This window comes from Streptomyces poonensis, from assembly GCF_014650915.1.
GTDB classification, from domain to species: Bacteria; Actinomycetota; Actinomycetes; order Streptomycetales; family Streptomycetaceae; genus Streptomyces; species Streptomyces poonensis.
The window spans coordinates 81,928-195,261 of the sequence record NZ_BMVW01000013.1; the positions used below are offsets into that span (position 1 = coordinate 81,928).

The window sequence follows — 113,334 nt, forward strand, 5'->3', positions numbered from 1 at the left end:
CCGGCCGCCGCACCGCCGGGCGGGTCAGGCGACCCGTCCGTACCAGACGCTCTTCGTCCAGATCTTCGACTTCCGCACGACGTCACCGGACTTCGGGGAGTGCCAGATCTTGCCCTTCCCCGCGTATATCCCGACGTGGTACACGTCCCGGCCCGAATGGAAGAAGACGAGGTCTCCGAGCTTGCGTTTCTTGGCGGAGATGTGCTTCGTCCTGTTGTACTGCTGTGCCGCCGTTCGGGGCAGCTTCTTGCCCGCCTTCTTGTAGGCGTAGAGCGTGAGACCGGAGCAGTCGAACCTGCTCGGACCCGTGGCGCCCCACGCGTACGGAGCCCCCTTCTTCGACGCCGCGACCTTCACTGCCTTCGTCGCCGCCGAGGCAGCCTCGGCCTGGTCGGCGAAACCCGGGACCACGAGGCTGCCGCCCACGGCGGCGATGGTGAGGGCCGATGCGGTGCCGGCCCGGCCGAGCAGCGACGGGACACGATTGAGCGCAGTCATGCGCAACCCTTCGTCAGCCGCCTGTGAAGGATGACCTGTCGGATTCGGGCTGGCGAAGTAGCCCGGCCGCGCGCTGCGGCTTCACCCCAAGGGCTGCTCGGAACGGCCGTTCCGGCGACCCGTCGTGCTTGGGTCCTCCACTCCTGCCGATCCACTTCTGTCGACCCGTCATCCGGGCGGTGGCAGGACTCGGCGTCCACCCGGACCGCCCCGCCGCTGTGGCGGGGGCTTGTCGTCGGAAGGGATCTTGACGCACATCTGTCGTAAATGCCGAGCGGAAACGGTGATTTGTGGGGTTACTCACCACTCACCCGTTCGGGTGGACAGCTCTGTGCGCCGCTGCGGGACCGGGGTCGCCGGGATGGCCGTACCAGGAGCGGAGCAGGCGTTCCGCCCCTGGTGTAGGCGGTGTGCGCAACTTCTGCGGGGCCCTGAGAAGGACGGGACGCTAGGCCGTTCGTGGGTATGCAGTCTGGTCCGCGCGCGTCGCGGGCCGGATGCGCCGTCGGTGAGGTGTGCGCCCCAAGCCGTGCCTTCCGCATCACCTGGCGTCGACCGTCACCTCGCGCCGACCCTCACCACGCGTCGACTCGGGGCGCTGCGAGCCGACTCGGGTCACCTCGCACCGCCCCCGAGCCGATCACCCGGTTCCGGCGGCAGTGCCACGCGGGCCGTTCGCCGCTCCCCGTCGAGGACCCGCAGGGCGCGTGCGAGGGTCGGGGCGTGCACCTCGTTCTCACCTCTGCTGTGCATCAGTTCCAGCGCGTCGCGCAGGGCCGCCGCCCTGTCCACCAGGGCCTGTGCGGCGCGCAGTCCCCGGTAGGTGTCGCCCGGGCGCGCCGGGTTGATCCGGCCGAGCGAGTCGACCACGTCGAGGTAACGGTCGATCAGCTCCGCCTCGGCGCGGGTCAGCGCGGGCAGCGGCGGCAGTTCGGGGGGCAGCATCGGCGGCTCACCTCGTCCCGGACGGGCCGCCGGGGTTCCTCCGGCTCGGGACGACCCGGTCCACCAGGCCGTACGCCACGGCTTCCGCGGCGTCCAGGATCCTGTCCCGCTCGATGTCGGCCCGCACCTGCTCCGGGGTGCGGCCGGTGTGCCGTACGAGCATCTCCTCCAGCGTCCTGCGGGTGCGCGTCAACTCCTCGGCCTGGATGACGAGATCGCTGGTCTGTCCCTCGACCGGCGCGGGCAGCGACGGCTGGTGGATGAGCACACGGGAGCCGGGCAGGGCGTTCCGCTTGCCCGGGGTGCCGCCGGCCAGCAGCACCGCCGCGGCCGAGGCGGCCTGGCCGAGACAGTAGGTCTCCACGTCGCAGGAGATGTACTGCATCGTGTCGTAGACGGCCGTCATCGCGCTGAACGAACCGCCCGGCGAGTTGATGTACAGCGAGATGTCCCGGTCCGGCGCCGCGTGTTCGAGGAGCATGAACTGCGCCGTCACGTCGTTCGCCGCCGTGTCGTCGATCGCCGTCCCGAGGAAGACGATCCGTTCCTCCAGCAGCTTCGCGTACGGATCCAGTGTCCGTGGCCCCATGCTCGTGTGTTCGGTGAACTCGGGCAGGACGTGGCGGGCGGACGGTCGGTCCATGGAGGGCGCCTCCTCTGGTCGCGTCGTGTCGCGTTCCGTAAAAAATGTACAGGACGTACGTAGACAGGGAAGGGGGCATGCTGAGAGCGAAACCGGTGGCGGAAGCGGTTCTCCCGGGCTCCAAGGGCCGTCGGCACCCCGGTCTAAGCTGGACGCCATGGCCTACGAGATTCCGGTGACGCAAGCCAGGGCAGAGCTCGCCGACCTGATCAACCGCGTGGTGTACGGCGGCGAGCGCGTCGTCGTGACGCGGCACGGGAAGCCCCTCGTCGCCCTGGTCTCCGCCGCCGACCTGGAGCGGCTCGAGGAGGCGGCCGCGGCTCAGGAGTCGATGGCCAGTTCGGTCTCGCATGTGCGCGAGGCCTCGTCGGCGCCGCGTGAACGCCAGCGGTTCGGGATCGCCGCGGAGCACCGGGGGACGGGGCCGGCGTGAGGGGCGGCTCATGATCGTCCGGGCATGTCCGGGGGATCGGGTCGGCCACGCGTGCGAACAGATGTCCGTTAACGTCGCCGAAACGAGCCCCGATTAGCCTGCGCCCACGTCACCAGGCACTTTCCAGGGTGGCCGCGGCAGCCGGACCCCGCACGGTCCGGAGCGAGGACTGTGAGGTGGGACGCCGTGCAACTGACCCCGCACGAGCAGGAGAGGCTGCTGATCCACGTGGCCGCCGACGTGGCCGAGAAGCGCCGGTCCCGCGGGCTGAGGCTCAACCATCCCGAGGCGGTCGCGCTCATCACCTCGCACATCCTCGAGGGTGCCCGCGACGGCCGTACCGTGGCCGAACTCATGGCCTCCGGACGGAAGCTGCTCACCCGCGACGACGTCATGGACGGCATCCCGGAGATGATCCACGACGTGCAGGTCGAGGCGACCTTCCCGGACGGCACCAAGCTCGTCACCGTCCACGACCCGATCGTCTGACGGGGGAGGGGCTGTCCGTGATCCCTGGAGAGATCCTCTTCGCCGAGGAACCGATCGTGTACAACGCGGGCCGCGAGGTCACCCGGCTCACCGTCCTCAACGCCGCCGACCGGCCCGTCCAGGTCGGCTCCCACTACCACTTCGCCGAGGCCAACCCCGGCCTCGAGTTCGACCGCGCCGCCGCGCGCGGCAAGCGGCTGAACGTCGCCGCCGGCACCGCCGTGCGCTTCGAGCCCGGCATCCCCGTCGCCGTCGAACTCGTCCCCCTCGCCGGCGCCCGCGTCGTACCGGGACTGCGCGGGGAGACCGGAGGTGCCCTCGATGCCTGAGATCTCGCGTGCCGCCTACGCCGACCTGTTCGGCCCCACCACAGGTGACCGGATCCGGCTCGCCGACACCGATCTGCTGATCGAGATCGAGGAGGACCGCAGTGGCGGCCCCGGGCTCGCCGGTGACGAGGCGGTGTTCGGGGGCGGGAAGGTCCTCCGCGAGTCCATGGGCCAGTCGCGGGCCACACGCGCGGACGGCACCCCGGACACCGTGGTCACCGGAGCCGTGATCGTCGACCACTGGGGCATCGTCAAGGCCGACATCGGCATCCGCGACGGCCGCATCACCGGCATCGGCAAGGCGGGCAACCCCGACACCATGGACGGGGTCCACCCGGACCTGGTCATCGGCCCGGAGACCGAGGTGATCGCGGGCAACGGCCGGATCGTCACGGCCGGTGCCGTCGACGCGCACGTGCACTTCATCTGCCCCCAGATCGCCGACGAGGCGCTCGCGGCCGGGGTGACGACGCTGGTGGGCGGTGGTACCGGACCGGCCGAGGGCTCGAAGGCCACCACGGTCACGCCCGGTCCGTGGCACCTCGCGCGGATGCTGGAGGCCATGGAGCAGTACCCGCTCAACATCGGCTTCCTCGGCAAGGGCAACACCGTCTCGCACGAGGCGATGCTCTCCCAGATCCGCGGCGGCGCCCTCGGCCTGAAGCTGCACGAGGACTGGGGGTCGACCCCGGCCGTCATCGACGCCTCGCTGACCGTCGCCGAGCGGACGGGCATCCAGGTCGCCATCCACACGGACACCCTCAACGAGGCCGGATTCGTGGGCGACACCCTCGCCGCGATCGCCGGACGCGGCATCCACGCGTACCACACGGAGGGCGCGGGCGGCGGGCACGCGCCGGACATCATGACCGTGGTGTCGGAGCCGCACGTCCTGCCCAGCTCCACCAACCCCACCCGGCCCTACACCGTCAACACCGCCGAGGAACACCTCGACATGCTGATGGTGTGCCACCACCTCAACGCGGCCGTCCCGGAGGACCTGGCCTTCGCCGAGTCCCGGATCCGGCCGTCCACCATCGGGGCGGAGGACATCCTCCACGACCTGGGCGCGATCTCGATCATCTCGTCCGACTCCCAGGCCATGGGGCGGGTGGGAGAGGTGATCCTGCGGACCTGGCAGACCGCCCACGTCATGAAGCGGCGGCGGGGCGCGCTGCCCGGGGACGACCGCGCCGACAACCACCGCGTACGTCGCTATGTCGCCAAGTACACGATCAACCCGGCGCTCGCGCAGGGCCTCGCGCGGGAGATCGGGTCCGTCGAGACCGGCAAGCTCGCCGACCTGGTGCTGTGGGAGCCCGCGTTCTTCGGTGTCAAGCCGCAGCTCGTCCTCAAGGGCGGACAGATCGCGTACGCCCAGATGGGTGACGCCAACGCGTCCATCCCGACACCGCAGCCGGTCCTGCCGCGGCCGATGTACGGGGCGATCGGGCGGGCGCCGGCCGCGAACTCGTTCAACTTCGTGGCACCGCTCGCCGTCGAGGACGGGCTGCCGGAGCGGCTGGGGCTCGGGAAGCGGTTCGTCGCCATCGAGTCGACGCGCGGGGTGACCAAGGCCGACATGCGCGAGAACGACGCGCGGCCGGACGTGCGGGTCGATCCGGACAGTTTCGCCGTGCACATCGACGGCGAGCTGGTCGAGGCCACGCCCGCGGCCGAACTGCCCATGGCCCAGCGCTACTTCCTCTTCTGAGGCCGGCGATGACCAGGGCAGCACTACTGGTTCTGGCCGACGGCCGTTTCCCCGCCGGAGGGCATGCGCACTCCGGCGGGGCGGAGGCGGCCGTCAGGGCCGGGCGGATCACCGGTACGCCGGAGCTGGAGGATTTCTGCCGGGGGCGGCTGCACACGGCCGGGCTGGTCGCGGCCGGGCTGGCCGCTGCGGCAGCGGCTGGTATGGACCCGCTGGAGCTCGACGCCGCCGCGGACGCCCGAACGCCGTCGTACGCGCTGCGCGGCGCCGCGCGGCGGCTGGGACGGCAGCTGATGCGGGCGGCGCGGGCCGCCTGGCCCTCGGGTGAACTCGACGCACTGGCCCGGGCGTTCCCCAAGGGTGCGCATCAGCCGGTCGTGCTCGGGCTCGCGGCCCGCGCCGCCGGGCTGGGGCCCGAGGACGCGGCGTACTGCTCCGCGTACGAGAGCGTCAGCGGGCCGGCGACCGCGACGGTGCGGCTGCTGAGCCTGGACCCGTTCGACGCGACGGGGGTGCTGGCGCGGCTGGCGCCCGAGACGGACCTGGTGGTCCGGCGGGCGGTGGAGGCGGCGCGGCGGGCGGTCGACGAAGGGGTCGACGCGCTGCCGGCGGCCTCGGGGCCGCTGTCGGAGATCGGGGCGGAGGGGCATGCGGGGTGGGCTGTGCGGTTGTTCGCTTCGTGAGTGTGCTCGCCCCCGCCGCCCCCGCCCTCCCCCAAGCTCTCGGCTTCGCTCGAGCAGGGGGACCCCCACCGTCCCCGGGGGCCCCGCCCCCGGACCCCCGTGTCGGCCTGGTCGGCCTCGTCCTCGGACGCCGGACGGGCCGCAGTTTCCCGGACCGGGCTGAGAGGCACCGTCCAAGGCCTTCCAGCCCAGTCTCGATCACCACAGGAGCCGCTCGTATGCACCTCGACCACCCCCACACCCACGACAGCCCCTCCGCCGTCAGCGCCGACGCCCGTCGTCCCGACGGCACCCGCCGTGCCCTGCGCATCGGCCTCGGTGGTCCCGTCGGGTCCGGCAAGACCGCCACGGTCGCCGCGCTCTGCCGGGCCCTGCGCGACGAGTTGTCACTGGCCGTCGTCACGAACGACATCTACACCCGGGAGGACGCCGAGTTCCTGCTCCGTGAGGCGGTGCTGCCGCCGGAGCGGATCACCGCCGTGGAGACCGGCGCGTGCCCGCACACCGCGATCCGCGACGACATCTCCGCGAACCTCGAAGCGGTCGAGGACCTGGAGGACGCGGTCGGGCCGCTCGATCTCGTCCTCGTCGAGTCCGGGGGTGACAACCTCACCGCCACCTTCTCCAAGGGGCTGGTGGACGCGCAGATCTTCGTGATCGACGTCGCGGGCGGGGACGACATCCCGCGCAAGGGCGGGCCCGGCGTCACCACCGCCGACCTGCTCGTCGTCAACAAGACCGACCTCGCCCCGTACGTGGGCTCCGATCTGGCCCGGATGGCAGCGGACGCCAAGGCGCAGCGCGCCGAACTGCCCGTGGTCCTCCAGTCGCTGCGGAGTGAGGACGGGGTCACGGCCGTCGCCCGGTGGGTGCGGGAGCGGCTCGCCGCGTGGACGGCATGACGACCGCGGCCACGGGCGGCGTACGGGCCACCACGCGGATCTCGGCAACGGCCGACGGGCGGGGCGGCACCGCGCTGCCGGTGCTCGAGGGCGAGGGGCCGCTCGCCCCGCGCCGCACCCGGGCGGTGAGCGGCGACGAGGCGCGCGTGATGCTCGTCGGCGCCATGAGCGGGCCGCTGGGCGGCGACCACTTCACCGTGGCGGCGGCCGCCGGCGCCGGGGCCCGGCTGCACGTGGGGTCGGCGGCGGCCACCATCGCCCTGCCGGGCCAGACCAAGGGCGGGGCGCGCTACGACGTACGGCTCGAGGTCGCCGCCGGAGGCGAGCTGCGCTGGCTTCCCGAGCAGCTGATCTCGGCGGCGGGGAGCGAGTTGTACGTCTCCTCGCACATCGGCCTCGCGCCCGGTGCCCGGCTGGTGTTCAGGGAGGAACAGGTCCTCGGACGTGCGGGGGAGGAACCGGGACGGCTCACCAGCCGGCTCACCGTGCGCCTGGGCGGACGGCCGCTGCTCGACCAGGAGGTGGCCTGCGGGCCGGGCACACCGGGCGGCTGGGACGGACCCGCCGTGCTGGGCGGGCACCGCGCGCTCGGTCAACTCCTCGTCGTACGGCCCGAGTACGAGAAGGACGTCCCCGAGGCCCGGCTGTTCGGGGAGTGCGCCGCGCTCACTCCGCTCGCCGGGCCCGCCGTCCTGGTCACCGCGGTCGCGGGCGACGCGCTGCGGCTGCGCCGGGTGCTCGACGAGGCCCTGGCCGCGCTCGGCTGACCGGGCCGGCCGGTTCGGGGGTGCGTACCGGTGGGCGGCACGACGCGCACCGGTTATCGGATGAGCAAAAAAACGTCCGCATGTCTGTTCACAGGTGTGTCACAGCCGCGAGGATCCCACCTGTCCGTTCCTGTTTCACACCACCACTCGGGGAGTTCCCACTTGAGAGGCATGCGACCGACAAGGCGGGCCACGGCGCTCGGTTCCGCCGGAGCGTTCGTCACGGCGACCCTGATAGCCGGCGTCGTGACCGCGCCACCGGCCGGCGCGGACGCGCGCACCGGTAAGGACGCGGAGGCCCGCGGGGTCGCCGTCGCGGCCGCCCGGGCCGCCGAGAAGGGCATCGACTGGCGGGACTGCCCCGAGGACTGGGGCCTGGAGAAGCCGATCCAGTGCGGCTGGGTGACCGTGCCGCTCGACTACGCCAAGCCGAACGGCAAGCAGATCAGGATCGCCGTCGACCGGATCGGCAACACCGGGACGAAGGCGGAGCGCCAGGGCGCGCTCATCTACAACCCGGGCGGCCCCGGCGGTTCCGGCCTGCGCTTCCCGCGCCGGGTCACCACCCAGGCCCCCCTCTGGGCCGACACCGCCAAGGCGTACGACTTCGTGGGCTTCGACCCGCGCGGCGTCGGCCACTCGACGCCCATCTCCTGTGTCGACCCGCAGGAGTTCGTGGCGGCGCCCAAGATGGACCCGGTCCCGGACTCCGAGGCCGACAAGCGCGCCCAGCGCAAGCTCGCCGCCGAGTACGCGGACGGCTGCAAGGAGCGCAGCGGCTGGATGCTGCCGCACATGACGACCCCGAACACCGCCCGCGACCTCGACGTCGTCCGCGCCGCGCTCGGTGAGAAGAAGCTCAACTACCTCGGTGTCTCCTACGGTACGTACCTCGGCGCCGTGTACGGCACGCTCTTCCCGGGCCATGTGCGCCGCATGGTCCTCGACAGCGTCGTCAACCCGTCGCGCGAGAAGATCTGGTACCAGGCCAACCTCGACCAGGACGTCGCCTTCGAGAGCCGCTGGAAGGACTGGACGTCCTGGGTCGCGGAGAACGACGCCGCCTTCCACCTCGGCGACACGCAGGCGAAGGTCCAGGCCGAGTGGGAGGAGCTGCGCGCCACCGCCAAGAAGGCCCCGCTCGGCGGGGTGGTCGGCCCGGCCGAGCTGATCTCCTTCTTCCAGGGCGCCCCGTACTACGACTCCTCCTGGGTGCCCACCGCCACCGTGTGGAGCCAGTACGCCGCCGGTGACACCCAGGCCCTCGTCGACGCCGCCGCCCCCGACCTCACCGACACCGCGGGCAACGCCGCGTCGGAGAACGGCAACGCCGTCTACACCGCCGTCGAGTGCGCCGACGCCAAGTGGCCGACCAGCTGGAAGACCTGGGACCGTGACAACACCCGGCTGCACAAGGACCACCCGTTCATGACCTGGGCCAACGCCTGGATGAACCTGCCGTGCGCCACCTGGAAGTCCAAGCAGCACACGCCGGTGGAGGTGACGACCAAGAAGGGTCTGCCGCCCGTCCTGATCGTCCAGGCCGAGCGCGACGCGGCCACCCCCTACGAGGGCGCCGTCGAACTGCACAAGCGGTTCAAGGGCTCCCGCCTCATCACCGAGAAGGGCGCGGGCTCGCACGGCGTCACCGGACTGACCAACCCGTGCGTCAACGAGCGGGTGGACACCTACCTGCTCACCGGGAAGACGGACCGGTCCGACGTGACCTGCGCGCCGCACGCGGTGCCGAAGCCGTAGTCGTAGTCGTACGACGAAAGGGGGGCCGACGGGCGTCGGCCCCCCTTTCGTCACTTCGTGCCGAGCCAGGCGTCCTCCGCCGCGTAGTCGAAGAGGTCGCCGTACGCCCCGAACATCTCCGGGTACGCCTCCCGCCAGTCCCGGCCGGCCAGCCGGCGCTCGATCCACTCGACCGTCTCCGGCAGTGTCTCGGCGTACCGGGCCACCGGGCGGTCGCCGAGCTCGCGCCGCGCCGCCGACATGTCGCACACCACGGGCGCCGCGACGGACCACGGGGTGTCGCCCACCGACGGGGCCGGCGGCGGGCCGTCGGCCAGGACGGTCTCCGTCTCCACCCCCATCACCGCGTCGATCGCGGCGGCGATCTCGGCGACCGTCGGCGCCTCGTCGTCGCAGGCGTTGAGGACCCGCGATCCCGGGCGGGCCGCGGCCAGGCGGATCAGCTCGGCGAGCGTGTGCACGCTCACCGGGTGGAAGCGGCTCCCGCCGCCGTACGCGAGGACCCGTCGCCCGCGGCCGTCCAGGTTCCGCTTCACGAAGTACAGCTCGCGGGGCATACGGCAGTGCGGCCCGTACACCGCCCCCGCGCGCAGCACCGTGGTGGGCAACCGGTCGCCGGCGGCGAGGAGTTCCTGTTCCAGGGCCACCTTTTTCGTGCTGTACGTCGACTCGCCGGGCGCCACCGTGCGCTGCGTCTCCGGGATCGGCACCGGGTACTCGGGGAAGCCGCCCGGCTCGGCCTGCGTGTCGAAGCCGCGGCCCTTGTCGTCCTCGTACACCGAGACGCTGGAGATCACCACCGCCGAGCCGACGCGTCCGGCGAGGGAGGTCAGCTGCCGGGCGTGCCGGGCCCCGTGGGCGACGATGTCGACCACCAGGTCGCAGCCGTCGCCGGCCACCGCGGCCAGCGCCGTGTCGTCCTCGCGGTCCAGCCGCACCGCCCGCACCTCGTCGGGCCAGGCCCCGTCCCGACCGCCGCCGCGGGACGCGGCCGTCACCTCCCAGCCGTCCCGGACGAGGGCACCCACCACCGGGCGCCCGATCTGGCCTGTCGCTCCGATCACCACAGCACGCTTCATGAGGTGACCGTAGGGGGCCGGACGTCCCGGCCCCCAGGTCTTTCTGCTCGCAGCAGAGCGGCCGGCCGGTCCGTCAGCTCAGCGGCATCCGCGGGAACCTGCGGGCCCTGTCCTCGGTCTCCGCCTTGGCGACGGCCGCGTACGTGTCGACGTACTCCTGCTCCGACAGCATCAGGATGGCGTACATGATCTCGTCGGTGACGGCCCGCAGGACCGCCTTCTCGCTCTCCAGGCCGGCGTAGCGGGAGAAGTCCAGGGGCTTGCCGAAGCGGATGACCACCGGGTGGATGTGCGGGATCTTCCGGCCGGGCGGCTGCGCCTCGAAGGTGCCGATCATCGCGCAGGGGATCACGGGCACCCGCGCCTTCAGGGCCATCACCGCCACGCCGACCTTGCCCTTGTACAGGCGGCCGTCGTGCGAACGGGTGCCCTCCGGATAGATGCCGAGCAGCTCGTTCCTCCGCAGCACGCCGAGGCCCTCGCGGATCGCGGCCCGGCCCGCCTCCTTTCCGGACCGGTCGACCGGAATCTGCCCGGCGCTGCGGAAGAACGCGGCCGTCAAGCGGCCCTTGACGCCGGGACCCGTGAAGTATTCGGCCTTCGCCAGGAACGTGATGCGCCGCTTCAGTACCGCGGGCATCAGGAAGTGGTCCGAGAACGACAGATGGTTGCCGGCGATGATGGCCGGGCCCGACGCCGGCACATGGTCGAGTCCCTCGATGCGGGGACGGAAGACCAGTCTCAGCAGTGGCCCGAGGATCACGTATTTGAGCAGGTAGTAGAACAAGGGGGTCGCTCCTCACTCTGGCGGATCGGCTCAACCGCCGCGTTCTAGCAGGTCAGCGGGTGTGTGATGAGGTGTCAGTGTAGGTGCGCGCGCGGTCGGCCGGAACCGTTCCGGAACCGGGGCCGCGGCGCCGCTCCGGCATCGGCCCCGACAAGAGGCATTCACCCATTCTGGTCACTGCCGTTCCGTGATGGGCATCAGCTGGCTGAAGTTGCCAGAAAAAGGCGACCACTCGATGCGCGGAATAGCGCCGGAAACGGATGGCGTCGACGTGTGTTCCTGAGTCTTTTCGTTTGGCTCGGTGCGGACTTCGGCGAGCCGACACGATGTCTATTAACCGCGGAGATCCAGGCTCTACACTATGGGTCGCTCGTAGGGGGATGTATGGAGCAACAGATACGGCTGGCCGGTTCGGCCAAACAGTTCTTGCGCGAGATGGGGAGAGCCGAGCGTCAGGAATTGGCCGATGCGCTCAGAATTGCCTTCGGTGGGGACCATCACTTCCCGGTCGCGAGGGTGCGCATGACGCCCGACGGATTCCGCGCCATGCTGCTGTCCATCGGTTACCTCGTCGTCTTCCGGCAGATGGACGAATACGAGGTCAAGCAGTACGACACCGAACGCGGCGTCATGATCATGGACGTGCTGACCGCGAGTGAGGCCCAGCCCTTCTGAGCCGCACCGCGCCGGTGGCGGGGGGCAGCGCCCGGCGGGGGCCGCCAGATGGATCCGCACGTCGACGGGGTCCTGCGGCTTCGGTGGGCTGGATGCGTAGGCGAACACGCCGATGGCGACGGCCGCGACGAGTGCCGCCCAGGTCAGCCGGGTCTTCATCCGCCGGTACAGGTCCAGTGTCGCGTAGTAGTTGGCGCACTGGACCACCTCGCGTGCCGCGGAGCGCAGTTCCGCCGCCCGTCGCACGGCCGCTTCGCGGGACGCGGGGTCGGCGGCGGTATGGATCTTTTCGTCGGCCTCGCGGAGCCGGCGGTGCAGGCCGGGCAGATCCGGGGCCGCGTGACCGTACAGCTCGTGCCGGTTGTCCTCGATCCGCTCGGCCACGCGGTCGAAGCGTCGGCGCCGTTCATGGCCGGGTACGTCCGTGAGCTGTGACTCGATGTCCCGGTCCGTGAAGGTGTTGAGGGTGACCCAGTCCTGGGTGAGGACGGCGGAGGCGCTGCTCGCCATGTACCCCAGGGTGGCCAGCGCGGTGCCGAGGCCGGCGAGCGCCGCCCACAGCCGCCACGAGGTCGGTGGCAGCGCTCCGATGCCGGTGAGCTGCAGGCCCGCCGTCAGCGCCGCGGCGATCCCGGCGAAGGCCGTGAGCAGCCACTTGGCGGTCGAGCGCAGTGATTCCAGGGCGGCGGCGTACCCCGACCCCAGTCCAGGGCCCTCGGGAACGGAGCTGTCGGCCATCGTGATCCCCGTTCGACGACAAGCCGGGAATGTGTCGTCAACGGTTGACGACGCTCTCTCGGAGCGTACAATCTGGAGTGCATCGCGAACAACAGCCGCTCTCGGGCACATTGCACGCGGGGCGTTGCCGGCCCGGGGGGAGTCACCCATGCAGACCATCGGCATCCGGGAGGTGTCCGGCGATCTCATCAAGGCCGCCGCCAGGCGCGGTGAGGTACTGGGGATCACCAACGGACGCGTCCTCGCCGGGGTTCTCATGCCTCTGCAGCGGACGACGGTGGAGCGTCTGGTCGACCAGAACCTCACCCGCATCCTGCAGAACACCAGGGAAGGGCAGCAGGACGCGGCGGCGGGCGGTTCCGTCGAACTGGGGGAGCTGACCGCAGAGCCTCCCCGTCCCGCGGCCCGCCGGGCCCCGGCGAGGGTGACGATCCGGCAGCTGTCCGGAGCGCGCATCGAGGAGGCCGCCGCGGCGCACGAGGCGCTGGTCGTCACCCATGGCGGCGACGCCGTCGCGCTTCTCGTCCCCGTCACCCTGCAGTGGGTGGAACAGCTCGTCGAGCGCAACCTCTCACGCATCCGCCACAGCATCGAGCGCGGGGAGCGGGAGATCGCGACGGGCGGGCAGGTGCCCACCCTCGACGAGCTGCTCGAGGAGGGCGACACCAGGGAACGGCCGTCGGCGCGGGGACACGCGGACGCGGAGGCGCCGCCGGAGGAGATGTCGCCCGAACGCCCCGCCCCGCCCGGTGCCGCCCGGGGCGGACTGCTGCACCAGCGCGCCATCGGCATCAACATCGTCTCCGACGACGTGGACAGCCGTGACCGGCTGATCGGTGTGGTCACCGACATGCTCGGCCGCGTCGTCCACGGGCCGGTCGTGTCACCACTGCCCGACCTGGACCAGGCGCAGGTGCTGGCGAGCATCCTCGACCTCATCGACGAACTGCACGCGACCCTGCGTCCCGAGCGGGAGCACCTGATCGGGGTGGGCATGGGCATCGGCGGGCATGTGCACCGCGGCACGGTCGTGAACTCGCCGAACGCCAGCTGGCGCCGGTTCCCGCTGGCCTCCCTGGTGCAGCAGCGCCTCGACGTCCCCGTCGTCCTGGACAACGACGCGAACTCCCTCGCCGTCCGCGAGCGGCTCCTCGGGGGGACCGACGACGAGAGCATGGCCGTCGTCCTGATCACCGACAGGGGCGTCGGCTCGTCCCTCATCCTCAACGGGCGGGTGTTCCGCGGTGCCCACGGGATGGCCGGGGAGCTGGGCCACATCCCCGTCGAGGTCGGCCACCACAGCGACAAGGTCAAGTGCCGCTGCCAGAGCCACGGTTGCCTGGAAGGCGCGACAGCCCCGTACGCCATCGCCAGGACCCTCGCGGAGGAAGGGTTCCACGGAGACTTCGAAGCCGCCGTCGAGGACGGCGACGCGACCACCCCGGGCGGTGTCATCCACACGGTCTTCGACCGCGCCGGAGAGGCACTGGGCCGGGCGATCGCCACGCTCGTCAACCTGTTCAACCCGTCCACCGTCGTGCTCGTCGGCCCGCGGCCCCTGGTCGGTGCCCCCCGCTCGTTCCGCAACGGGGCGGACGCGCCGCAGCGCGGCGCCGCCGGCCTGTACATGCGTGCCGTGGAGCGGGCCGTCAACGACCACGCGTTCTCCACCGGCGCCGACGACTGCCAGTTCGTCGTCCGGCAGGTGAACGACGCGGAGGGCGCCGCCGCAGCGGCGGCCTGCATCATCGAGCAGTTCGCACCCCTGGGCGGCACCTACGCGCTGAGCCGGCACGGTGCCGGCCCGGCCTGTCAGGCCTGCTCCGCCAGCACCTTTCCCAACGCCCCCAGCGCGTCCCGCAGTTCCTCGCCCGTGACGGTGAGCGGCGGGGCCAGCCGGATGGTGGAGCCATGGGTGTCCTTGGCCAGGACGCCCTCGGCCAGGAGCCGTTCGCCGATCTCGCGGCCCGACCCGATGACGGGATCCACGTCGACGCCCGCCCACAGCCCGCGCGCCCGGTAGCCCACGACCCCCTTGCCGACCAGGGCCGCGAGGCCCTCGCGCAGCACGACGCCCAGCTCGGCCGCCCGCCGCTGGAACTCGCCCGTCGCCAGCAGCTCCACGACCGCCGACCCCACCGCCGCGGCCAGCGGATTGCCGCCGAACGTCGACCCGTGCTCGCCCGGCCGCAGCACCTCCAGCACGTCCCGGCGCCCGACCACCGCCGACACCGGCACGATGCCGCCGCCCAGCGCCTTGCCCAGCAGCACCAGATCGGGCACGACGCCCTCGTGCTCCACGGCGAGGGTGTGACCGGTGCGGCCCAGGCCCGACTGGATCTCGTCCGCGACGAACAGGCAGCCGGCCCGGCGGGTCAGCTCGCGCACGCCCCGCAGATAGCCGTCGTCGGGCACGAGCACGCCCGCCTCGCCCTGGATGGGCTCGATCAGCACGGCCGCCGTCGTCTCGTCCACGGCCGCCTCCAGGGCGGCCAGGTCGTTGTACGGGACGATGCGGAAGCCCGGAGTGAACGGGCCGAAACCGTCCCGGGCGAGCGGGTCCGTGGAGAAGCCGACGATCGTCGTCGTACGGCCGTGGAAGTTGTTCTCCGCCACCACGATCGTCGCCCGGTCCGCCGGGACGCCCTTCACCTCGTACGCCCACTTGCGGGCCACCTTCACCGCGCTCTCCACGGCCTCGGCACCCGTGTTCATCGGCAGCACCATGTCCAGGCCCGTCAGCGCGGCCAGGCCCTCCGCGAAGCCGGCGAGACGGTCGTTGTGGAACGCGCGCGACGTGAGCGTCAGCCGGTCCAGCTGGCGGTGCGCCGCCTCGACCAGCGCCGGGTGACGGTGGCCGAAGTTGAGGGCCGAGTAGCCCGCCAGCATGTCCAGATAGCGGCGCCCCTCGACGTCCTCCACCCACGCGCCCTCGGCGCGGGCGATCACCACGGGCAGCGGATGGTAGGTGTGCGCGAGCACCGGCTCCTCGGCGCGGATCAGCTCGGCGGACGAACGCGCAGGGGCGTCGGCGGACGGCGCGGGAACGACAGAGGTCATGAGCGGATCTCCTGAGTGCAGCACTTGATGCCGCCGCCGGCCTTGTGCAGCTCCGACAGGTCGACGGGGACGGGGACGTAACCCTGCCGCGCGAGCCGGCCCGCGAGCTGCTCGGCGCGCGGCGAGATGAAGACATGACGGCCGTCGGACACCGAGTTCAGCCCGAACGCCAGCGCGTCCTCGCGCGTCGCGAGCACCGCGTCCGGGTACAGCCGGGCGAGGACCTCGCGGCTGCCCGGCGAGAACGCCTCCGGGTAGTAGGCGATGTTCGCGTCGTCGCCGCCGGTTCCGTCGCCGAGCACGAACAGCGCGGTGTCCAGGTGGTAGAAGTACGGGTTCACCAGCTGAAGGCTGATCACCGGAACCCCGAAGAACTCCTGCGCCTCGCGGTGCGCCTCCCGGGTCGTACGGAAACCGGTGCCGGCCAGCACCCAGCGCCCGGCCGGGACGAGGTCGCCCTCGCCCTCACACACCGACTCCGGCCGGTGCACGTCGAAGCCGGCGGCCTTGAACCAGCTCTCGTAGGCGGCGGACTCGGGGCGCCGTTCGGGCGCGTGGAAGAGGGAGCCGAAGACCCGGCCCCCGAGAACGAGCGCGGAGTTGGCCGCGAAGACCATGTCGGGCAGGTCCGCGACCGGCTCCACGGCGTCCACGGTGTGACCGTGGGCGCGGTAGGCGCCGATGAGCTCCGCCCACTGGCCGCGGGCGAGATCGACGTCGACGGGACGGTCCGGGTGCATCCAAGGGTTGATCGCGTACTGCACGGTGAAGTGCCGGGGTTCGCAGACCAGATAGCGCCGCCTGCTCGGCACACGGCTCTCGGACACAGAGGGTTCCCTCCGCTCTCAGCGCGTGGTTGAGGTGGACACCACGGTAGAAAGCGGCACAGACGGGCGACAAGTGACGAAAGCTGCGTGGCTGCGCAGGATCGCTGCGTTGTCGGGGGCCTCAGCGCACGTCTGCTGCGTCCACGGACGGGACGGGGCGGCTCAGCGCAGGCCGGCCGCGTCCTCGGGCGCCGGCTGGCTCGCGCCCGCCTCCGGGCTCTCCGGCAGCAGGTGCGACAGCACCATGCAGCTGATCGTCTTCCGGATGAACGGCTCCGTCCGGATGCGCTCCAGTACCTCCTCGAAGTGCTCCACGTCCCGCGCCCGCACATGCAGCAGCGCGTCCGCGCCCCCGGTCACCGTCATGGCGGCCACGATCTCCGGATGGTTGCGCACCACCTCCGCGAGGCGTCGGGGCGGCGCCGCGCCCTCGCAGTACACCTCCACGTACGCCTCCGTGCGCCAGCCCAGCGCCGAGGGCCGCACCGTGGCCGAGAACCCGGTGATCACTCCGGTCTCGCGCAGCCGGTCCACCCGCCGCTTCACGGCCGTCGCCGACAGCCCGACCGTCGCGCCGATCTCGGCGAAACTGGTCCTGGCGTTCGCCATCAGAGCGGTGACGATCCTCCGGTCGAGGTCGTCGAACGGCGCCGGCCTGCTGTCCATGTCCGCACTGTATCCAGCGCGGACATCCACGCCGGGCACATGTCCAGACGTACGGATTGCTCCTACACTCCACGTTCATGCTGCGCGCCCTCGCCGTCGACGACGAACGCCCCTCGCTGGAGGAACTCCTCTACCTGCTGAACGCGGACCCGCGCATCGGCAGCGCCGAGGGCGCGAGCGACGCCACCGAGGCGCTGCGCCGCATCAACCGGGCCCTGGAGTCCGGCCCCGGCGGGCCCGAGGCGATCGACGTCGTCTTCCTCGACATCCAGATGCCCGGCCTCGACGGCCTCGACCTGGCCCGGCTGCTCACCGGCTTCGCCACGCCGCCGCTCGTCGTGTTCGTCACCGCCCACGAGGACTTCGCCGTGCAGGCCTTCGACCTCAAGGCCGTCGACTACGTGCTCAAGCCCGTGCGGAAGGAACGTCTCGCCGAGGCCGTGCGCCGCGCCGCCGAACGCCGCGGCGCCGCCCCCCTGATCCCCGTGCACGAACCAGATCCGGACCACATATCCGTCGAGCTCGGCGGGGTCACCCGCTTCGTCCCCGTCGACGACATCACCCACGTCGAGGCCCACGGCGACTACGCGCGGCTGCACACCGACCGGGGCAGCCACCTGGTCCGTATCCCGCTGTCCACGCTGGAGGAGCGCTGGCGGGCCCGCGGCTTCCTGCGCATCCACCGCCGCCACCTCGTCGCCCTGCGCCACATCGCCGAGCTGAGACTGGACGCGGGCACGGTGAGCGTGCTCGTCGGCGAGGAGGAGCTCCAGGTCAGCCGACGGCACGCACGCGAACTCCGCGACCTGCTGATGCGGAGGCCGTGACGGTGCCCCAGGACCCCACCGAGCGCCGCGTCGTGGTCACCGCCCCGCCCCGCCGCACCACCCGCGCCTACGGCTACTACCGCCCCCGCACCGAGATCGACGAGCAGACCACCCTCGGCCACACCTACGTCCGCTCCCTCATGCGCAGCCAGCTGCGCGCCGCCCTCACCGGGTTCGCGGTGCTCGCCCTGCTGGTCGGCCCGCTCCCGCTGGTCTTCGCGGCGGCGGCGGACGGCCGCCTGGAGTGGGCGGTGCTCGGCTTCGGCCTGTACGCCCCGCTGGTCCTCCTCGCCCGCTGGTACGTCCGACGAGCCGAGCGCAACGAACGCGACTTCGTGCGCCTCGTCGAAGACCGCTGACCCCGGGCGGCACCCACCGATGAACTCCGGCTACGCCGTCCCCGCCGTCGCGCTCGTCGTCGTCGCGACCGTCCTCGTCGGCGCGTTCGGCCTGCGCATCTCCCGTACGACGTCCGACTTCTACGTCGCCTCCCGCACCGTCGGCCCCCGCCTCAACGCGGCCGCGATCAGCGGCGAGTACCTGTCAGCCGCCTCCTTCCTCGGCATCGCGGGCCTGGTCCTCGTCCAGGGCCCCGACATGCTCTGGTACCCGGTCGGCTACACCGCGGGCTACCTGGTACTCCTGCTGTTCGTCGCGGCCCCGCTGCGCCGCTCCGGCGCGTACACGCTGCCCGACTTCGCCGAGGCACGGCTCGCCTCCCAGGCGGTGCGGCGGCTCGCGGGGGCCTTCGTGGTAGGGGTCGGCTGGCTGTACCTGCTGCCCCAGCTGCAGGGCGCCGGCCTGACACTGGCCGTGCTGACCGCCGCGCCCGACTGGCTCGGCGGCGTCATCGTCGCCGTCGTGGTGGTCGCGACCGTCGCCGCGGGCGGTATGCGCAGCATCACCTTCGTCCAGGCGTTCCAGTACTGGCTGAAACTCACCGCCCTGCTCGTCCCCGCCCTCTTCCTCGTCCTGGCCTGGCAGGACGACGGCGCCGACCGCCGGGTCTTCGACGAACCCGCCGCCTTCCGCGAGCAGCGCGTCGTCCGCGTCGACGACACCCTCGACCTGCGCCTGGAACGCCCCCTCAGTGTCACCGCCACCGGCACGGTCGACGGCCGCCGGTACGAGAACGAGAGCCTCGACCTGCCCGCCGGCACCCACCGCGTCGACCGCGGCACCGAACTGACCTTCACCGCGGGCGACCCCGTCCCCGTCGCCGACCGCGGCACGGGCGGCGGCATGTCGGACTCCCTCGCCGCGGGCCGCGAGCAGCGCCCGCTGTACGCCACGTACGGGCTGATCCTCGCCACCTTCCTCGGCACCATGGGCCTGCCCCATGTCGTCGTCCGCTTCTACACCAGCCCGAACGGCGTCGCCGCCCGCCGCACCACGGTCGTCGTCCTCGCCCTGGCCGGCGCGTTCTACCTGCTCCCGCCCGTCTACGGGGCGCTCGGCCGCAGTTACGCCCCCGAGCTGGCCCTCACCGGTGACGCCGACGCGGCCGTGCTGCTCCTGCCGGACCGGATGATCGGCGGGCTCGGCGGCGACCTGCTGGGCGCGCTCGTCGCGGGCGGGGCGTTCGCCGCGTTCCTGTCCACCGCGTCCGGGCTGACCATGGCCGTGGCGGGCGTCCTCACCCAGGACGTGCTGCCCTCGCGCGGCGTACGGCACTTCCGGCTCGGCACGGTCCTCGCGATGGCCGTGCCGCTGGCGGCCAGCGCACTGGTGGGCGGGCTGCCCGTGGCCGACGCGGTGGGCCTCGCCTTCGCCGTGTCCGCGTCCTCGTTCTGCCCGCTGCTCGTGCTCGGCATCTGGTGGCGGCGGCTCACCCCGCCGGGCGCGGCCGCCGGGATGCTCGTCGGCGGGGGATCGGCGCTGTGCGCGGTCGCGGCGACCATGGCGGGCTACCCCGCGCACGGCAGCCTGCACGCGCTGCTCGCCTGGCCCGCGCTGTGGTCCGTGCCGCTCGGGTTCCTGACGATGGTGCTGGTGTCGCTGGCGACACCGGGGCGGGTGCCGCCCGGCACCCCGGCGATCCTCGCGCGCTTCCATCTGCCGGAGGAGCTCGTGGGCGGCAAGGCGCGCGGCGCGGTGCCGGACGTACCGGAAGAGGGGGAGGACACATGGGCGCGGGAGAGATGAGCGCGTTCGTCGCCGGGCTGTGCGTGGCCGCGCTGCCGCTGCTCGCCGCCGGGTTCTGGCTGGGGCGGCGCACCGCGCGCACCCGCAGCCTCGGCGGGCTCGGCACACCCGTCGAGCACGCCACCTTCGAGACCCTGCACACCGCGTCCCTCGCCGCGCCGCCGCTGCGCGCGGGCCTCACCGAGGAGACCGCCCGCAGGTCGGCACGGCGGCTGCGCACCCTGCTCGGCACGGACGCGCTCTGCCTCACCGACCACGAGACGGTCCTCGCCTGGGACGGAGCGGGCGAGCACCATCGCGCACAGATCATGGAACGCCTCGCGGGCCCCCTGGAGACCGGCCGCGGCGAGGCCTTCCGGCTGACGTGCGAGGAGCCGGACTGCCCGCTGCGCTGGGCCGTCGTCGCGCCCCTCACCGTCGACGACCGCGTCCACGGCGCGCTCGTCGCCTGCGCGCCCGGCGAGTCCGCCGTCCTGGTCCGCGCCGCCGGGGAGGTCGCCCGCTGGGTCTCCGTCCAGCTGGAACTGGCCGACCTCGACCGCTCCCGCACCCGCCTCATCGAGGCCGAGATCAGGGCCCTGCGCGCCCAGATCTCCCCGCACTTCGTCTTCAACTCGCTCGCAGTGATCGCGTCCTTCGTGCGGACCGACCCCGAGCGGGCCCGTGAGCTGCTGCTGGAGTTCGCCGACTTCACCCGCTACTCGTTCCGCCGGCACGGCGACTTCACCACCCTCGCCGACGAATTGCACGCCATCGACCACTACCTGGCGCTCGTCCGGGCCCGCTTCGGCGACCGCCTCTCGGTCACCCTCCAGATAGCCCCCGAGGTCCTGCCGGTCGCCCTGCCCTTCCTCTGCCTCCAGCCCCTCGTCGAGAACGCCGTCAAGCACGGTCTGGAGGGCAAGATCGTGTCGGCCGGAGGCAAGTGCCACATCGGCATCACCGCGCAGGACGCGGGCGCCGAGGCGCTCGTCGTCATCGAGGACGACGGCGCCGGCATGGACCCCGAGCTGCTGCGCCGCATCCTGGCGGGGGAGGCCGGCCCCTCCGGCGGCATCGGCCTGAGCAACGTCGACGAGCGGCTCCGCCAGGTGTACGGCGACGACCGCGGCCTCGTCATCGAGACCGCGGTCGGGGCGGGTATGAAGATCACCGCCCGGCTGCCCAAGTACCAGCCGGGCGTTCACTCGGGGGGCCGGCTGCCCCGCGAGTGAGGCCTCAGGCGCTGCGCGAGGCTGCCATGCCGAGCGTGACGAGGCCGAGGAGGACCCAGCCGAACCAGAGCCAGCCGTTGGAGCCGAGGGCCACCGTGTAGGCCGTCACCATGACGAGCCCACCCACGGTGAGCACTCCCATCGTCTTCGTGGAACCGGGCATCGCGACACCCTCCTGGAGACTTGATCCCTCTCCATGGTGCCCCCGTTCCGGGAAAAAAGACTCAGCGGCCGCGCGCGTCGAGCGAAGCCAGATAGGCGTTGTACGCCTCGAGCTCCTTGTCCCCGTCGCGCTCGGCGGCGCGGTCCTTGCGCCGGGCCTGCCGCTGCTCGGAGCGGTACCACTGGAACAGCAGCGCTATCAGCACGAGCACGGACGGGATCTCACTGAACGCCCAGGCGATACCGCCGGCCGCGTTCTGGTCGGAGAGCGCCTCGATGCCGAGCGAGGCCGGAGGGTTCCGGTACGTCTCGACCATCGGAGTGGACGCCATCATCAGCGCGATGCCGAAGAACGCGTGGAACGGCATGCCCGCGAACAGCTCCAGCATCCGCATCAGATAGCCCGGGCGGTGCGGCCCCGGGTCGACGCCCATGATCGGCCAGAAGAACACCAGGCCGACGGCGAGGAAGTGCAGCATCATCGCGATGTGCCCCGGCTTCGACTCCATCAGGAAGTCGAACAGCGGCGTGAAGTACAGCGCGTACAGGCTCGCGATGAACATGGGGATCGTGAACACGGGGTGCGTGATGATCCGCATGTACCGGCTGTGCAGCAGCATCAGCAGCAGCTCGCGCGGACCCTTGCGGCCCCGCCCCGCGGTCGGCAGCGCGCGCAGCGCCAGCGTGATCGGGGCGCCGAGCAGCAGCAGGATCGGCGCCAGCATGCTGATCACCATGTGCTGCACCATGTGCACGCTGAACATGACCATGCCGTAGTCGTTCAGCCCGGTGCACATCATCAGCAGGATGAGCAGCACCCCGACGGCGAACCACACCGTGCGGTTCACCGGCCACTTGTCACCGCGCCGGGTCAGCCGGGCGACCCCCCACCCGTACAGGGCGAGCGCCACCAGGCAGCCGATGAGGAAGAACGGGTCCGTCGACCACTCGAGCCCCCGCCCCAGCGTGAACGGCGGCAGGTCCATCGACGTGCCGTGCCCGCTGTGATCCATCCCACGGCTCCTGATTCGTGCGGGTTGTGCTGTCTGTCCGCACCCAGAGTAGAGCCGCCCCCCGGCGCGTCCGGCACCGGGGGGCGGTTCAGCGCGCCGGTCGTCGCACGGCGACCGGGCGGAACGTCACAGCACGCATTCCGCCTCGGCGTACCGGTCCAGCGGGACGGTCTTCAGCGTCTCGACGGCCTCCGCCAGCGGCACCATCACGATGTCGGTGCCGCGCAGCGCGGTCATCATGCCGAACTCGCCCCGGTGCACGGCCTCCACCGCGTGCCAGCCGAACCGGGTCGCGAGGACGCGGTCGTACGCGGTCGGGGTGCCGCCGCGCTGGACGTGCCCGAGGATCACCGGACGGGCCTCCTTGCCGAGGCGCCGCTCCAGTTCGACGGCGAGCTGGCGGGCGACCCCGGCGAAGCGCTCGTGGCCGTAGACGTCCTTGCCGCCCTCGTCGAAGTCCATGGTGCCGGGCCTGGGCTTGGCGCCCTCGGCGGCCACGACGATCGCGAACCGCTTGCCCTGGTCGAAGCGCTCGCCGACCTTGGCGGTCAGCTCGTCGATGTCGAAGGGCCGCTCGGGGACGACGACGGCGTGCGCGCCGGCCGCCATACCGGAGTGGAGGGCGATCCAGCCGGTGTGCCGGCCCATCACCTCCACGATGAGGACGCGCTGGTGGGACTCGGCCGTGGTCTTCAGCCGGTCCAGCGCCTCGGTCGCCACCCCCACGGCCGTGTCGAAGCCGAAGGTGACGTCCGTCACCGCGATGTCGTTGTCGATGGTCTTCGGCACGCCGACGATCGGCAGGCCGTTGTCCGAGAGCAGCCGGGCCGCCTTGAGCGTGCCCTCACCGCCGATCGGGATGATCGCGTCGAGGCCGAGGTCCTGGACATGGCTCCTGGCCCGCTCCACGCCGTCCCGCAGATGCTCGGGGCGGACGCGGGAGGAACCGAGGATCGTGCCGCCGCGGGCGAGGATGCCGCCCACCGCGTCGAGGTCGAGCTTGAGGTAGTCGCACTCCAGGAGACCCTTCCAGCCGTCCCGGAAGCCGATGACCTCGTCGCCGTGGTCGACGACGGAACGGTGCACGACGGACCGGATGACGGCGTTCAGCCCGGGGCAGTCACCGCCGGACGTGAGGACACCAATGCGCATAGCCCGAGATACCTTCTCCACGTGGGCCGGGAGCCGGACGCCGCTGTCCGGCGGGACCCCGTCACCCTACCGGCGGAAGGGGGAGGGGCCGCACCGTGCGTCCGCGTTCCGGACACCCCCGCACACGTGAGCGCCGGACGTGACAGACGGGCCCTCGTGCGGGGGTGGGAACACCGCGCACAAGGGCCCGTCACGGACCGGCGAGGGAGGTCAGGCGGGCTGCTCGGCCGCCGCGATCCGCTCGTTGCGGAGCGCCTCGTACCAGCGGTCGTCGACCGGCGGCAGCGCGTTGACGTCGAGCGCGAGCTTCAGCAGGTGGTCCGCGATCAGCGGGTTGCGGGCGAGCACCGGCCCGTGCATGTACGTCCCGAAGACCGTGTCGTTGAACGCGCCCTCCGTGCCGTCGCCCGTGCCGTTGCCGTTGCCGATGCGCACCCGCGCCAGCGGGCGCGCGGTGGGGCCGAGGTGCGTCACGCCCTGGTGGTTCTCGAACCCGGTCAGCGGCGGCAGGCCGAGCTGCGGGTCCATGTCCGCGAGCACGTCACCGACGCAGCGCGCGCCCTCGCCGCGCGTGGTGGTGATGTCCAGCAGCCCGAGGCCGGGCTCCCGCTGGCCGAGGTCGTTGATGAACTCGCGCCCGAGGATCTGGTAGCCGGCGCAGACCGAGAACACGATCGCGCCGTTCTCCACGGCCCGGTACAGCTGGCCGTCGCGGCGCAGCCGCTCGGCCGCGAGCCGCTGCGGCCGGTCCTCGCCGCCCCCTATCAGGTAGATGTCGCCGGAGGTGGGGATCGGCTGGTCGCTGCGTACGTCCAGCCGGGCCACGTCCAGGCCGCGCTGGCGCGCCCGGCGCTCGACGACGAGCACGTTGCCCTGGTCACCGTAGGTGCTGAGCAGGTCCGGGTAGACCCAGACGACCCGCAGTTGGTTGTCGCTCACAAAAGTCCCCTGAGGTCTCGTGTCAGTTGCCGACGCGGCGGCGCAGGTCCTGGAACGCGGTGTAGTTCGCGATGACCTCGATCCGGCCCGGCGGGCACATCTGCACGGCCTCATCGAGGCTGTCGCAGACCTGGAAGTGCTGGTTCGCCACCTCCAGGCGGACCGCGAGGTCCAGCTTGCGGTCGCCGATGACGAAGATCGGGTGACCGGTGAGGCGCGTGTAGTCGACGTCCCACAGCCAGGAGGTGTCGGTGCCGTCGGCCGAGCGCGCGTTCACCGACAGGATCACCGGCGCGGGCGGCGGGTCGATCAGCGAGAACGTCTCCAGCCAGCCCGCCGGGTTCTTGGCGAGCAGCAGCCTGAGGTCGCGCTCCATGAACTGCACCACGTCGTACCGGCCGGCCACCGCCTGGACCTGGTACATGCGCTCCAGGGCGACCTGCGGCGGCACCCCGAAGACGGCGGCGACGGCGGCCGAGGAGGCGGCGTTGGCCTTGTTGGCGCGGCCCGGCAGCTGAAGGTGGATCGGCCAGGCGGAGCCGTGCGGGTCGAGCACGTGGTCGCCGGAGAGCGCCCAGCTCGGGGTGGGCCGGCGGAAGCCGCACTCACCGCAGAACCAGTCGTCGCCGGGGCGCTGCATCACACCGCCGCACGCCGGGCAGGACCAGGCGTCGTCCTTCCACATCTGCCCCGCCGCGACCCAGATCACATTGGGGGAGGAGGACGCCGCCCACACCACCAGCGGGTCGTCGCAGTTGGCCACGATGACGGCCTTGGTGCCGGCCAGGCCCTCGCGCCAGTTCTCGGCGAGCATGCGGGTCTCGGCCGCCCGGTCCAGCTGGTCGCGCGAGAGGTTCAGCAGCGCGATGCACTTCGGGTCGGTGTCCCGGGCCACTCCGGCGAGGTACTTCTCGTCGACCTCGATGACGCCGAACTTGGCGTCCGAGCCGCCCGCCAGCGCCGAGGTGATGCCCGCGGGCATGTTGGCGCCGAGCGCGTTGGAGACGACCGGGCCCGCGGCGCGCAGCGCCTCCGCGATCAGCCGGGTGGTCGTGGTCTTGCCGTTGGTCGCGGAGACGAGGACACAGTCCAGGTTCTGGGCGAGCCGGGCGAGGAGGTCGGGGTCGAGCTTGAGGGCGACCTTGCCGCCGATCACCGATCCGCTGCCGCGACCCGCGGCGCGCGATGCCGCCGCGACGGCCCGGCCCGCCGTCACGGCCAGCTTGGCCCGCGGCGTGAGCGGGTCCGAGTTCCCTGCCATCAGTTCTCGATCCTCCTTGCGTGCGCGCCGCGCCTGAACCTGTTCGGCAACGTGGTGCGGACCTCAGCCTATCGAGATCCACTCGTACGCCCGAATCGCGGTCGCCGCCCCGGCGCACGGGCGGCACCGAGGACCGTACCCTTGCGGCCATGCGACACGGTTCTCTCCCCGGTGCCCGGGGGCGTATACGGCCTCTGACCTTGCTCGGGGACCCGGTTCTGCACGCGGGGTGTGAAGAAGTCACGGAGTTCGGGCCCGAACTGGCGGCCCTTGTGGAGGACTTGTTCGCCACGATGTACGCCGCCCGGGGCGTGGGGCTCGCCGCGAACCAGGTGGGCGATCCGCGCCGGGTGTTCGTCTACGACTGCCCGGACGACGAGGACGTCCGTCATGTGGGGCACGTGGTCAACCCGCGGCTCGTGGAGACGGGCGGCATGGTGCTGCGCGGCCCGGAGGGCTGTCTGTCGCTGCCGGGCCTCGAGGCGGGCACCGAGCGCCATGACGAGGCGGTCGTCGAGGGTGTCACCCTGGACGGCGACCCGGTGCGGGTGCGCGGCACCGGTTTCTTCGCGCGGTGCCTGCAGCACGAGTGCGACCACCTGGACGGCCTGCTGTACGTGGACCGCGTCACCGGGTGGCGCAGGCGGCGGGTGCTGCGGCAGGCCGCGCGGGCGCCGTGGAGCCGCTGACCGGCGGGTGTGCAGGGCCGCGTGGCGTGCCGCGGCCCTGAGGCGCGTATGTCGTGATGTGCCGCGGCCCTGAGCGCGTACGTCAGAAGCCGGGGCCGCCGACCCGGTCGCCGGCCGCCGCCAGCCGCCCCCACAGCAGGTCGGCGAGGCTGCGCACGAGCTCGGCGCGGGAGCAGGGGCGTTCGCCCAGCCACCAGTCGCCGGCCGCGTGCATCATGCCGACGATGCCGTGCCCCCACACCCGGGCGAGCCGCCGGCTGTCCGGGCCGAGGTCGAGCCGTTCCTCTATGACCCTGCCCAGCTCCTCGCCCATGCGGCGCAGCAGGGGAGCGGAGTGCCTGCCGACGTCGAAGCCCTGGTCGGCCTGCTGGCCGCCCTCCGCCGGATGCATCAGAAAGCGGTACACCTGAGGACGTGCCTCGATGGCCGACAGATAGGTGTCGAGCGTCTGCTCGACGCGCTCACGGCGCTCCGCCGGGGCGTCCAGCGCGGCCCGCAGCGAGTCGAGGAGGGCGTCCGTGTGGCGCTGGGCGAGGGCCGCGTACAGCCCGCCCTTGTCGCCGAAGTGCCGGTAGAGGATCGGCTTGGTGATGCCCGCCTCGGCGGCGATGGCGTTCATCGAGGCCCCGGGACCGTCGCGGAGCACCACTCTGTCGGCGGCCTCCAGCAGCTCGCGCCGACGGCGGTCGGCGGACCGTTCCTGGTCGGTCCGCTGCGTGGTGTCCATGTGTCTCTCCCCCACCCGTGCTGAATCGGTGATGCCTGCGCAAACTAACACTGATGGGCACGTCTCTATCGAACGGGCTGACGAGGGGCATGGGGAGTTGACTTTTCCTACCGCCCGGTAACACACTGCGGTTACCTTAGGTAACACGTCAGTGCGGTGCGGGAGGGATCATGGCCGAGTTCACCATGGAGCTCAACGACGAACAGAAGGAGGTCCGCGACTGGCTCCACGGGTTCGCCGCCGATGTGATCCGCCCCGCGGCCGCCGAGTGGGACGAGCGCGAGGAGACCCCCTGGCCGATCATCCAGGAGGCCGCCAAGGTCGGCATCTACTCCCTCGACTTCTACGCCCAGCAGTACTTCGACGCCACCGGTCTCGGCATCCCCATGGCGATGGAGGAGCTGTTCTGGGGTGACGCCGGCATCGCCCTGTCCATCGTCGGCACCGGCCTCGCCGCCGTGGGCGTCCTCGCCAACGGCACCGAGGAACAGATCGGCACCTGGATCCCCCAGATGTACGGCGACACCAACGACGTCAAGGTCGCGGCCTTCTGCTCCTCCGAGCCCGACGCCGGCTCCGACGTGGCCTCCATGCGTACGCGTGCCGTGTACGACGAGGCCAAGGACGAGTGGGTGATCAACGGCACCAAGACCTGGGCGACCAACGGCGGCATCGCCAACGTGCACGTGGTCGTCGCGGTCGTCGACCCGGAGCTGGGTTCCAAGGGCCACGCCTCCTTCATCGTTCCGCCGAACACGCCGGGTCTTGGCCAGGGCCAGAAGTTCAAGAAGCACGGCATCCGCGCCTCGCACACCGCCGAGGTGATCCTGGACAACGTGCGCGTGCCCGGTTCCTGCCTGCTCGGCGGCAAGGAGAAGCTGGACCAGCGTCTCGCCCGCGCGCGTGAGAAGGCCAAGAAGGGCGGCGAGCGCGTCAAGAACGCCGCGATGGCCACCTTCGAGGCCTCCCGCCCGGCGGTCGCCGCGATGGCGGTGGGCACCGCGCGGGCCGCGTACGAGGTGGCCCTCGACTACGCGAGGACGCGGGAGCAGTTCGGCCGGCCGATCATCGACAACCAGGGCGTGGCCTTCCAGCTCGCCGACATGCGCACGTCCATCGACGCGGCCCGGCTGCTGACGTGGCGCGCCTCGTGGATGGCGATCAACGGCAAGCCGTTCACCGCGGCCGAGGGCTCCATGTCGAAGCTGTTCGCCAGCGAGACCGCCAAGAAGGTCACCGCGCAGGCGATCCAGATCCTCGGCGGCAACGGGTACACGCGGGAGTACCCGGTGGAGCGCATGCACCGGGACGCCGCCATCTACACCATCTTCGAGGGCACCAGCGAGATCCAGCGGCTGGTGATCTCCCGGACGCTGTCGGGGATGCCGATCCGGTAGGGCGGCGGGCCCTCAGCGGTACCGGAGCGGTGTGAGCTGTTCGATGTCGTACCGCGCCCGGAGTTCCTCGATCGCCGCGCGGTCCGGTGGGCCGCCGGCGTCGAGGATCCCGAGCAGCTCCTCGAAATAGCGCTCGTGGTCCGGCGGCGGCGACGCCTGGAAGAACATCCGCGCCGGGGCGTCGGTGGGGTTCGCGAAGGCGTGCGGGCAGCCGGGCGGGACCGCGATCACCGTGCCCGGCGTCGCCCGCACCACCCGGTTGCCCGACCCCGACTCCCAGCGCTGCCAGGTGTCCGGGGTCCGTACGCGCGGCTCGAAGGCGAGCACGTCCAGCTCGCCCTCGAGCACGTAGAACAGCTCCTCGCTGCGCGCGTGCACATGGGCGCCCACGTCGAAGCCGGGCGGGACGACCACCTCGAAGCTGGACGCCACGCGCGAGTGCGTGCCGGTCACCTTGAACGTCACGTCGTGCGCGGGTGTGCGCACCGTGCGCCCGTGGCCCGGCGGCACGAGCAGTCCCTCGGACGGCGGGAGGAGAGCGGTCACCAGGTCACGGGCAGGGCCTCGGGCCCCCGGATCAGTGCGCCCCGCCGCCACGGCACCTCCTCGGGCGGGACCGCGAGCCGCAGCCCGGGCAGCCGGTCGACGATCGTGTTCACCAGCAGTTCCGCCTCCAGCCGGGCCAGCACCTGGCCCGCGCAGTAGTGGGGGCCGTTGCCGAACGCCAGGTGCGGGTTCGGGGTGCGGTCGAAGTCGATGCGCTCGGGGTCGGGGAAGACGTCCGGGTCGCGGTTGGCGGCGAGGTAGGAGACGTAGACCGGGTCGCCCTCGCGGATCCGTACGCCCCGGATCACCACGTCCTCCGTCGCGATGCGGGACAGGCCGACGGCGTTGCGGTGCGGGATGTAGCGCAGCAGCTCGTCCAGGGCCTGCGGGCGCAAGCCCGGCTCGGCGCGCATCCGCTCCATCAGCCGCGGGCGGGTGCACAGCACGAAGAACATCTGCCCGGTGTTGTTGGTGACGGCCTCGCCGCCGATCTGGACCGGCCCGGCGATCGCCATCGCCTCGTCCTCGGTGATGTCGCCCCGGCCGACCGCGGCGCCGAGCAGGGAGACGATGTCCTCGCCGTCGGAGCCGGCCCGGTCGGCGATGGCCTTGGCGAAGTACGCCTCCATGTCCCGTTTGCACTGCTCGCTGAACGCGGCGCCGCGCGAGGACGACAGGATGCCCTGCGTCCATTCGTGCATCAGCTCCCGGTCGGCGGCCGGGACGCCCATCAGCTCGCAGATCACGACCATCGGGAAGGGTTTCAGGACCCGCTCGATCAGATCCGCGGGCGGCCCGTCCGCGACCATCTCGTCGATCATGCGGTCGAGCATGTCCTGGGCGCCCGTGCGCAGCCGTTCCACGCCCTTGGAGGTGATGGCGGGGGCGATGGCCCGGCGCAGCCGGGAGTGGTCGGGCCGGTCGGCGAAGCCCATCGCCCCCGGCTGGGGAATGAAGTGCGGGGCCAGCCGGGTGACCTGCCGGCCCACCACGGCCGCGCGGCTGAACCGGGGGTCGTTCGTCACCAGCCGTACGTCGTCGTAGCGCGTCACCAGCCAGGCCCAGCCCTCGCCGTTGGGCAGCTGGATCCGGGTCACCGGGCCCTCGCGCATCAGCTCGGCCAGGACGGGGTCGAAGTCGACGCCCGTCAGGTTGAGGGCGGGCCAGTGCCGTACCGGGGGTGCGGGCGCGGTCTCTTCACTCGTCTCGCTCGTCGTCATCTCACACGGTCTCCGTTTTCTCTGGTCTTTGCTGTCGTGTGCTGCCAGCGGCCGAGGGCCATCTCGGCGGTGATGCCGGGGCCGAACCCGGCGAGCAGTCCGCGCGCGGCGTGCTCGGCGCCGCCCTCGTCGAAGAGGCGGCGCAGCGCGTCCAGGACGACGGCGCTCGCGATGTTGCCGTACTCGGTGAGCGTCGCCCGGCTGAAGCGGAAGGCCGTCTGCGGTACGTGGAGGAACTTGCTGAGGTCGTCCAGAATGCGCGGTCCGCCCGCGTGGACGATGTAGAAGTCCAGCTCGGAGGCGTTCCAGCCGTGCTTCCGGGCGAGCCCGTGGAGCGCCGGGGCAAGGGGTTCCATGGTGGCCGGCACCCGTTTGTCCAGCAGGAAGTGGAAGCCGGTGGCCCGGACGTCATACATGATCCACTCCTCGGTCTTGGGGATCAGGTACGAGCCGTTGCGCTCCAGTCTCACGCCGGTGCCGCCCTGTCCCCGGACGACCGCGGCCGCGATGCCGTCCCCGAACAGGCCGTTGGACAGCAGGGAACCGACGCCCAGGTCGGTGGGCTGGTAGCAGAGCGAGCAGAACTCGCAGGCGACGATCAGGACGTTGGCCTCCGGGTAGGCCGTGCAGAAGTCGTGCGCCCGGTTGATGGCGGCGCCCCCCGCGGCGCAGCCGAGCTGGGCGATCGGTATCTGCCGCGTCTCCGTACTGAAATCCATCGCGTTGATCAGCCAGGCCGTCAGCGAGGGCATCATGAACCCCGTGCAGGACACGTAGATGATGACGTCGATGTCCGTGGTGAGCAGCTCCGCGTCGTCCAGCGCCCGCTGCACGACCGCCGGGACACGCGCCTTCGCCTCGGCCTCGTAGAGCTTGTTGCGCCATTCGAAGCCGGGGTGCTTGAGGGTCTCCTCGATGGGCTGCACGATGTGCCGGGTGCGGACGCCGGTGTTCTCGATCAGCCGCAGGGCCAGCGGCAGTTGGGGGTGGTCGGGGTGCCGGGAGCGCGCCAGCTGCAGCGTCTCCTCCATCGTGATCACGTGTTCCGGGACGGAGACCGCCGGTCTGCACAAAGTCGCCATGGAGTACGCCTGCTTTCGCCATCCGGGGACTCGGTCGTCCCCGGGCGGAAGGTGGTGCCTTCCACGATCACCCGGCGGAGCGTGCAGGTCTCGCCGGACTACTCCGGACCAGCGACCCTGTGCCAGGGTCGCTGGTCCGGGAAGCAGCGGGACCGCCCGGCACCCCCGACACCAGGGAGTACGCGATGGAACGGACGGCCAGGGAAGTACTGGAGGCCACCACCGGCGGGCTCGCCCCGCACCCCGGCGCCAACCGGCTGCTGCCGCTGGTCGCCCGGGGCGCCGCCCGGCGCGAGACCCTCGCCGCGCTGGCCCTCGAACAGCGGCTGGTGATCGCGGCCGACCGCCGCGCGTTCCACCGGATGGCCGAACGGGCCGCAGCGGAGGAACCGGCGGCCGAGCCCTTCTTCACGCTGCTCGCCGAGGGTGAGGAGCTGGCGGGGGAGCGGCTGGGCACGTTCGCCGAGGCGTGCGGCGTGGACGAGGCGCGGGCCGCCGCGTACGAGCCGCTGCCGGGCTGCCAGGCCTATCCGGCGTACGTCGCCTGGCTCGCCCTGAACGGCGCGCCCGCGGACGTGGTGCTGGCGCTGAGCGCGAACTTCTCGGCCTGGGGAGGGTACTGCGCGATCATCGCGCAGGCGCTGCGCCGCCACTACGGTCACTCCGACGAGGCCTGCGCGTTCTTCGACTTCTTCGCCGGGCCCGCGCCCGAGCCGGAGCGGAGGGCCCGCGAGGCCGTGCAGGCGGCGCTGGACGCCGGACGGGTGAACGAGGCCCTCGCGCACCGCCACGGGCGGCTGCTGCAGGCCTACGAGACGATGTTCTGGACGACGCTGTGGGAGCTGGACCGGGACAGCGCGTGAGAGTTTCGGCCGGCTGGGCGGCGGCTACCCGGACGCCGCCCCGCTGCTGTGGGCGATGCACGCCACGTCGATCCGGTCGGCCAGCTTGGCGAGCTCGATGGTGAGGGCCGCCACCGTGTCCTCGTCGAGCCCGTCCTCACCGGCCTCCACCAGATGCAGCCACCGGCCGCCCACCGTACGCAGCAACTTGCTGACGTCGGCGGCCGCGACCTGCAACGTGCCGCGGTCGTCGACGATCAGAGGCAGGGTCACTTCGCGGTTCACAGGGGGGATGGTAGTCGCGGAAGGCTCACGCCCCGTGCCACACCGTGGTGATGTTGCAGAACTCGCGGATTCCGTGTCCCGACAACTCACGCCCGTACCCGGACCGCTTCACTCCGCCGAACGGGAGCGCCGGGTGGGACGCCGTCATCCCGTTCACGTACACCCCGCCCGCCTCCAGGTCCCGTACGAACCGGTCGATGTCCGCCTCCTCGCGGGTCCACACGTTGGAACTCAGCCCGAACGGCGTGTCGTTGGCGACCGCGACCGCCTCGTCGAGGCCGGCGACCCGGTGCAGCGTGGCGACCGGACCGAAGGACTCCTCCTGGTGGATGCGCATCTCGGGGGTGACGTCGGCGAGGACGGTCGGCGGGTAGTACGCGCCGGGCCCGTCGGGGCGCTCGCCGCCGCACAGGACCGTCGCGCCGTGCTCGACCGCGTCGTCGACCAGTTCCGCCAGGTCGTCGCGGCCCCGCTCGCTGGAGAGCGGGCCGACCTGGGTGTCCTCGTCCAGCGGGTCGCCGACCTTCAGGGCCTTCATGCCCTCGACGAACCGTTCTGTGAAGGCGTCGTACACGTCCTCGTGCACGATGAACCGCTTGGCGGCGATGCACGACTGTCCGGTGTTCTGCGTACGCGCCGTCACCGCGACCCGCGCGGCCCGTTCGACGTCCGCCGACGGCATCACCACGAACGGGTCGCTGCCGCCCAGCTCCAGCACCGTCTTCTTGATCTCGTCACTGGCGACCGAGGCGACCGAGCGCCCGGCCGGTTCGCTGCCGGTGAGGGTCGCGGCCTTCACGCGCCGGTCCCGCAGGACGCCCTCCACCGCGGAGGACCCGATCAGCAGCGTCTGGAAGCAGCCCTCCGGGAAGCCCGCCCGGCGGAACAGGTCCTCCAGGTACAGCGCCGTCTGCGGCACGTTCGAGGCGTGCTTGAGGAGGCCCACGTTGCCCGCCATCAGCGCGGGCGCGGCGAACCGCACCACCTGCCAGAGCGGGAAGTTCCACGGCATCACCGCGAGCACCGGGCCGAGCGGCCGGTAGCGGACGTAGGCCCGGGAGCCCCCGGAGTCCTTCACGTCGTGCCCGGCGGGCTCCTCGTCGGCGAGCAGCTCCGCGGCATGGTCGGCGTACCAGCGCATCGCCTTGGCGCACTTGTCGGCCTCGGCGCGTGCCTGCGTGATCGGCTTGCCCATCTCGCTCGTCATCGTGCGGGCGATGTCCTGCCGGTCCTCCTCCAGCAGCTCGGCGGCCCGGCGCAGCAGCCGGGCCCGCTCGTCGAAGGAGGTCGTCCGGTACGTACGGAACGTGCTGTCCGCCGTGGCGAGCCTGCGCTCGATCTCCTCCTCGCTGAGGGCGTCGTACGTCTCGAGCGTCTCGCCGGTCGCCGGGTTCACCGTGGCGATGGGCATGGCTGACCTCCTCCTGACGGCTGCGTCGGTCATCACTCTCGGTCCGAGTGCTCCGTCAGCCGGTCCAGAAACGCCGTCTGCGCCTTCACGATCACCGAACGGGCCCGGTCGAGGGTGAACCACTCCACCCGGTCGAGCTCGGGGAACTCCTGGATCCGCCCCGAGCGCGGCGGCCACTCCAGGGGGAAGGTGCCGGGCACCACGGCCGCCGGATCGAGGTCGCCCTCGACCGCCCAGGCGGTGACCGTCTTGCCGCCCGCCTGCCGCACCTCGCCCAGCGGCACGGCCTCCCCGTCGGGCGGCGGCAGGCCGAGCTCCTCCCGCCACTCGCGGCGCGCGGCCTCCCAGGCGGGCTCGTCGGGCGTGTACTCGCCCTTCGGCACGGTCCACGCCCCGGCGTCCCGCCGGGCGAAGAACGGGCCGCCCATGTGACCGAGCAGCACCTCCGGGCCGCCGCCCGCGGTACGGCGGTACAGCAGCAGTCCCGCGCTGTGCCGGGCAGCCGTCATCCGGCCGCCCCGGGCCGGGCGGCCACCCCGGGGTGCGCGGCGAGCACCGTCTCCACCGTGTCGGCCTCGGCCGGCGACTTGTCCTCGCGGTAGCGCACCAGGCGGGCGAAGCGGAGCGCGACACCGGCCGGGTAGCGGCTGGAGCGCTGCAGGCCGTCGTACGCGATCTCCACGACGAGCTCGGGGCGCAGGGTGAACCCCCAGCGGTGCTCCTCGGCCGCCAGCTCCGGGAGCCGTTCGGTCTGCCAGGCGAGCAGCGCGTCGGTCATGCCCTTGAAGGTCTTGCCCAGCATGGCGAAGGAGCCGTCCGGGTTGCGTGCGCCCAGGTGCAGGTTGGAGAGCTTGCCGGTGCGCCGGCCGCTGCCCCACTCGGCACCCAGCACCACCAGGTCGAGGGTGTGGACGGGCTTGATCTTCAGCCAGGACGCGCCGCGCCGGCCCGCGCTGTAGGGAGCGTCGAGGCCCTTGACCACGACGCCCTCGTGCCCGCGCGCCAGCGTCTCCGTGAGGAACTCCTCCGCGGCGGCCACGTCGTCCGGGCCGTGCGCGAGGGTGCGCCGCACCCGCATCGGCTCGGGCACCAGCCGGGCCAGCTCCGCGTGCCGCTCGGCGAACGGCAGGTCGAGCAGCTCGCGGCCGTCGACGGACAGCGCGTCGAAGAACACCGGCGAGACCGGCACCTGCCGCGCGGCCGACTCCACGTCCACCCGCGAACTCACCCGGCCGGAGGTCTCCTGGAAGGGCCGCGGCCGCCCGTTCTCGTCCAGTGCGATCACCTCCCCGTCGAGGATGAACCGCTGCTCGCCCAACTCCCGCGCCACCGCGACGAGTTCGGGCAGGCGGTCGGTGATGTCCTCCAGGGTGCGGGTGTGGATCCGTACGTCGTCGCCGTCGCGGTGCACCTGGACGCGGATGCCGTCCAGTTTCTCCTCCACGGCGCACTCGCCCAGTTTGCCCACGGCCTCCGCGACCGAGGAAGCGGTGTGCGCCAGCATCGGCCAGACCGGACGGCCGACGGTGAGCCGGAACCGGTCGAGGGCCGGCGGACCGTCCGCGAGCAGCGCCCCGGCCACGGCCTGCAGCGAGCCCGCGAGCATCACCGCGCGCCGTACGGCGTCCGGGGGCGCCCCGGTCGCCGCGGCCAGACCCTCCGCGGCCAGCGCGTCCAGAGCGCCCTGCCGGACCTCCCCGGTGAGCAGCCCGATCAGGAACCGCTGCTCGTGCTCGGTGGCCGCCGCCAGCAGCGCGCCGACCAGGCGACTGCGCTCGGCCTGCGAGCCGGTGCCCGACACCGTGCCGATCTCCGTCAGCCGGGCGTTCACCTCCCGCACGGTCAGCGTCGGCCCGGTGGCGGGCGCGATCTGCCGGCTCAGCAGCTTCCAGCCGATGCCGAGGCGGCCCTGCGGCAGCCGGCCCGCCAGATACGGGATGACGATCGGCACGTCGTCCGCCTCGGCGTCCCGGAACAGCTCGGCGAGCAGGGCGGTCTTCCGGGTGCGCGCCGAGGTGGCGGCGACCTCCTGGGACACACGGGCGAGCTCGGCGAACAGCATGCCTTCAGAGTGCAACGGATATGGGCGGTCTACACCTGGGCGCCGGTCGTGACGGCCGCGTCGAGGTCCTCCATGACCAGCTCGTGGTTGATCGTGGCCGCCGCCCGGTAACCGTCCCCGGCCGCGTGCACCACCTGCTGGGACGTCAGCGTGGTGTTGCCCGCCACCCACACGCCCGGCACCGTGGTCCGCCCCGTCTCGTCGGTCACGGGAGCCGTGCCGAACGGGGTCTCCCTCATCTCGGCGCCCAGCCGCTCCAGCAGCCCCGTGCGCGGTACGAACCGGGGCGCGACGAACACCGTGGACCGCGCGTGCACGGAACCGTCGGCCAGCCGGACCCCGGTCAGCCGGTCGTCCTCGACGACGAGCCCCGCGACCTCGCCCGGCACCACGGAGACCCCTGCGGCGGCGAGCCTGCGCAGGTCCTCGTCGGAGATCGCCTCCTCGCCGAGCGTGTGCGCGAACAGGGTCACGTCCTTCGACCACTGGGTGACCAGCAGCGCCTGGTGGACGCTCATCGGCGAGGTGGCGATCACTCCGAAGGCCTCGTCGCGCACCTCCCAGCCGTGGCAGTACGGGCAGTGCAGGACGTCCCGTCCGAAGCGCTCGGCGACCCCCGGTACGGACGGCAGCTCGTCGGCCAGTCCGGTGGCGACGACCAGCCGCCGGGCGCGTACGGTGCGCCCGCCGGCCAGCACCACCGTGAAGTCCCGCTCGCGGCGCACGTCCACCGCCCGGTCCCGGACCAGCTCGACGCCGTACCGGGCGATCTCCTCGCGCCCCACGGCGAGGAACTCGGCGGGCGGCATCCCGTCGCGCGACAAGTAGCCCTGCATGTGCGCGGCGGGCGCGTTGCGCGGCTCACCCGCGTCGACGACGAGCGTACGGCGCCGGGCCCGGCCCAGGACCAGCGCGGCGGAGAGCCCGGCCGCGCCGCCGCCGATGACGATCACTTCGTAGGTCCCGGTCCGGTCGGTCTTCTCGGTCATGGTGACCACCTCCACGGAGACAGTCGCCCGAACGGTGCTGTATTGACAAATGGCTTTGCCGATCCTGCAATAACTCCATGAATGACAAGGACACGAGCACGGACGACGTCCTGTCGGGCGTCGGCCCCCGGTTGCGGCGCATCCGCAAGGAGCGCGAGGTGACCCTCGCGGCGCTGTCCCGGGCCACCGGAATCTCCGTGAGCACGCTCTCCCGCCTGGAGTCGGGGCTGCGCAAACCCAGCCTGGAGCTGCTGCTGCCGATCGCCCGGGCCCACCAGGTGCCGCTGGACGAGCTGGTGGGCGCCCCGCCGGTCGGCGACCCCCGGGTCCGCGCCGAGCCGATCACTCGGCACGGGCGCACCCACTGGCCGCTCACCCGGCAGCCCGGCGGCCTCCAGGCGTTCAAGGTGCTCGAACCCCGGCGCAAGGAGGAGCCGGAGCCGCGGACGCACGAGGGGTACGAGTGGCTGTACGTGCTCTCCGGGCGGCTGCGGCTGGTGCTGGGCGAGCATGACGTGGTGCTGACGGCGGGGGAGGCCGCCGAGTTCGACACGCGGGTGCCGCACTGGTTCGGGTCGACGGGGGAGGGGCCGGTGGAGTTTCTGAGCCTGTTCGGGCCGCAGGGGGAGCGGATGCACGTGCGGGCACGGCCGGCCGGTGCCGAGCGCTCCGGCTGAGGTGCCGCGAACTGTTCCCTCCGTGCAAGCGACCGCTTAGTATGCGAGGCGATCCCGTCGGACGACGCAGTCTGTGGAGGCCCCGCATGCAGGCATGGCACGTGCACGAGAACGGCGAGCCGAGCGAGGTGATGCGCCTCGACCAGGACGCGGCGCGGCCCGTGCCCGGCGACGGCCAGGTCCTGCTGAGGGTGCGCGCCGCGAACGTCAACTTCCCCGACGCGCTGCTGTGCCGGGGGCAGTACCAGGTCAGGCCACCGCTGCCGTTCACGCCCGGGGTGGAGATCTGCGGCGAGACCGAGGACGGGCGCCGGGTGATCGCCACCCCGGTGCTGCCGTACGGCGGTTTCGCCGAGTACGCCGTCGCGGACGCCGTGGCCCTGCTCCCCGCGCCCGACGCGCTGGACGACGCCGAGGCCGCCGCCCTGCACATCGGCTACCAGACCGGCTGGTTCGGCCTGCACCGGCGGGCCGGTCTCCAGGCCGGCGAGACCCTGCTCGTCCACGCCGCCGCGGGAGGCGTCGGCAGCGCGGCCGTACAGCTCGGCAAGGCCGCGGGCGCCACGGTCATCGGCGTCGTCGGCGGCGCCGGGAAGGCCGCCGTGGCGCGCGAGCTGGGCTGCGACGTCGTCGTCGACCGGCGCGCGGAGGACGTGATCGCCGCCGTCAAGGAGGCCACCGGCGGTCGCGGCGCGGACGTGATCTACGACCCGGTGGGCGGCGCGGCCTACGCCCAGTCCGCCAAGGTCGTCGCCTTCGAGGGCCGGATCGTGGTCGTCGGCTTCGCGAGCGGCTCCATCCCGAGCCCCGCCCTCAACCACGCCCTGGTCAAGAACTACTCGATCCTCGGCCTGCACTGGGGCCTGTACAACACCAAGGACCCCGAGTCGGTCCTGCGCTGCCACGAGCAGCTCACCGAGCTGGCCGCGCGCGGCGCGATCAAGCCGCTGGTCAGCGAGCGCGTACCGCTGGAGGAGGCGTCGGCCGCCGTGCAGCGCGTCGCCGACGGGGTGACGACCGGCCGGGTGGCCGTCGTCCTGGAGAAGGGAGCCGCCGCATGACCGGCGCGACCGACGCGGCCGAACTCAGGCGCCGCACCGCCGAACTGCTGGCCGCGCACCCGCCGGCCACGACGGACCGCCTGGACTTCCTCCGGGCCCGCTTCGACGCGGGGCTGGCCTGGGTGCACTTCCCGGAGGGCCTCGGCGGCCTCGGCGCCCCGCGCTCCCTCCAGCCCGTCGTGGACGCCGAACTCGCGGCCGCGGGCGCCCCAGACAACGACCCCCGGCGCATCGGCATCGGCCTCGGCATGGCCGCGCCCACGATCCTCCAGTACGGCACGGAGGAGCAGAAGCGGCGCTTCCTGAAGCCGCTGTGGACGGGCGAGGAGGTCTGGTGCCAGCTGTTCAGCGAGCCGGGCGCCGGGTCCGACCTCGCGGCGCTCGGTACGCGGGCCGTGCCTGAGGGCGAGGACTGGGTGGTCAACGGGCAGAAGGTGTGGACCTCCAGCGCCCATCTCGCCCGCTGGGCCATCCTCATCGCCCGTACCGACCCGGACGTGCCCAAGCACCGCGGGATCACCTACTTCGTCTGCGACATGACCGACCCCGGCGTCGAGGTGCGGCCGCTGCGGCAGATCACCGGCGAGGCCGAGTTCAACGAGGTGTTCCTCACCGACGTCCGCATCCCGGACGCGCACCGTCTCGGCGAGGTCGGCGACGGCTGGCGGGTCGCGCAGACCACGCTGAACAACGAGCGGGTCGCCATCGGCGGCGCCCGGCTGCCCCGCGAGGGCGGCATGATCGGCCCGGTCTCCGGGACCTGGCGCGAACGGCCCGAGCTGCGCACCCACGACCTGCACCAGCGGCTGCTCACCCTGTGGGTGGAGGCCGAGGTCGCCCGCCTCACCGGCGAGCGGCTGCGCCAGCAGCTCGTGGCCGGCCAGCCCGGCCCCGAGGGCGCCGGTATGAAGCTCGCCTTCGCCCGCCTCAACCAGCAGATCAGCGGTCTGGAGGTGGAACTCCTCGGCGAGGAGGGCCTGCTGTACGACGACTGGACCATGCGCCGCCCCGAGCTGGTCGACTTCACCGGCCGGGACGCCGGCTACCGCTATCTGCGATCCAAGGGCAACAGCATCGAGGGCGGGACCAGCGAGGTCCTGCTGAACATCGTCGCCGAGCGCGTCCTGGGCCTGCCCGCCGAGCCGCGCACCGACAAGGACGTCGCCTGGAAGGACCTGTCCCGATGAGCACGACACCGACGAGCACGCAGCCCGATCTGCTGTACTCGGAGGAGGAAGAGGCGCTGCGGGCCGCCGTACGGGACCTCCTCACCGACCACTGCGACGCGCCGGGCGTCATCGCCCGCACCGAGTCCGACGCGCCGCACGACCGGCCGCTGTGGAAGGCGCTCACCGAGGGCATGGGCCTCGCCGGGCTGCTGGTGCCCGAGGAGCGCGGCGGCCAGGGCGCCACGCACCGCGAGGCCGCCGTCGTCCTGGAGGAACTGGGGCGGGCGGTCGCCCCCGTGCCGTACCTGACCAGCGCAGTCGTGGCCACGGAAGCGCTCCTCAAGTGCGGCGCCGACGACCTGCTCGCCGAGCTGGCGGCCGGCCGCACGATCGGCGCCCTCGCCGTCGCGCTGAACGTGGCCCCGCACGGCGCGTACCGGACCGTACGGCTGGCGGACGGCGTCCTGCACGGGGAGCTGACCGGCATCGCGGACGCGGCCGCCGCCGACGTGCTGCTCGTCCCCGCCGACGACGGCGGCCTGTACGCGGTGGCCGCCGACGCCGCGACCGTCACACCGCAGGTGTCGCTGGACCTGACCCGGCCGGTGGCGACGGTCGTCCTCGACGGGGCGCCGGGCACACGGCTGGGCGCCGCCGAACCCGCCGTACGCCGGGCCCTGCGCGCCGGGGCCGGACTGCTGGCCTCCGAGCAGTCCGGCCTCGCCGACTGGTGCCTGACCGAGACGGTCCGCCACCTGAAGGAACGCAAGCAGTTCAACCGGCCCGTCGGCGGCTTCCAGTCGCTCAAGCACCGCCTCGCGCAGCTGTGGCTGGAGGTCGTCAGCCTGCGGGCGGCGGCGCGGAACGCGGCGGACCTCCTCGCCACCGGTGACGAGGACGCAGCCGTCGCCGTGGCCGTCGCCCAGGCCTACGCCGCGCCCGTCGCGGTCCGCGCGGCCGAGGAGGCCGTCCAGCTGCACGGCGGGATCGGCATGACGTGGGAGCACCCCGCGCACCTGTACCTCAAGCGGGCCAAGGCCGACTCGATCGCGTACGGCACGGCGGGCGGCCACCGCGCGGCACTGGCCGAACTGGTCGACCTCCGGGCGCCCTGACGCACGCCCGAGGGAGCCCGCGGAGACGCGGGGAAAGCCCGTCCCAGCTGGGGCGGGCTTTCGCGGGCCCGCCGCCCGGGTGAAGTGAACGACCGACGACGGTCCGGCCAACTCCTCGCGCGGCTCTGCTCCTCGCCCGCGGACGGACCTCATACTCGCTGAGGTTCCGTCAGTCCGGTACTCCCACGGAGGCAGAGCATGGCCGTCACCACCCGCCGCAGACTCCTCACCCTCGGCGCCGCCCTCGCGGGCACCGCCGCCCTGCCCGCCACCGGCGCGTGGGCGGGCGAGCGCGAGCACGGCCCCCGCCCCCTGTGGCGTGCCCACGCCCACAACGACTACGAGCACCCGCGGCCCCTGTACGACGCCCTCGACCACCGCTTCGGCAGCGTCGAGGCCGACATCTGGCTCGTCGACGGTGAGCTGCTGGTCGCCCATGACGCGGTCGACCTCGACCCGTCCCGCACGCTTGAATCCCTCTACCTCGACCCCCTCGCGGCCCGCGTCAGGGCCAACGGCGGCGCCGTGTACCGCGGGCACCGCAAGCCGCTGCAGCTGCTCGTCGACATCAAGACCGAGGGCGCGTCGACCTACCTGGAACTCGACCGGCGGCTGCGCCGCTACCGGCACCTGTTCACGACGTACGACCACGGCCGCGTCCGCACCGGACCGGTCACCGCGGTGATCTCCGGTGACCGCGCGGCCCGCGTGCCGATGGAGGCGCAGAAGGTGCGGCGTGCCTTCTACGACGGCCGCCTGGCCGACCTCGGCGGTCCGGCGCCCGCCTCCCTCATCCCGCTGATCAGCGACAACTGGACCCTCAACTTCACCTGGCTCGGCGTGGGCACCTTCCCGGAGGCCGAACGGGCCAAGCTGCGCCAGATCGTGTCGACGGCCCACGCGCGCGGGCAGCGGGTCCGCTTCTGGGCCACACCCGACCAGCCGGGCCCGGCCCGGGACGCACTGTGGGGCGAACTCCTCGCGGCCGGCGTCGACCACCTCAACACGGACGACCTCGCGGGGCTGGAGGCGTTCCTCGACGCCCACGAGCGGGCCTGACACCGGATAACGCCCCGTCATAACGGTTCCGGGCGGAACACCACACGTTCGGCGGACAGGTCAGCCGCCCGGACGGCCCCTCCGCTACGCCACACTTGCGGCCGAACGCCGCGAAACGGACGTGGCGGAGGAGGTTCACGATGGCCGTTTCCATCTCGGTGCTGATGCTGCTCGCGATCCTGGCGGTGGTCTTCCTGCGCAACGGCGCGCTGAAGCTGTCGCACGCCCTGGTCTGCGTACTGCTGGGCTTCCATCTGGCGAGCACGAGCATGGCGCCGACCATCCAGAACGGGCTCGCGGCGACGACGGACGTGGTCAGCAGCCTGAGACCTTGACACCCCCCCGAGCCCGGAGGCCCGGCGGGTGCCCGTCTCACCTGCGCTCCACAGGCTGACACCGCCAGTCCGGCGGCCCGGCCGGTGTTCACGGCCGCGTTGGTGTCTCGGTCGAGGACGGTCCCGCACGCCCCACACGTCCACTCCCGGACGTGCAGCGGCTTCGGGCCGTCCTTGACGCCGCACGCGGAGCACACCTGGGAGGTCGGCTCGAACCGGCCGATCTTCACGGCGACCGCTTGGTTCTCGCGGATCAGCCTCGTGGAGAGCTGGTGATGGAACTCCCTCCGTGCGTCCGCGACACGGGCGTGTGCCTGTGCGACGCGGGTCCTGGCCTTGTCCCTGTTCTTCGAGCCCTTCGTTCTGCGGGCGAGGGCGCGCTGCGCCTTCTTCAGGCGCTTCTCGGCCCGGCGCAGGAAGCGCGGGCTGTCGACCTTCGTGCCGTCGGAGAGGACCGCGAAGTGGCCGAGGCCGAGGTCGATACCGACCTCCGGCGTGGTGGCGGGGAGGGCCTCCTCCGGACCGGTCTCGATGACGAACGAGGCGAAGTGCGCGGGCTCATGCGGCGGTGCCCCGCTCCAGGTGGTCAAGGACTACATCGCCCAGCAGAAGCGCCCGGACTGAGCGCGGGCAGCCGTGGGCACGGGTGGACAGTGCGAATCCATGCCCACGGCCGAGGGCGGAGCAGGCTGGAGATGCGATTCACCCCCGGTCTTCAGGACAGGGCACTCTCGCACAATCCAAGGTGGGCAGGCTGGGCCGGCTCTCCGACGGCCCAGAATCCTCCGACGGACCAGAGCCCTTCAGCGGCCCGAGAACACGCCGATGCCGTTGGGCACGGGCCGTTCCGCGCCGCCGCTGGGATGGTTCCGCACCACGGCGGAACCCCCTCCCGGCCTGCGCGCGACCAGGGTGGACGAGCCGCCGCCGTCGAGGTTGAACGCGTCCCGTGCGCCCAGCCGGCTCATGAGAGCCGCCGTCTCGGCGACGGTGAGTCCCCTGCGGAACTCCGGCGCGCCGTCCAGGGCGACCAGCAGCAGCCGGCGTCCGCCGTCCGCGATCCCCGCGGCGGTCCGTACGGCCGGGGTCCTGTCGTCGAGCCCGGGCAGGGGCCGGCCCGCGGCGAGGACGGGATGGCCGCCCACCGCGAACACGTACGGGGTGCGGCTCCTCGCGGCCACGAGCCGGTGCCGTACGCCGGCCCGGTCGCCCACGGACAGCTTGCGCAGCTTCCGGGCGCCCTCCTCCCGGCCCACCAGGACGGTGGTACCGGAGGCGATGGGGCCGCGGCCCGGAGCGGCGGCCTCCGAGACCACCCGGCCGCCCCGGACCGTCACCTCATGGGTGTCCTTGCTGCAGGGCGCCGCCCGGTCGCTGTCCGTGCCGCAGGTGGCGCGCTCCCGGGAGGCGCCGCCCCAGGCCGCGGTGAACGCGCCGACGGAATCCTCCGGCAGCGCGTACTGGTTGAGGCCGCCGAGGGGGAGGGTCCCCCCGGCCGTGGTGACCGAGCCCTTGAGGGTGAGGCTGTCCAGGCGGGCCCTGCGGTCGGTGCCGACGCCGAGCACGTCCCGGGTGCTCGTGCCGGGCGGCAGGGCCGGGCCGAACCGCTGGCCGTCCGGGACGGCGGCCTTCAGCGTGCGGCCGCCCGCGATCGCGGGGCCGACCGGCGCGCCCGTGGCCTGGACGCCCGGATGCTGGGTCTCGCTCATGTTGAAGAAGTCGCCGTTGACGCCCGCCACGGCGCCCGCGCTGCGCGCGAGCCGTGACACGGCCGCCCGGGCGGCCACCGCTCCGGGGCGCAGGAGGCCGACCCGTACGCCCGGGACGCGCAGGTCGACGCTGAGCACATGGGCGTGCGCCACACCCGAGGACGCCGGAACGTCCAGCTCGGTGTAGCGGACGCCCGGCGCGATCTTCGCGGCGTCCGGCGCAGCGCTGGCCGGTGGCGCCCCCACCAGGACACCACCGGCCAGCGCGCTCCAGGCCGTGAGGACCGTCAGTACCGATCTGAGCCGTCCGAGCCGACGCGCCACGGCGCCTCCTGGTGCCTCGTCTGATGCCTCGTCACATTTACAGTCCTTCAGAGAAGTGCATCAGACGGCGGACGCCAAGACGACGGTCAGCCCTCGACGACGCGGGAACGGATCAGAAAACGCACTCCTTCGGGCGCCTCCAGCGAGAACCCGCCGCCCCGTCCCGCCACCACGTCGACGATCAGCCGGGTGTGGCTCCACACCTCGTACTGGTTCCGCGACATCCAGAACGGGACCGGCCCGTCCACCCCGTCGACCTCCAGCTCGGCCAGCAGCACGTCCGCGGCGCCCGTACGGAACTCGCCCGCCGGGTAGCACATGGGGGCGCTGCCGTCGCAGCAGCCGCCGGACTGATGGAACATCAGCGGGCCGTGGGACGCGCTCAGCCGCCGCACCAGCTCGGCGGCGGCGGGGGTCAGCTGTACGCGGGGCACGATGTCGCTCACGGGGCATCCCTTCGTCCCGGGACGGTCGGCAGGGGCGGTGGTGAGCAGTCAAGCCCGGGCCACGTTGCGGCGGGGTTGCAGGCCCGGCGCCGAACGGTCGCACCGGCCCTTCTTGATCGCTCACTTGACTACCGGACGCACACGCGATTGGCTCCGGCCAGCGAAAGTCCGGAAACCGGCGCGCACCGTCCCGGTGGCCGCGTCGGCTTCGCCCTCCCCCTGCCCCCGACAACGGCCGCACAGCGAGGTGCCGCACCCCCCATGATCACGTCCCCCGCATCCGACGGTTCCCCCGGAGCCGCCCGTGCCGCGGTCCTCGTCTCCGTCGTGGCCGCCGTCTGCCTGCTCGCGTCCGGCTGCTCCGACGCGGACGACACCGGCTCCGCAGCGGCCGACGGCGCGGGCACCGCCGGAATGAAGGTCGCCATGATCACTCACGGCGCCGACGGCGACGCCTTCTGGGAGCTGGTGCGGAAGGGGGCTGAGACCGCGGCGGCCAAGGACGGCGTCGAGCTGACGTACGCGAGCGCCGCCGACGCGGCGGAGCAGGCCGCACTGGTGCGGGACGCGGTCGACGACCGGGTCGACGGCATCGCGCTGACCCTGGCCAAACCGGCCGCGATGCGCGGCGCGGTGGCCGAGGCCCGGGCGGCCGGCATACCCGTGGTCGGCCTCAACTCCGGGATCGACGCCTGGCGGACACAGGGGCTGTTGCAGTACTTCGGGCAGGACGAGAGCCTCGCGGGCCGCGCCCTCGGCGACAAGCTGGACGACCTGAAGGCCGAGCACGCGCTGTGCGTCGTCCACGAACGGGGCAACGTCGCCATGGAAGCCCGCTGCGCCGGAGTGCGGAAGGCCTTCGGCGGCGAGACCGAGAACCTGTACGTGGACGGCACCGACATGGACGCGGTGACCGACTCCGTGGCGGAGGCGCTGCGGCGGGACCCCACCGTCGACCAGGTCGTCACGCTGGGCGCCCAGTTCGCCCTCGCCTCCGTCACATCGGTGGACCGGGCCCGCAGCAAGGCCCGGATCGCCACCTTCGACCTCAGCGAGGACCTGGTCGGGGCGGTACGGGAGGGCGACGTGGAGTTCGCGGTCGACCAGCAGCCGTATCTGCAGGGCTATCTCGCGGTGGACGCCCTCTGGCTCTACGAACGGAACGGGAACGTCAGCGGCGGCGGGGAGGCCCCGGTGCTCACCGGACCCGCCTTCGTCACCCGGCAGAACGTCGGCGAGGTGGCGAAGTTCGCGGCGAACGGGACGCGTTGAGCGGGAGGTGCCGACCGGGACGCGTCGACCGGAAGGTTTCGATCGGGCCCTGTTGACCGCGACCTGTTGACCGGGACGCGTCGGGATAGCATCCTGCGCACCTCTCGTACCGCAATCCGCATCGCCACCACCGTTCGCCCCCGCACCACCCCGACACCCCATCCGCCCCCGCCGATCGCCCAAGGACGACGATGCCCCCACGGACAGGTGCCCGGCGCCGTCTCGGCTCCATACGTCTCTCGCTGATCCTCCTGGCGCTGATCCCCAGCGTCACCCTCGCCGCCATGTGGGGTGTGACGACGATCCAGATGTTCTCGGAGGGGCTGCGGCTGCGGGAGCAGACCGGGCTGAGCAGGTCGACCGGGGCCATGGGCACCGACGCCACCCTCGCCCTGCAGCGCGAGCGCAGCCTGTCGGCCGCGTGGCTGGCCGGATCCGACGGTGCGAGGGACGCCCTCGACGCCCAACGGGGGCGCACCGACGCGGCGATCGCGAAACTCGTCGGCCGGTCGGACGCGATCGACGACGCCCCGTCCCGCATCGGCGACCGGCTGTACTCCGTCATCGCCGCGGCCGACAGCCTCGAGTACTACCGGGAACAGGTCGACGACCCCACCGACATCACCGCGCAGCAGGCGCTGGACCACTACACCTCCATCATCGACGAGCAGATCCACGCCTTCCAGGAGCTCTCCCAGGTCGACGACGGCGACCTCACCTCGCAGGCCCAGCCGCTCATCGCCGCGGAGCAGGCCGCGGAGCTCGTCTCCCAGGAGGACGCCCTGCTGACGCTCGCCTGGCCGTCCGGGCGGCTCGACGAAGAGTCCCGGACCCGGTTCGAGAACCTGGTCGGGGCCCGCCGCTGGCTGGTGACGAACCAGCTCGTCCCGTCCCTGCAGGGCAGCGTGAAGACCCGGACCGAGCGGATCCTGCAGAGCTCCGAGTGGAAGATCATGGAAGCCCTGGAGGAGCAGGTGCTCGCGGGCCGCACCACGGGCGTCGGCGTCGACCGCCGGACCGTGCTGCCGGACACGCGGGAGCGGTGGCGGGCCACGATGGACACGCTCATCGCCCAGTACCGGGAGCTGATCCAGGCGGAGACCGAGGGCCTGCTCGAACGCAGCGCCGATGAAGCCCGCGGCCTGATCGTCAAGGCCGCCTCGCTGAGCGCCGGCGGCCTCGTCGCCATGCTGCTGTGCGCCGTGATGTCCTGGCGCATCACCCGCTCGCTGTCGCTGCGCCTGCGGGGACTGCGCATGGCCACCCTCCGTCTCGCCCAGGAGCGGCTGCCCGACGTGGTCGCCCGCCTGAACCGGGGCGAGACGGTCGACGTGGAGTCCGCCACCCCGCCCCTGGACTACGGCCGCGACGAACTCGGCCAGGTCGCCGAGGCGTTCAACACCGCGCAGCGCACCGCCGTGCACACCGCGGTAGAACTCGCCGACACCCGGCGCGGCTTCCAGAAGGTCATCCTGGGCATCGCCCGGCAGAGCCAGAACCTGGTCAACCTCCAGCTCAGCAAGCTCGACGCGCTGGAACGCCGGCACCAGGACCCGCACGTCCTGGAGGGCCTGTACGAACTCGACTCCACCGCCAGCCAGTTGCGCCGCTACGAGGAGAACCTCGTCATCATCAGCGGCGAGCGCCCGGGCCGCACCTGGTCCCGGCCGGTCGCCCTCATCGACATCCTGCGCAGCGCCGTCGGCGAGGTCGCCCAGTACCAGCGGGTCGAGGTGCACACCGAGGAGGAGGTGTACGTGGCGCCGCCGGCCGTGGCGGACGTCATCCACCTGCTGGCCGAGCTCATCGACAACGCGACCGCGTACTCGCCCGCGCCCAGCCCCGTGACCGTACGGGCCGCGATGGTCGCCAAGGGCCTCGCCGTGGAGATAGACGACCGCGGTCTCGGTCTCTCCGACGAGGACTACGCCGCGTTCAACGCCCAGCTGGCCGAGGCACCGCAGTTCGACGTCGTCGCGCTCGCCGACGATCTGCGGCTCGGCATGTTCGTGATCGCCCGGCTCGCCACCCGGCACGGCATCACCGTCACCCTGCGCCCCTCGCCGTACGGCGGCACCACCGCGATCGTGCTGGTCCCGCACGACATCGTGGTACGCGAACTCACCGACGCCGACGGGCCCGCCGAGGACACCGGCGACATGGAGGAGGCCGTGCCCGCGTTCGCCCGCCTCGCCACCGCACCGCCGGCCCACGAGGCGGTCGCCCACGCGCGGGGTTCCGCCACCGGGGCGGCCGGTGACGCGGAGGGGACCTGGGAGCACGCGGCGGAGCCGGATGCCGCCGGGCACGTACGAGCCGACGACGCCGGGCACGTACGGACCGGCGGCACCGCCACGGCCGCCGCGTCACGATCCGCCGCACCCCGCCTCTCGCCGGCGGCCGGAGCGGGTACCGCCCGGGCCGGCGGGCGCGGGCGCGGGGAAGCGGCCCCGCTGCCGCGCCGGATACCGCAGACCAGCCTGGCGGCCGAGCTGCGCGAGGACGTCCGGCCGTCCCGGCACGACGACTCCCCGGGCTCGCTGGACCACAGCGATTCCCCCGATTCCCCCGGTCTCCCCGACCCCGCCGACGACTTCACCGCCGAGCGCGCGGCCTCCTCACTCGCCGGTTTCCAGCGCGGCACGCTCCTCGCCCGTGACGAGAGCGCAGAGACCGAGAGCGCAGGGACCGAGAACCTCGAACCGCGTGAACCGCACGCACCGCACGAACCGCTCCGACCGCTCATGAAGGACAGAGAAGAGACATGACACGCCCCACCCCCGCCACGCACAGCCAGCTCGACCAGCTGCTCACCGGACTGGTGGACCGGGTCGCCGAGGTGAACCACGCCGTCGTGCTCTCCGAGGACGGTCTGGTCGTCAGCAAGTCCACGGCGTTCGTCCGCGACGACGCCGAACGGCTGGCGGCCACCGCGTCCGGGCTGATGAGCCTCAGCAAGGGCGTCAGCATGGACTTCCGGGGCGGTCCCGTGCGCCAGGCGCTCATCGAGATGCGCGACTCCTACCTCATCCTGACCAACGCCGGGCCGGGCGCCCACCTGGCCGTGCTCACCTCGCAGAACGCGGACGTCGGCGTGGTGGCGTACCAGATGAACATGCTGGTGAAGAAGATCGGCGAGCACCTGAGCGCGGCGCCGCGCGGCACGGCCGCGGGCACGGCCGGCACCAGCGGCCAGTGAGGTGAGCGGAGGCGATACGGCCGGCCGTCTGGTCCGGCCGTTCACCCTGACCGGAGGCCGTACGAAACCGGATCGCACCGACTTCACGCTCATCACGTCGGTGACCGCGGTCGACCCGCAGCCCGACGGGGGCCCGCGGCCGCAGCCGGAGCACCTGCGGATCCTGCGGCTGTGCGAGCGTCCGGTGGTGGTGGCCGAGCTCGCCACCCTGCTCGACCTCCCGGTCAGCGTGATCACCATCATGCTGTGCGACCTGCTGCGGGTGGGCCGGATCACGGTCCGGCCGCCGCGTCCCGTCTCCCGCACCCCGGACCTGGAACTGCTGCAGAAAGTGAGGGACGGACTTGACCGGCTCTGACTCCGCCGCGCGGGGCGCCGCCGCGGCGCCGGACGCGGTGAAGATCCTGATCGCCGGCGGCTTCGGCGTCGGCAAGACGACCATGGTCGGATCGGTCAGTGAGATCGCCCCGCTGCGCACCGAGGAACCGCTGACCATGGCCGGCCTGGGCGTCGACGACCTCGACGGCATCGAGCGGAAGCAGGCCACCACCGTGGCCCTGGACTTCGGCCGCATCACGATCGGCGACGACCTGGTGCTGTACCTCTTCGGCACCCCCGGTCAGCAGCGCTTCTGGTTCATGTGGAACGACCTGGCCATCGGTGCCCTGGGCGCCGTGGTCCTCGTCGACGTCCGCCGTCCGGAGAGCAGCTTCGCCGCGATCGACTTCTTCGAACGGCGCGGGATCCCCTTCGTCATCGGCGTGAACGGCTTCCACGGCGAGCATCCGTACTCCCCCGAGGAGATCCGGGACGCCCTCGCCCTGCCGGAGGGCACCCAGGTGCTGCTCTGTGACGCCCGGGAACGCGGCTCGTGCCGCGAGGTGCTGGTCGCGCTGATCGACCAGTTGATCGCCACGTCGGCCCGGGGCGACGGCGCGGCGGTGGGACCGGCGGCGGCTTCCTGATCGCTTAATGGATTGCCGCCGGTCGGCCCGGCCGGATAGGAATCTCGCATGCTAAGAGGCAGCAAGGTCGGACTCAGGGCCCGGCACGACGACGACATCCCGATCCTGCGGACCGAGCTCTACGACGACGTGGTCAACGGCTCGCGGGCCGAGAGCGGGCCGTGGCGGCCGATCACGCCCGGCTCGCAGGATCCGCGGCTCGTGGTGGACGACAAGAACCAGGGCAGCGTCCCGTTCTCCGTGGTGGAACTGGAGGGCGGCACACTGGTCGGCACCGCGACGCTGTGGGGCATCGACACCCACAACCGGTCCGCGCACATCGGGCTGGGGCTGCGGCCGTCCTGCCGCGGCAAGGGCTACGGCACCGACGTGGTCGCGGTGCTGTGCCACTACGGTTTCGTCGTGCGCGGCCTGCAGCGGCTGCAGATCGAGACGCTGTCGGACAACGCCGCGATGCTGCGTTCCGCCGAGCGCAACGGCTTTGTCCGCGAGGGCGTGCTGCGCTCCTCGGCCTGGGTGCTGGGCGAGTTCATGGACGAGGTGCTGCTCGGTCTCCTTGCCCGGGACTGGAAGCAGGACCCGAAGGTCTAGGTCGCCGTCCGGCCGTCAGGGCGGGCCGCGGAGCGGACATGGACGGCTGGGGGACGGCTGCAGCCGCCCTCGTCGGCTACCGCCCCGACCGGGAGGACCTCTGAGGCCGGTCCACAGGCTCGGGGCTGACGGCGGCCAGCAGATGGGTGACCAGGGGGTTCTGCTCATTCTCGCGCCAGGCGACGGCGACTCGCGTGCGGGCCGTGCTGGGCTCGATCCTGCGGAAGGCGACGCCTTTGAGGCGGATGCGCCGGATGCCGGCCGGGGCCAGGGAGACGCCCAGACCGGTCTCCACGAGCGCGCACACGGTCTGCCACTCCACCGCGCGCTGGGTTGTCCGTGGGGTGAACCCCGCCGCGGTGCACAGGCCGGTGATCTGGTCGTGCAGCCCTGGGCCGGCCGCACGGGGCAGCAGTACGAACGGAGAGTCCGCCAGCTCCGCAAGGTGCACGGTCCGCCGGCCGGCCAGAGGGTGCGCGGCCGGGAGCACGGCCACGAAGGGCTCGCTGAGTACCGTCCTGAAGCAGAGTTCTTCCTCGGTGGCAGGGGGTTCGCGGAGCAGGCCGACGTCGATGGACCTGTCGTGCAGGGCGGCGATCTGCGGTGCGGTGGGCATCTCCCGGATGTCCAGGTGCACGCCGGGGAACCGCTGCCGGAAGGTGCGCAGCAGGCCGGGCAGGACGGTCAGGGCGAGGGAGGCGGCGAAGCCGATCCGCAGCCGGCCGGCCTGGCCGCTGCCCACGGCACGGGCCGCGGCCAGGCCGTCCGCGAGGCCGGTCAGGGCGCTCCGGGCGGCGGGCAGCAGTTCGTGGCCGGCCGGGGTGAGCGTGACGCCTCCTGACGCGCGGCTGAACAGCGCGTGGCCGACCTTGTCCTCCAGGCGGCGGATCTGCTGGCTCAGCGGCGGCTGGGCGATGCCCAGGCGGGCGGCCGCGTGGCCGAAGTGGAGTTCCTCGGCGAGCACGACGAAGGCGTGCAGCTGAGAGAGGGGAAGTTCGAGACGCTCCATACGCTTACTGATATCAGGTCATGCCCTTAGCTGTATTAGACGTATCTGTGCTGGTCACCTAGCGTTCGGCACATGACAGAGCGACGTGCGATCCTCAGTGGCTCGACCTTCGAGGAGCAGATCGGCTATGCCCGTGCCGTGGTGGACGGCGACTGGGTGCATGTGTCCGGGACGACCGGGTTCGACTACACCGCCATGACGATCTCCGACGACGTGGTGGAGCAGGCCGAGCAGTGCCTGCGCAACATCGAGGCCGCGCTGGCCGGGGCGGACTGCACCTTCGCCGATGTGGTGCGGGTGCGCTACCTGCTGCCCGACCGTGCGGACTTCGAGCCTTGCTGGCCGGTCCTGCGCCGCTGCTTCGGCGACGTCCGGCCGGCCGCCACGATGCTGATGTGCGGTCTTGCCGACCCCCGGATGAAGATCGAGATAGAGGTGTACGCGCGGCGGGCCACCGTGTGACAGCTCCGCGGCGCCGTTCCCTCCCGCGGAGCGTATGAGCGGTGCGAGCGCTGCCTCCCGTCGGCCCGGGCGTGGACAGACGGTTCGCTGTCCCGGCCGGAGTCACCGACTGGACGATCGCCGTGGGCGTGGCGGCGCTGCTGCTGGGCACCGGGCTGTCCGGGCCGCACCCGGCCGGAGGCCGCGAGCTGCCCGGCTGCACGCGGCCGGCGGGCCGGCGCCGACCGCGTGCAGCCGGGCACCGCTCGTGGTCCTCGGCTGCGCATCCGGCCTGGTGAACCCCGCGCAACCGCTGCCCCCGTGCGCCGTTGACCGGCCAGGGTGCTGCGTTGCCTCGTCGCCCAGGATCTTGCGGGCTCCCGCCGGCTTCCTGATCGCGGGCGACGGGCACGTCGGTGCCGCCCAGTACGGCGAGCGCGTCCACGACCAGACGGGGCAGGCCGTCTCGTACGCGCTGTGCTTCGGTTACCGGAACACCACCAACCACTACCGCGCCCGGCTGTCCTTCCTCACCAGCGGCACGGTCGAACTCCGCGTCGAGAAGGTGGTCGAGAACGCGGTGTCCGAGCTGACCGACGCCGCCGTCTCCCCCGGCTCCGGACCGCCCGCCGCGGCCCAGCTCCAGCCCGGGGACCTGGTGCTGTTCAACGCTGACTCGGGGGACGACTGGGACAAGAACGGCACGATCAGGCGCACGACCGACCACGTCGGCATCTACCTGGGGCCGGACGCGGCCGGCAAGCGCCGCTTCCTCTCCAGCCGCAAGACGGTGAACGGACCCTCCATGGCCGACCTCGGCGGTGCCTCGTTCCTGGACGGCACAGGCACCTACGCCATGACGCTGCACACGGTGCGTCGCGGCTGAGCCGTCTTGCGGCGGTGGGGCGGGCGGCGGCTTCCTGAGGGCCTGGAGACGAGCGGGGGAGGACCGGAGGACCCCTGAGCGGCGCCCCGGCCGATGGCGCCCCGTGACGCCGTCAGGCGGTCAGCCCGCCCGCCGCGAGCCGGTCGCCCACGTCGTCCACCAGCCCCCTGCCCGAGCCGTCGATCCTGGTGAGGAGCGTCTCGAAGGCCCTCAGGCGGCGGAACGCCTCGGCGTACGCGGCCTGCTCCGCCAGGGGGAGTTGGAGCACATGCAGGCGCCGGATGTCGACACGCGAGGAACTGGAGGCGTGGGTGCCGGCCTGGCGGCCGTTCGCGGGGGCGCGCAGACAGCCGGCGAGGAAATGGGCGTCCAGTTTCTCCCGGTCGACCCGCAGCGCGTAGAGCTGGGGTCCCAGGGCCAGCGGCGGCCCACTGTGCACCCAGGCCTTGAACGCCCGTACGACTCCGGCGACCACGACGTCCCCTTCCTCGACGACGGCGGGCGCGGAGCCGGCGGGGGCCGTCCCGCTGGGGGTACCGTCCATCAGCAGGTCGGGGACGGTGAGCAGCGGCACGGTGGGTTCACGGGGCGCGACGGCCGTCTCCGTCGGCTGCTGCCCGGCGCGCAACGTCAGGGCACCGGCCTTGAGGAGGTCCCCGACCGTGGCCGTGGTCTGCGCCGTCCCGCTCTCGAAGCCGAGCCCCGACAGATACCGCACATGGTCGGTCAGCTCGGCCAGGTGAGTACGCAAGTGCTCCCAGGAGGCGGCGAGTTCGGCACCGGAAGCCTCCGTGCTGTTCGCCGTGTACCGGCCCGGCGTGACGTCCACCTCGTCGTCCAGGAGGTCGAGGAGCGGAACGCGTACGGCGCTTCCCGGCAGCTCGCGGTCCGGGTGGTCGAGCGCCTGCACGGCGGTGAGGACGAAGGAGCCGAGCGCGTCCCAGTCGGGTCCCGGCTCGCGTGCGCCGGGTTTGGCGAAGCCTGTGGCGTCCACGAGCAGCGCGTCCTGGCCGGGCGGAGCGGCGGCGGAACCGTCCGGGGCGGCCCGGAGGACCCACAACTGGAGGGACACGCTGTGGGGTTGGGCGCTGCCGGGTGGCAGCGCCACCACCGCCCGGAGCGCACCGGTGCGCAGCAGGGAACCCCGGATGCGACGGCCCGCCTTGCGTGAGGCGACCGCGGGGGGCAGGACGACGACGGCCGTCCCGCCGGGCTTGAGGTGGGCGAGCAGATGCTGCACCCAGGCCAGTTCCGGCTCGGTGCGCGGGGGGAGGCCGTGGGTCCAGCGCTGGTCGGTGGCGAGTTCCTCGTAGCCCCAGTCGCGCTCGTTGAACGGCGGATTGCACAGCGCGATGTCCGCCCCCGACCCGGCGAAACTGTCGTCCCGCAACGCGTCGGCCGTGGTGATCTCCGCGCGGACGCCGCGGTCCTCCGTGAGGAAGCCGAGCCGGGCGGCGGCCAGCGCGGCGAGCGCCGGGTCCCGTTCACAGGCCAGCACGGTCAGGCCCGGACCGTCGTACTCCTGCAGTGCCGCGGCGGCCAGGTGCCCGGTGCCGCAGGCGGGGTCCAGGACGGTCAGTTCGCGTTGGTCCGTGCCGCCGAGGCGAACCGCGAGGGCGATCCGGGTCATCAGCGTGGCGAGCGGCGGCGGCGTGGTGCTGAGCTGCCGCACATGCGTCTCCAGCCACCGCTGCAGCAGGAACTCGAAGGTCTCGCGCGACCCTTCGGCGCGCCCCAGCCGTGCAGCCTCACCCACCAGTTCGCGGGCTGCCCCGGACAGTTCGGGCTGCGAGACGCGCGCGCGAGGCGACCGCATCCGGCGGGCCGCCTCGGCGATGGCCAGCCCCGACTCGTCCCGGCTGCCGAGCGCCTCGAAACGCGGCCAGAGGAGCTCCCGGCCGCCGACGTCCTTGAGCTTGCCGTTGTCCCGCAGCCACTGCTCGACCTCCGCCAGGGAGAACTGCGGACTGACGTCCGTGCCCCCTATACGGCTCGGGAACGAGTCGTGCCGGCGGCGCCAGTTGCTCACCGCGGCCCGGCCCACGCCGGCGATCCGGGCGATCTCGGCCAAGCTCACCGGTACGGCGCTGGTTGTGGTCATCGAACAGTCTCCGAGGTGCTTGGCCCGGTCGTCCTTGGTCGTCCTTGATCAGGCGTGCCGCAGCATGCCGCAATGCAGGCTACTACGCTCATTGACTCTGTTCACAAGAGAACGCTGTCAGGGTGCTGTGTGAAAAGTGCAGAGGGCGGAGATATGCAGGAGTTCGCACCGGGAATGGTGCTCCACGATCGCTACGAGCTGAAGGGGGTGCTCGGCCGGGGCCTGATGGGATCGGTGTGGCAGGGCTGCGACCTGCATCTCGAACGGCCCGTGGCGGTGAAGACGGTCGCCGCGGAACTGCTGGCCCTGCCGAGCGGCCGCGCAGCGGCGGTGACCCGCTTCCAGCGGGAGGCGCGGGCCGCGGCGCGCCTCGACCACCCCAACGTCACCACGGTCTTCGACGCGTCGATCACGGACGACACCTGCTGCCTGGTGATGGAGCTGATCGACGGCACCACGCTGGAGTACCTCTTCGACCAGCGGGAGGACGGACGGTTCGACATCCCGTCGGCCGCAGCCGTCGCCGCCCAGCTCTGCGCCGGACTGTCCGCGGCCCACGCCGCCGGCCTCGTGCACCGCGACCTCAAGACGCAGAATGTCATGGTCCGCCGGGACGGCGTCGTCAAGATCCTGGACTTCGGACTGGTGAAGGTGCTCGCCGAGGCCGACCCGCGCCTGACGATGACCGGCGAGGCCATCGGCAACATCGTCTGCGCCTCACCCGAACTGCTCGCCGGCCGGGACCGGCTCGACGGCCGCAGCGACCTCTACGCGGTGGGCTGCCTCCTCCACCACATGCTCACCGGCGAGGCCCCCTTCGCGACCGACCAGCCGGCGCTGCTCGCCTCCCGCCACCTGAGCTCGCCCCCGCCGCTCATCTCCGACCACGGCGTGGACGTCCCCGCCGACCTCCAGGAACTGGTGACGTCCCTGCTCGCCAAGCGCCCGGACGACCGCCCCTCCTCCGCGGCCGAGGTCTACGCGGCCCTCGCACCCCACCTGCCGGCCCCGGACCACGGACTGGCCACCCGCCGCGGACTGCCCGAGGACCCCCGCCGGCCCTTCCTGGTTCCGCAAGGACCGAGAGCTGCCTGAACGATTGAAGAATGAAAGAATCACCGCGTTGACCGGGTGCGCCGAACCGCCCCCGGTCGCACGGGTGTGACAGGCGTCGGCAGGCGCCGGGACAGGTGGGGACGGGCGCGATGCGACGAAGCCTTGGACCGTACGAGCTCACGCGCGAACTGGGCCGCGGCGGTATGGGCGTCGTCTGGGCGGCGTACGACCGCGCACACGACCGGGAAGTGGCCGTGAAGCTTCTCTCCCCGCGCGGCCGCGGTGCCGAACCCGGCACGCTGGAGCGCCGGTTCCTGCGCGAGGCGCGTCTCACCAGCCGCCTCACGCACCCGGGCATCCCGGCCGTCCACGACCACGGCAGCCACGAGGGCGACCTGTACCTGGTCATGGACCTGGTCCACGGGCGCGCCCTCGACGCGGTGCTCAAGGCGGAGGGCCCGCTGACCGTCGAGCACGCCGCCGACGTCGCACGGCGCACCGCTGAGGTGCTCGCCTACGCCCACGGCCAGGGCGTGGTGCACCGCGACCTCAAACCGTCCAACCTGATGACGACCTCGATGACGACCCAGGACGGTGCGACCTACGGGGGCATCAAGGTCCTGGACTTCGGCGTCGCGGCAGCCCTGGAACCCGAGCCCGGCGAGACCCGCTTCACCGCCCCCAACGCCACCCCCGGCACGGTCCTCTACATGGCGCCCGAGCAGGCGGTCGGCGACACCGCGCCCGCCGGCGACCTCTACTCGCTGGGCTGCGTCCTGTACGAACTGCTCACCGGCGCCCCGCCCTTCACGGCCGGCAGCCCCTTCATGCTGTACCACCAGCACGCGCACGAACCCGTACCCCCGCTCGCCGACCGCCGTTCGGGCGTCCCCGCCGGGCTGCGGCAACTGGTGGCGGATCTGCTGGAGAAGAAGCCCGAGAACCGCCCCGCGTCCGCGGCGGAGGCTGCCGAGTTGCTCACCGCCTGGGCGCCGACGCCGGCCCGGGAAACCACGCGGACCCGGGCGGCCGACGCGGAGCCCGTGCACCATGAACCCGCACACCCGCGACTGGCCGAGATAACCGCCCTGTACGCGTCCGGCAGCCCGGCCCGGGCCCTGGAGGAGTACGGCGACCTCATGGCCACCCCCGGCCTCACGCACGCCGACCACCTCGCGGCCCGCGCCGGAGCCGCCCTGTGCGCGGCCGCGCTCGGCCGTACCCGCGAGGCCCTGGACGAACTGAGGTCGGTCCTCGCCGAGCAGCGCAGCCTGCTCGGACCGGGGGACCCCGCGGTACTGGACACGCGGTACGAGATCGCCGTGCTGCTGGTCCGCACGGGCGAGCGCCACGCGGCCATGGAGCTGACACGACGTCTGGCCGACGACGAGGGCAGGGTGTTCACCGCCGGCGACGCCCGGAGCGGACGCAGCGAGGCGCTGCTGGGCAGGCTGCGACGCATCCCAACTCTGTGATCTCTGTTCACAGCTGACTGGTCGTGTTACTCTCCGATCGCACCGTTCGGTGGGGAGACAGGTGAGGTCACTGTCTACGGACGGCGCGGGAGAGACCGAGGGGAACAGCGTCCATGACGTCGGCAGTTCAGCGCGGCACCGAGCGGACGACGGGGGCCGAGCGGCTCCCCGAGGAAGGCAACCTGGTCGAAGTACGCGGCCAGTCCTGGGTGGTGGCCCGAGTCGATGCGTCGAGCGGAGCGAACCGCAGCGCCACCCTCGTCCACCTCCAGTCCGTCGCCGACGGCCGCTTCGGCGACACCCTCTCCGTCATCTGGGAGGTCGAACCCGGCCGCCGCGTACTGCCCGCGGGCTCGCTGCCGGACGCCTCCAACGGCTCGTACGACTCCCCGAACCGCCTGGCCGCGTTCCTCGACGCGGTCCGCTGGTCCGCCGTGGCCTCGGCCGACGCGAAGACGCTCCAGGCACCTTTCCGTTCAGGCGTCGCAGTCGAGCCGTACCAGTTGGAGCCGGTCTCGCGCGCCGTAGGTGCCCCCCGCGTCAACCTCCTCCTCGCCGACGACGTCGGCCTCGGCAAGACCATCGAGGCCGGACTCGTCGTCCAGGAACTGATCCTCAGAGGCAGAGCCCGCCGCACCATGGTCGTCTGCCCGGCGGGCCTGACCCTCAAGTGGCGTGACGAGATGGCGGAGAAGTTCGGCCTGGAGTTCACCATCGTCGACTCCGAGCACTGCGCCCGCCTGCGCCGCACCCACGGCACGGCCGCCAACCCCTTCCGCGTCCACCCGCTCACCATCGTCTCCCTGCCCTGGCTGCGCGGCCAGAAGGCCCAGCGCCTCCTCGACGAGGTCATCGGCGCCCCCGAAGAGAGCCCCGACGGCGAGCACAAGCGCTTCTTCGACCTCCTCGTCCTCGACGAGGCCCACCACGTCGCACCCGCCGCGCCCAAGCAGGTGTACGCCGTCGACTCCCAGCAGACGAGGCTGATCCGGCGCCTCGTCCCGCACTTCGAGCACCGCCTCTTCCTCTCCGCCACCCCGCACAACGGCTACCCGGAGTCGTACACCGCGCTCCTGGAACTCATCGACGACCAGCGCTTCGCCCGCGGCGTCGACCCCGACAAGGAAGCCCTCAAGGACACGGTCGTACGGCGCCTGAAGTCCACCGTCACCAACGCCGACGGCACGCCCCGCTTCCGTACCCGCAAGACCCTCGAACTCCCCGTGGACTACACGCCGCAGGAGCGCGGGATCCATGAGCTGCTCGGCTCGTTCGCGGAGCTGCGCCGCAAGAAGCTGACGCCGAAGGCCCGGGGCGGACGCCGCGCCGCCGACCTGGTGACCCTCCTCCTGAAGAAACGACTCTTCTCCTCTCCGGCGGCCTTCCTCCACACCGTGCAGGTGTACCTGTCCCACCTGGAGGACACGGGCCCGGCGCGTGGCGGCGGTCGTACGGCCGCCGCCGAGGTCCCCGAGTGGCTGGAGGAGTTCGCCGACCTCGTCGCCGACCTCGACGACACGGGTCTCGTGGACGCGGAGGACGACGCCCTGACCCGCTCCACCTCGCTCACTCCCGCGGAGGACGGCGAGGAACTGGACCTGCTGCGGCACATGGAGCGCTGGGCCCTCACGCACGAGGCCGCACCGGACTCCAAGGCCGAGGCGTTCATCCGCGAACTGAAGGCCGTCTGCCGCCCGAACGGCAAGAAGTGGACCGACGACCGGGTCGTCGTCTTCACCGAGTACCGCGACACCCAGGAGTGGCTGTACGACCTCCTCCAGCAGGAGGAACTGACCGACGGCGGCCGCGTCGAACGCCTCCACGGCGGTCTGTCGGCCGAGGAACGCGAACGCATCCGCCTCGGCTTCCAGGCCGATCCGTCGCTGGACGAGGGCAGGGTCCGCATCCTGCTGGCCACCGACGCCGCCGGCGAGGGCATCGACCTCCAGAACCACTGCCACCGCCTGATCAACTACGACATCCCCTTCAACCCCAACAAGCTCGAACAGCGAATAGGCCGTATCGACCGCTGGGGCCAGAAGCAGGACCCGGAGATCACCCACTTCATCGGCGCGGGCTGGCAGCAGGCCCAGGCCGGCTCCTACGAGGCGGACCTCGAATTCCTCTCCCGGGTGGCCAAGAAGGTCGCGCGCATGGAGCACGACCTCGGCTCCGTCAACGCGGTCCTCGCGGACGCCGTACAGCGCCGTATGACGGGCGACACGGCACCGGTGGACATCGAGAACGCGAAGCCGCGCCCGATCAAGGGCCGCCGCACCGGCGGCGAGGTGGCACCGGAGCAGAACGTCACCGCACAGACGAGGCGACTGGCCGACCAGTACGAGGACACGGTCGCGGCCCTCGGCCTGACACCGGGGAACGTGAAGCGGGTCGTCGAAACGGCTCTGGCCCTGGACCACCAGCCCGCGCTGGTCCCCGCGCACCGCGAAGGCTTCGCGCCGGGCGACCTGTTCGACGTACAGCCCCTGTCGGGGAGCTGGGAGCGCGCGACCCGGGGCCTCGCCCACAAGCTCCGCGAAGGCGAGCAGCGCCCGATCACTTTCGCCCCGTCGGTCGCGGCGCGGGCGCGCGACGACGTGGTTCTGGCGCACCTGAAGCACCCACTCGTCGCACTGTCGACGAGGCTGCTCACCGCGGCCGTCTGGAACGCGGACTCGGTGGGCCTGAGCCGAGTGACGGCCGTCGTCTCCGACGACCCGGCGGTGACGACGACCCTGGTCTCGGCCTACGCGCGCTACGTCCTGGTCGGCACGGACGGCACCCGTCTGCACGAGGAGGTCCTGTACGCGGGCGGCTGGTTCGGCGACACGGGCCGCTTCCGCCGCTGGGAGTCGGTGAACGAGCAGGGCCGGGTCCTCTCCCGGGCACTCACCGAGGGGACGGAGGCGGCCCCCCACATGCGGCAGGAGCTGACGGAGGCCTGGCCGAGGCTCCGCGACCCCCTGTACAGGTCGCTGGAGGCCCGCGCCGCCGAACTGGGCCGCCAGTTGGAAGGCCGCCTCGCCGACCGCCGGGCGGAGGAGGAGCGCCGCATCACGGCGACCCTCGACCGCTTCGAGGCGACGCTGCGCGCCAAGCTCAAGGAGGAGGGCGACGCCGAGGGCGAACAACTCGCCCTCCTGACCACCCACGAGCTGACCGGCCACGAACGCCGCCAGTTCGAGGACGACCGCCGCCGCTGGCAGGAACGTTTCGAGGGCTTGCCCGCCGAGCGCGAGCGCGAGCTCGCCGCCATCGCCGCCCGCTACCGCGAGCCCCGTTCCCACCTCTTCCCCGCCGCCGTCGTCTTCGTCGTCCCCGCAAAGGAAGCCCGCCGATGAGCCCCCGTCGCACCATGAGCCGTGGAGTAGCCGCCGCCAAGGCCCAGGCCGCCGACGGCCGGAGACAGCACCAGGAGTGGCTGGACCTCACCGAGGTCTCCGGCCCGTTCTTGACGATGCCCGTGCTGCTGCGGGCCTGGCCCCAGCTCGACGCCCTGGAGAAGGACGAGCGCGCCCGGCTGCGCGCCCGCCACGCCGACTGGCAGACGGACACGACTGCGGGGCGGGACGAGTGGGTGGCGTATGTCCTGAGCCGGCTGCTGGGCTGGAACGACGCCCTGACGCTCCGCATGGGCGACTCCGAGCACGACGGCCTGGACCGCCTGACCCTGCGGGTGGCGGAGCACAACACGGAGGTCCGCGCCGACTTCGCGCTGGTCGAGCCGGGGACCGAGCTGGCCGCCGAGCCGAGCGTCGAGTCGGCCGCCAAGCGGGTGCGGGTGCTCGGCATGACGGTGCCCGCGGGTACGGCGCCCACGGCGCGGGCCGGTGGTGGCGGTGACTGGGCGGCGGCTCCGGCTGACCGGCTGGCGCGTCTGCTGCGGCATCACGGGGTGCCGCTGGGATTGGTGACGGACGGCCGGTGGTGGTGCCTGGTGTGGGCGCCGCTGGGTGGTGTGACGACGACGGCGGTCTTCGACTCGATTGGCTGGAACGAGGCCGCCGAGCGCAATGTGGTTCGTGCGTTTGTGTCGCTGCTGCGGCGCAGGCGGTTCTTCGAGTACGACGAGCCCGAGACGCTGGTCGGCCTGCTGAGGGACAGCCTGGCGGCGGGGGAGGACGTCACCGAGGCGCTGGGCGTCCAGGTCCGGCAGGCGGTCGAACTGCTGGTCGACGCCATCGGACGGGCTGATGTCCGCGCTGTGGAGAGCGGCGCCGCCGGTCTGCACGCGTCCGGGGTGAGCGCGGGTGAGGTCTACCGCGGCGCCGTCGCGGTCATGATGCGCATCGTCTTCCTGCTCTTCGCGGAGGAACGGGGCCTGCTGCCGGCGGACAACGAGGTGTACGCCAAGTCGTACTCGGCCCGCTTCCTGCGCGACGAGCTGAAGGCACGCGCGGACGAGGAGGGCGAGACGTCGCTGGAGCACACGACGTCGGCGTGGCACCGCCTGATAGCCCTCTTCCACGCGGTCCACGGGGGAGTGGACCACCCGGGCTCCGGCTTCCGCCTGCCCGCGTACGACGGCTCGATCTTCGACCCCGAGAAGTACCCGTGGCTGGAGCTCACGACTCCGCTGTTGCCGATAGACGACCGCACGGTGCTGCACATGCTCCAGGCCGTGCAGGAGGTCCGCGTCGGCAAGGGCAAGGACCGCGAGGTCCGCACGCTCAGCTTCCGCGCGCTGGACGTCGAGCAGATCGGCTACGTGTACGAGGGCCTGCTGTCGTACGACGGGCGGCGTGCGACCGAGGACATGGCGGGGCTCATTGGCCCGGAGGGGCTTGAGCACGAGGTCGCGCTGCGGGAGCTTGAGGGGCTGGCGGCGAAGGCGGCCACGTCGTCACCGAGCGCGTCGGTGAAGGCGCTGGCCAAGGCCATCCACGAGAAGTGGAAGGACCCGAAGCCGCCGGCGACGGCGGGTCAGTTGGAGAAGAAGCTCGCTCCGCTCCCGGCCGAGGACGCGGCGGAGGCGCGGCGCCGGCTGAACGCGGTGACGAAGGACGCGGCACTGACGGAGCGGCTGCTGCCGTTCGTCGGCATCCTGCGGGACGACCTGCGGGGCCTGCCGACGGTGATCCCGAACGGCGCGCTGTACGTCACGGAGTCGTCGCTGCGGAAGAACACGGGGACGCACTACACGCCCCGCTTCCTGGCCGAGGAGGTCGTGCTGCACGCGCTGGAGCCCCTGGTGTACGAGCCGGGGCCGCTCCAGACGGCGGACACGACGGAGTGGCGCCTCAAGTCGGCGGACCAGATCCTGGACCTGAAGGTCGCGGACATCGCGATGGGTTCGGCGGCGTTCCTGGTGGCGGCCTGCCGTTACCTCGGTGACCGCCTGATCGAGGCCTGGGAGAACGAGGGCCGCGTGGACGCGATGGTGTACCGGGCGGGGCGGGCGGTGGACGCCGTGACGGCGGCCGACGCCGAACAGGACCCGGTCGTGGTCGAGGCCCGGCGCCAGATCATCGAGCACTGCCTGTACGGGGTGGACATCAACCCCATGGCGGTGGAGATGGCGAAGTTGTCGCTGTGGCTGGTGTCGATGGACCCGGAGCGGCCGTTCACGTTTCTGGACGACCGGTTGGTGGCGGGGGACTCGCTGCTGGGTGTGCACACCATGGAGCAGATCCAGACGGTGCACATGAAGCCGGAGCGACAGGGCGACATCCTTGCGGAGCAGGCTCGGGAGTTGGTGGACCAGCTGACACGGGAACGTCTGGCGATCACTGCGATCAAGGGCGTGGACCTGCCGGCGCTTCAGCGGAAGAGGGAGCGGCTGGAGGAGGTCAATCGGCATTCGCGGCGGCTGCGGTTGGTGGGTGACCTGATCACGGGGGCGGCGCTGGCTACGTGTGCTTCGGGGCGGGTGCCTTGGTATGAGCAGGAGGGCGGTGAGCGGATCAGAGATCTGTTCCCGCGGGCTGCGTGGATCGTCCAGCGGATCATGGAAGACGGGGTCGGGGACGACTCGGAGATGGTGCGCGAGGCTCAAGCCACGGCGGAGGAGTGGTTGGGGGCGGAACTGCCTGATGAGGCGCTGGAGCGCCGGCCGGTTCATTGGCCGTTGGTGTTCCCGGAGGTCTTCTCTCTGCGAGGTGGATTCGACGCGATCGTGGGGAACCCACCGTTTCTGGGCGGAAGCAAGATCACCGGAGTCCTCGGAGAGGACTATCGGGAATACCTGGTCGAGTACTTGGCGAATCAGCGGCGAGGAAAGGCCGACCTCGTCGCGTACTTCGAGCTCCGGGCGCACACCCTGCTGCACTCTCATGGCCAGAGCGGGCTGATTGCCACCAATACCCTGGCCCAAGGGGACACCCGCGAAGTGGGACTGGACCAGCTGCAGAGTGCCGGGTTCTGTATCCGACGGGCCATCAAGAGCGCACCGTGGCCATCTTCTGCTGCGCTCGAATATTGCGCTGTCTGGACTAGCAAGGCCCGTGTAGGCCCCGCATCGGCGAAGGTTCTCGGAGGGGCGTCTATGCCCAACGGAATCAATACCTCCCTGAACCCGGAGACGCGTGAACTGTCCTGGGGCGAGAGGCTTTCGGGCGCTTCCGAATTGTGTTTCGGTGGTTGCAAGCCCGACAGTCTTGGCTTCACCCTACCGAAGGCCGAGGCGCTGAGGTGGATCGCCGAGGACCCGAAGTACGCTGATGTCCTCTTCCCGTATCTCAACGGTCAGGACGTCAGTAATGACCCCAGACATTCCTCGGATCGATGGATTGTGAACTTCAGGGAGTGGAGCGAGGACGAGGCCCGCCGCTATGAGCGCGCGTACGCCAAGGTACTCGCCGACGTGAAGCCGGACTGTGAGCAGAAGAATGCGAAGTCTTATGCCGGGCTGATGGAACGATGGTGGCAGTACTGGCGGCCACGTGGCGAGATGACGCGCGCCCTGCGTGGCCTCGAGCAGTGCGTTGTCATCACCGTCGTGAGCAAGGCGGTGATGCCGGTTTTGGTCAGCACCGACCAGGTCTTCTCCCATCGTTTGGCTGTCTTCGCGTCCGCGGACCCGGCGATGCTCGCCCTGCTGAGTAGCGCTGCCCACTATTGGTGGACCATCGACCGCACCTCCACGCTGGAAACGCGGATCAACTACAGTCCGACCGATGTCTTCGAAACGCTCGTACGTCCGCCGTTCACCGAGCGGCTTCGGGCTGCGGGCCACCGGCTCGACGAATACCGCCGGGACATGATGCTCGCCCGCGACATGGGCTTGACCGACACCTACAACCTGGTCCACGACCCCGACTGCCGGGACGAGGACATCATCGAGTTGCGCCGCATCCATGTGGAGATCGACAGGGCCACCGTCGAGGCGTACGGCTGGCACGACCTCCTGGACGATTCCGGCCAGACTGCGGCTGCCGACCCGACCCACGAGACGTTCCCGCTCGATCACGATTTCTATGAGACTGACCAAGGCACGCGCTACTCAATCGGCCTCCTCGCCCGAACCGAGATCATCGACCGTCTCCGCCAGTTGAATCACCAGGCATATGCCGACGAGGTTCAGCTCGGTCTGCACAAGGGCGTGACAGAGAAGAAAGCACGAGAGAAGCACCCCGACTTGCCCCCGCCGTCCTCCGAGGCCATCCGGAAGCACAAGGAGCAGTCTGCCGTGCGAGGTGGGTCGCATTTCGGTGAAGGCACTGAGGGTGCTCTGTTTTGAGTCGCCAGCATGACAACGGGCTCGTTCACGTCATCCCGAGTGATGTGAAGGAGCCCGCTGTTCTGCTCAGGGACTGCGTTCAGTCCTACTCCACCGCGAGCGCCATGAACGCCGCCCACTCGCCCCGGCCGACTCGCAGCACAGGCCCGCGCGAAGACGGCACGCGCGTACGCCTCGGTCTGCAACAGCCCCGGCACCAGCAACGGTTCGTACGAGAAGCGGCTCACGACCTCCGCCTCGATGAGCGCGAAGTTACGGAATAACCGCGGCAATTCCGCCCGGTCGACCTCGTCCTGGAGCTTCCGCCACTCACGACGACCGGGTGAACCAGCAAGCGACCACCCCCGAATCGCCCGCTGCCATCACCGAGTTCAGCGTACGGCTCAGCAGTACCAGACGCGGCGCCCGACTAGCGCGCACGCTCGCCGTGCAACAGCTCGCCGAGTGGTGCGGCGTACCGCATGACCCCGACACCGCCCAGACGGTAGCCCTCGTCACAGCCGAGCTGGCGTCCAACGCCATCACCCCCGGCCATCTACCCGGCCGGGACTTCTGCCTGACGCTGCTTCTCCTGCCTCACGCGTTCCGTATCGAGGTGACTGACACCCGCCCGGAGCACACGCCAGCACACCAACCCGCACCCACCCCAACCACAGCCCGCCGCCGACGCCACATCGGGCCGCGGCCTGCTTCTCGTCGGGGCGTACGCACACCGCTGGGGCTGTACCGCCCGCGATGCGTACACCAAGACCGTGCGGGCGGAGGTGCTGCTCCGCCCTTGGGCGCGTAACTGCGGGACTCGTGCGGATTTCTGTCAGGGATGAAGCTGCCGATGTGGTGTGAGGTCAACCTGCGAGATCGCGGTGTAACTGACCCACCTCTGTGGCGCTCGACGGGGTGCGCACGGCACTGACAGTGGTGCGTGCCAGCAATGGTGAGCGCTCAACTCCTGCGGCGTGGAGACTGTACGAGGGAACCCCTGGTGAAATCCTTGTAATGTCCAATGACTACACTTCCTTCATTACACATTCACTTGCGATGGAGGGGCGTTGTGGCTGTGTTCGACCAGGCCGACACCACGGCAGAAGAAGAGATGTCGGACAGTGGGATGCGGCCCGACGTGCCTCCCACTCCGCGCCCGGTGCCCGACTGGCAGGCGGCGGAACGCAACGCGCTCGCGTGGGTCAGGTGGCTCGGCTTTCCGCAGGCGGAGCCGACCCGCGATGGCTCCGACGCGGGACTGGACATAGCCGGCCCCGGAATATACGGCCAGGTGAAGTTCCATGGGAAGGCGATCCCGCCTAACCTGATACAGCAACTTTTCGGGGCGCGTGGCTTGAACGATGGCGAGATGCTCTTCTTCGCCAATTCTGGGTACACCGCTGCGGCGATCACTACCGCAGACCGGTTGAATGTCGGCTGCTTCACCTACTCTCCCGCGGACGGAATGATTGCGCCCGCGAACCGCTACGCGGCCGAACTGATGGAACGTGCGATGTCCCCGGAAGCCGAGGAAGAGCGCGAAATGCGGGCTGAGGAGGAGAGGCGGAAGAAGGAAAAGAAGAAGCAGAAGAAACTGGCCAAGAAGCAGAAGAAGATTCAGCGGATCACCGAAGCCGGCGAAATGGTGATGAGCGAGGTGGCGAGTAAAGCCGCCACCGTTGCAGCGGTCGCCGACCCCGGGTTGTCAAGCGATGAGCGGCGCAAGCTCCTGGCGGACCTGGACAAGGAACAGTTGGATCTGCTGGTGGCCTGCCTGCTGATCCGTGACGGATTCAACCCCTCGCGCTCCCGAACGATAATGGCCGACGGATTCCAGGGAGTGACCGCCTATTGGGCGAAGCACCCCGACATCGAGGTTCTCGAAACGGAGAGCGGCGAAAGGTTCGAGCCACTCTCGGTGACGTGTTTGAGTGCCTCCATCGGTCAGGAGGAGGCTTTGCGAGAGCTGCTCGAACTTTACGACGAAGACCTGTGGCGGAAGCTTCACACTCATGACGGTGTGGTCGTCCCCATGGCAGGGGGATGGCTCGCTCCAGGGGCGCCCATGCCGCACTTCAAGGTTGAGGTCGATGCGACTCTGCTCCGTTTCACCGGGGAGACGGAGTACACGACAGTGGACCTCTCCGTGTACGGGAACAGGCTCATGGTCACCACGCTCCCGCTCGACAGCGCAACCCGCGCCCGGATTGCGCAGCAGCCATGCGTGTACCTTGTTGATCTGGACATGCTCGACTGGTGGTGCCGTGAGAGGTTGTCGCTGGACATCGAGTACGAGTCGGTGCCGTCGCCCGGGACGAAGACCGTCGGCCGCATCACCGGCTTGGGATTCAAGCCCCTGCCGGACGACTCGTCGTGGCGCCTTGCACTGGGGGCGCGGCAGATCGTCGCCGCGGAACTGGACGAGGACTCGTTCGGCCAGTACCTGTGCGCGCTGCTGGTCCGGGACGGATTCACGGTGATGTCCCACCTCCCCGGTGGTTCACGTGGGACTTTCATGGTGCAGCTGCCGGAGTCGACGTCCGCCTCAGAGCTCTTCGGCGTGGTCAGCTATAGCAAGACCTATCTCATGGATCGCGCCAACATGGCGGATCCGGAGTATGTCGACAGGGCCGCGCGCGACCACATCACAGAGATCTCGGAACTGTCAGACAGTCTGTCCGGGGTGGGCGAGATCTTCAGCCTGTGGATGCACGTCGCCGACAGCGCGATCCCCTCGCACATACGTGACGAGATGGGCATGCCGGAGGGTGTCATGCTGCTGGAGGCCGGGGGGCTCGCCGCGTGGGCCGAGATGTGTCTGCAGGTGACCGTCGACGTCATCGGTGATGGCAAGGGGAAAATCGATCTGCAGCTGGTGCCCGTGGCGTGATCGCCTCCGGGTGACGAGAACGGGCGTGCGAGCCGAGCCGCATCGCGATCAAGCCCGGCGACCGAGAGAGCCGACCCGAATTGACGCGCAAGTGGTGCCGCTTGCCCTGGGTGACGAGGTGCCGCCCAAGCGCGCGGCATGGGAAGGCACGATGCGGCCGGGGTTAAGCCGCCAGCCGGCCACCGGTCTTCGAGCAAATCGGTGGCCGGGGCGGTGAAAACTCGTCGAGTTCCGCGCGGACGATGCCTAACCTGGCCACATGCCAGCCGGGAAAACCTCCTTCGTCTGCCTGCCCTGCCGGGCCTCGTACAAGCAGCCCTACGACAGGGACAGGCCGAACCGGACCTGTCCCCGCTGCGCGAAGCCGCTGATCCATGCGGGGTCGGCCTTCGCCGCGCCCCCGCGGCGGGACACCGAGGCATGGAGGGTGCTGTCCGTCCTGCTGCACGCGGGCGTCGGCTTCCACAAGAGCTGCTGCGGTGGGCCTGGATGGCGCCCGCGCACCCTGCGGGAGGTCCGCGAGCGGATGACGTACGCCCGCCGTACCGGGGAACCCATTGCCAGAGCGCTTGTCCGCTTCAATGTGTAGGGGAGCGCACCACACCGGCTACTCCCACTCGCCGGCGCGTGGGAGTAGCCGTGACCTGCAAACACAGGTCGTGATCCGGTCGTCGTGCCTATGCGTTGATCGCGAGACACTCCTACCGTGACCCGCCACTGCTGCACCGCGATGACGAACCAGGCCGACTGGCACTGTGACCAGCACGATGCACCCTTCGACTGTCCCGAGGCCCTGGTCCACTTCAACGCCCACTTCCAGGAGTACGGGCTGATCGTTCACGACGGTGGTGCATCGAGCATCGGGATCGACTTCTGCCCCTGGTGCGGACAGCGGCTGCCCGAGTCGCAGCGGGACCGGTGGTTCGACGAGCTGGAGACCCGTGGGATCGACCCGTGGGAGGACGACATCCCCGACGAGTTCCAGGATGCGCGCCGGCTCAGCTCGACGCCGTGGCCGCGCAAGGGACAACAGGTAGTCCCTCGAACCACGTCCACAAGCACGTCCGGATCAGGCCCAGCGGGCTCCTAGTGCTCCAGTGCGCCTTCGTGTTCCATGAGCCGGGGGAAGCCCCGAGAGTCGTCGGTAGTGGCTGCGTCGGGTGATTAATTGATGCCCTCTGTGCCGGCCCGACCAGTTCGGTGGCTCGCCGCGGAGCTCGAAGCCGGACTCGGATTTCAGGTCAGGACCAGCCAGCGGCGGCCGTCGATGAGTTCTCGGGCTGCGTCGAGGTGGCCGGCATGGCACGCGGTCTCGGTGATGACATGCAGCAGGACGTCGCGCAGGGTGTGCAGGTGCGGTTCACCGAACAGGTCGCGGGGCCACCAGGCCAATGCGGCGTCGGTGGGGGTCGCGGTGATGACGGCATCGGCAAGTGCTGCCTCCTTCCGGTATCGGTCGAGTACGTCGACGGCCGGCACGTCCGGGGCGACCTTCCACGCTTCGTCGCCGCTGGTCAGGTTGCGGATGACTTCCTTGTCCCCGGCGACGACCGCGCGGAACCAGAACCGTTCCACATCCAGCGCGAGGTGTTGGACCAGCCCCAGACAGTGCCATCCGGAGGGCAGCACGGGCCGTCGCAGATCCTTCGCGTCGAGCCCGTCGAGGATGCCGAGGACGTGGCGGCGCTGCCCGCCCAGGACGTTGAGAAGCGCACTGACCTCACTGCCCGAAGGTGTTTCGCTCAAGTTTTCGATCACGGTCACCCAGGATGCCCGAATACCTGCGTGGGCGCGGGAGGTTCGGACCAATGCACCGTTTCTCGCAGGGATCACACGAGCGGGGCCGGCCGGACAGCGAGGGTGATCGTCTAGCTCTCCAGGCGCACCGGCATGAGGATCGAGAAGGTCCCCTCCTCGTCGGGCCGACGGACCGCAAGGGGCGCCGTGGGATCGCCGAACTCCAGGACGAGCCGGTTCCGGGCCCCGGCGGCCAGTGCGTGCAGCAGGAACTCGCGGTTCACGGCGACCGGCGTGCCCTCGTCGACACCGTCCCCGTCCCCCGAGACGCTCACCGTGCCGTCGTCCGTCACCCTCAGCACGGTGAGGTCGTACGACACGCCGTCCTGCCCATCCTGTTCGCGCGCCTCGCTCTTGCGGACAGGACCGGTCCTCACCGCCTCCTCGAAGCTCGGCACATCGACGAGGACGCGGCGTCCGGCCGGCAGGTGGACGAGGCGGCGGTAGTCGGGGAAGTCGTGGCCGAGGCACTGGCCGGCCGCCTGGCGGTCGCCGGTGTCCAGCGTCACCCGGTCACCGTCCACGGCGAGCCGGGCGGGTTCCTCGCCGCTCAGCAGCGCCCGCATCGCGTCGACCAGCGGGACGGGGACGATGACCTGCGTACGGGGTCCTCCGCCGTGCCCGGTGACAGCGACCCGTGAGACAGCCATCCGGTAGCGGTCGGTGGCCACGACGTGCAGGGTCTCTCCCTCGATGTCGAACAGCACGCCGCCGAGCATCGGCAGCTCAGGGTCGGTACTGGCGGCGAAACGGACCGCGTCCAGGGCGGCGGCCAACTCGGACGAGAGGGCGGTCGATCGGACGGTGGCGCTGCGGATGGACGTCATGGGGTTCTCCCTGTGTGCGAGAAGGGCTCGGAGCGTGGAGAACTCGCCGCGGGCATCGGACAGTCCGCGTTCGAGACGGCGCAGATGCGCTTCGAGCAGTTGGTGCACCAGGTCGGTGTCCGCGCTCGACCAGCCCGCCAGTACGAGCCGGATGTCCGCCAAGGGCATGCCGGCCCGGCGCAACCGCGCCAGCAGGCGGGCCTCTTCGAGCTGCTCGGGGCTGTACCACCGGTAGCCGCTCACCGGGTCCACCCAGGCCGGGACCAGCACACCGGCACGGTCGTAGAACCGCAGGGCGCTCACGCCCAGTCCGCTGTCCCGGGCCATCTCGCCAATGCTGCGCATCTCGCTCTCCACGCCCTGGACTCTGGGCCCTGTACCAAGTCGAGGGTCAAGCCGGCCCGCGATGCAGGGGAGGTACGGGTGGGCCCCTGCCTGGCGCGGACGGCGTTTCAGCCGGGGCAGTCGGCCTCTGTGGTGGCCGTGCCCGAGCGGACCATCAGGTACCCCGACGCTCCTATCTCCGCCACGGCGTAACGGGTGTACGGCCAGGCGCTCCCCGAGCTCGCCCGCTGGCTCACCAGAGCCCGGCAGGCCTCACCGGCGGCCAGGTCCCCCCACGTCTCGACCTCTTCCCAGTTCCACTCCAGGTAGCTCGACCACACGTACATCGCCGAGTCCGCCGGGTCGAAGCCGATGGCGATGTCGTTGTGGTCGAGCGTGCGGTCGGTGCCGAGTGTGCCGCGCATGTCGTTCGTCTGCTCGATGATGTCCTTTGCGGCGCGGTCCGCGACCTGGATCTCGGTGTCGTCGGAGCTGGGGTTCATCGCCTCCGCGAGACCGGCCTCGTCCGGCTCCCAGTCCTGGTCCGTGTCCCCGCCCTGGCCGGGATCCGAGCTCTGGCCGGGATCCGAGTCCTCGCTGCTGCCCGCGTCCGGGCCGGTGTCGTTGCCGACGGGCTGCTCCTCCTCCTTCAGGCTCCCCTCCGTAGCGCTCGCGGACGGAGCCTCGGGCGAGGGGGAGAGTGTGGTCGAGGCCGTGGGCTTGTCGTCCTTGGAGTCGTCGGGCAGCAGGGCCACCACGCCCCCGGCCAGACCGCCGATGACGGCTGCCGCAAGGACCACGGCACCCGCCAGCCGCCGTCTCGAACGGCGCGGAGGCGTATTGGGGAGGCCGGGAGAACCAGGAGGACCGGAAAGCTCGGGCAGACTCCATGCCGGATCGCTCTCGGGCGGTACGTCCCAGACGGCCGTGACCATGTCCACGACCGTGGCCGGTGCCGCGTTCCCACCCAGCACCTGGGTGGTCTGGGAGGCCAGCAGTTCCGCGCACTGCCGGGCGGCCTCGGCGGCCGAAGGGCGATCCTCCGGCTCCTTGGACAGCGCCTTCTCCACGATCGGCCGCAGTGGACCGGGTACGCCGTCCAGGTCCGGCTCACCGGACATCACGCGGACCGCGACCGCGTAGGAGGCGTCGTCCCCGAAGGGCATCCGGCCCGTGGCCGCGTACGCCACGAGTGCTCCCCAGGCGAACATGTCGCTCGCGGGGCCGGCGCTCCCGTCGCGGTACTGCTCGGGGCTGATCCACCCCGGGGTACCGGATATGGCTCCGGTGCGGGTGATGCTGGTCGCGTCGGCGGCGTGGGCGATACCGAAGTCCAGGACGCGCGGGCAGGCGGGCGTGAGGATGACGTTCTGCGGTTTCACGTCCCGGTGCACCACGCCCGCGGCATGGATGTCGGTCAGGGCGTATGCGGTGGCGCTGGCGAGCGCGTACAGGCTGCCCTCGGTGAGCGGTCCGTGCGTGCCCACGTGCTGCTTCAGTGTCGGGCCGGGGACGTAGGCGGTGGCCAGCCAGGGGGCGTCGGCCTCGGTGTCGGCGGTGAGCAGCGGTACCACGTACGGGCCGGTGACGCGGGAGGACAGTTGCACCTCCCGCCTGAAACGAGCCCTGAACTCCGGCTCCTCGGCCTGCGCGGGATGGATCACCTTCACCGCCACGCGCGACCCGTCGGAGGCGACGCCGGCGTGGACGATTCCCATGCCCCCGGTGCCGAGACGGCCGGCGATCCGGTACGGGCCTATGTGGGAGGGGTCGCCGGGACGAGCCGGCTGGACCCTTCCGGCGGAGCCGTTGTCACTCACAGATGGTTCCCTCGTTGCGCGGCCATGGACCGTGTTCGGCGCGGCCCAGCTTATGCGTGACAAGTGGTCAATGAGGTGAGGGGGGTTGAGCTGCCATCAGAGGTTGGTGTGCGCAGGCGGACGGTCCAGTGGTCAAGGCGGCGTGTTCCTGGGTGAACAGCGGGGCCATGAAGCGCAGGCAGAGCACGAAGCAGTCGGCGAAGCCCGCCCAGGCCGCTCCCTCGAAGAAGAAGGTGAAGGGCACCCTGAGGGAAGCACGCCCCACTCCCGGGTTCGAGGGCGCCGGGCGGAAGAAGGCCAAGGCCAAGAAGTGCGGGTGAGCGGCGTACGTCAGGGGTGGAGGCCACAGCCCGGCCGGGCTGTGGCCTCCACCCCTGACGCCCCTGTAGTCCCTTGCCGTCAGGCCCTCCGCGTCAGATCCAGCGCAGCCGTGTGCACGAACCAGTCCAGCACCTCGCAGATCCCGTCTCCGTGATAGGCGAAGAGCTGCACCGGGAACGACGAGCATGAGCCGGGGGTGCCTCCGCGGGGCGTCCCCCACCCGGGTCCCGGTCACAGCGGGCTCAACGGTGCCGGCCGCTCACTGAGCGTCGGCGACCTCGACGTTGTCGTCGGAACCGAGCGGCGGGAACGCCTTCTTCGCGACACGAGCGACGACCCCTGTGAAGGCCGCATCCACAGTCCCGCCGACGACACCGCCGACGACGGGAACCAGCTTGGTCAGGGTGATCAGAGAACGCTTCGTGCCGTACTTCGCCACGAGCATGAAGCCGGCCTTCTTGTTGATCGCTCTGACCACTTCGATGGGGATTCGTCTGATCGCAGTCTCAGTCAACTTCTGGGAGACCTTCACTCCGAATTGCGCAAGCACAGCATTCGGCTGTCCGCCGGCAACCGTGATCAGGACGGCGTTCCGCACGAGCTCGTCCCGAAGGTCCCAGCCGCGCAGGTGGGCGATCGCGCCGACCAGCCTGGCGTTGAGAATGGCCTGACCGGTGATGTTGGCCGGGAGCGTCACCGGAAGCGTGATCAGGCCTCCGAGGCCCGTCACGAAGCCGGCGGTACCCACCATCACGGTCGTCTCACTGATGATCCGGCGAATCGCCTTCTCCGGGTCCTCGTACGAGGCAGCGCGCGCCTCGGCGTACGTGCGCGAGCCGGAGAGGGGACCGACACCTTCGTCGACCACCTTCATCAGCTGCTCGACCAGGGCCGTTCCCACCTTCTCGAGCGCGTTCAGCTTCTCGTCGGGTTCGTCCGTCATTCGTGTCCCCCCAGGGTCCGTACGGTGAGTAGTGGTGTAACTCTCGGGGCGTCGAGCGTCAGTTGGGACTGGCGCGTCTCCCGGGAAGAGCACCGTGAAGCAGAGTAAGCGTTCGAACAGGTCCGCCGACGAGGGCCCGTCAGGCCGGGCCGTCGCGGCCGTCGTGCTCGCTGAACTCCTTCTCCTCCTCGGCCGGCGCCGTTCTTGCGGAGCCCACGGCACCCACCGCGTAGCGGCCGTTGGCGAGCCGGTCGTCGGCTTTCTTGATGACGGCCGGAGGAGCAGTTGATGCGCTGTGGGATGTCGGCTGCCGACTTGGTGCCCGCCGTCTCTTCGAAGTCGCGTGGATCAGAAGAACTTACGGGTCTTCGGGTCGACCTTGCCGAGGGAGACGGCGAGGAACATCAGGTCGAGCATGCCCATGCACATCCACAGCATCTTGCGGACGGCGTAGACGGTGAGGCCGATCATTGCTTTCCTCTCAGCTTTCTCAGGAGGGCAGGTTCTGCAGCCACTGAGCGACGCCGCCGTGGTGGGAGCACGTGCCCCGGTGGTGCTGGGAGTAGCTGTAAGTCCCGTCGACGCACAGCGCGCTGGCTCCCGCGGCCGCTCCGCTGTCACTGCCGGAGTCGCTGTCCGTGCTGCCGCCCCCGCTGCGGTGGGCGACTGGGCGCACACTTCCCAGTTGCGGTGCGACGCGGTCTTCTGATGTCGGCCATTCGGCCCCCCTGTTGTTTGCTGCTGCACGCTCCCCTGCGTGCATGAACCCGCCGACGGCCGGCCGGCACTGACGCCCCCTCAGTGACAGCGAGCACGTCGGTGCGGGCAACAGCGTGCACGAAGCTTGTGAACATAGTCAACCGGATCGGCCCGCGGGCGAGGTCGTCGGCGTTCGGTGCGGCGTCATCTGTGGCGGTTCCGTGATGGGGTGCCGGTTGATGTTGCTGATACGCTCGGTTCGTGTGCTCAGTTCACACCCAAGGTGGCGCGCCGGGGGGTGCGTTGGTGCCGCGCCGGGTGTGACCGGGGCGGGGATTTCACCAAGTGGCCACCAAGTGGCCCTCAGCAGCAGTGGGGTGGCGTGTGAGCCAGCGCGACAGTGGCTTGAGCGACGGCATGCAGCCGGTCGGTTCCGTCTACCGGTACGACGACGGGCTGCAGGTCCGGGTCGACGACGTCGCGCCGTACGAACTCGTCGACGCCGAGGACTCGTACGGGCACCGGAAGGGCGACGACCTCGTGCGGTGCACCCTGTACCTGAGCAACGGCACCGGTCGGGCCATCGACCTCGACGGAGTCGATGCGCTGGTGCGCAGCGGGCCGTACGGGAAGACGGGGCGCCAGGTGCAGGACTACCAGAGCGACGTGCTCGACGAGGCGCTCGACGGCACCCTGCGTGCGGGGCGCAGCGTCTCGGTGACCTGGGCCTACAGCATTCCGGCCGGTACCGCGGGTGAGCTGGACGTGGAGGTGCGGTTCCCCGGCGACCACGAGCGGGAGAGCGTCACCTTCACCACGGCTGTGGCCGCCGGCCCGTCCGCCGTCGTGGACTCCGGCGTGGCGACCGCCGGTACGACGCCGGCGTGGCTCGCGGATCAGGCCGCGCTCTTCGGTGACCAGCAGGAGTCCTTGTTCGCGGGCGCAGGCTCGGAGACCCCGGGCGCCGGCCCGTCGGTCCTGGACGGCCACGGCGGAGCCGCCGGCCCGACCGGATCCCGTGTCCCGGGTGCGGCGCCGCTCGACGCCGTGCCGGCGCAGCCGGCCGCCTCCGGGCGGCAGGCCGCACCCGTACGGACGCCTGAGCCGTTCGCCGCCGCCGAGGACGGGACCGACGACGGGACCGACGCCACCCGCGTCCGCCAGATCTTCCGCTTCCTCGCCGAGGCCGAGGAGTCCAAGACCCGGCCCGTACGCACCCTCGACGGCGCGGCCGGCGTCGTGTGGTTCGAGGAGCTGCCCGACGACCCCGGGGTCGAGGTGATGCTCGACGGGGCGCTCGCCGGCGACGAGCCGGCGTGGCTGACCGTCGCCCGTCCCGAGCGCGAGGACGCCCCGCACCCCAAGCCCCTGCTCGCGCCCTGGGTGGACGAGACCCGCATCCGGGACTTCAGGCAGACCCACGCCCCGCACCTGCGCCGGCGGATCGAGCCGGAGTTCCCGGACTGGTCCCGGGGCATCCCGCTGGAGAAGAGCTACCACGAGCTGGACGAGCACCCGAAGCGGGAGAAGATCGAGAAGCAGTACGCCGATTGGCGGGAGGAGTGGCTCGCCTGGGCGGAGCGGCGCCGTGCGATCGATCCCCTGGTCAGGCTGTACGACCGGCTGCACAAGATGCACGAGGACGCGGCGAATCTCGGTGAGGCGTTCGAGCTCGTCCTCGGGTTCGGGCGGCTGACCTGGCAGACGACCGCCAGGCAGCGCGTGGAGCGGCACCTCGTCACCCACCGGGCCACCGTTCAGCTCGACCCGTCCACGGGCACGCTCACCGTCGCCCCGGACCCGACCGGCACCGGTCTGGAGCTGGAGGAGGGCATGCTGGAGGGCGCCCAGCACGTGCCCGGTGCCGTGCGGGAGGGGATCGTCCGGGTGCTGGAGGGTGCCTCGGACGTGACGGACCCCGAGCACCTCGACGCCCTGCACGAGGCCCTGCGGAGCTGGGTGAACTCCGCGCACAGCGCCGGGAGTTACGCGCCCGGTGTCGAGCGGGTCAAGCCGCGGTCCCTCGACGTGCCGCAGGTGGGGCTCACGCCCGCGCTCGTCCTGCGGGAGCGCAGCCGGCGGTCGACGATGGACGCGCTGAAGGCCATCGCACGGCAGATCGACGCGGGTACCCCGCCGACCGAGCTGCTCGGTTACATCGCGGGCCGCGACGGGGCGCTGACCGCCGCCGACCTCGCGGCGGCCGAGGGCGACGGGACCGAGGACGACTCCGGCGAGATGTACTTCGCGCTGCCCGCCAACGAGGAGCAGCGCACCATCGCCGAACGCCTGCGCGCCAACCGGCTCGTCGTCGTGCAGGGCCCGCCCGGCACCGGCAAGACGCACACCATCGCCAACCTGGTCACCGATCTGCTCGCGCAGGGCAAGCGGGTCCTCATCACCAGCCACACCCCGCGCGCGCTGCGCGTGCTGCGGGACAAGCTGCCCGAGTCCATCCGTGACCTGTGCGTGAGCCGGACCGAGGACGGCGCGGCCGCGCAGCGCGAGCTCGAGGCGTCCGTGCAGCGGATCCTGAGCGAGTACTCCGGGTACGACCCGAAGGCGTCGCAGCAGGAGATCCGTACCCTTCAGGGGCGGCTGGCCGGGGCCCGGTCCGCCCAGCAGGCCATGCTGCGCGACCTCGCCGCACTGCGCGAGCTGGAGACCAAGCGCTTCGAGGCGGAGATCGGGGACTACAGCGGCAGCCTCCAGGAGATCGCCGAGCGGCTCACCGGGGAGGCGGAGCGGTACGAGTGGCTCGGCCCGGTGCCGGGGGAGCAGCCCACTCTGAGTGCCGACGAGGCCCTGCGGCTGCTGCGGACCACCCGTGCCTTCACCCCGCACCACCAGGCCCTGGCCGCCGACGTGCCCGGTCCCTCCGAGCTGCCGAGCCCCGGCGACTTCGAGGACGCCGTCGCCGTCGTACGGTCCGCGGAGGAGGCGCACGCGGCCGTGCGTCAGGACCTGCTGAGCGAGGAGTACGACGCCGCCGTGCGCGGGCTGGGCGAAGGTGAGCAGCAGCGGCTCTCCGCGGTGCTCGACGCGTTCGCCGCCGCCCGGGCGCGGGCCGCGTCCCTCGCCGGTCCGGCCGGGCCGTGGGCCGTGGCCCTCCTCAAGGAGGTGACCGAGGGACAGGACTGGCAGGCACGCAGCCGGCAGGCCGCCGTCACGGACGCCCTGGCCGCGGTCGACGCCTCGCTCGCCACGCTCGGCACCGCCATGGTCAGTGGCCTGGAGCAGTACGACCCGGCCACCGCGCTCGGCCAGGCCACCGCCCTGCACGACGGGCTCGGCCAGGGGCAGAAGCTGCGCGGGCCGCTCGGCATGCGTTCCAAGCTGGCCAAGGCCGTCGGGCCGTTCGTCGACGCCGTACGGGTGGACGGGCGGGCCCCGGAGGACGTCGGCACCGCCGGTGTCGTCCTCGCGCGCGTGCAGCTGGAGCTGCGCCTGGCGCAGATCGAGGCCGAGTGGGGGACGCCCGCCGGCGGGGCCTGGCAGGGGCACGGCCAGCGCGTCGCCCGGCTGCGGCAGGACGCCGCGGTGCTCGAAGCGCTCCTCGCCGTCGCCGCCGCCCGTACCGACGTGCTGACCGCCGCCGCCACCTCGCCGCAGCTCGCCGTCGCCACCTGGCACGAGCAGGCCGTCGAGAACGCCGTACGCGCCCTGCTGCGGGCCGCGACCACTCTGCGCGCCGCCGAGCAGTCCCGCAGGGTCATCGCGGAGACCGAGGAACTGCTGCGGGCCTGGAGCGACCGGCCGGGTGTCTCGCCCGCCGTCGAGCGCGCGCTCGACAGCGTGCGCCGTCAGGACCCCGACGGTTACCGGGAGTTCAGCCATGAGATGGCGGAGGTCCGGGAAGCCGCGCGGCTGCGGGCCGAGCAGCATGCGGCGCTCGCGCGCGTGGGCGAGGTGTTCCCGGCGCTCGCCGAGCGCATCACCGGCACTCCGGACGACTCCGCCTGGGACGCCCGGCTGCCGCTGCTCGCCGAGGCCTGGGCCTGGTCCGCGTGGCGCGACCGCATGGAGCGGCTCACCGACCCGCAGGCCGAGCGCGTCCTGCGGCAGCGGCTGACCGAGGCCGACGACGAGGCCCGCATCATGCTCGCCCGGCTGGCCGCCGCGCGCGCGTGGCACCGCTGCCTCGGGCTGCTCACCGGCGACCAGTCCCGGGCCCTCAGCGCGTACCAGCAGGCCGCCCGCCGGATCAAGGGCAAGTACCAGCACCGGTACCGGCGCGACGCCCAGGACGCGCTGCGCAAGGCGCAGACCGCGGTCCCGGCCTGGATCATGCCGCTGCACCAGGTCGCGGAGACCGTTCCGATGGACCGGCCCGGCATGTTCGACGTCGTCATCGTCGACGAGGCCAGCCAGTCCGGCCTGGAGGCCATGCTGCTGAGCTGGCTCGCCGACCGCATGGTCGTCGTCGGCGACAGCAAGCAGGTCAGCCCCTCCAACGTCGGCCTCAAGCAGGACGAGTACTTCCACCTGCGGGACCGGCTGCTCACCTCGCTCGAACCGGACGTCCGCAGCCTGTTCGGGCCCGAGTCCAGCTTCTTCGACCTCACGGAGGCGCTCTCCGCGGGCCGCGGCACCCTCATGCTGAAGGAGCACTTCCGGTGCATGCCGGAGATCATCTCCTTCTCCAACGAGCTCTGCTACAACGGCCGGCTCCAGCCGCTGCGGCAGTACGGCGCCGACCGGTTGCCCCCGGTCCGCACCGTGCACGTCGAGGACGGCGAGGCCCTCGGCACGAACACCCGGCTGGCCAACACCGCCGAGGCCGAGGCGCTCGTCGACGCGGTCGTGCGCTGCTGCGCCGACCCCGCGTACGACGGGAAGACCATGGGCGTCATCAGCCTCCGCGGCAGCAAGGGCCACCTGACGGAGCTGGAGAACCTGCTCGCCGAACGCCTCGACTACGAGCAGCGCGAGGAGCGGCGCATCCGGGTCGGCGACGCCGAGGACTTCCAGGGCGACGAACGCCACGTCATGTTCGTCTCCTGCGTCAACTCGGCCACCACCGCCGCCGGTACGGTGCCGGGCGGCTTCACCGGCAAGACGTACGAGCAGCGCCTCAACGTCGCCGCCTCCCGCGCCCAGGACCAGATCTGGGTGTTCCACAGCGCCCGCACCGAGCAGTTCCACGAGAACGACCTGCGACGCCAGTGGCTCGACCACCTCACCCGGCCCGCCGAGGAGGACACCGTCGCGGTCGAGGGCGAGGTGCTGCCCGACGTACGGCACGAGTCGTTCGACAGCCTGTTCCAGCAGCAGGTGTACCTGGAGCTGACGGCGCGCGGTTACCGGGTGCGGCCGGGGTACCGGGTCGGCCGCCACACCATCGACCTGGTCGTCGAGGGCGGGACGCGCAGGCTCGCGGTCGCCTGTGACGGCGACTCCTTCGCGGAGGGCGAGGACGCGTCCACGGCAGCCGCGCGCCAGCGTGACCTGGAGCGCGTCGACTGGACCTTCGTACGGATCCGCGGCAGCCGGTTCCACCTCGACCGGGAGCAGGCGCTGGCGCCCCTCTGGGGCGAGCTGGAGCGGCTGGGGATCGAGCCGGTCCGGGAGGACGACGCGAGGGGGCGGGAAGCGGGGGCTTCGGGCGACGAGGCGGCCCGTACGGTGATCGATCCCCGGACGGCCTACGGGGCGCCGGTCGGGGAGGTGACGTCCGACTCGGGGGACGTGGACGACGCAGAGGATCCGGAGGTCATGGATCCGTCCGGTCCCGAGGTCATGGATCCGTCCGGTTCCGAGGCCACGGATCCGTCCGATCCGGAGGTCATGGAGCCGTCCGATCCCGAGGTCATGGAGCCGTCCGACCCCGAGCCGGCTCAGCCGGCTCCCGCGAAGGACGAGGCCGCGGACCCCGTTGTGGCCCCGCGCACCGCGGAACCGACGGAGCCCGAGGTCCAGGAGCCGCCCCGCGCCTCCTCCACCTCCCTCCCGGTCCACGAGATCCCTGCCGCGGCCTTCCAGCGGCTGGTGCGGGAGATGCAGGAGCTGCAGGCCGCCGTCGACGCTCCCGACGAGATCCCCGACGGGGTGGACGCGGCGAACCTCGTCTTCCTCCGCAGGACACTGGCCGATCAGCGGGAGCGGCGGACCAAGCGCCTCAGTTTCCTGCGGACGTTCCTCGACGCCGTCCGCGTGAGCAAGGGGACGGCCGTACCGGAGGTCGTGCTGCCCGGAGCGCTGCTCGTCCTGGAGTTCGACGGGGAGGCCGACGAGGACACCCTGTACACGGTCGCCGAGCTCAGCACCGACACGGCGGACACGGTCTCCCCGTCGTCACCGCTGGGGCACGCGCTGATGTGGCAGCCGGTGGGACGAGAGATCTCCTACGACGCCTCCCAGGGGAGGAAGCGCACGGTCGTCGTACGGGAGATCCGGGTCTGACGGGTCGGCGGTCACCGGGCCCGGGTGTCACGGACGACGATCCGTGACACCCGGGCCCGCACGACTCACCCGGCGACCGGATCCAGCAGCCGGCTCCGCTCCCCGTTCCACGAGATCGCCAGCGCGTCACGGGCCCGCGTGCACGCCACGAACAGCAGGCAGTGCTCGGCCAGCAGGTCCGACCGGTGCTGCACGGGGTCGACGTCGGCCGGGGTCACCTGCGGGGCGAAGGGCAGGACGCTCGACGTCAGGCCGACCACGGCCACGCACCGGAACTCCAGCCCCTTCATCGCGTGCATGGTGGCCACGCGGACGCCGGACACCTCGGGGCCCGGATCGTCCTTGACGGCGACGGCGGGGATGCGTTCCCGCCGCAGGCGCGCGATGACCGCGTCGACGAGCGTGTTGAACCGGGCGCACACCGCGATCTCGGACGGCTTGACCCCGTCCTGGTCGATCCAGGTCCGGATCTGGTCGACCAGCGCCCGCAGCTCCTCGTCCTGGCTGCCGTGTCCGCGCGCCGACGGGACACGGCCGTGCAGCTCGGAACGGTAGCCCCGCAGCGAGTCCCGGCCGCCGTCGTCGGCATCTTCGTCGTCCTCACCGAGCCGGCCCACCGGCTGGCCGTCGAGGAGGGACGCGGACCACCGCAGGATCTCCTCCGTGCTGCGGTAGTTGAGGCGCAGCCGTGTCGTACGCCCCCGGACGTTGACGCCCAGCGAGCCCAGGGAGACCCGGGAGTCGTAGATGCGCTGGTGGGGATCGCCGACGAGGAAGATGTCGTCGGACTGGGGGGCGACGCAGGCGCGCAGCACCCGCCACTGGGCCGGGTGCAGGTCCTGGGCCTCGTCCACGACGACGTGGCGGTAGCGCGGCCCGGATTCGGCCAGCAGCCGGGCGGCCTGGTCGCAGAGCTGCGTGTACGTCGCCGAGTCGCGCGAGGCGAGGTCCGCCGTGAACCGCTCCATGACCCGCCACAGCCGGGCGCGCTGGACCCGCCCCACCTGCGTGCCGCGTCCCCGGCGGACGCAGCGCAGGTACTCCTCGGGGGTGCGCAGCCCCTGTGCCAGGACGACGTTGCGGAACTCCTGGGACAGGAACCGGTCCGTCCAGGGGAGTTCCTCGCGGGCCATGGCACGGGTCCAGGCGCTCTTCTCCGCGGCGGCCGACAAGGGCTTCGGTGAGCTGCCGCGCGCCTCGCGGATCACGCGGGCGGCGAGCGAGTCCACCGTCGTCACGTCGACGCGCTCCAGCAGGTGGGCGTCGGCCTCGCCGAGCAGCAGGGCCAGGCTGTCCCGCAGCGCGGCCGCCATGGCGTTGGTGAAGGTGGTCAGCAGGATGCGGTCGCCCTCGCGGCCGGTGCGCAGCAGATGCCGGACCCGGTGCAGGGCGACGACCGTCTTGCCGGTGCCGGGGCCGCCGGTGACCTGGGCGGGGCCGTTGAAGCCGGGGTGATAGGCGTAGCGGCGCTGGGCGGGGTGGAGGAAGATGCGCCAGCGGACGAGGTCCTCGGTGAGGATCCGCTCCAGCTCGCCGGGGCCGGTGACCTCCACCATGCGGTTGGGCGTGTTCAGGATGGCCTCGGCGAGGGTGACCACCGGCCGGTCCGCCGCCGTACGGACCGTCTGCCCGCGGGGGGCGATGAGCTGCTCCCAGACGTCCTCGGGGGACTCGCCCTGCGCCAGGAACCACAGCACCTCGTACTGGTCGGCGGGCATCATGGGCGGTGCCATGACCGTCAGGTCGTCGGCCGTGACGCAGACCCGGGCCAGCCGCAGGACCTGGTCGTCGATGCCGAGGTCGCGCAGCACGGTGTCGGAGTGCGCCTCGAAGAGGCGGGCGGGGGTGGTGACCGCCTTCGCCTCGAAGTACGTCTCCATCTGCTCCAGCGCGTCGACGTTGCGCACCTCCACACCCGCCGTGGCGCCGTTCACCGAATAGGCGCGCTTGCAGGCCCAGTTGATCGCGTCGTCGTGCGGGGCGACCCGCAGGAGCATGAACAGCTCGCTCCCGTCGTCGGGCGCGAGCAGCACGCCCCGGTAGAACTTCGTGATGCGTATGGTGCGGATCCGGCGGTCACGCGCCCGCTCCAGCTTCTCCAGATGCATCCCCTTGCTGGCGTGGAGTTGAGGGACGGTCATGCTGCGGAACATCTGGATCGCGTCGGTGACCTCCTTCTGGACCGGTCTCTGGAGCGAGACGAAATCCGTGAAGAAGTCCTCGGAGAGGGCGAGTCGGGGCATGGGCGTCCTCGGGTCACGGCGGGCTGGTTGAACGGGGAACAGCCTAGAGAGTCCGTCCGCCGGAGCGGCGGGCACCTCACGCTCATTGTGTGAACTGAGTCAACGGCCTATGATCTCGTGCTGACGCATGATCAACCGTGCTCGCGCCCCACCGGACCCGTCCGAAAGGCTCACCGCATGCCGGCCCAGCCCGCCCAGGCCGCTGTCCCGCATCCCCTCGACGAAGTGCCCCAGACGTTCCGCGACGGGGATTCGTACGAGGTGCGGGACGGGCTCGTGACCTACATCCGCCGTGATCTCCTGGGGCCCTGGGACGGCGAGACGGAGACCCTTCCGCACGCCTCCTCAGGGCCGCGCGACCGGTACCTCGTCGGCATGCTCGGACCGCGTCCCCAGGCCGTCACGGGGGACCGGATCGCCCTCGCGGCCGCCCAGAGCGCGGACGACGAGTCGGGCGACGAGCAGGAGGGCGACGACACCGGAATCCAGGACCGGCTGACCCCGCAGGCCGCCGGCCACATATGGGCGTCGTCCATGGGGCTGTCCTTCACGGTGCCCGCCTCCGTCGGCACCCTCAGCGTCACCGTCCGCTGGGGCCGCTACACGCAGTCCGAGCAGGGCACGGACCGGGGCACCACCCGCAGGACCTGGTCCCGGGAGGCGGTCGAGCACCCGGTCGACATCGACGTGACCGGCGCGGCCGACCGGGTCGTCGGGCTCCAGGGCGACTCCGTGGTGCTCGACGTACAGGTACGGCGCGTGGAGCGGAGCACCGCCCGGGCCGGCACCGAGGACCTGCGGGTCGTCGAACTGGCCCTGGTCAACCGGCAGGAGGACAGCCGCGACGCCCGCGACGCCCACTGGCTCTTCCAGACCGGGATCGACGTGACCGCCTTCCCGGACGACCGTGCCGCGGTCTTCCTGCCGATCGGCGACCCCCTCGATCCCGCGAACCGGGGCCACGCCCCCGAGGACGCGGAGGACCGGCGGCTCCGGCTGCTCTACCGGGACAGCCTCAGCCACGCCAAAGGCCGCAACGTCGCCGTGCACGCACACGTGCGCGACGGCGAGCGCAACGCCCACCGCCTCACCACCACCTGGCTCCCCGAGTACGACGTACGGGCCACCACCGCGCCCACCGTCGAGGAGCAGAAGCTGCTGCGCGGGCTCGAACTCGGCATGGACGAACTCGCCGAACTCGCGGTGCCCGCCCGCCGTGCGGAGCTCAGCGCCGCACTGGCACCGCTCGCGGACGGCTACGGCACCTGGCTCGACGAGCAGCGGGGGAAAGCCCGTACGCTCCCCGACGACCTGCGGGAATCGGCCGAGGTCGCCATCGAGCAGGCGATGGAGATCTGCGACCGCATCACCTTCGGCATCGACCGGCTGATCGCCGACGACACGGCCCTGGAAGCCTTCCGGTTCGCCAACCGGGCCATGGCGCTCCAGCGCCGCAACACCGCCGTCGCCGCCGCCCGCGCCGGCCGCGAGAACGACCCCCGCTCCTACCGCGAGGCGTACGACGCGATCCACGCGCAGGGCAAGCAGGCCGCGAGCTGGCGTCCGTTCCAGCTCGCCTTCGTCCTGCTGAACCTCGACTCCCTCACCCGGCCCGGCCACCCCCACCGCGGCACCGGCCGCGAAGCCCTCGTCGACCTGCTGTTCTTCCCGACCGGTGGCGGCAAGACCGAGGCCTACCTCGGCCTCGCCGCCTACACCTTCGCGCTGCGGCGCCTGCAGGGCACCGTCGGCTCGGGCGCGGAGGCGCGCAGCGGCGAAGCGGGCGTCGGCGTCCTCATGCGCTACACCCTGCGCCTGCTGACGGCCCAGCAGTTCCAGCGCGCCGCCGCCCTGGTCAGCGCCTGCGAGGTGCTGCGCCGCGCGGAGTACGCCCGGGACGTCCGCTGGGGCGCCACCCCGTTCCGTATCGGACTCTGGGTCGGCACCTCCGTCTCGCCCAACTGGTTCGACGAGGCCAAGGAGCAGATCGCCGAGGCCAAGGAGAGCGCGAGCGACAAGCACGCCCGGGTGCTCCAGGTCCTCACCTGCCCATGGTGCGGAAGCGGACTGGCCGCCCGCTCGCACATGGAGTACGACGAGGGGCGCCGCCGCGTCCTGCTGTACTGCCCGCGCGGGGAGGGCGAGGACCGCTGCCCCTTCTCGCGGCGCGAGTCCCTCGGCGAGGGCATCCCCGTGCTCACCGTCGACGAGGAGATCTACCGGCTCGCCCCGTCGCTGCTGATCGCCACGGTCGACAAGTTCGCCCAGCTGCCGTGGAACGGGTACGCCGGTCTGCTCTTCGGCCGGGTCACCGAACTCTGCCCCCGGCACGGCTACCGCCACGACGACCTCGACGCCAGGACGGGCTGCGGCAGCCGCCACAACGCGCGCGGCTCCCTGCCCGGAGTGACCGCACAGCCCGTCACCCGGCTGCGGCCACCGGACCTGATCATCCAGGACGAGCTGCACCTGATATCCGGCGCGCTCGGCACCACCGTCGGACTCTTCGAGTCGGCCGTCGACCAGCTCTGCACCTGGAGTCTCACCGATGCCGGAGGACAGCGCAGGGAGGTCGGGCCCAAGATCGTCGCGTCGACCGCGACCACCAAGCGGGCCGCGGACCAAGTCCTCGGTGTCTTCGGCCGCAAGGTCGCGGTCTTCCCGCCGCAGGTCCTCGACGTCGGGGACACCTTCTTCTCCCGGCAGGTCGAGCTGAGCCGCGACAACCCCGGCCGCCGCTACCTGGGCGTGTGCGCGCACGGCACCCGCCTCAAGGCCGCCGAGATCCGCGTCGCCGAGATCCTGCTGCTCGCCGGGCAGCAGCTCTTCGACGACCACGGCGCGCCGGCGGACCCGTACATGACGCTGGTCGGCTACTTCAACGCGACCCGTGAACTCGCCGGCATGCGGCGGTACATGGACGACGACATCACCACCCGGGTCCGCTCCAACGGCAGCCGGAAGGGCGAGGACACCCTGGCCGACCGCATCGTGAGCCGGACCGGCATGCTCGGCATCCAGGAGCTGACCTCCCGTATCTCCTCGGCCGACATCGGCGCGGCCCTCAAACGCCTGGAGATCGGGTTCGATCCCGAGCGCGACACCTCCGAGCGGCGGCGCGCCTTCGTGCGCGAGTACGCGGCCGCGATGAAGGAGAAGCGCGAACCCCGCGCCGCCATGACGCCCGCCGCCCGGCAGGCCGTCGACGTGGTCCTGGCCACCTCCATGCTCCAGGTGGGCGTCGACGTCTCCCGGTTCGGTCTGATGCTGGTCGTCGGCCAGCCCAAGAACACCGCCGAGTACATCCAGGCGTCCTCCCGCGTCGGCCGTGACGCCCGGCGCCCCGGCCTCGTCGTCACCCTCTACAACTGGTCACGCCCCCGGGACCTCGCCCACTACGAGGACTTCGAGCACTACCACGCCACGTTCTACCGCCAGGTCGAGGCCCTCTCCGTCACCCCGTTCACCCGCCGCGCCCTCGACCGGGGTGTCGCCGCCACCTATGTCGCCGCGCTGCGGCAGTCCGCGTACGAGACGTCCCGCAACCTGGACGCCCACCACATCGACCTGGACGGACCCCTCGCCCAGGAGGTCGAACGGCGGCTGCTGGACCGGGCCGAACTGGTCGGCCGCGAGCGGGCCCGGCAGTACCTGAGCGAGCGGCTCGACCGGCTCAAGGACGAGTGGCGCCGCAAGCGCGACGAGAGCAGTTCGGCCCTCGGCTACCGCAAGGAGAAGCGCAAGACGACGATCGTCAACGGACTGCTGAGACGGGCGGACGGCTCCCGCTGGACCGACCTGACCGTCGGCATGTCGATGCGTGAGACGGAGAACGAGATCAACCTGCTGCTGCCCGGCGGCGGCGCCTTCCTCGACGAGTCCTCGGGCGGCGGCCCGGACTGGAACTTCGGCGCGCCCGGCAGTGAGACCGGTACCGACTCCGATCCCGGCGCGGACCACTACACGGCGGCCACCGTGGACAGCGACGAGTACGGACCCACCACGGCGGATGCGGCCGGCGCGGCCCGTACGGCCAGGAAGGCACAGCGATGAGTACCCATGGCAACCGCAGGGTCGGCGCCGTCCGCCCCAGCCACCTCATGTTCACCGCCGGCGTCGGCTCCCTCGTCGACCTGCCGAACTTCTCGGTGCTGGTCAAGGGGCTGGACTCGTGGAGCCACAACGGCATCACCGACTACGACATCGACGAGCCCCGGCTGCGCGCCGCCGTGAACCGGTCCCTCCACCGCTACGGGCGCGGGCAGATCGAGCAACTCCGCGCCGCGCCCTGGCTGGAGGGCGCGGACACGGACCCCAAGGGCTGGGCGGCCCAGGGCGTCGGCGTGCCCGTCACCCCGTTCCCGCAGTGGCTGCGCTGCACCGCCTGCAACGTCCTGGCCGCCGTGGACTCCGGTGAGTACACCTTCCACAACGCGAACCCGCGCGCACCGCACGAGGCGAAGTTCGTCCACGACTGCAAGCGCGGGAAGCCGCCGCTCGCCGTGGCCGCCCGCTTCACCCTCGTCTGCACCGCCGGCCACCTCGACGAGTTCCCGTACACCGCGTACGTCCACCACGGACAGGCCTGCGGCAGGACCCAGCGTCCGAAGCTGCGCATGAAGGACCACGGCGGCAACCAGGCCGCCAACGTCACCATCGAGTGCGTCGCCTGCGGACAGAAGCGCAACATCCGCGAGGCGATGGGCGAACGCGGCCGCCGCCACCTGCCGCGCTGCCGCGGACGGCACCCGCACCTCGGCACGTACGACACGAACGGCTGCGACCAGGACGCGGTGCTGATGGTGGCGGGCGCCTCGAACCAGTGGTTCCCCCTGACCCTCAGCGCCCTCGCCCTTCCCAAGGGGCAGGGCGGGAACATCGACAAGCTGCTCGACGACCACTGGCCCGACCTCCAGATCATCGAGAACCGCGGCCAGTTCGACTTCATGGCGAGCATGCCGAAGTTCGGGTTCCTCAAGGAGTTCGACGCCGACGCGGTCGTCGCGGCGATCACGGCACGCAAACAGGGCACCACCGGGCCGGCCCCCTCCGCGCCCGACGTCCAGGCCGCCCTCTTCGGCCCCGAGTGGGACGCGCTGTCGGGCCCGATCCAGACGGCCGACGACGACTTCGCTCTCGAAGAGGTCACGGTTCCGGTCCCGTTGAGCGACCTCTTCTCCCACGTCCGCCAGGTGGAGCGGCTGCGCGAGGCACGCGCCCTCATCGGTTTCACCCGGCTCGACGCCCCCGACCCCGAGTCACCGGAGATCGGCAGGCGCGTGGAGCTGTCCCGCTCCACTCAGACCTGGGTGCCGGCCAGCGAGGTGCGCGGCGAGGGCATCTTCCTGCGCGTGCGGGACGACGTCATGGCCGAGTGGGTGGCACGGATGGAGAAGTCGCCGCAGATGGAGGCCCACCGGGAGGCGTACGGACGCTTCCGGGCCAACCGGAGGTCGGACCGCAAGACGAGCGACTTCGACCCCTTCCACGGCTGGCCCGGAGCACGGTACATCGCCCTGCACACCCTCTCCCACCTGCTGATCCGCACCATCGCCCTGGAATGCGGCTACAACTCGGCCTCGCTCGCCGAGCGGATCTACGCGGGGGACGCGGAAAACCCGAGGACGGGCATCCTCGTCTACACCGCCGTCCCGGACGCCGAGGGCACCCTCGGCGGCCTGGTCTCCCTCGCCGAGGAGCGCGAGTTCGACCGGATCGTCCGCCGGGCCCTGGCCGACGCCGGGCACTGCTCGGCCGACCCGCTCTGCTCCGAGCGGCTGCCGCACGATCCGGCCGACTTCCTCCACGGGGCCGCCTGCCACGTCTGCCTCTTCGTCTCCGAGACCACCTGCGAGCGCGGCAACCGGTTCCTGGACCGCCGCTTCCTCGTCCCGCTCGCCGGGGACGAGGAGCAGGTGCTGACACCGGTCGGTCTGCTGCCGTGAGCCGGCCGGGTTTCGAGGCCGCCGCCGAGGCCGCCGTCACCGCCCTCGGTCTGTCCCGCGCCAAGGACCTCGCCGGCCTGCTGGCCCGGCACCGCACCAGGGAGCGGGCCCTGACCGAACTGGCGACGCCGGGCGTCGGCGGGGCCGTCGCCGGGCTGTACGACGCCATGGAGACGGAATCCGTTCCTCCCGCCGAGGCGGCCGCCTATGTGCGGGGCTATGCCGCCGCCATGGCGCGTGCCCGGGACGTCGTCCAGGTCCGCACCGTGTGGAGCGGTCCCTCGACGCCCGCCGTACCGGTACGGGCGACCGCCCAGGTGCTCGTGGAGGTCATCGCCGAGGCCCAGGACGAACTGCTGGCCATGACCTACGCGGCCCGGCCCTACGAGGCGCTGACCCGGGCCCTGACGGAGGCCGTGGCACGGGGTGTGAAGACGCACGTCGTGGTCGAGACGCTGGCCGGCGCACGCGGTCTCCTCTCGGGCGGGGAACCGGCCGACGCCTTCGCCTCGGTGCCCGGGTTACGGCTCTGGCACTGGGCACGTGAGCCGGCCGAGGACCGATACGCGCGGCAGCACGCCAAACTAGCGGTCGCCGACCGCCGTACCCTCCTGCTGGGCAGCGCCAACCTGACCGAGTCCGCGGCACGGCGGAACATCGAGGCGGGCGTGCTGGTGAGCGGCGGGGAAGCGCCACGGCGTGCGGCGGAGCACATCGTGGAACTGCAGCGCCGGGGCGTGCTCAGGCCGCTACGGACGGGTGACCGGTGACCGGTCACCCGTGAGTCGTACCGCCACGCGAACGTCACCGCATCCCGCACCGCACATCGGTGAGGCGGGAGTGTGCCAGTGGGGCGACCGGGGCACTCGGGCGCCATGGACGTACTCAGCCGCCCCCTGGCCGACCGCACCCTGTTCGCCCTCGCCGAGGGCTACGCCTGGCTGCCGAACCGGATGCGGGAGAGCCGGGACCACGTGGTGCGGACCCGGCTGCTGGGCCGGCCCGCGGTGGCGGTGCGCGGTCCCGGCGCGGTGCGGTTCTTCTACGACGAGGGGCATGTGCGGCGTCATGACGCGCTTCCGGAGCCCGTGGTCGGCACCCTGTTCGGGCACGGCGCGGTGCACACGCTCGACGGAGCGTGGCACCGCGCCCGGAAGGAGCTGTTCCTTCCCCTGCTGGACACCGACCACGTCACCGGTCTGGTCGACGAGGTCACCGCGGCTTGGGACGAGGCCGTGCGGGACTGGCGGGAGAGGTCCCGTACGGCCCCGGTCGTGCTGTTCGACGAGGCGAGCGTGGTGCTCACCCGCGGGGTGTGCCGCTGGGCCGGAATCCCTCTCGCGGCGGGCGAGGCCGAGCCTCTGGCCCGTGATCTGGTGGCCATGGTGGACGGGTTCGCCACAGCGGGGCCGCGCCACTGGCGTGCCCGGCGCGCCCGCGGGCGGCAGGAGGAGCGGTTCGCCCGGCTGGTGCGGGAGGTGCGTTCCGGCGAGGTCGAGGCGGCCGGGGACCGTGTGCTCGGCCGGGTGTCCCGGCACCGCGACGGCTCGGGCGGGGTGCTCGAGCCGGGAACGGCCGCGGTGGAGCTGCTCAACGTCATCCGGCCCACGGTCGCCGTCAGCTGGTTCCTCGCGTTCACGGCACATGCGCTGGAGCTCCGGCCCGAGAGCAGGAAGCGTCTGCGGACCGGCGACGCCGCGTACGCCACCGCGTTCGCGCACGAGGTCCGCCGCTTCTATCCGTTCGCCCCGTTCCTCGGCGGCCGGGCCGTCACCGACCTGACCTGGCGGGGCGAGCCGATCCCGGCCGGGGGACTGGTCGTCCTCGACGTGTACGGGCAGAACCACGACGAGGAGCTCTGGGGCGACCCGTACACCTTCCGCCCCGAGCGCTTCATCGAGCGGCCGGCCGGGCGCGACGAACTGATCCCCCAGGGCGGCGGCGATCCATGGGCCGGGCACCGGTGTCCGGGCGAGAACCTCACCGTCGGCCTGCTGGAAGCCCTCGCGATCCGCCTCGCGAGCCTCGGCTACAGCGTTCCGGCGCAGGACCTGACGATCCCGCTGCGGCGCGTACCGACGCGCCCGCGCAGCGGTTTCGCCGTCACGGAGGTACGCGGCCCCGCCGGTCGGCCGACCGCGGGCTGACCGACCGCGCAGCCGTACGACGGCGGACGGCGGGCCCGGGTCCCCGGAACCCCTCCGACGGGCGCCGGCCCGGCCGGAACCGGCGGTGACCGGGTGACCCTCGCCGATGGCGGCAGCGGGCCCGGACGCCACGGGGCGGCGCGACCCGGTGAGCCGGGGAGCGCGGGGACGGTCGTGCGGCGTACCCGGGGGGCGCCTGTCGCCGTACGGTGCGCGCCTCCGTCCCGCGCAGTCCGTCCGGCCGGTCGGGGCCGCGTCGCAGACCGGCCCGCCTGGACGGCCACCGGCCGACGGGCCGGCCGAACGCCGGAGCGGGCTCGCCGCGGCCTCCCGCCGAGCGGCCCCGTTATGGGGCAGGGGGGTCGGGTACTGGCTCGCAGGGTCCGACGGCCGTCGGACTCAACCGAGTTCAGGAGGACACGATGTCCGCTGCATCGTCGGCCGGATACCCGGAGTCCGGCGTACCCCGGACCACGTACGCCGGGGAGCGGGTGACCACGGAGACGAAGCCCGCCTACAAGACCACGGAACTCATCGTGTTCGTCGCGGCGGTGATCGCGGTGCTCATCGCATCCGCCGTCGTGGGGAACGACGCGCGCGGCGTCGACCGGTTCCCGGCCGACCAGGCGTGGCTGTACGTGACGCTGCTGGCGATCGGATACATGATCAGCCGAGGTCTGGCCAAGTCCGGCGCCCGGGGCAGGGACGACAACTCCAGGGTGTGACAGCAGGTGTGAGAACAGGTGCCAGAAGGTGCCAGAACGGGTGTGACAGCAGGTGTGAGAACGGGTGTGAGAACGCCCTGGAACGCGCCTGGTCCCTCCGGTGTACCGCGGCCGTGCCCCGCTCGGGGCACGGCCGTACTGCCGTTCCACGGCCCGGACGTGGTGCGGACCGGTGCCGGCCGGGAGCCAAGGGTTCACTCCCGGACGGTCAACGGTGCGCTCACAGGCCAGGGACGCCGTCCCGGAGCTCTAACCTCGGTGCCGACGGCTCGCCGGAACAGCCGTACGGACAGGGAGTGTCGTCGTTGGCCTCAGCGCACCGGATGCCCGCTCATGATCGAGACCCGGTTGAACGCGTTGATGGTGACCGCCACCCAGATCACCGCGGAGATCTGGTCGTCGGTGAGGACGTCCCGGGCCGCGGTGTACGCGGACTCCTGCGCGGCGGTGCCGGACGGGGTGGTCGTCGCCTCCGCCAGGGCGAGCGCGGCGCGTTCGAGGGGAGTGAACAGCTCGGTGTCCCGCCAGGCGGGCAGCGCTCCCAGCCGCCGTGTCGTCTCGCCCGCGCGCAGGGCGGCCCGGGTGTGGACGTCGAGGCAGTAGGCGCAGCCGTTGATCTGTGAGACGCGGAGGTTGACCAGTTCCACGAGGGTGCGGTCCAGCCCGGCGTCGGCCGCGGTCGTCCGCACCGCCTCCGACGTGCGCACCAGTGCGCGGTAGGCGTCGGGGCTCTGCTTGTCGATGAAGATCCTGCTCGATCTCGGACTCATCTCGGACTCCTTCGGGACCGCTCGGCTCCCGGCTTCCGGACCGCTCCGGGCTTTTCTTGCGGACTGATTGTTGAAAATGAAAGTATCATGGAAAGCGAAAGGTGGTGGTCCTCGATGAGCAACGTCGAGTCAAGGCCGGTCGAAGTGCGGTGCGGATCCCCGGCGGACGACGACGGTGATCCGGTGGCACGCGCGTCGCGGGTCGACGTCCTCACCCCGCGCGACGTCCCCCTGGGCGGCCCCCGGGCCATGACCGTACGGCGTACGCTGCCGCAGCGCGCCCGGACCCTGATCGGTGCCTGGTGCTTCGCCGACCACTACGGCCCGGACGACGTGGCCCGCACCGGCGGCATGGACGTCGCCCCGCATCCGCACACCGGGCTCCAGACGGTGAGCTGGCTGTTCAGCGGTGAGATCGAGCACCGGGACAGCCTCGGCAGCCACGCGTACGTACGGCCCGGCGAGCTGAACCTCATGACGGGCGGTCACGGCATTGCCCACACCGAGGTCTCGACGCCGCGGACCACCGTCCTGCACGGGGTGCAGCTGTGGGTGGCGCTGCCCGGGGAACACCGGGACACGGAGCGGGACTTCCAGCACTACGTGCCCGAGCCGGTACGGGTCGACGGAGCCGGTACGGTCAGCGTCTTCCTGGGCTCCCTCGCCGGGGCCGTCTCGCCGGTACGGACCTTCACGCCCCTCCTCGGCGCCGAGATCACCCTCGAACCGCACGCGACGCTCACCCTCGCGGTGGACCCCCGTTTCGAGCACGGCCTCCTCGTCGACCACGGGGACGTCCGCCTGGCCGGCACCCTGCTGCACGCGGCGGAACTGGGGTACGTCCACCCCGGCCAGGACACGCTGACCCTCGTCAACGAGTCGGACGACCCCGCCCGCACGGTCCTGCTCGGCGGCCCGCCGTTCGAGGAGGAGATCGTCATGTGGTGGAACTTCATCGGCCGCAGCCACGAGGACATCGTCCGCGCGCGCGAGGACTGGGAGAGCGCCTCCGACCGCTTCGGCGCCGTCGAGGGATACCCGGGGGACCGCCTCCCCGCGCCCGTCCTGCCGAACGCCACCATCAGGCCGCGCCGGAACCCCGCGCGCGCCGACCACTCCTGACCCGTACGCACGTACCCACCAAGGGGACTTCCCATGAACGAGCCTTCCGCGACGCCGACCGTCGAGCGGGTGGACGCCCGAAACCGCTACGAGATCCTGGTCGACGGCCGGCGCGCGGGCTTCACCGAGTACCGCGACCGCGGTTCGCAGCGCGTCTTCTTCCACACGGAGATCGACGACGCGTTCGCCGGGCAGGGCCTGGCCTCCCAGCTGGTCCGCCAGGCGCTCACCGACGTGCGCGAGACGGGCATGCGCATCGTGCCCGTGTGCCCTTACGTGGCCAAGTACCTGACGAAGCACGACGACTTCACGGACATCACCGATCCCGTCACGTCCGAGGTCAAGCAGTGGCTGAAGGGCCAACTGGGCTGACAGCGCCTCAGTCCGGTGACGGGGCATCCGGTGCACCTGGTGCGATGCCGGGTGCACCGTCGGGTACGACCGGACCCGCCGCCGTGTCGAACGCGTGGGTCACCTCGGGTGCGCTGCCCGGGGCGAGGAGCGCGCGCGCTCGTTCCTCGTGGCGGCGGTCGCTCGCCGTCAGCCGGGCGTGGTGCTGCGCGAGGTGCTCGGACCAGGAGGGCACCAGGTAGTTCTCGACGTACCGTGCCGGATCGTTGCCGTCCTGGTAGAGACCCCAGGTGAGCGCTCCGGTACGGCGTCGTGACCGGGCGACGTACGCCATGCGGTCCGTGAACTCGGCGCCCTTGCCCGGGGCGACGCGGTACGCGACGGACACCAGCACGGGACCGTCCGAGGGGCCGGGCTCGAACACCAGCGGCGGCGCGGGCCAGTGGCTCGACGGAGACGGATCGATGTCCTGGGCGTCATGCAGCGGCCAGCGGCGCACGGTGACCGCGCCGGCCAGCATCAGGACGGCGCCGGCCAGCAGCGCGGCGGTCAGGCTGAACCGGTCGGCCACGGCACCCCACACGGGTGCCGCCAGCGCCTGCCCGCCCTGGAAGACCAGGAGGTAGACGGCGAGCCCACGGGCCCTGACCCAGCCCGGAAGCCGCATCTGCACAGCCGTGTTGAGCGTGGAGAGCCCGGCGATCCAGGCGAGCCCGGCGGGCAGCAGCGCGACCGCCACCAGCCACGGCACCCGGACGAGGGCCAGCGCGGCCAGGACGGCGGCGAAGGCCAGCGTGCCCGCGACGAGGGTGCCGTTGGCGCCGAGGGCCCTGCCGATCCGGGGCAGCACGAAGGCCCCGCCCACGGCACCGGCCCCCACCACGCCCAGCAGCACCCCGTAGCCACCCGCGCCCAGGCCGAGGGACCGGCTCGCGGTCAGCGGCAGCAGGGCCCACAGCGCGGCGCCGCCGGGAACGAACAGCATCGTCCGCAGGAGGACCCGGCGGACTCCCGGCGAGTGCCACACATAGCGGCGGGCCGCGTACAGGGCGGTCAGCAGCCCCTCGTTCCCGCCGGGCCGGGGCGTCGCCGCCGGCCGCCGCCAGGCCATCAGCACGCCGGCGATGCCGAGGTAGGAGGCCGCGTTGAAGGCGAAGACCCAGCCCGGTCCCGCCGCCGTGACCACCGCGCCGCCGACGGCGGGCCCGACCGCGCGGGCCAGGTTCATGTTCACCGCGCCGAGCGCGGCCGCCTGGCCGAGGCGCTCCCGCTCCACCAGCTCCGGCTGGACGGCCTGCCAGGCCGGTCCCATCAGGGCCGTACCGCACCCCAGCAGGAAGGTGAGGGCCAGCAGCGTCAGCGGGGTGAGGGCGTCCGCGAACGCCAGCGCGGTCAGCACGCAGGAGACCGCCAGCATGGCGAACTGGGCCGTCAGCAGCACCGCACGGCGGTCGAAGCGGTCGGCGAGCACACCGGAGGGCAGGGCCAGCAGCACGATGGGCAGACTGGACGCCGTCTGCACGAGGGTCACCAGCGCGGCGCTCTCCCCGACCAGCAGCCACTGCGCGCCGACGGTCTGCATCCAGGTGCCGGTGTTCGAGACCAGCTGGGCGATCCACAGCGCCCGGAAGACGCGGGCCGCCAGGGGTGCCCAGGGGGAGTCGGGTCTGGCGGGCTCAGGGGATCTCGGTGGGGTGTGTGCGGAGCTCATCCTGGTCCAGGCCGGTGGGGAGTGCGGATGCGGACGGCCTCCGGCCGGGCCGTGCGCGTTTGCGTGCTGTGGTGTGTCCGTAGGGCCTGGGCCCGTGGCCTGCGGCCGCCGACCGGGAGCGCCGACACCTTCTGCGTCTCCCCGCCGGAGCGGGACCGTGCTTGCCGTGCTCGCCCGGCCAGCAACGTAGGCGTGCACGGCGGGCCCGCTTGTTCCGTCAGCGCACCGCTCGCGTCCGCACAGCGCACAGCGCACGCAGAGCCCACTGCGCGGGGTCTCCTCGGTGCGCTGAAGGACCAGTGGAGGTGCGCTCGCGGGCAACCACCGCTCGCCGGACGGTCCTAGCGTGACGGGCGACGGAACCGGAGCGCTCGGCGCGCGTCTGACCGTCATCGCCGGAAGGGCCGGCGGCACGCCACTGAACCACCAGGAGACACACATGTCCGATTCCGTCGCACCGAACCAGCCGGGCCGGCCCGTCCGTCCTGTCCTCGAGCCCGCCGCCCAGGAGTTCGTCGAGGCCACCGCGAACCCGCCGTACCTGTTCGACCTCGGTCCGGCCGAGGGCCGCAAGACCGTCGACGAGGTGCAGTCCGGTGAGATCGACAAGCCGGCCGTCGACGAGGAGTGGATCACCGTCTCCGGCGGGCCCACCGGCAGCGTCCGCGCCCGCGTCGTCAAGCCCGCCGGGGACCGGGGCACCCTGCCGGTGATCCTGTACATCCACGGCGCCGGCTGGGTGTTCGGCAACGCCCACACCCACGACCGCCTGGTGCGCGAACTCGCCGTCGGCGCCGGCGCCGCGGTGGTCTTCCCCGAGTACGACCTCTCGCCCGAGGCCCGCTACCCGGTCGCCATCGAGCAGAACTACGCCGTCGCCCGCTGGGTCGTGGAGGAGGGCGCGGCCAAGGGCCTGGACGGTGCGCGGCTGGCCGTGGCCGGTGACTCCGTGGGCGGCAACATGACCGCCGCGCTGACACTGATGGCCAAGGAGCGCGGCGACCTGCCCCTGGTGCAGCAGGTGCTGTTCTACCCGGTGACCGACGCGGGCTTCGACACCGGCTCCTACCACCAGTTCGCGACAGGCTACTTCCTGCGCCGCGACGGCATGCAGTGGTTCTGGGACCAGTACACCACCGACCCCGACCGGCGCGCCGAGATCACCGCCTCCCCGCTGCGCGCCACCACCGAGCAGCTCACCGGCCTCCCCCCGGCCCTGGTCATCACCGCCGAGGCCGATGTGCTGCGTGACGAGGGCGAGGCCTACGCCAACAAGCTGCGCGAGGCCGGAGTGCCCGTCACCGCCGTCCGCTACCAGGGCATCATCCACGACTTCGTGATGCTCAACGCCCTGCGCGGCACGCACGCCGCCGACGCCGCCATCAACCAGGCGGTCGCCGTCCTGCGCACGGCCCTGCACGCCGCCTGAGCGCGCGGTGCCGGAGGAGGGGAGAGCCCGGCCGGGGGCCGCGCGTCCGTGCGGACGCGCGGCCCCCGGTGCGTTCCGGCACCGGTGCCGGGTCAGGCGCCGACGTAGTCCGCGAGGTGCTCGCCCGTGAGCGTGGAGCGGGCGGCGACGAGGTCGGCGGGCGTGCCCTCGAAGACGATCCGGCCGCCCTCGTGGCCCGCGCCGGGGCCCAGGTCGATGATCCAGTCCGCGTGCGCCATGACCGCCTGGTGGTGCTCGACGACGATGACCGACTTGCCCGCGTCGACGAGCCGGTCCAGCAGGCCGAGCAGGTGCTCGACGTCGGCGAGGTGGAGGCCGGCGGTCGGCTCGTCGAGGACGTAGATCCCGCCCTCCTCGGCCATGTGCACGGCCAGCTTCAGCCGCTGCCGCTCGCCGCCGGAGAGCGTGGTGAGCGGCTGCCCGAGGGTGAGGTAGCCGAGCCCGACGTCGGACAGCCGCTGCAGTATCTTGTGCGCGGCCGGAGTACGTGCCTCGCCGGCGGCGAAGAACTCCTCCGCCTCGGTCACCGGCATCGCGAGCACCTCGCTGATGTCGCGGCCGCCGAGCCGGTACTCCAGCACCGAGGCCTGGAACCGCCGCCCCTCGCACTCCTCGCAGGTGGTGGCGACGCCCGCCATCATCGCCAGGTCGGCGTAGACGACCCCGGCGCCGTTGCAGCCGGGGCAGGCGCCCTCGGAGTTGGCGCTGAACAGCGCCGGTTTGACGCCGTTGGCCTTGGCGAACGCCTTGCGGATCGGGTCGAGCAGCCCGGTGTACGTCGCCGGGTTGCTCCGCCGGGAGCCGCGGATCGCACTCTGGTCGACCGAGACCACGCCCGCGCCGGCCGGGACCGATCCGTGCACGAGCGAGCTCTTGCCGGAGCCGGCGACGCCGGTGACGACGCAGAGCACGCCGAGCGGGACGTCGACGTCGACGTTCTGCAGGTTGTGGGCGTCGGCGCCGCGGATCTCCAGCGTGCCGGTGGACTCGCGGACCGTCTTCTTCAGGGCGGCCCGGTCGTCGAAGTGGCGGCCGGTCAGGGAGTCGGCGGTGCGCAGTCCCTCGACGGTGCCCTCGAAGCAGACGGTGCCGCCCGCCGTGCCGGCGCCGGGGCCGAGGTCCACGACGTGGTCGGCGATCGCGATGACCTCGGGCTTGTGCTCCACGACGAGGACCGTGTTGCCCTTGTCCCGCAGCCGCAGCAGCAGGTTGTTCATCCGCTGGATGTCATGGGGGTGCAGGCCCGTGGTGGGCTCGTCGAAGACGTACGTGACGTCGGTGAGCGAGGAGCCCAGATGCCGGATCATCTTGGTGCGCTGCGCCTCGCCGCCCGACAGCGTGCCCGCCGGCCGGTCCAGCGAGAGATAGCCGAGGCCGATCTCCACGAACGAGTCGAGGGTCTGCTGGAGCGCGGTGAGCAGCGGCTTCACCGACGGTACGTCGAGGCCGCGGACCCACTCGGCCAGGTCGCGGATCTCCATCGCGCAGGCGTCGGCGATGCTGATCCCCTCGATCTTCGACGACCGGGCGCCCTCGCTGAGCCGGGTGCCGTCGCACTCGGGACAGGTGGTGAAGGTGACCGCCCGCTCCACGAACGCCCGGATGTGCGGCTGCATCGACTCCTTGTCCTTGGACAGGAACGACTTCTGGATCTTGGGGATCAGTCCCTCGTAGGTGAGGTTGACGCCGTTGACCTTCACCTTGGTCGGCTCCCGGTACAGGAAGTCCCGCATCTCCGCTTCCGTGAACTCACGGATGGGCTTCTCCGGGTCGAGGAAGCCCGACTGGGCGTAGACGCCCACGGTCCACACGTTGTCCGACTTCCAGCCGGGGATGGTGAACGCGCCCTCGGCGATCGACCTGGAGTCGTCGTACAGCTGGGTGAGGTCGATGTCGGAGACCGTGCCGCGGCCCTCGCAGCGGGTGCACATGCCGCCGGTGCGCTCGAAGGTCGCCTTCACGGCCTTCTTGGCGCCGCGCTCGACGGTGATCGCCCCGCTCGCCTTCACCGAGGCGGTGTTGAAGGAGTACGCGCTGGGCGGGCCGATGTGCGGCTGCCCGAGCCGGCTGAAGAGGATGCGCAGCATCGCGTTGGCGTCCGTGGCGGTGCCGACCGTGGAGCGGGGGTCGCCGCCCATCCGCTGCTGGTCGACGGAGATCACCGTGGTCAGCCCGTCGAGCACGTCGACCTCGGGCCGCGCCAGGTTCGGCATGAAGCCCTGCACGAAGGCGCTGTACGTCTCGTTGATCAGCCGCTGCGACTCCGCGGCGATCGTGTCGAACACCAGCGAGCTCTTGCCCGAGCCGGAGACACCGGTGAACACCGTCAGCCGGCGCTTCGGGATCTCGATGCTGACGTCCTTGAGGTTGTTCTCGCGCGCCCCGTGCACGCGGATCAGATCGTGGCTGTCGGCGGGGTGCGGCGCAGGCGACTGCGGGTCCGTGCTCGTGGCCATGCTCAAGATGATCTCCGTAAGGTGTCGTGCGGAGCCGTCTGCGCGGTCTCCGTCGGCGTCGCCTGGCTCGCTCGCGTGCCGGTGCTCATCGGACGGTTGAGCCCCGTCTCCGGGTACGGCGTCACGTTACGTCCGGCCCGGCGGGCCGCGCTTCTCGATTCCTGATCGGCCTGGTCACCTGTTTCGCGACGCAGGACGGCATCCCCGCCGTGGCGCGCTGCGCCTCGCGCCGGTAGACGCTGGGCGGCACACCGACCAGTTCGGTGAAGCGCGTGCTGAAGGTGCCCAGCGACGAGCAGCCGACCTCGAAGCAGACCTCGGTGACGCTGAGGTCGCCACGGCGCAGCAGCGCCATCGCGCGCTCGATGCGCCGCGTCATCAGATAGCCGTACGGGGACTCGCCGTAGGCGCGCCGGAACTCGCGGCTGAGATGCCCGGCGGACATGTTCACGCCACGGGCGAGCGCCTCGACGTTCAGCGGCTGTGCGTACTCGCGGTCGATCCGGTCGCGCACGCGGCGCAGCAGCGCGAGGTCACGCAGGCGCTGCGCGGAGGTGGGTCTGCTGGTCACGGTCACGCGCGTGATCGTGCCACGCCGTACGGGAGTTGCCCAGTGCCGCAGGTGTCCGGGCCGCTGCCCCGCCGTCCTCTCCCGCCGGGCTCAGCCGACGGCCGGGAACACGAACCGTACGCCGGTCAGCCGCTCCGACAGCTCCCACAGACGGCGGCCGGTCCCGGGGTCGTCCGCCGCGGGGGACAGCCGTACCCGCGTCGGCGCGCCGCGCAGCTCGGCCGGGCCGTCGGGCCCGATGAACTCACCGCCCGCCGCGTCCGGGTCGGTCGCCGCGTACAGCTGGGGCAGTGCGCCCCGGGCGGGGGGCTGGGCGAGGAGCGGGCTCCCGATACGGCCGAACACGATCCGCCAGAGCCTGGTCGGCGCACTCGTCTGCAGGTTGGTCGCGGTGTAGCCGGGATGGGCGAGCAGGCTGCGCACCGGGCTGCCGGCCGTGGTCAGCCGCCGGTGGAGTTCCCGGCCGAAGACGGCATTGGCGAGCTTCGACTGGTTGTAGAAGGCCATCGGCGCGTAGCCGCGCTCACCGGTGATGTCGTCGAAGCGGATGTGCCCCTGGCGGTGGTTGACCGAGCTCACCGTGACCACGCGGGGGTCCCGCCCGGCGGTCAGCAGGTCGAGGAGCAGCCCGGTGAGCGCGAAGTGCCCGAGGTGGTTGCAGGCGAACTGCAGCTCGTGACCCTGCGCGCTCAGGGAGCGTGGCGGTGCCATCACCCCGGCGTTGTTGACGAGCACGTCCACCCGCGGACGGTCGGCGCGCAGCCGGTCGGCGAAGTCCCGTACCGAGTCCAGATCGGCGAGGTCGAGACGGCGTACCTCCAGGTCGGCGGACGGCTGTGCGGCGGTGATCTCCGCGACCGCCCGGTGGCCCTTGTCCTCGTCGCGCACCGCGAGGATCACGTGCCCGCCCCGGCGGGCGAGCGCCCGGGTGGTCGCCAGACCGAGGCCGCTGTTGGCCCCGGTGACGACGAACACCCGCCCGGTCTGGTCCGGGATCTGTCCGGCGGTCCAGCGCTGCTGCTTGCTCATGCGGCACATGCTGCCGTCGGTGGCACTTGGTGTCAACATGAGTCTCGGTGTCATGTGAGGCATGGGGTGTACGATCGCCCGGTGAGCTCCCACACCTCCCGCCCCGCCGTCAGCCTCGCCCAGCGCAAACGTCAGCTCGTCTCGGACGAACTGACCGAAGCGGCGCTGCAACTGCTCGCGGTGAAGGGGTTCGACGCGGTCACCGTCGACGAGATCGTGGCCGCCGCCGGTGTCTCCAAGCGGACGTTCTTCCGGTACTTCGCGTCGAAGGAGGACGTGGTCGTCCAGTTCCTGGCCGACATGGGCGCCGGCATGCGGGCGGAGCTGGCGGCCCGCCCCGCCGGGGAACGCCCTTCCGCGGCCCTGCTGCACGCGGTCTCCGGCCCCCTCGCGGCCTGCGCGGACCACTCCGACCATGCCGAACGGGCGCTGCGCGTCGTCCAGTTGATCCTGCGGACCCCCGCCCTGCTCGCCCGGTTCCTGGAACGCCAGGCGCAGTGGCGCGAGGAGCTGACGGCGGAGCTGGCGCACCGGCTGGGGCTCGATCCCGACAGCCACCTGTACCCGAGGCTGGCCGCCGGAACGGCGCTGACGGCCTTCGACGCCGTACTGCACCGGTGGAGCGGCAGCGACGGCGCCGAGGACCCCGCCGAACTGGTCGGCCGGGCCTTCGCCGTCATCGCTCCGGCGCTGGACGCCGTCCCGGAGCAGTGATCATCCGGTCCGCGGGCGGCCCTGCCCGGCGCCGCGGGCGGAGGACAGCCACCGGGCGGCGAGATCGGTGACGACGGCACCGCCCCGGTCGCTGAGGTGGATGTGGTCGACGAACAGTTCGAGTCCGTTGCCGCGGGCCACCTCGTCCCAGCTGCGTCCGAGCAGATAGTGCTCGGAGGCCGCCAGGTAGGCCGTGGTGAAGCTGAAGTCGTAGGCGGGCCGGTGGCGGCTCGTGTCGCGCAGGCGGTCGGTGAACCGTTCGTTCACGGGCACGTAGTCGGCGCCGGTGCGGGCGGCGGTCTCCTTGATCGCGGCGTTGTAGTCGCGGAGCCTGCGGTTGATCCCGGCGTCGAGGTCCTCGCCGAGCGGGGGCAGGGACATCAGCGCGACACGGGCGGAGGTCCTGTCCTCGATCCGGTCGACGATCGCGGCGAGGTCGGCCCGGTACTCGTCCGGTGGCACGCCGCCGCGGACGTCGTTGGTGCCGATGAGGACGGTGACCAGGTCCGGGTCGCACGCCACGATGTCGCTGTCGACGCGCTCCAGCAGGTCGGCGCCGGTGTCGCCGTTGGCACCGGCGTTGACGAACACGTGGTCGCGCAGCCCGGGCCGCTCGCGCAGGTCCGTGACCCAGTCCCGGCCGAGCGTGCCCTGGGTCATGCTCGCCCCGGCCGCGACGACCACCGGGCCACCGCCCCGCGGGCGGCCGTCGGCACAGGCGTCGGCCGGTGGGTTGACGGGCGGGCGCAGGAACGTGAGATAGCCGACGGCGCCCGCGGTGCCGAGCACGGCGAGGGCCACGGCGCAGAGGGGGAGGACGACGCGCTTCTTCGCGAGTGGCTTGAGTGGCCTGAGCGCCTTGAACGGGCTGCTGGGCGTCCAGGAAGTGAACGGCTCTCTCATGGTCAGCGGCCCACCGCGATCGTGTGGCCGACGGTGGCCGGGTCGGCCAGCGCGGCGAGGACGGCACGGGCCAGGTCGGTGCGGGCGATCATGATGCCGCCGCGCACGTTGCGGTCGACGGCCGTGCGGTAGGGGCGGGACCTGCCGTCGGTGAGGCGGGGCGGCCGCATGATCGTCCAGTCCAGGCCGCCGGCCCGGACGATCTCCTCGGTGCGGACGAAGTCGGCGAAGGGGCCGCGCAGCACGCGCCGCAGCAGGGGCTTGACGACGGCCCGGGTGAACGGGCCGTCGCCGTCGTCGACGACATGGCCGCCGGCGGTGACGACGACCAGGCGGCGGGTGCCGGTGGCCCGCATCGCGGTGATGATCGCGCGAGCTCCGTCGCCGCACACCGACGTGTCGCCCTTGGAGCGGGGACCCAGGGCCGAGACCACGGCGTCCCGCCCGGCCACCGACTCCCTGATCGCCTCGGGATCCATGGCGTCGGCGGTCACCACGTCGAGGCCCGGGTGGTCCGCCCGCCGCAGGCGGGCCGGGTCCCGGACGACCGCGGTGACGTGATGGCCGGCCGCCAGTGCCTGGTCCAAGAGGTGCTGTCCGGTGCCGCCGGTGGCGCCGAAAACGGTCATACGCATGCTCGTCCTCCCGATCGGACAGGGGCTAGTGAACACTAACCCCCAGACTGGGCTAGTGGTCACTAACCTGTCAATCGAAAGAGCCGGACAGCCATGGGAGGGGCGGCGATGAGCACCCGGGAGCGGATCCTCGACGCGGCGGCGGACATCCTGCGCACCCGCGGCGTCGCACACGCCACGACCAAGGAGATCGCGCAGGCGACGGGTGTCTCGGAGCCCACGCTGTACAAGTACTTCCCGGACAAGGAACGGCTGCTGCTCGCCGTCCTGGAGGAGAGGGTGCCCGGGCTGTCCCAGGTCACGGTGCGCCCGGGCGAAGGCGACGTCGAGGAGAACCTCACGGAACTCGCCCACGCGGCCCTGACCTTCTACCAGCGGTCGATCCCGATGCTGGGTGCCCTTCTCGCGGACCCGCGGCGCATGGCGGCACACCGGGAGGCGATGAGCCGGCACGGCGCCGGGCCGGACCGGGCGGTCGCCGGCTTCGCCGCCTATCTGAGCGCCGAGCGGGACCTCGGGCGCATCGCGGAGGACGCCGACCCGGAGGCGGCGGCGGCCCTCCTGATCGGCGCGTGCTTCCAGGAGGCGTTCCTGCGTTACTACGCCGAGGGGAGGGATGCCGCCGCCGCACCGCGCGCCCGGGCCGAGGCCCTGGCCCGGGCGGTCGTCAGGCCGCTGCGGTGACCGTCCCCGGCGCACGGGGACGGGTGGTTCCGTGCGGCGTCAGCAGGCGGCCGCGAAACCGTCCAGGCGCAGCGGGGCCTCGGTGCGCGCCACGATGTCCTCGACGGTGACGCCCGGGGCGGTCTCGACGAGGGCGAGACCGTCGTCGGTGATGTCGAGGACACCGAGGTCGGTGATGATCCGGTGGACGCACCGCTCGCCGGTGAGCGGCAGCGTGCACTCCTCCAGGACCTTCGGGGAGCCGTCCTTGGCGGTGTGCTCCATGAGGACGATGACGCGGCGGGCGCCGTGCACGAGGTCCATGGCGCCGCCCATGCCCTTGACCATCTTGCCGGGGATCATCCAGTTGGCGAGGTCGCCCCGGGCCGACACCTGCATGGCACCGAGGACGGCGGTGTCGATGTGACCGCCGCGGATCATGCCGAACGACAGCGCGGAGTCGAAGAACGACGCCCCGGGCAGGACGGTGACCGTCTCCTTGCCGGCGTTGATCAGGTCCGGGTCGACCTCGGCCTCGGTGGGGTAGGGGCCGGTGCCGAGGATGCCGTTCTCGGAGTGGAGGACGACGTGGACGCCCGGCGGCAGATGGCCGGGGATGAGGGTGGGCAGGCCGATGCCCAGGTTGACGTAGGAGCCGTCGGTGAGCTCGGCGGCGGCGCGGGCGGCCATCTGGTCGCGGGTCCAGGCCATCAGGAACGTACCGTCCTCTTCTCGATGGGCTTGTCGGACGCCTCTTCGGCGGTGAGCCGTACGACCCTCTGCACGTAGATGCCGGGGAGGTGGATCTCCTCCGGGCTCAGCTCGCCCGGTTCGACGAGCTCCTCGACCTCGGCGACCGTGACGCGTCCGGCCATGGCTGCGAGGGGGTTGAAGTTGGCGGCGGCCCGGCGGAAGACGAGGTTGCCGTGCCGGTCGCCGCGCCAGGCCCGGACGAGGGCGAAGTCGGTGGTGATTCCGTGCTCCAGGACGTACGGACGGCCCGAGAAGTCGCGGGTCTCCTTGGGCGGGGAGGCGACCGCCACCGAACCGCCCCCGGCCGCGTACCGCCAGGGCAGACCGCCCCGGGCGACCTGGGTGCCGACGCCCGCCGGGGTGTAGAAGGCGGGGATGCCCGCGCCGCCCGCGCGCAGGCGTTCGGCGAGGGTGCCCTGCGGGGTCAGCTCCACCTCCAGTTCCCCGTTGAGGTACTGCCGTGCGAACTCCTTGTTCTCGCCCACGTAGGAACCGGTGACGCGGGCGATACGGCCCGCGGCGAGCAGCACGCCGAGGCCGCGGCCGTCGACGCCGCAGTTGTTGGAGACGACCTCCAGGCCCGTGGCGCCCTGCGCGTACAGGGCGCCGATGAGGACGTCCGGGATGCCGGAGAGGCCGAAGCCGCCGACGGCGAGCGAGGCGCCGTCGGGGATGTCGGCGACCGCCTCGGCGGCGTCGCGGATCTCCTTGTTCATGGGTGACGTGTCCTTTCAGGGGCGCCGGCCAGGGCGTCGGAGACCGACTTGACGCCCCCGTGCGCGGTCAGCCCGCCGTCCACGGGGATCTCGGCGCCGGTGATGAACGACGAGTCGTCCGACAGCAGGAAGACGACCAGCGGGGCGACCTCGCCGACGGTCCCGGTGCGGCCCAGCGGTGTCTCGCGGACGTTGGCCTCGCGGAAGGCCGGCGCGGCCGAGGCCGTCATCTCGGTCTCGATGTAGCCGGGGTGGACGGTGTTGACGCGGATGCCGCGCGGGCCCAGTTCCATGGCGGCGGTCCTCGACAGCCCCCGCAGTGCCCACTTGCTGGCGGTGTACGCGACCGGGTAGTGGCCGGTGAGCGCGGCGGAGGAGCCCACGTTGACGATCGACGACCCGGCCGGCATCAGCGGGGCGAGATGCTGGATGCCCAGCAGCGGGCCGGTCACGTTGACGGCGTGCACCCGTGCCATGTCCTCGGGGCGCACGTCGTCGATCCGCGCGCGCCAGGTGACTCCGGCGTTGTTGACCAGCCCGTGCACCTGCCCGTACGCCTCGCGCAGTTCGGCGGCGAGCTCCTCCCAGTCCCGCTCGCTGGTGACGTCCAGGCGCCGGCAGCCCGGGGTCTCCGCCACATCGGTGGCGATCACCCGGGCGCCCTCCCGGGTCAGGGCGACGGCCTCGGCGGCACCCTGCCCGCGGGCCGCGCCGGTGACCACGACGACCTTGCCCAGCAGTCTCTTGGAACGCAGCTCGCTCACGGCCGCTCCCGCGTGCGGCGCCGCCCGGCGGGCAGGGGAACGGGCGCGGGCCCGGGGACCACGGTGTTGGAGACCGTGCCGATGCCCTCGACGGTGAGCGTGACGGTGTCGCCGGGCTTCAGCGGCGGCGGCGTCCGCTCTCCGCGCCGGCCCCACAGTTCGGCGAGGCAGCCGCCGTTGCCGCAGGTCCCCGAGCCGAGGAGGTCGCCGGGCACGACGCGGGTGCCGCGGGAGGCGTAGGCGACCATCTCCTCGAAGGTCCAGCTCATGTTGGACAGCAGATCCGTGCCCACGGTCTCGCCGTTGACCTGCGCGGTCAGGGCGAGCCGCAGGAAGCCCTCGCTGTCGCGGTACGGCTCCAGCTCGTCCGCGGTGACCAGGTACGGGCCGAGGGTGGTGGCGGTGTCCTTGCCCTTGCAGGGGCCGAGGCCGACCTTCATCTCCGCGGACTGGAGGTCGCGGGCGGACCAGTCGTTGAAGACGGTGTAGCCGATGATGTGGTCGCGGGCCTGTTCCGGGGTGAGGTCGCGGCCCTCGCGGCCGATGACGGCGCCGACCTCGAGTTCGAAGTCCAGGACGGCCGAGCCCGGCGGCACGGGAATGTCGTCGTGCGGCCCGAACACGGCGTGCGGGTTGGTGAAGTAGAACGTCGGCGCCGCGTACCACTGCTCGGGTACGCCCGCGGTGCCGTCCACGGACCGCCGTACGCCTTCGACGTGCTCCTCGAAGGTGACGAAGTCCCGGACGGAGGCGGGCCGGAGGGGAGGCAGCAGCCGCACCTGGGAGACATGGGGGCCGGGCGGTACGTCGAGCGAGGCGGAACCGGCGTCGAGCAGTGCCTGGATTCCGTCGCCGGAGGCGATGAGGTCGGTGAGCGAGCGTGCGCCCGGCACGGGGTACAGGGTGCCGTCGTCGTCCACGACGGCGACGCGGTGCTGCTGCTGGTGCTGGTAGGCGGCGAAGCGCATGGGCGGCTCCTGGCGGGGCGGTGGGTGACCGGGGGCGCGGCGGGTGAGTCAGGGCTGGTGACAGGACCGCCGCGCCCCCGGAGTCATGGGGTGGAGGGCTCGGGGATCAGACCGGCGGGGCGACGAAGCAGCCGCGGTCGGGGTCGTTGAAGGACTCCTTGGCGATCAGCTCGTTCATCGGGTTCGCCGTGCCCCACTGGTCGGTGACCTCGGGCTGGGAGAAGTCGTAGACGTGCGGGTGCCAGGTGTCCTCGTCGAGGCACTCCAGCTCGGTGGTGTACTCGACGGTGTTGCCGTGCGGGTCCAGGAAGTACGTGAAGGTGTTGTCGCCCGCCATGTGCCGCCCGGGGCCCCAGATCTTGCGGAAGCCGGCCCGCATCACCCGTCCCGAGCCGCGCATGTACTCGTCCAGGCCGCGCATCTCGAACGAGATGTGGTGCAGGGCGGTGTGCGGGCCCTGCGCGATGGCCATGGAGTGGTGCTGGTTGCTGATCCGCATGAAGTGCATGACCTCGCCCATGTGCGGCGAGCTCAGCGTGTCGGAGAGACGGAAGCCGAGATGGCGCTCGTACCACTCGCGGGTGCGGTTGAGGTCGGGGGAGTTGAGCACGACGTGGGAGAGCTTGACCGGGATCGACTCGCGCTCCTCGATCTTGCGGTGCTGCCGGACCTCGACGTCCGCGGAGACCTCGATGGTGCGCCCGTCGACGTCGAAGAAGCGGAAGCCGTAGCCGCCGCCGGGCGTGTCCACCGTGCCGGGCTGCGATATCAACTGCACGCCGCCCGCGAGGAGTTCCTCGGCGAGCGTGTCCACGTCGGCCGGGCTCGCGGCACCGTACGAGACGAGGTCGAGCCGCTTCTCCTCGGCCTTGCGCAGCCGCACGACGTACTGCTCCGGGGAGCCCTCGGCGGCCAGGAAGGAGATGCCGGAGTCCTCGGCGACCTTGGTGAGGCCCCAGACGCCGGCGTAGAAGTCGAGCTGCTTGTCGTAGTCGGGCACGGCGAGGTCGACGTGCCGGAGATGGGTGAGCAGGCGCATGGTGTCACTCCTTGGAGAGCAGGGCGGCCGCGTTGCCGCCGCGTACGGCGTGGAAGTCGGCCTCGGGCAGACGCGCGGCGCGCAGGGCGCCGACCGGGTCCTCGGTGCCCATGTCGAAGGGGAAGTCCGAGCCGAGCAGGACCCGGTCGGCCCCGGCGACGCGGATCAGCTCCCGCAGCACGTGCGGGTCGTGGACGAGGGAGTCGAAGTACAGCCGCTTGAGATAGCTGCTGGGCAGGTGGGCGCAGCCCGCGCCCGCGTCGGAGCGGGCCGACCAGGCGTGGTCGCTGCGGCCGATGTGGGTGGGCAGATAGCCGCCGCCGTGCGCCGCGATCACCTTCAGCGCGGGGTGGCGGTCGAGCACGCCGGAGAAGATCAGGTGGGACAGGGCGACGGCGTTCTCGGTGGGCTGGCCGACGGTGTTGGACAGGTACCACTGGTCCAGGCGCTCGTCGAGGGTGCAGCCGAAGGGGTGCAGGAAGAGCAGCGCGCCGGTCTCCTCGGCCCGTGCCCACAGGGGCTCGTAGGCCGGGTCCGACAGCTCGCGTCCCGGTGCGTGGCTGGAGAGCTCCACGCCCAGCAGGCCCTGCGTCAGGGCGTGGTCGAGTGCCTCGACCGCGAGGTCCGGGTGCTGGAGGGGGACGAGGCCGAGGCCCCTCAGCCGGTCGGGCGCCGCCGCACAGTGCGCGGCCGTCGCCTCGTTGGCGAGCCGGTACAGCTTTCCGGCCGTGTCCTCGTCCGTCCAGTAGTGGTAGTGCGAGGGGGACGGGCTGACGAGCTGGACGTCCACGCCCTGCGCGTCCATGGCGGCCAGCCGCACGGTGACGTCGGTCAGCCGCGGGATCCGCTCGCGCACCATGGGGCCGCTGACGGCGAGCGCCGCGGGGCCGTTGCGGCGGGCGTCCAGCGCCCTGGCCTCGGCGTGCCCCGGCAGGTCCGCGACCAGTGCCTCCACCTCGGGCAGCAGGACGTGCGCGTGCACGTCGACGGTGGGGACAGCGGGAGACGTCGTCACGGCAGCTCCCTGAGTATCGTCATGGTGCGGCCCATCAGGCCGGGGACGTCGGCGTCGCGCACCCCGTCCAGCTGCCACTGCCCGATCTGCACGGACGCCTCCACGACCGCCCGCACGCGCGGGATGCGCCGCTCGTAGTACTCCTGGAACAGCTCGTCGTCCCACTCCCGGCCGCTCGTGAGCAGTCCGGCGAGGACGAGGGCGTCCTCCAGGGACATCGCCGCGCCCTGCGCGATGGTGGGCGGGCAGCAGTGGGCGGCGTCGCCGGCGAGGACGACCCGGCCGCGGTGCCAGGAGCCCTCGACCAGCAGCCGGTCGAACCAGGTGTAGTTGACCTTCGCCGGGTCGGTGAGGTGCGCGGTGATCTCGGGCCAGTTGCCGCCGTAGTGCCGCGCGAGCGCGCGCATCTCGTCGGCGTACGACTCCGGCGGGATCGTGGCGCGGTCGCGGTTGGCCTCGACGACGTACGCGTAGATCGTGTCCTCGCTGGTGGGGCAGTAGCCGGCGATGTAGGCCGGGCCGCCGTAGGCGAGGTCGGTGCGGGTGACGCCGGCGGGGCGGGGCGCGGCGACGCGCCAGATGGCCATGCCGGTGGGCTCGGGCTTCGCCGTGATGCCGATCGCGGCGCGGGTGGCGGAGCCCAGACCGTCGGCGGCGATCACCAGGTCGTAGCGGCCCTCGGTGCCGTCGGTGAAGCGGACGGAGACGCCGTCCGGGTCCTGGTCGAGGGTCTCGGCCCGGGTGCCCAGCCGTACGGTCGCCCCGCTCGCCCGGACGGCGTCGATGAGGATCCGCTGGAGCTGCGGGCGCTGCATGCCGACGGTGGCGGGCAGGTCGTCGCCGCCGGTGGGCAGGTCGCGCTGGACGTGCAGGACGGTGCCGTCGGGGGCGGTGATGCCCACCTCGTCGAAGCCGAAGCCGGACGCCTTCACCCGCTCCCACACGCCCAGTTCGCGCAGGACGCGCAGGGCGTTGCCCTGGAGGGTGATGCCGGAGCCGGCGGTGGCGTTCCAGTCGTCCTTGGCCTCGATCAGGTCCACCGCCACGCCGGCGCGGCGCAGCAGGATCGTGACGGCGTTGCCGGCCGCGCCGCCGCCGACGACGAGGACCTTCCGGTCCGTCCGGGGTGTGCTCATAGGGGGAACTCCCTTGTTCCGCTGGTTACTTGACGGCTATCGGGTTGACGGGGGAGCCGACCGCGCCCGTGACGGGCAGGGGAGCGGCGGTGAGCCAGAACTCGTACACGCCGTCCGCGGCGCAGTCCCCGGCCAGTGCCTCCAGGTCCCACATCTCGCCGATGAGCAGGCCGATGTTCGGGATGGCGACCTGGTGCAGCGGCTGGAAGGCGTGCTCGAACTCGTTGGGCCGCACCTCGAAGCCCCAGGTGTCGGTGGCGATCGCGGCGATCTCCGTGCCGTGCAGCCAGCCCGCCGTGGTGAAGGACAGGCCGGGCGCGGGGCCGCCGGCGTAGTCGCCCCAGCCGTCGCGGCGGACGCGGGCCAGCTGCCCCGTGCGGACGAGGACGATGTCGCCCCGGCCGACCGTCACGCCGTGTGCGGCGGCGGTCGCGGTCAGGTGCTCCTCGGTGATCGCGAAGCCGTCGGGCAGCTCACCGCCGTCCCCGCCGACGACGCGGCCCACGTCGAGGAGGACGCCCCGCCCGGCGACGTGCGGCGCCATGTGCTCGATGCCGGTGACCAGGTCGCCGTCGGAGGTGACGACCTTCTGGGCGGGCCGCCCGTTCCACGCCCTGCCGTGGTCGAAGATGTGCCCGAGCCCGTCCCACTGCGTGGAGCACTGCAGCGGCATGGCGATCACGTCGTCGGCGCCGCCGATGCCGTGCGGGAAGCCCTGGTTGCCGAGGGCCGCGTCGGTGCCGGTGTCGAGCATGGTGTGCACCGGGTTGGTGCGCCGCCGCCAGCCCTTCTGCGGGCCGTTCATGTCGAACCGCTGGGAGAGGGAGAAGCTGACGCCCCGCCGGACGAGTGCCGCGCCCTCGCGGCGCTTGGCCTCGTCGAGGAAGTTGAGGGTGCCGAGCACGTCGTCCTCGCCCCAGCGGCCCCAGTTGGAGTACGCCTTGGCCGCCCGCGCGATCGAGCCCTCGGGGTCGTGCCGGTCGAGGGCCGTCACGACGCCGCCTCCGCCACACACCGGGTGCGCTGCGCACCGAGCCCGGTGACGGAGCCGTCCATCACGTCGCCGTCGCGCAGCAGCCGCCCCCAGTGCATGCCGTTGCCCGCCGGGCTGCCGGTCAGCACCAGGTCGCCGGGCAGGAGCCGGGCGGTCTGCGACGCGTACGACACCATGCGCGCCACGTCGAAGATCATGTCCTTGGTGGACTCGTCCTGCATGGTCTCGCCGTTGAGCTTCAGCGTGACCCGCAGGTCACCGGGGTCGGCGATCGACTCGGCGGGCACGATCCAGGGGCCGAGCGGAGTGAAGCCGGGCGCGTTCTTGCTGCGCAGCCAGTCGGTGCCGATCTGCGGCATGTCCCGGCGGAAGACGGTCGCCCGGTCGGTCAGGTCGTTGGCGATCGTGTATCCGGCGACGTGGTCCAGCGCCTCCTCGACGGACACCCGGTGGGCCGGCCGGCCGATCACGGCCGCCAGCTCCAGTTCCCAGTCCGGCTTCTCGGCCCAGGCGGGCAGCACCACGTCGTCGTACGGACCCGTGATCGCGCTCGGCAGGCCGAGGAACACGTACGGCAGGTCCTCGGCCGCCCGCCGGTCCATGATCTCCGCCGCCTCCGCGCGCCGCTCCTCCTCGGGCCGGTCGTCGCCCGGGGCGCGGTGGGCGACATGCAGGTCGATCACGTGCCGCCGGTAGTTCGCCCCCGACTGGAAGACCTGGCGCGGCTCCACGGGCGCGTGCACCCGGAAGTCCGCCAGCGGCCTGCGGCCGGGGCCGCTCCCGCCGGCCAGGGCGCGCAGCCGCGGCAGGGCCGTCTCCCAGCGGTCCAGCAGGTCCCGGACCGTCAACCGCCCGTCGTCCAGGGCGACCCGGAGATCGAGCACCTGGGCGTCGGCGGTGACGAGGGCGGGGAAGGCCGGTCCCTCCGGGGACGAGAGGGCCGAGAGGGTGGCGAGGGCGAACGGTCCGGCGAAGAGTGCGGACG

At 71.9% G+C, this 113,334-nt stretch carries 99 protein-coding genes, 3 pseudogenes and 1 riboswitch (1 of these 103 only partly in view); of the genes and pseudogenes, 50 read left to right on the plus strand and 52 right to left on the minus strand.

The features are described 5' to 3' along the window. Positions 1–24 precede the first annotated feature (24 nt). The 3 genes from IE242_RS26790 to IE242_RS26800 all read right to left on the minus strand — a co-directional run bounded on the left by IE242_RS26790 (position 25) and on the right by IE242_RS26800 (position 2,086). Positions 25–498: a C40 family peptidase gene (locus IE242_RS26790; protein ID WP_189863632.1), complete on the minus strand. Its 474-nt coding sequence runs from the start codon at positions 496–498 to the stop codon at positions 25–27. A gap of 3 nt (positions 499–501) precedes the next feature. After that, positions 502–671: riboswitch (cyclic di-AMP (ydaO/yuaA leader) on the minus strand. Positions 672–1,113: 442 nt separating this feature from the next. Then, complete coding sequence (locus tag IE242_RS26795) at positions 1,114–1,443, minus strand: hypothetical protein (protein WP_189863634.1); 330 nt, start codon at positions 1,441–1,443, stop codon at positions 1,114–1,116. A gap of 7 nt (positions 1,444–1,450) precedes the next feature. Continuing rightward, the gene (locus tag IE242_RS26800) at positions 1,451–2,086 is read right to left on the minus strand and encodes an ATP-dependent Clp protease proteolytic subunit (protein WP_189863637.1); all 636 of its coding nucleotides are present in this window, start codon (positions 2,084–2,086) and stop codon (positions 1,451–1,453) included. Between the two features lie 157 nt (positions 2,087–2,243). On the opposite strand from IE242_RS26800, the gene IE242_RS26805 reads away from it, so the two are divergent. The 8 genes from IE242_RS26805 to IE242_RS26840 all read left to right on the plus strand — a co-directional run bounded on the left by IE242_RS26805 (position 2,244) and on the right by IE242_RS26840 (position 9,161). Continuing rightward, complete coding sequence (locus IE242_RS26805; protein WP_189863640.1) at positions 2,244–2,519, plus strand: type II toxin-antitoxin system Phd/YefM family antitoxin; 276 nt, start codon at positions 2,244–2,246, stop codon at positions 2,517–2,519. Between the two features lie 186 nt (positions 2,520–2,705). Then, positions 2,706–3,008 carry an urease subunit gamma gene (locus tag IE242_RS26810; RefSeq protein WP_189863642.1) on the plus strand — a complete coding sequence of 101 codons (303 nt, stop codon included), beginning with the start codon at positions 2,706–2,708 and terminating at the stop codon, positions 3,006–3,008. 17 nt (positions 3,009–3,025) lie between these two features. Then, positions 3,026–3,337, plus strand: coding sequence for an urease subunit beta (locus IE242_RS26815; protein ID WP_189863644.1), 312 nt, complete (start codon positions 3,026–3,028; stop codon positions 3,335–3,337). Then, positions 3,330–5,051: an urease subunit alpha gene (locus IE242_RS26820; protein WP_189863646.1), complete on the plus strand. Its 1,722-nt coding sequence runs from the start codon at positions 3,330–3,332 to the stop codon at positions 5,049–5,051. Before IE242_RS26815 ends, IE242_RS26820 begins: the two co-directional genes overlap by 8 nt. 8 nt (positions 5,052–5,059) lie before the next feature. After that, positions 5,060–5,734 (plus strand): urease accessory protein UreF, encoded by a 675-nt coding sequence (locus IE242_RS26825; RefSeq protein ID WP_189863649.1) that lies wholly within the window; start codon positions 5,060–5,062, stop codon positions 5,732–5,734. Between the two features lie 218 nt (positions 5,735–5,952). Continuing rightward, on the plus strand, positions 5,953–6,636 hold the full coding sequence (ureG, locus tag IE242_RS26830) for an urease accessory protein UreG (RefSeq protein ID WP_189863651.1): 684 nt from the start codon (positions 5,953–5,955) through the stop codon (positions 6,634–6,636). Then, a complete protein-coding gene (locus IE242_RS26835; protein WP_189863880.1) occupies positions 6,633–7,403 on the plus strand; it encodes an urease accessory protein UreD in 771 nt (256 codons plus the stop codon). Before ureG ends, IE242_RS26835 begins: the two co-directional genes overlap by 4 nt. 171 nt (positions 7,404–7,574) lie before the next feature. Beyond that, positions 7,575–9,161, plus strand: a complete 1,587-nt coding sequence (locus IE242_RS26840; protein ID WP_189863653.1) for an alpha/beta hydrolase — start codon at positions 7,575–7,577, stop codon at positions 9,159–9,161. 50 nt (positions 9,162–9,211) lie between these two features. Here the strand turns inward: IE242_RS26840 and IE242_RS26845 are convergent, their stop codons facing one another. From IE242_RS26845 to IE242_RS26855, 3 genes are all read right to left on the minus strand, one after another. Next, entirely contained in the window at positions 9,212–10,240 is a 1,029-nt protein-coding gene (locus IE242_RS26845; protein WP_229859470.1) for an NAD-dependent epimerase/dehydratase family protein, read from the minus strand. A gap of 73 nt (positions 10,241–10,313) precedes the next feature. Beyond that, the gene (locus IE242_RS26850) at positions 10,314–11,027 is read right to left on the minus strand and encodes a lysophospholipid acyltransferase family protein (protein ID WP_189863655.1); all 714 of its coding nucleotides are present in this window, start codon (positions 11,025–11,027) and stop codon (positions 10,314–10,316) included. Positions 11,028–11,381: 354 nt separating this feature from the next. Next, positions 11,382–12,440: a hypothetical protein gene (locus IE242_RS26855; protein ID WP_189863657.1), complete on the minus strand. Its 1,059-nt coding sequence runs from the start codon at positions 12,438–12,440 to the stop codon at positions 11,382–11,384. A gap of 850 nt (positions 12,441–13,290) precedes the next feature. On the opposite strand from IE242_RS26855, the pseudogene IE242_RS38005 reads away from it, so the two are divergent. Continuing rightward, positions 13,291–13,977: pseudogene (locus tag IE242_RS38005) on the plus strand (ROK family protein); the annotation flags it as partial. 275 nt (positions 13,978–14,252) lie between these two features. On the opposite strand, the gene rocD reads toward IE242_RS38005, so the two are convergent. The 3 genes from rocD to IE242_RS26870 all read right to left on the minus strand — a co-directional run bounded on the left by rocD (position 14,253) and on the right by IE242_RS26870 (position 16,993). Next, complete coding sequence (gene rocD / locus IE242_RS26860) at positions 14,253–15,500, minus strand: ornithine--oxo-acid transaminase (RefSeq protein ID WP_189863659.1); 1,248 nt, start codon at positions 15,498–15,500, stop codon at positions 14,253–14,255. Beyond that, a complete protein-coding gene (gene ddaH / locus IE242_RS26865; RefSeq protein ID WP_189863661.1) occupies positions 15,497–16,327 on the minus strand; it encodes a dimethylargininase in 831 nt (276 codons plus the stop codon). The genes rocD and ddaH overlap by 4 nt, the downstream gene beginning before the upstream one ends. A 162-nt stretch (positions 16,328–16,489) precedes the next feature. Further along, positions 16,490–16,993 carry an Lrp/AsnC family transcriptional regulator gene (locus IE242_RS26870; protein WP_189863663.1) on the minus strand — a complete coding sequence of 168 codons (504 nt, stop codon included), beginning with the start codon at positions 16,991–16,993 and terminating at the stop codon, positions 16,490–16,492. A gap of 77 nt (positions 16,994–17,070) precedes the next feature. On the opposite strand from IE242_RS26870, the gene IE242_RS26875 reads away from it, so the two are divergent. The 4 genes from IE242_RS26875 to IE242_RS26890 are packed head-to-tail and all read left to right on the plus strand — an operon-like array spanning position 17,071 to position 21,179. Then, entirely contained in the window at positions 17,071–17,820 is a 750-nt protein-coding gene (locus IE242_RS26875; RefSeq protein WP_189863665.1) for a LytR/AlgR family response regulator transcription factor, read from the plus strand. A gap of 2 nt (positions 17,821–17,822) precedes the next feature. Continuing rightward, the gene (locus IE242_RS26880; RefSeq protein WP_189863884.1) at positions 17,823–18,179 is read left to right on the plus strand and encodes a hypothetical protein; all 357 of its coding nucleotides are present in this window, start codon (positions 17,823–17,825) and stop codon (positions 18,177–18,179) included. Between the two features lie 19 nt (positions 18,180–18,198). After that, entirely contained in the window at positions 18,199–19,965 is a 1,767-nt protein-coding gene (locus IE242_RS26885; protein ID WP_189863666.1) for a sodium/solute symporter, read from the plus strand. Continuing rightward, on the plus strand, positions 19,962–21,179 hold the full coding sequence (locus IE242_RS26890; RefSeq protein ID WP_189863886.1) for a sensor histidine kinase: 1,218 nt from the start codon (positions 19,962–19,964) through the stop codon (positions 21,177–21,179). Before IE242_RS26885 ends, IE242_RS26890 begins: the two co-directional genes overlap by 4 nt. Before the next feature lie 4 nt (positions 21,180–21,183). Here the strand turns inward: IE242_RS26890 and IE242_RS26895 are convergent, their stop codons facing one another. The 5 genes from IE242_RS26895 to IE242_RS26915 all read right to left on the minus strand — a co-directional run bounded on the left by IE242_RS26895 (position 21,184) and on the right by IE242_RS26915 (position 25,706). Next, positions 21,184–21,342: a hypothetical protein gene (locus IE242_RS26895; protein WP_189863668.1), complete on the minus strand. Its 159-nt coding sequence runs from the start codon at positions 21,340–21,342 to the stop codon at positions 21,184–21,186. A 61-nt stretch (positions 21,343–21,403) separates the two neighbouring features. After that, positions 21,404–22,354 (minus strand): cytochrome c oxidase assembly protein, encoded by a 951-nt coding sequence (locus IE242_RS26900; RefSeq protein ID WP_189863670.1) that lies wholly within the window; start codon positions 22,352–22,354, stop codon positions 21,404–21,406. A 126-nt stretch (positions 22,355–22,480) separates the two neighbouring features. Next, on the minus strand, positions 22,481–23,506 hold the full coding sequence (locus tag IE242_RS26905; RefSeq protein WP_189863672.1) for a 6-phosphofructokinase: 1,026 nt from the start codon (positions 23,504–23,506) through the stop codon (positions 22,481–22,483). Between the two features lie 210 nt (positions 23,507–23,716). Beyond that, positions 23,717–24,445 carry a type 1 glutamine amidotransferase gene (locus IE242_RS26910; RefSeq protein ID WP_189863674.1) on the minus strand — a complete coding sequence of 243 codons (729 nt, stop codon included), beginning with the start codon at positions 24,443–24,445 and terminating at the stop codon, positions 23,717–23,719. A 22-nt stretch (positions 24,446–24,467) separates the two neighbouring features. Continuing rightward, positions 24,468–25,706 carry a MurT ligase domain-containing protein gene (locus IE242_RS26915; RefSeq protein WP_189863676.1) on the minus strand — a complete coding sequence of 413 codons (1,239 nt, stop codon included), beginning with the start codon at positions 25,704–25,706 and terminating at the stop codon, positions 24,468–24,470. A 149-nt stretch (positions 25,707–25,855) separates the two neighbouring features. Here IE242_RS26915 and def point away from each other — a divergent pair, with 149 nt between their 5' ends. After that, positions 25,856–26,395 carry a peptide deformylase gene (gene def, locus IE242_RS26920; RefSeq protein WP_189863678.1) on the plus strand — a complete coding sequence of 180 codons (540 nt, stop codon included), beginning with the start codon at positions 25,856–25,858 and terminating at the stop codon, positions 26,393–26,395. 82 nt (positions 26,396–26,477) lie between these two features. On the opposite strand, the gene IE242_RS26925 is transcribed toward def, so the two are convergent. After that, a complete protein-coding gene (locus tag IE242_RS26925) occupies positions 26,478–27,122 on the minus strand; it encodes a TetR/AcrR family transcriptional regulator (protein ID WP_189863680.1) in 645 nt (214 codons plus the stop codon). Between the two features lie 170 nt (positions 27,123–27,292). Between IE242_RS26925 and IE242_RS26930 the strand changes: the two genes are divergently transcribed. After that, on the plus strand, positions 27,293–28,519 hold the full coding sequence (locus IE242_RS26930; RefSeq protein ID WP_189863682.1) for an acyl-CoA dehydrogenase family protein: 1,227 nt from the start codon (positions 27,293–27,295) through the stop codon (positions 28,517–28,519). Positions 28,520–28,531: 12 nt separating this feature from the next. Here the strand turns inward: IE242_RS26930 and IE242_RS26935 are convergent, their stop codons facing one another. Genes IE242_RS26935 through IE242_RS26945 form a run of 3 tightly spaced genes read right to left on the minus strand, consistent with a single transcriptional unit; the run spans position 28,532 to position 31,367 of the window. After that, complete coding sequence (locus IE242_RS26935; protein ID WP_189863684.1) at positions 28,532–29,065, minus strand: cupin domain-containing protein; 534 nt, start codon at positions 29,063–29,065, stop codon at positions 28,532–28,534. Further along, complete coding sequence (locus IE242_RS26940; RefSeq protein ID WP_189863686.1) at positions 29,062–30,285, minus strand: cytochrome P450; 1,224 nt, start codon at positions 30,283–30,285, stop codon at positions 29,062–29,064. Before IE242_RS26940 ends, IE242_RS26935 begins: the two co-directional genes overlap by 4 nt. Beyond that, positions 30,282–31,367: a type III polyketide synthase gene (locus IE242_RS26945; RefSeq protein WP_189863688.1), complete on the minus strand. Its 1,086-nt coding sequence runs from the start codon at positions 31,365–31,367 to the stop codon at positions 30,282–30,284. Before IE242_RS26945 ends, IE242_RS26940 begins: the two co-directional genes overlap by 4 nt. Before the next feature lie 185 nt (positions 31,368–31,552). Between IE242_RS26945 and IE242_RS26950 the strand changes: the two genes are divergently transcribed. Continuing rightward, positions 31,553–32,230, plus strand: a complete 678-nt coding sequence (locus tag IE242_RS26950) for a thiaminase II/PqqC family protein (RefSeq protein ID WP_189863690.1) — start codon at positions 31,553–31,555, stop codon at positions 32,228–32,230. A 24-nt stretch (positions 32,231–32,254) separates the two neighbouring features. Here IE242_RS26950 and IE242_RS26955 read toward each other — a convergent pair whose 3' ends face one another. From IE242_RS26955 to IE242_RS26975, 5 genes are read right to left on the minus strand one after another with little or no spacing between them, the layout of a single operon-like run. Beyond that, positions 32,255–32,494, minus strand: a complete 240-nt coding sequence (locus IE242_RS26955) for a DUF6213 family protein (protein ID WP_030579431.1) — start codon at positions 32,492–32,494, stop codon at positions 32,255–32,257. Positions 32,495–32,519: 25 nt separating this feature from the next. Next, the gene (locus IE242_RS26960) at positions 32,520–33,905 is read right to left on the minus strand and encodes an NADP-dependent succinic semialdehyde dehydrogenase (protein ID WP_189863692.1); all 1,386 of its coding nucleotides are present in this window, start codon (positions 33,903–33,905) and stop codon (positions 32,520–32,522) included. 32 nt (positions 33,906–33,937) lie between these two features. After that, complete coding sequence (locus IE242_RS26965) at positions 33,938–34,414, minus strand: NUDIX hydrolase (RefSeq protein ID WP_189863694.1); 477 nt, start codon at positions 34,412–34,414, stop codon at positions 33,938–33,940. Then, a complete protein-coding gene (locus IE242_RS26970) occupies positions 34,411–35,967 on the minus strand; it encodes an ATP-dependent DNA ligase (protein WP_189863696.1) in 1,557 nt (518 codons plus the stop codon). The genes IE242_RS26965 and IE242_RS26970 overlap by 4 nt, the downstream gene beginning before the upstream one ends. A 29-nt stretch (positions 35,968–35,996) precedes the next feature. Further along, positions 35,997–36,956, minus strand: a complete 960-nt coding sequence (locus IE242_RS26975) for an NAD(P)/FAD-dependent oxidoreductase (protein WP_189863698.1) — start codon at positions 36,954–36,956, stop codon at positions 35,997–35,999. Positions 36,957–37,033: 77 nt separating this feature from the next. Here IE242_RS26975 and IE242_RS26980 point away from each other — a divergent pair, with 77 nt between their 5' ends. The 6 genes from IE242_RS26980 (at position 37,034) to IE242_RS27005 (ending at position 42,372) form a co-directional block, all read left to right on the plus strand. Next, a complete protein-coding gene (locus IE242_RS26980) occupies positions 37,034–37,633 on the plus strand; it encodes a helix-turn-helix domain-containing protein (RefSeq protein ID WP_189863700.1) in 600 nt (199 codons plus the stop codon). 86 nt (positions 37,634–37,719) lie between these two features. Continuing rightward, a complete protein-coding gene (locus tag IE242_RS26985; protein ID WP_189863702.1) occupies positions 37,720–38,694 on the plus strand; it encodes an NADPH:quinone oxidoreductase family protein in 975 nt (324 codons plus the stop codon). Next, a complete protein-coding gene (locus IE242_RS26990) occupies positions 38,691–39,881 on the plus strand; it encodes an acyl-CoA dehydrogenase family protein (protein WP_189863704.1) in 1,191 nt (396 codons plus the stop codon). Before IE242_RS26985 ends, IE242_RS26990 begins: the two co-directional genes overlap by 4 nt. Continuing rightward, positions 39,878–40,978, plus strand: a complete 1,101-nt coding sequence (locus IE242_RS26995; protein ID WP_189863706.1) for an acyl-CoA dehydrogenase family protein — start codon at positions 39,878–39,880, stop codon at positions 40,976–40,978. Before IE242_RS26990 ends, IE242_RS26995 begins: the two co-directional genes overlap by 4 nt. 198 nt (positions 40,979–41,176) lie before the next feature. Further along, the gene (locus tag IE242_RS27000; RefSeq protein WP_189863708.1) at positions 41,177–42,037 is read left to right on the plus strand and encodes a phosphatidylinositol-specific phospholipase C/glycerophosphodiester phosphodiesterase family protein; all 861 of its coding nucleotides are present in this window, start codon (positions 41,177–41,179) and stop codon (positions 42,035–42,037) included. Between the two features lie 140 nt (positions 42,038–42,177). Then, the gene (locus IE242_RS27005; RefSeq protein ID WP_189863710.1) at positions 42,178–42,372 is read left to right on the plus strand and encodes a hypothetical protein; all 195 of its coding nucleotides are present in this window, start codon (positions 42,178–42,180) and stop codon (positions 42,370–42,372) included. Between the two features lie 5 nt (positions 42,373–42,377). Here IE242_RS27005 and IE242_RS27010 read toward each other — a convergent pair. The 3 genes and pseudogenes from IE242_RS27010 to IE242_RS27020 form a co-directional block, all read right to left on the minus strand. Next, positions 42,378–42,923, minus strand: a pseudogene (locus IE242_RS27010) (RNA-guided endonuclease TnpB family protein); the annotation flags it as partial. A gap of 252 nt (positions 42,924–43,175) precedes the next feature. Next, positions 43,176–44,405: a phosphodiester glycosidase family protein gene (locus IE242_RS27015; RefSeq protein WP_189863712.1), complete on the minus strand. Its 1,230-nt coding sequence runs from the start codon at positions 44,403–44,405 to the stop codon at positions 43,176–43,178. A gap of 86 nt (positions 44,406–44,491) precedes the next feature. Next, positions 44,492–44,851, minus strand: coding sequence for a DUF779 domain-containing protein (locus IE242_RS27020; protein ID WP_189863714.1), 360 nt, complete (start codon positions 44,849–44,851; stop codon positions 44,492–44,494). Between the two features lie 261 nt (positions 44,852–45,112). On the opposite strand from IE242_RS27020, the gene IE242_RS27025 reads away from it, so the two are divergent. The 6 genes from IE242_RS27025 (at position 45,113) to IE242_RS27050 (ending at position 50,878) form a co-directional block, all read left to right on the plus strand. Further along, a complete protein-coding gene (locus IE242_RS27025; protein ID WP_189863716.1) occupies positions 45,113–46,123 on the plus strand; it encodes a substrate-binding domain-containing protein in 1,011 nt (336 codons plus the stop codon). A 191-nt stretch (positions 46,124–46,314) separates the two neighbouring features. Beyond that, on the plus strand, positions 46,315–48,891 hold the full coding sequence (locus IE242_RS27030) for a sensor histidine kinase (RefSeq protein WP_189863718.1): 2,577 nt from the start codon (positions 46,315–46,317) through the stop codon (positions 48,889–48,891). After that, the gene (locus IE242_RS27035) at positions 48,888–49,322 is read left to right on the plus strand and encodes a roadblock/LC7 domain-containing protein (RefSeq protein ID WP_189863720.1); all 435 of its coding nucleotides are present in this window, start codon (positions 48,888–48,890) and stop codon (positions 49,320–49,322) included. Before IE242_RS27030 ends, IE242_RS27035 begins: the two co-directional genes overlap by 4 nt. 1 nt (position 49,323) lies before the next feature. Further along, positions 49,324–49,680, plus strand: a complete 357-nt coding sequence (locus IE242_RS27040; RefSeq protein WP_189863722.1) for a DUF742 domain-containing protein — start codon at positions 49,324–49,326, stop codon at positions 49,678–49,680. Continuing rightward, complete coding sequence (locus IE242_RS27045; protein WP_189863724.1) at positions 49,667–50,287, plus strand: GTP-binding protein; 621 nt, start codon at positions 49,667–49,669, stop codon at positions 50,285–50,287. The genes IE242_RS27040 and IE242_RS27045 overlap by 14 nt, the downstream gene beginning before the upstream one ends. Positions 50,288–50,335: 48 nt before the next feature. Beyond that, positions 50,336–50,878 (plus strand): GNAT family N-acetyltransferase, encoded by a 543-nt coding sequence (locus tag IE242_RS27050; protein WP_189863726.1) that lies wholly within the window; start codon positions 50,336–50,338, stop codon positions 50,876–50,878. A 76-nt stretch (positions 50,879–50,954) separates the two neighbouring features. Here the strand turns inward: IE242_RS27050 and IE242_RS27055 are convergent, their stop codons facing one another. Then, a complete protein-coding gene (locus tag IE242_RS27055; protein WP_189863728.1) occupies positions 50,955–51,887 on the minus strand; it encodes a LysR family transcriptional regulator in 933 nt (310 codons plus the stop codon). A gap of 72 nt (positions 51,888–51,959) precedes the next feature. On the opposite strand from IE242_RS27055, the gene IE242_RS27060 reads away from it, so the two are divergent. The 3 genes from IE242_RS27060 to IE242_RS38015 all read left to right on the plus strand — a co-directional run bounded on the left by IE242_RS27060 (position 51,960) and on the right by IE242_RS38015 (position 53,214). Continuing rightward, positions 51,960–52,349 (plus strand): RidA family protein, encoded by a 390-nt coding sequence (locus IE242_RS27060; protein ID WP_189863730.1) that lies wholly within the window; start codon positions 51,960–51,962, stop codon positions 52,347–52,349. A gap of 41 nt (positions 52,350–52,390) precedes the next feature. Continuing rightward, positions 52,391–52,627, plus strand: coding sequence for a hypothetical protein (locus tag IE242_RS27065; RefSeq protein WP_189863904.1), 237 nt, complete (start codon positions 52,391–52,393; stop codon positions 52,625–52,627). A 71-nt stretch (positions 52,628–52,698) separates the two neighbouring features. Continuing rightward, a complete protein-coding gene (locus tag IE242_RS38015; RefSeq protein ID WP_229859474.1) occupies positions 52,699–53,214 on the plus strand; it encodes a hypothetical protein in 516 nt (171 codons plus the stop codon). 112 nt (positions 53,215–53,326) lie between these two features. On the opposite strand, the gene IE242_RS27075 is transcribed toward IE242_RS38015, so the two are convergent. Next, positions 53,327–55,315 carry an N-6 DNA methylase gene (locus IE242_RS27075; protein WP_189863732.1) on the minus strand — a complete coding sequence of 663 codons (1,989 nt, stop codon included), beginning with the start codon at positions 55,313–55,315 and terminating at the stop codon, positions 53,327–53,329. A 174-nt stretch (positions 55,316–55,489) separates the two neighbouring features. Here IE242_RS27075 and IE242_RS27080 point away from each other — a divergent pair, with 174 nt between their 5' ends. The 4 genes from IE242_RS27080 to IE242_RS27095 all read left to right on the plus strand — a co-directional run bounded on the left by IE242_RS27080 (position 55,490) and on the right by IE242_RS27095 (position 65,524). Continuing rightward, positions 55,490–56,410 carry a serine/threonine-protein kinase gene (locus tag IE242_RS27080; RefSeq protein ID WP_229859476.1) on the plus strand — a complete coding sequence of 307 codons (921 nt, stop codon included), beginning with the start codon at positions 55,490–55,492 and terminating at the stop codon, positions 56,408–56,410. A gap of 110 nt (positions 56,411–56,520) precedes the next feature. After that, positions 56,521–57,846, plus strand: a complete 1,326-nt coding sequence (locus IE242_RS27085; protein ID WP_189863736.1) for a serine/threonine-protein kinase — start codon at positions 56,521–56,523, stop codon at positions 57,844–57,846. 113 nt (positions 57,847–57,959) lie between these two features. After that, complete coding sequence (gene drmD, locus IE242_RS27090; protein WP_189863738.1) at positions 57,960–61,187, plus strand: DISARM system SNF2-like helicase DrmD; 3,228 nt, start codon at positions 57,960–57,962, stop codon at positions 61,185–61,187. Then, the gene (locus IE242_RS27095; protein WP_189863740.1) at positions 61,184–65,524 is read left to right on the plus strand and encodes an Eco57I restriction-modification methylase domain-containing protein; all 4,341 of its coding nucleotides are present in this window, start codon (positions 61,184–61,186) and stop codon (positions 65,522–65,524) included. The genes drmD and IE242_RS27095 overlap by 4 nt, the downstream gene beginning before the upstream one ends. A 134-nt stretch (positions 65,525–65,658) precedes the next feature. Here IE242_RS27095 and IE242_RS38020 read toward each other — a convergent pair. Next, positions 65,659–65,823: pseudogene (locus tag IE242_RS38020) on the minus strand (Scr1 family TA system antitoxin-like transcriptional regulator); the annotation flags it as partial. A 752-nt stretch (positions 65,824–66,575) separates the two neighbouring features. Between IE242_RS38020 and IE242_RS27100 the strand changes: the two are divergent. The 3 genes from IE242_RS27100 to IE242_RS27110 all read left to right on the plus strand — a co-directional run bounded on the left by IE242_RS27100 (position 66,576) and on the right by IE242_RS27110 (position 69,486). Then, on the plus strand, positions 66,576–68,396 hold the full coding sequence (locus tag IE242_RS27100; RefSeq protein WP_189863742.1) for a PDDEXK family nuclease: 1,821 nt from the start codon (positions 66,576–66,578) through the stop codon (positions 68,394–68,396). 259 nt (positions 68,397–68,655) lie between these two features. Continuing rightward, positions 68,656–68,985, plus strand: coding sequence for a deoxyxylulose-5-phosphate synthase (locus IE242_RS27105; protein WP_189863743.1), 330 nt, complete (start codon positions 68,656–68,658; stop codon positions 68,983–68,985). A gap of 117 nt (positions 68,986–69,102) precedes the next feature. Further along, positions 69,103–69,486, plus strand: a complete 384-nt coding sequence (locus tag IE242_RS27110) for a DUF6980 family protein (protein ID WP_229859480.1) — start codon at positions 69,103–69,105, stop codon at positions 69,484–69,486. Positions 69,487–69,632: 146 nt separating this feature from the next. On the opposite strand, the gene IE242_RS27115 is transcribed toward IE242_RS27110, so the two are convergent. The 3 genes from IE242_RS27115 to IE242_RS27125 form a co-directional block, all read right to left on the minus strand. Next, on the minus strand, positions 69,633–70,160 hold the full coding sequence (locus tag IE242_RS27115; RefSeq protein WP_229859483.1) for a DinB family protein: 528 nt from the start codon (positions 70,158–70,160) through the stop codon (positions 69,633–69,635). A gap of 104 nt (positions 70,161–70,264) precedes the next feature. Further along, entirely contained in the window at positions 70,265–71,365 is a 1,101-nt protein-coding gene (locus IE242_RS27120; RefSeq protein WP_189863746.1) for a DNA polymerase III subunit beta family protein, read from the minus strand. A gap of 107 nt (positions 71,366–71,472) precedes the next feature. Further along, positions 71,473–73,164 carry a serine/threonine-protein kinase gene (locus IE242_RS27125; RefSeq protein ID WP_189863748.1) on the minus strand — a complete coding sequence of 564 codons (1,692 nt, stop codon included), beginning with the start codon at positions 73,162–73,164 and terminating at the stop codon, positions 71,473–71,475. Positions 73,165–73,331: 167 nt separating this feature from the next. On the opposite strand from IE242_RS27125, the gene IE242_RS27130 reads away from it, so the two are divergent. Next, positions 73,332–73,484, plus strand: coding sequence for a hypothetical protein (locus IE242_RS27130; RefSeq protein ID WP_189863750.1), 153 nt, complete (start codon positions 73,332–73,334; stop codon positions 73,482–73,484). 260 nt (positions 73,485–73,744) lie between these two features. Here the strand turns inward: IE242_RS27130 and IE242_RS27135 are convergent, their stop codons facing one another. The 3 genes from IE242_RS27135 to IE242_RS27140 form a co-directional block, all read right to left on the minus strand. Then, entirely contained in the window at positions 73,745–74,428 is a 684-nt protein-coding gene (locus tag IE242_RS27135) for an EcsC family protein (RefSeq protein ID WP_189863752.1), read from the minus strand. Positions 74,429–74,776: 348 nt separating this feature from the next. Continuing rightward, positions 74,777–74,899 (minus strand): hypothetical protein, encoded by a 123-nt coding sequence (locus IE242_RS38640; RefSeq protein WP_268249495.1) that lies wholly within the window; start codon positions 74,897–74,899, stop codon positions 74,777–74,779. Positions 74,900–74,918: 19 nt separating this feature from the next. Continuing rightward, on the minus strand, positions 74,919–75,104 hold the full coding sequence (locus IE242_RS27140; RefSeq protein WP_229859485.1) for a DUF3761 domain-containing protein: 186 nt from the start codon (positions 75,102–75,104) through the stop codon (positions 74,919–74,921). Positions 75,105–75,544: 440 nt separating this feature from the next. Here IE242_RS27140 and IE242_RS27145 point away from each other — a divergent pair, with 440 nt between their 5' ends. Continuing rightward, on the plus strand, positions 75,545–81,529 hold the full coding sequence (locus IE242_RS27145; RefSeq protein WP_373299592.1) for a PDDEXK-like endonuclease domain-containing protein: 5,985 nt from the start codon (positions 75,545–75,547) through the stop codon (positions 81,527–81,529). A gap of 65 nt (positions 81,530–81,594) precedes the next feature. On the opposite strand, the gene IE242_RS27150 is transcribed toward IE242_RS27145, so the two are convergent. Further along, complete coding sequence (locus IE242_RS27150) at positions 81,595–83,772, minus strand: UvrD-helicase domain-containing protein (RefSeq protein WP_189863758.1); 2,178 nt, start codon at positions 83,770–83,772, stop codon at positions 81,595–81,597. 177 nt (positions 83,773–83,949) lie between these two features. On the opposite strand from IE242_RS27150, the gene drmA reads away from it, so the two are divergent. The 5 genes from drmA (at position 83,950) to IE242_RS27175 (ending at position 92,589) form a co-directional block, all read left to right on the plus strand. Continuing rightward, complete coding sequence (gene drmA, locus IE242_RS27155; RefSeq protein ID WP_189863760.1) at positions 83,950–87,825, plus strand: DISARM system helicase DrmA; 3,876 nt, start codon at positions 83,950–83,952, stop codon at positions 87,823–87,825. Next, positions 87,822–89,717, plus strand: coding sequence for an MrfA Zn-binding domain-containing protein (drmB, locus tag IE242_RS27160; protein WP_189863762.1), 1,896 nt, complete (start codon positions 87,822–87,824; stop codon positions 89,715–89,717). Before drmA ends, drmB begins: the two co-directional genes overlap by 4 nt. Continuing rightward, a complete protein-coding gene (gene drmC / locus IE242_RS27165; protein ID WP_189863764.1) occupies positions 89,714–90,487 on the plus strand; it encodes a DISARM system phospholipase D-like protein DrmC in 774 nt (257 codons plus the stop codon). Before drmB ends, drmC begins: the two co-directional genes overlap by 4 nt. A 105-nt stretch (positions 90,488–90,592) precedes the next feature. After that, positions 90,593–91,864, plus strand: a complete 1,272-nt coding sequence (locus tag IE242_RS27170; protein WP_189863765.1) for a cytochrome P450 — start codon at positions 90,593–90,595, stop codon at positions 91,862–91,864. Positions 91,865–92,286: 422 nt separating this feature from the next. Next, positions 92,287–92,589, plus strand: coding sequence for a hypothetical protein (locus IE242_RS27175; protein ID WP_189863767.1), 303 nt, complete (start codon positions 92,287–92,289; stop codon positions 92,587–92,589). A gap of 311 nt (positions 92,590–92,900) precedes the next feature. On the opposite strand, the gene IE242_RS27180 is transcribed toward IE242_RS27175, so the two are convergent. After that, positions 92,901–93,359: a carboxymuconolactone decarboxylase family protein gene (locus IE242_RS27180; RefSeq protein WP_189863769.1), complete on the minus strand. Its 459-nt coding sequence runs from the start codon at positions 93,357–93,359 to the stop codon at positions 92,901–92,903. 114 nt (positions 93,360–93,473) lie between these two features. Here IE242_RS27180 and IE242_RS27185 point away from each other — a divergent pair, with 114 nt between their 5' ends. Continuing rightward, on the plus strand, positions 93,474–94,481 hold the full coding sequence (locus tag IE242_RS27185) for a pirin family protein (protein WP_189863771.1): 1,008 nt from the start codon (positions 93,474–93,476) through the stop codon (positions 94,479–94,481). A gap of 33 nt (positions 94,482–94,514) precedes the next feature. After that, positions 94,515–94,853: a GNAT family N-acetyltransferase gene (locus tag IE242_RS27190; RefSeq protein ID WP_189863773.1), complete on the plus strand. Its 339-nt coding sequence runs from the start codon at positions 94,515–94,517 to the stop codon at positions 94,851–94,853. Positions 94,854–94,860: 7 nt separating this feature from the next. Here IE242_RS27190 and IE242_RS27195 read toward each other — a convergent pair whose 3' ends face one another. After that, on the minus strand, positions 94,861–96,543 hold the full coding sequence (locus IE242_RS27195) for an MFS transporter (protein WP_189863775.1): 1,683 nt from the start codon (positions 96,541–96,543) through the stop codon (positions 94,861–94,863). Between the two features lie 439 nt (positions 96,544–96,982). Between IE242_RS27195 and IE242_RS27200 the strand changes: the two genes are divergently transcribed. After that, the gene (locus IE242_RS27200; RefSeq protein WP_189863777.1) at positions 96,983–97,972 is read left to right on the plus strand and encodes an alpha/beta hydrolase; all 990 of its coding nucleotides are present in this window, start codon (positions 96,983–96,985) and stop codon (positions 97,970–97,972) included. Positions 97,973–98,064: 92 nt separating this feature from the next. Here the strand turns inward: IE242_RS27200 and IE242_RS27205 are convergent, their stop codons facing one another. The 3 genes from IE242_RS27205 to IE242_RS27215 all read right to left on the minus strand — a co-directional run bounded on the left by IE242_RS27205 (position 98,065) and on the right by IE242_RS27215 (position 102,049). Next, on the minus strand, positions 98,065–100,449 hold the full coding sequence (locus IE242_RS27205; RefSeq protein WP_189863779.1) for an ATP-binding cassette domain-containing protein: 2,385 nt from the start codon (positions 100,447–100,449) through the stop codon (positions 98,065–98,067). 121 nt (positions 100,450–100,570) lie between these two features. Continuing rightward, entirely contained in the window at positions 100,571–101,020 is a 450-nt protein-coding gene (locus IE242_RS27210; protein WP_189863890.1) for a helix-turn-helix transcriptional regulator, read from the minus strand. Positions 101,021–101,110: 90 nt separating this feature from the next. Continuing rightward, a complete protein-coding gene (locus tag IE242_RS27215; protein WP_189863781.1) occupies positions 101,111–102,049 on the minus strand; it encodes an oxidoreductase in 939 nt (312 codons plus the stop codon). Positions 102,050–102,130: 81 nt separating this feature from the next. Here IE242_RS27215 and IE242_RS27220 point away from each other — a divergent pair, with 81 nt between their 5' ends. Continuing rightward, on the plus strand, positions 102,131–102,763 hold the full coding sequence (locus IE242_RS27220; protein WP_189863783.1) for a TetR family transcriptional regulator: 633 nt from the start codon (positions 102,131–102,133) through the stop codon (positions 102,761–102,763). On the opposite strand, the gene IE242_RS27225 is transcribed toward IE242_RS27220, so the two are convergent. Continuing rightward, positions 102,764–103,666, minus strand: a complete 903-nt coding sequence (locus IE242_RS27225; protein WP_189863785.1) for an SGNH/GDSL hydrolase family protein — start codon at positions 103,664–103,666, stop codon at positions 102,764–102,766. Between the two features lie 2 nt (positions 103,667–103,668). After that, positions 103,669–104,301, minus strand: a complete 633-nt coding sequence (locus IE242_RS27230) for an NAD(P)-dependent oxidoreductase (RefSeq protein WP_189863787.1) — start codon at positions 104,299–104,301, stop codon at positions 103,669–103,671. Between the two features lie 108 nt (positions 104,302–104,409). Between IE242_RS27230 and IE242_RS27235 the strand changes: the two genes are divergently transcribed. Beyond that, entirely contained in the window at positions 104,410–104,985 is a 576-nt protein-coding gene (locus tag IE242_RS27235; protein ID WP_189863789.1) for a TetR/AcrR family transcriptional regulator, read from the plus strand. A gap of 39 nt (positions 104,986–105,024) precedes the next feature. On the opposite strand, the gene IE242_RS27240 is transcribed toward IE242_RS27235, so the two are convergent. From IE242_RS27240 to IE242_RS27280, 9 genes are all read right to left on the minus strand, one after another. Continuing rightward, the gene (locus IE242_RS27240; protein ID WP_189863791.1) at positions 105,025–105,675 is read right to left on the minus strand and encodes a CoA transferase subunit B; all 651 of its coding nucleotides are present in this window, start codon (positions 105,673–105,675) and stop codon (positions 105,025–105,027) included. Continuing rightward, positions 105,675–106,433, minus strand: coding sequence for a CoA transferase subunit A (locus tag IE242_RS27245; protein ID WP_189863793.1), 759 nt, complete (start codon positions 106,431–106,433; stop codon positions 105,675–105,677). The genes IE242_RS27240 and IE242_RS27245 overlap by 1 nt, the downstream gene beginning before the upstream one ends. Next, positions 106,430–107,197, minus strand: a complete 768-nt coding sequence (locus IE242_RS27250; RefSeq protein WP_189863795.1) for an SDR family NAD(P)-dependent oxidoreductase — start codon at positions 107,195–107,197, stop codon at positions 106,430–106,432. Before IE242_RS27250 ends, IE242_RS27245 begins: the two co-directional genes overlap by 4 nt. Then, a complete protein-coding gene (locus IE242_RS27255) occupies positions 107,194–108,165 on the minus strand; it encodes a fumarylacetoacetate hydrolase family protein (protein ID WP_189863797.1) in 972 nt (323 codons plus the stop codon). The genes IE242_RS27250 and IE242_RS27255 overlap by 4 nt, the downstream gene beginning before the upstream one ends. A 106-nt stretch (positions 108,166–108,271) precedes the next feature. After that, on the minus strand, positions 108,272–109,204 hold the full coding sequence (locus IE242_RS27260; protein ID WP_189863799.1) for a VOC family protein: 933 nt from the start codon (positions 109,202–109,204) through the stop codon (positions 108,272–108,274). A 4-nt stretch (positions 109,205–109,208) separates the two neighbouring features. After that, on the minus strand, positions 109,209–110,219 hold the full coding sequence (locus tag IE242_RS27265; protein WP_189863801.1) for an amidohydrolase family protein: 1,011 nt from the start codon (positions 110,217–110,219) through the stop codon (positions 109,209–109,211). Further along, a complete protein-coding gene (locus IE242_RS27270) occupies positions 110,216–111,355 on the minus strand; it encodes an FAD-dependent oxidoreductase (protein WP_189863803.1) in 1,140 nt (379 codons plus the stop codon). Before IE242_RS27270 ends, IE242_RS27265 begins: the two co-directional genes overlap by 4 nt. Before the next feature lie 25 nt (positions 111,356–111,380). After that, the gene (locus IE242_RS27275; protein WP_189863805.1) at positions 111,381–112,349 is read right to left on the minus strand and encodes a cyclase family protein; all 969 of its coding nucleotides are present in this window, start codon (positions 112,347–112,349) and stop codon (positions 111,381–111,383) included. Further along, positions 112,346–113,334: the 3' portion of a fumarylacetoacetate hydrolase family protein gene (locus tag IE242_RS27280; RefSeq protein WP_189863807.1), read on the minus strand. Its footprint extends 22 nt past the window's final position; the window shows 989 of its 1,011 coding nt (coding positions 23–1,011); its start codon lies off the right edge, out of view; it ends in the stop codon at positions 112,346–112,348. The genes IE242_RS27275 and IE242_RS27280 overlap by 4 nt, the downstream gene beginning before the upstream one ends.

What these genes read in the sequence shown, in the direction of transcription:
- IE242_RS26790 (WP_189863632.1), bottom strand. Translation starts at nt 498, where the DNA reads ATGACTGCGCTCAATCGTGTCCCGTCGCTGCTCGGCCGGGCCGGCACC.
- IE242_RS26795 (WP_189863634.1), bottom strand. Translation starts at nt 1,443, where the DNA reads ATGCTGCCCCCCGAACTGCCGCCGCTGCCCGCGCTGACCCGCGCCGAG.
- IE242_RS26800 (WP_189863637.1), bottom strand. Translation starts at nt 2,086, where the DNA reads ATGGACCGACCGTCCGCCCGCCACGTCCTGCCCGAGTTCACCGAACAC.
- IE242_RS26805 (WP_189863640.1), top strand. Translation starts at nt 2,244, where the DNA reads ATGGCCTACGAGATTCCGGTGACGCAAGCCAGGGCAGAGCTCGCCGAC.
- IE242_RS26820 (WP_189863646.1), top strand. Translation starts at nt 3,330, where the DNA reads ATGCCTGAGATCTCGCGTGCCGCCTACGCCGACCTGTTCGGCCCCACC.
- IE242_RS26825 (WP_189863649.1), top strand. Translation starts at nt 5,060, where the DNA reads ATGACCAGGGCAGCACTACTGGTTCTGGCCGACGGCCGTTTCCCCGCC.
- ureG (WP_189863651.1), top strand. Translation starts at nt 5,953, where the DNA reads ATGCACCTCGACCACCCCCACACCCACGACAGCCCCTCCGCCGTCAGC.
- IE242_RS26835 (WP_189863880.1), top strand. Translation starts at nt 6,633, where the DNA reads ATGACGACCGCGGCCACGGGCGGCGTACGGGCCACCACGCGGATCTCG.
- IE242_RS26840 (WP_189863653.1), top strand. Translation starts at nt 7,575, where the DNA reads ATGCGACCGACAAGGCGGGCCACGGCGCTCGGTTCCGCCGGAGCGTTC.
- IE242_RS26845 (WP_229859470.1), bottom strand. Translation starts at nt 10,240, where the DNA reads ATGAAGCGTGCTGTGGTGATCGGAGCGACAGGCCAGATCGGGCGCCCG.
- IE242_RS26855 (WP_189863657.1), bottom strand. Translation starts at nt 12,440, where the DNA reads ATGGCCGACAGCTCCGTTCCCGAGGGCCCTGGACTGGGGTCGGGGTAC.
- rocD (WP_189863659.1), bottom strand. Translation starts at nt 15,500, where the DNA reads ATGACCTCTGTCGTTCCCGCGCCGTCCGCCGACGCCCCTGCGCGTTCG.
- IE242_RS26870 (WP_189863663.1), bottom strand. Translation starts at nt 16,993, where the DNA reads ATGGACAGCAGGCCGGCGCCGTTCGACGACCTCGACCGGAGGATCGTC.
- IE242_RS26875 (WP_189863665.1), top strand. Translation starts at nt 17,071, where the DNA reads ATGCTGCGCGCCCTCGCCGTCGACGACGAACGCCCCTCGCTGGAGGAA.
- IE242_RS26885 (WP_189863666.1), top strand. Translation starts at nt 18,199, where the DNA reads ATGAACTCCGGCTACGCCGTCCCCGCCGTCGCGCTCGTCGTCGTCGCG.
- IE242_RS26890 (WP_189863886.1), top strand. Translation starts at nt 19,962, where the DNA reads ATGAGCGCGTTCGTCGCCGGGCTGTGCGTGGCCGCGCTGCCGCTGCTC.
- IE242_RS26895 (WP_189863668.1), bottom strand. Translation starts at nt 21,342, where the DNA reads ATGCCCGGTTCCACGAAGACGATGGGAGTGCTCACCGTGGGTGGGCTC.
- IE242_RS26900 (WP_189863670.1), bottom strand. Translation starts at nt 22,354, where the DNA reads ATGGATCACAGCGGGCACGGCACGTCGATGGACCTGCCGCCGTTCACG.
- IE242_RS26905 (WP_189863672.1), bottom strand. Translation starts at nt 23,506, where the DNA reads ATGCGCATTGGTGTCCTCACGTCCGGCGGTGACTGCCCCGGGCTGAAC.
- IE242_RS26915 (WP_189863676.1), bottom strand. Translation starts at nt 25,706, where the DNA reads ATGGCAGGGAACTCGGACCCGCTCACGCCGCGGGCCAAGCTGGCCGTG.
- def (WP_189863678.1), top strand. Translation starts at nt 25,856, where the DNA reads ATGCGACACGGTTCTCTCCCCGGTGCCCGGGGGCGTATACGGCCTCTG.
- IE242_RS26925 (WP_189863680.1), bottom strand. Translation starts at nt 27,122, where the DNA reads ATGGACACCACGCAGCGGACCGACCAGGAACGGTCCGCCGACCGCCGT.
- IE242_RS26930 (WP_189863682.1), top strand. Translation starts at nt 27,293, where the DNA reads ATGGCCGAGTTCACCATGGAGCTCAACGACGAACAGAAGGAGGTCCGC.
- IE242_RS26940 (WP_189863686.1), bottom strand. Translation starts at nt 30,285, where the DNA reads ATGACGACGAGCGAGACGAGTGAAGAGACCGCGCCCGCACCCCCGGTA.
- IE242_RS26945 (WP_189863688.1), bottom strand. Translation starts at nt 31,367, where the DNA reads ATGGCGACTTTGTGCAGACCGGCGGTCTCCGTCCCGGAACACGTGATC.
- IE242_RS26950 (WP_189863690.1), top strand. Translation starts at nt 31,553, where the DNA reads ATGGAACGGACGGCCAGGGAAGTACTGGAGGCCACCACCGGCGGGCTC.
- IE242_RS26960 (WP_189863692.1), bottom strand. Translation starts at nt 33,905, where the DNA reads ATGCCCATCGCCACGGTGAACCCGGCGACCGGCGAGACGCTCGAGACG.
- IE242_RS26965 (WP_189863694.1), bottom strand. Translation starts at nt 34,414, where the DNA reads ATGACGGCTGCCCGGCACAGCGCGGGACTGCTGCTGTACCGCCGTACC.
- IE242_RS26970 (WP_189863696.1), bottom strand. Translation starts at nt 35,967, where the DNA reads ATGCTGTTCGCCGAGCTCGCCCGTGTGTCCCAGGAGGTCGCCGCCACC.
- IE242_RS26975 (WP_189863698.1), bottom strand. Translation starts at nt 36,956, where the DNA reads ATGACCGAGAAGACCGACCGGACCGGGACCTACGAAGTGATCGTCATC.
- IE242_RS26980 (WP_189863700.1), top strand. Translation starts at nt 37,034, where the DNA reads ATGAATGACAAGGACACGAGCACGGACGACGTCCTGTCGGGCGTCGGC.
- IE242_RS26985 (WP_189863702.1), top strand. Translation starts at nt 37,720, where the DNA reads ATGCAGGCATGGCACGTGCACGAGAACGGCGAGCCGAGCGAGGTGATG.
- IE242_RS26990 (WP_189863704.1), top strand. Translation starts at nt 38,691, where the DNA reads ATGACCGGCGCGACCGACGCGGCCGAACTCAGGCGCCGCACCGCCGAA.
- IE242_RS26995 (WP_189863706.1), top strand. Translation starts at nt 39,878, where the DNA reads ATGAGCACGACACCGACGAGCACGCAGCCCGATCTGCTGTACTCGGAG.
- IE242_RS27000 (WP_189863708.1), top strand. Translation starts at nt 41,177, where the DNA reads ATGGCCGTCACCACCCGCCGCAGACTCCTCACCCTCGGCGCCGCCCTC.
- IE242_RS27005 (WP_189863710.1), top strand. Translation starts at nt 42,178, where the DNA reads ATGGCCGTTTCCATCTCGGTGCTGATGCTGCTCGCGATCCTGGCGGTG.
- IE242_RS27025 (WP_189863716.1), top strand. Translation starts at nt 45,113, where the DNA reads ATGATCACGTCCCCCGCATCCGACGGTTCCCCCGGAGCCGCCCGTGCC.
- IE242_RS27030 (WP_189863718.1), top strand. Translation starts at nt 46,315, where the DNA reads ATGCCCCCACGGACAGGTGCCCGGCGCCGTCTCGGCTCCATACGTCTC.
- IE242_RS27035 (WP_189863720.1), top strand. Translation starts at nt 48,888, where the DNA reads ATGACACGCCCCACCCCCGCCACGCACAGCCAGCTCGACCAGCTGCTC.
- IE242_RS27050 (WP_189863726.1), top strand. Translation starts at nt 50,336, where the DNA reads ATGCTAAGAGGCAGCAAGGTCGGACTCAGGGCCCGGCACGACGACGAC.
- IE242_RS27055 (WP_189863728.1), bottom strand. Translation starts at nt 51,887, where the DNA reads ATGGAGCGTCTCGAACTTCCCCTCTCTCAGCTGCACGCCTTCGTCGTG.
- IE242_RS27060 (WP_189863730.1), top strand. Translation starts at nt 51,960, where the DNA reads ATGACAGAGCGACGTGCGATCCTCAGTGGCTCGACCTTCGAGGAGCAG.
- IE242_RS27075 (WP_189863732.1), bottom strand. Translation starts at nt 55,315, where the DNA reads ATGACCACAACCAGCGCCGTACCGGTGAGCTTGGCCGAGATCGCCCGG.
- IE242_RS27080 (WP_229859476.1), top strand. Translation starts at nt 55,490, where the DNA reads ATGGTGCTCCACGATCGCTACGAGCTGAAGGGGGTGCTCGGCCGGGGC.
- IE242_RS27085 (WP_189863736.1), top strand. Translation starts at nt 56,521, where the DNA reads ATGCGACGAAGCCTTGGACCGTACGAGCTCACGCGCGAACTGGGCCGC.
- drmD (WP_189863738.1), top strand. Translation starts at nt 57,960, where the DNA reads ATGACGTCGGCAGTTCAGCGCGGCACCGAGCGGACGACGGGGGCCGAG.
- IE242_RS27095 (WP_189863740.1), top strand. Translation starts at nt 61,184, where the DNA reads ATGAGCCCCCGTCGCACCATGAGCCGTGGAGTAGCCGCCGCCAAGGCC.
- IE242_RS27105 (WP_189863743.1), top strand. Translation starts at nt 68,656, where the DNA reads ATGCCAGCCGGGAAAACCTCCTTCGTCTGCCTGCCCTGCCGGGCCTCG.
- IE242_RS27120 (WP_189863746.1), bottom strand. Translation starts at nt 71,365, where the DNA reads ATGCGCAGCATTGGCGAGATGGCCCGGGACAGCGGACTGGGCGTGAGC.
- IE242_RS27130 (WP_189863750.1), top strand. Translation starts at nt 73,332, where the DNA reads ATGAAGCGCAGGCAGAGCACGAAGCAGTCGGCGAAGCCCGCCCAGGCC.
- IE242_RS27135 (WP_189863752.1), bottom strand. Translation starts at nt 74,428, where the DNA reads ATGACGGACGAACCCGACGAGAAGCTGAACGCGCTCGAGAAGGTGGGA.
- IE242_RS38640 (WP_268249495.1), bottom strand. Translation starts at nt 74,899, where the DNA reads ATGATCGGCCTCACCGTCTACGCCGTCCGCAAGATGCTGTGGATGTGC.
- IE242_RS27145 (WP_373299592.1), top strand. Translation starts at nt 75,545, where the DNA reads ATGCAGCCGGTCGGTTCCGTCTACCGGTACGACGACGGGCTGCAGGTC.
- IE242_RS27150 (WP_189863758.1), bottom strand. Translation starts at nt 83,772, where the DNA reads ATGCCCCGACTCGCCCTCTCCGAGGACTTCTTCACGGATTTCGTCTCG.
- drmA (WP_189863760.1), top strand. Translation starts at nt 83,950, where the DNA reads ATGCCGGCCCAGCCCGCCCAGGCCGCTGTCCCGCATCCCCTCGACGAA.
- drmB (WP_189863762.1), top strand. Translation starts at nt 87,822, where the DNA reads ATGAGTACCCATGGCAACCGCAGGGTCGGCGCCGTCCGCCCCAGCCAC.
- IE242_RS27170 (WP_189863765.1), top strand. Translation starts at nt 90,593, where the DNA reads ATGGACGTACTCAGCCGCCCCCTGGCCGACCGCACCCTGTTCGCCCTC.
- IE242_RS27175 (WP_189863767.1), top strand. Translation starts at nt 92,287, where the DNA reads ATGTCCGCTGCATCGTCGGCCGGATACCCGGAGTCCGGCGTACCCCGG.
- IE242_RS27180 (WP_189863769.1), bottom strand. Translation starts at nt 93,359, where the DNA reads ATGAGTCCGAGATCGAGCAGGATCTTCATCGACAAGCAGAGCCCCGAC.
- IE242_RS27185 (WP_189863771.1), top strand. Translation starts at nt 93,474, where the DNA reads ATGAGCAACGTCGAGTCAAGGCCGGTCGAAGTGCGGTGCGGATCCCCG.
- IE242_RS27190 (WP_189863773.1), top strand. Translation starts at nt 94,515, where the DNA reads ATGAACGAGCCTTCCGCGACGCCGACCGTCGAGCGGGTGGACGCCCGA.
- IE242_RS27195 (WP_189863775.1), bottom strand. Translation starts at nt 96,543, where the DNA reads ATGAGCTCCGCACACACCCCACCGAGATCCCCTGAGCCCGCCAGACCC.
- IE242_RS27200 (WP_189863777.1), top strand. Translation starts at nt 96,983, where the DNA reads ATGTCCGATTCCGTCGCACCGAACCAGCCGGGCCGGCCCGTCCGTCCT.
- IE242_RS27205 (WP_189863779.1), bottom strand. Translation starts at nt 100,449, where the DNA reads ATGGCCACGAGCACGGACCCGCAGTCGCCTGCGCCGCACCCCGCCGAC.
- IE242_RS27215 (WP_189863781.1), bottom strand. Translation starts at nt 102,049, where the DNA reads ATGAGCAAGCAGCAGCGCTGGACCGCCGGACAGATCCCGGACCAGACC.
- IE242_RS27225 (WP_189863785.1), bottom strand. Translation starts at nt 103,666, where the DNA reads ATGAGAGAGCCGTTCACTTCCTGGACGCCCAGCAGCCCGTTCAAGGCG.
- IE242_RS27230 (WP_189863787.1), bottom strand. Translation starts at nt 104,301, where the DNA reads ATGCGTATGACCGTTTTCGGCGCCACCGGCGGCACCGGACAGCACCTC.
- IE242_RS27235 (WP_189863789.1), top strand. Translation starts at nt 104,410, where the DNA reads ATGAGCACCCGGGAGCGGATCCTCGACGCGGCGGCGGACATCCTGCGC.
- IE242_RS27240 (WP_189863791.1), bottom strand. Translation starts at nt 105,675, where the DNA reads ATGGCCTGGACCCGCGACCAGATGGCCGCCCGCGCCGCCGCCGAGCTC.
- IE242_RS27245 (WP_189863793.1), bottom strand. Translation starts at nt 106,433, where the DNA reads ATGAACAAGGAGATCCGCGACGCCGCCGAGGCGGTCGCCGACATCCCC.
- IE242_RS27255 (WP_189863797.1), bottom strand. Translation starts at nt 108,165, where the DNA reads ATGCGCTTCGCCGCCTACCAGCACCAGCAGCAGCACCGCGTCGCCGTC.
- IE242_RS27260 (WP_189863799.1), bottom strand. Translation starts at nt 109,204, where the DNA reads ATGCGCCTGCTCACCCATCTCCGGCACGTCGACCTCGCCGTGCCCGAC.
- IE242_RS27270 (WP_189863803.1), bottom strand. Translation starts at nt 111,355, where the DNA reads ATGAGCACACCCCGGACGGACCGGAAGGTCCTCGTCGTCGGCGGCGGC.